100 protein-coding genes and 1 other RNA gene (1 of these 101 running past the window's edge) are annotated in these 115,343 nt (G+C 25.6%); 24 read left to right on the top strand and 77 right to left on the bottom strand.

Annotation, left to right across the window (positions count from 1 at the left end):
- The 7 genes from fusA to MYE_RS00470 form a co-directional block, all read right to left on the bottom strand.
- Positions 1-312 carry the 5' end (the start) of an elongation factor G gene (fusA, locus tag MYE_RS00500; RefSeq protein WP_004428387.1) on the bottom strand. It extends 1,758 nt beyond the left edge of the window, so only the first 312 of its 2,070 coding nucleotides appear in the window; it begins with the start codon at positions 310-312; the stop codon falls past the left edge of the window.
- A 23-nt stretch (positions 313-335) separates the two neighbouring features.
- Positions 336-803, bottom strand: coding sequence for a 30S ribosomal protein S7 (rpsG, locus tag MYE_RS00495; RefSeq protein ID WP_004428389.1), 468 nt, complete (start codon positions 801-803; stop codon positions 336-338).
- Positions 804-902: 99 nt separating this feature from the next.
- The gene (gene rpsL / locus MYE_RS00490) at positions 903-1,322 is read right to left on the bottom strand and encodes a 30S ribosomal protein S12 (RefSeq protein WP_036497776.1); all 420 of its coding nucleotides are present in this window, start codon (positions 1,320-1,322) and stop codon (positions 903-905) included.
- Positions 1,323-1,438: 116 nt separating this feature from the next.
- Complete coding sequence (locus tag MYE_RS00485; protein ID WP_042733103.1) at positions 1,439-1,699, bottom strand: hypothetical protein; 261 nt, start codon at positions 1,697-1,699, stop codon at positions 1,439-1,441.
- A 532-nt stretch (positions 1,700-2,231) separates the two neighbouring features.
- On the bottom strand, positions 2,232-3,581 hold the full coding sequence (locus MYE_RS00480) for a hypothetical protein (RefSeq protein WP_042733102.1): 1,350 nt from the start codon (positions 3,579-3,581) through the stop codon (positions 2,232-2,234).
- A gap of 109 nt (positions 3,582-3,690) precedes the next feature.
- Entirely contained in the window at positions 3,691-4,575 is an 885-nt protein-coding gene (locus MYE_RS00475; RefSeq protein ID WP_042733101.1) for a Cof-type HAD-IIB family hydrolase, read from the bottom strand.
- A 99-nt stretch (positions 4,576-4,674) separates the two neighbouring features.
- A complete protein-coding gene (locus tag MYE_RS00470) occupies positions 4,675-5,820 on the bottom strand; it encodes an alpha/beta hydrolase (RefSeq protein ID WP_042733100.1) in 1,146 nt (381 codons plus the stop codon).
- Between the two features lie 257 nt (positions 5,821-6,077).
- Here MYE_RS00470 and msrB point away from each other — a divergent pair, with 257 nt between their 5' ends.
- Positions 6,078-7,007 (top strand): peptide-methionine (R)-S-oxide reductase MsrB, encoded by a 930-nt coding sequence (gene msrB / locus MYE_RS00465; protein WP_042733099.1) that lies wholly within the window; start codon positions 6,078-6,080, stop codon positions 7,005-7,007.
- Between the two features lie 75 nt (positions 7,008-7,082).
- Here the strand turns inward: msrB and oppA are convergent, their stop codons facing one another.
- Genes oppA through oppB form a run of 5 tightly spaced genes read right to left on the bottom strand, consistent with a single transcriptional unit; the run spans position 7,083 to position 15,840 of the window.
- Positions 7,083-9,998 (bottom strand): oligopeptide ABC transporter substrate-binding protein OppA, encoded by a 2,916-nt coding sequence (oppA, locus tag MYE_RS00460; RefSeq protein ID WP_042733098.1) that lies wholly within the window; start codon positions 9,996-9,998, stop codon positions 7,083-7,085.
- Between the two features lie 14 nt (positions 9,999-10,012).
- A complete protein-coding gene (locus MYE_RS00455; protein ID WP_082028294.1) occupies positions 10,013-11,854 on the bottom strand; it encodes an ATP-binding cassette domain-containing protein in 1,842 nt (613 codons plus the stop codon).
- A gap of 2 nt (positions 11,855-11,856) precedes the next feature.
- The gene (oppD, locus tag MYE_RS00450; RefSeq protein WP_042733096.1) at positions 11,857-13,551 is read right to left on the bottom strand and encodes an oligopeptide ABC transporter ATP-binding protein OppD; all 1,695 of its coding nucleotides are present in this window, start codon (positions 13,549-13,551) and stop codon (positions 11,857-11,859) included.
- Between the two features lie 15 nt (positions 13,552-13,566).
- Entirely contained in the window at positions 13,567-14,580 is a 1,014-nt protein-coding gene (gene oppC / locus MYE_RS00445; protein WP_042733095.1) for an oligopeptide ABC transporter permease OppC, read from the bottom strand.
- A 15-nt stretch (positions 14,581-14,595) separates the two neighbouring features.
- Positions 14,596-15,840 carry an oligopeptide ABC transporter permease OppB gene (gene oppB / locus MYE_RS00440; RefSeq protein ID WP_042733094.1) on the bottom strand — a complete coding sequence of 415 codons (1,245 nt, stop codon included), beginning with the start codon at positions 15,838-15,840 and terminating at the stop codon, positions 14,596-14,598.
- Positions 15,841-16,110: 270 nt separating this feature from the next.
- Here oppB and MYE_RS00435 point away from each other — a divergent pair, with 270 nt between their 5' ends.
- Both MYE_RS00435 and alaS read left to right on the top strand, forming a co-directional pair.
- Positions 16,111-16,608, top strand: coding sequence for a membrane protein (locus MYE_RS00435; protein ID WP_042733093.1), 498 nt, complete (start codon positions 16,111-16,113; stop codon positions 16,606-16,608).
- Positions 16,609-16,698: 90 nt separating this feature from the next.
- Positions 16,699-19,389: an alanine--tRNA ligase gene (gene alaS / locus MYE_RS00430; RefSeq protein ID WP_042733092.1), complete on the top strand. Its 2,691-nt coding sequence runs from the start codon at positions 16,699-16,701 to the stop codon at positions 19,387-19,389.
- A 307-nt stretch (positions 19,390-19,696) separates the two neighbouring features.
- On the opposite strand, the gene ssrA is transcribed toward alaS, so the two are convergent.
- Positions 19,697-20,107, bottom strand: a transfer-messenger RNA (tmRNA) gene (ssrA, locus tag MYE_RS04095).
- 318 nt (positions 20,108-20,425) lie between these two features.
- On the opposite strand from ssrA, the gene MYE_RS00425 reads away from it, so the two are divergent.
- Complete coding sequence (locus tag MYE_RS00425; RefSeq protein WP_330216771.1) at positions 20,426-21,289, top strand: ATP-binding protein; 864 nt, start codon at positions 20,426-20,428, stop codon at positions 21,287-21,289.
- 42 nt (positions 21,290-21,331) lie between these two features.
- On the top strand, positions 21,332-21,709 hold the full coding sequence (locus MYE_RS04440) for a DUF4143 domain-containing protein (protein ID WP_330216775.1): 378 nt from the start codon (positions 21,332-21,334) through the stop codon (positions 21,707-21,709).
- Between the two features lie 42 nt (positions 21,710-21,751).
- On the opposite strand, the gene pepF is transcribed toward MYE_RS04440, so the two are convergent.
- The 9 genes from pepF to MYE_RS04380 form a co-directional block, all read right to left on the bottom strand.
- The gene (gene pepF / locus MYE_RS00420; protein ID WP_042733091.1) at positions 21,752-23,545 is read right to left on the bottom strand and encodes an oligoendopeptidase F; all 1,794 of its coding nucleotides are present in this window, start codon (positions 23,543-23,545) and stop codon (positions 21,752-21,754) included.
- Positions 23,545-24,240, bottom strand: a complete 696-nt coding sequence (locus tag MYE_RS00415; RefSeq protein ID WP_042733090.1) for a hypothetical protein — start codon at positions 24,238-24,240, stop codon at positions 23,545-23,547. The genes pepF and MYE_RS00415 overlap by 1 nt, the downstream gene beginning before the upstream one ends.
- A gap of 111 nt (positions 24,241-24,351) precedes the next feature.
- Positions 24,352-25,854 carry a lysine--tRNA ligase gene (lysS, locus tag MYE_RS00410; protein WP_042733089.1) on the bottom strand — a complete coding sequence of 501 codons (1,503 nt, stop codon included), beginning with the start codon at positions 25,852-25,854 and terminating at the stop codon, positions 24,352-24,354.
- Between the two features lie 2 nt (positions 25,855-25,856).
- Positions 25,857-26,831, bottom strand: a complete 975-nt coding sequence (gene dusB / locus MYE_RS00405) for a tRNA dihydrouridine synthase DusB (protein WP_042733088.1) — start codon at positions 26,829-26,831, stop codon at positions 25,857-25,859.
- Complete coding sequence (locus MYE_RS00400; protein WP_042733087.1) at positions 26,832-27,149, bottom strand: DUF1904 family protein; 318 nt, start codon at positions 27,147-27,149, stop codon at positions 26,832-26,834.
- 123 nt (positions 27,150-27,272) lie between these two features.
- Positions 27,273-27,710, bottom strand: coding sequence for a peroxiredoxin (locus MYE_RS00395; RefSeq protein WP_042733086.1), 438 nt, complete (start codon positions 27,708-27,710; stop codon positions 27,273-27,275).
- A 74-nt stretch (positions 27,711-27,784) separates the two neighbouring features.
- Complete coding sequence (metG, locus tag MYE_RS00390; RefSeq protein WP_042733085.1) at positions 27,785-29,314, bottom strand: methionine--tRNA ligase; 1,530 nt, start codon at positions 29,312-29,314, stop codon at positions 27,785-27,787.
- Positions 29,315-29,569: 255 nt separating this feature from the next.
- Positions 29,570-30,820, bottom strand: coding sequence for a hypothetical protein (locus tag MYE_RS00385; protein ID WP_042733084.1), 1,251 nt, complete (start codon positions 30,818-30,820; stop codon positions 29,570-29,572).
- A complete protein-coding gene (locus MYE_RS04380) occupies positions 30,762-31,148 on the bottom strand; it encodes a hypothetical protein (protein ID WP_042733083.1) in 387 nt (128 codons plus the stop codon). The genes MYE_RS00385 and MYE_RS04380 overlap by 59 nt, the downstream gene beginning before the upstream one ends.
- 391 nt (positions 31,149-31,539) lie before the next feature.
- Between MYE_RS04380 and MYE_RS00375 the strand changes: the two genes are divergently transcribed.
- The 3 genes from MYE_RS00375 (at position 31,540) to MYE_RS00365 (ending at position 34,256) form a co-directional block, all read left to right on the top strand.
- A complete protein-coding gene (locus MYE_RS00375) occupies positions 31,540-32,574 on the top strand; it encodes a ribose-phosphate diphosphokinase (protein ID WP_042733082.1) in 1,035 nt (344 codons plus the stop codon).
- Positions 32,574-33,137 (top strand): aminoacyl-tRNA hydrolase, encoded by a 564-nt coding sequence (gene pth, locus MYE_RS00370; RefSeq protein WP_042733081.1) that lies wholly within the window; start codon positions 32,574-32,576, stop codon positions 33,135-33,137. Before MYE_RS00375 ends, pth begins: the two co-directional genes overlap by 1 nt.
- Before the next feature lie 159 nt (positions 33,138-33,296).
- Positions 33,297-34,256, top strand: coding sequence for an L-lactate dehydrogenase (locus MYE_RS00365; RefSeq protein WP_042733080.1), 960 nt, complete (start codon positions 33,297-33,299; stop codon positions 34,254-34,256).
- A 63-nt stretch (positions 34,257-34,319) separates the two neighbouring features.
- On the opposite strand, the gene MYE_RS03950 is transcribed toward MYE_RS00365, so the two are convergent.
- The 22 genes from MYE_RS03950 to MYE_RS00255 form a co-directional block, all read right to left on the bottom strand.
- The gene (locus MYE_RS03950; RefSeq protein ID WP_052491375.1) at positions 34,320-36,539 is read right to left on the bottom strand and encodes a BspA family leucine-rich repeat surface protein; all 2,220 of its coding nucleotides are present in this window, start codon (positions 36,537-36,539) and stop codon (positions 34,320-34,322) included.
- Positions 36,540-36,971: 432 nt separating this feature from the next.
- Positions 36,972-38,210 carry an Mbov_0401 family ICE element transposase-like protein gene (locus MYE_RS00355; protein ID WP_042733079.1) on the bottom strand — a complete coding sequence of 413 codons (1,239 nt, stop codon included), beginning with the start codon at positions 38,208-38,210 and terminating at the stop codon, positions 36,972-36,974.
- 34 nt (positions 38,211-38,244) lie between these two features.
- Positions 38,245-38,562, bottom strand: coding sequence for a hypothetical protein (locus MYE_RS00350; RefSeq protein WP_042733078.1), 318 nt, complete (start codon positions 38,560-38,562; stop codon positions 38,245-38,247).
- A gap of 205 nt (positions 38,563-38,767) precedes the next feature.
- Positions 38,768-39,112, bottom strand: coding sequence for a hypothetical protein (locus MYE_RS00345; protein WP_042733077.1), 345 nt, complete (start codon positions 39,110-39,112; stop codon positions 38,768-38,770).
- Between the two features lie 12 nt (positions 39,113-39,124).
- Positions 39,125-40,039 carry a ParA family protein gene (locus tag MYE_RS00340; protein ID WP_042733076.1) on the bottom strand — a complete coding sequence of 305 codons (915 nt, stop codon included), beginning with the start codon at positions 40,037-40,039 and terminating at the stop codon, positions 39,125-39,127.
- Between the two features lie 199 nt (positions 40,040-40,238).
- Complete coding sequence (locus MYE_RS00335) at positions 40,239-40,592, bottom strand: hypothetical protein (protein WP_042733075.1); 354 nt, start codon at positions 40,590-40,592, stop codon at positions 40,239-40,241.
- Between the two features lie 353 nt (positions 40,593-40,945).
- Positions 40,946-41,893 (bottom strand): Mbov_0400 family ICE element protein, encoded by a 948-nt coding sequence (locus MYE_RS00330; protein WP_042733074.1) that lies wholly within the window; start codon positions 41,891-41,893, stop codon positions 40,946-40,948.
- A 211-nt stretch (positions 41,894-42,104) separates the two neighbouring features.
- On the bottom strand, positions 42,105-46,076 hold the full coding sequence (locus MYE_RS00325) for an Mbov_0399 family ICE element protein (protein WP_042733073.1): 3,972 nt from the start codon (positions 46,074-46,076) through the stop codon (positions 42,105-42,107).
- Position 46,077: 1 nt separating this feature from the next.
- Positions 46,078-46,725, bottom strand: coding sequence for an Mbov_0398 family ICE element protein (locus tag MYE_RS00320; protein ID WP_052491374.1), 648 nt, complete (start codon positions 46,723-46,725; stop codon positions 46,078-46,080).
- A gap of 3 nt (positions 46,726-46,728) precedes the next feature.
- Positions 46,729-49,620 carry an Mbov_0397 family ICE element conjugal transfer ATPase gene (locus MYE_RS00315; RefSeq protein WP_042733072.1) on the bottom strand — a complete coding sequence of 964 codons (2,892 nt, stop codon included), beginning with the start codon at positions 49,618-49,620 and terminating at the stop codon, positions 46,729-46,731.
- Positions 49,621-49,634: 14 nt separating this feature from the next.
- On the bottom strand, positions 49,635-51,335 hold the full coding sequence (locus MYE_RS00310; RefSeq protein WP_052491373.1) for an Mbov_0396 family ICE element transmembrane protein: 1,701 nt from the start codon (positions 51,333-51,335) through the stop codon (positions 49,635-49,637).
- 17 nt (positions 51,336-51,352) lie between these two features.
- Positions 51,353-51,694 (bottom strand): Mbov_0395 family pilin-like conjugal transfer protein, encoded by a 342-nt coding sequence (locus MYE_RS00305; protein WP_042733071.1) that lies wholly within the window; start codon positions 51,692-51,694, stop codon positions 51,353-51,355.
- Positions 51,695-52,029: 335 nt separating this feature from the next.
- Positions 52,030-52,248, bottom strand: coding sequence for a hypothetical protein (locus MYE_RS00300; protein WP_042733070.1), 219 nt, complete (start codon positions 52,246-52,248; stop codon positions 52,030-52,032).
- An 11-nt stretch (positions 52,249-52,259) separates the two neighbouring features.
- On the bottom strand, positions 52,260-53,786 hold the full coding sequence (locus MYE_RS03945; protein ID WP_052491372.1) for an MAG3960 family lipoprotein: 1,527 nt from the start codon (positions 53,784-53,786) through the stop codon (positions 52,260-52,262).
- A 258-nt stretch (positions 53,787-54,044) separates the two neighbouring features.
- Positions 54,045-56,330 carry a BspA family leucine-rich repeat surface protein gene (locus tag MYE_RS04225; protein WP_082028293.1) on the bottom strand — a complete coding sequence of 762 codons (2,286 nt, stop codon included), beginning with the start codon at positions 56,328-56,330 and terminating at the stop codon, positions 54,045-54,047.
- 17 nt (positions 56,331-56,347) lie between these two features.
- Positions 56,348-56,554: a hypothetical protein gene (locus tag MYE_RS00285; RefSeq protein ID WP_042733069.1), complete on the bottom strand. Its 207-nt coding sequence runs from the start codon at positions 56,552-56,554 to the stop codon at positions 56,348-56,350.
- Positions 56,555-56,570: 16 nt separating this feature from the next.
- Entirely contained in the window at positions 56,571-56,783 is a 213-nt protein-coding gene (locus MYE_RS00280) for a hypothetical protein (protein ID WP_042733068.1), read from the bottom strand.
- Positions 56,783-57,322 (bottom strand): hypothetical protein, encoded by a 540-nt coding sequence (locus MYE_RS00275; protein WP_144402405.1) that lies wholly within the window; start codon positions 57,320-57,322, stop codon positions 56,783-56,785. Before MYE_RS00275 ends, MYE_RS00280 begins: the two co-directional genes overlap by 1 nt.
- A complete protein-coding gene (locus tag MYE_RS00270) occupies positions 57,306-57,719 on the bottom strand; it encodes a single-stranded DNA-binding protein (RefSeq protein WP_042733066.1) in 414 nt (137 codons plus the stop codon). The genes MYE_RS00275 and MYE_RS00270 overlap by 17 nt, the downstream gene beginning before the upstream one ends.
- Before the next feature lie 24 nt (positions 57,720-57,743).
- A complete protein-coding gene (locus MYE_RS00265) occupies positions 57,744-58,205 on the bottom strand; it encodes a hypothetical protein (protein WP_042733065.1) in 462 nt (153 codons plus the stop codon).
- Positions 58,206-58,220: 15 nt separating this feature from the next.
- Positions 58,221-60,194 carry a type IV secretory system conjugative DNA transfer family protein gene (locus MYE_RS00260; RefSeq protein WP_042733064.1) on the bottom strand — a complete coding sequence of 658 codons (1,974 nt, stop codon included), beginning with the start codon at positions 60,192-60,194 and terminating at the stop codon, positions 58,221-58,223.
- A 57-nt stretch (positions 60,195-60,251) separates the two neighbouring features.
- A complete protein-coding gene (locus MYE_RS00255) occupies positions 60,252-60,488 on the bottom strand; it encodes a hypothetical protein (protein ID WP_042733063.1) in 237 nt (78 codons plus the stop codon).
- Positions 60,489-60,943: 455 nt separating this feature from the next.
- Here MYE_RS00255 and MYE_RS04220 point away from each other — a divergent pair, with 455 nt between their 5' ends.
- Complete coding sequence (locus tag MYE_RS04220; RefSeq protein ID WP_158438486.1) at positions 60,944-61,111, top strand: hypothetical protein; 168 nt, start codon at positions 60,944-60,946, stop codon at positions 61,109-61,111.
- Between the two features lie 115 nt (positions 61,112-61,226).
- On the opposite strand, the gene MYE_RS00245 is transcribed toward MYE_RS04220, so the two are convergent.
- The 7 genes from MYE_RS00245 to MYE_RS00215 all read right to left on the bottom strand — a co-directional run bounded on the left by MYE_RS00245 (position 61,227) and on the right by MYE_RS00215 (position 67,633).
- Complete coding sequence (locus MYE_RS00245) at positions 61,227-62,051, bottom strand: DNA methyltransferase (RefSeq protein WP_236681620.1); 825 nt, start codon at positions 62,049-62,051, stop codon at positions 61,227-61,229.
- Entirely contained in the window at positions 62,032-62,271 is a 240-nt protein-coding gene (locus tag MYE_RS00240) for a hypothetical protein (RefSeq protein ID WP_042733060.1), read from the bottom strand. The genes MYE_RS00245 and MYE_RS00240 overlap by 20 nt, the downstream gene beginning before the upstream one ends.
- A gap of 3 nt (positions 62,272-62,274) precedes the next feature.
- Positions 62,275-63,501: a hypothetical protein gene (locus MYE_RS00235; protein WP_052491371.1), complete on the bottom strand. Its 1,227-nt coding sequence runs from the start codon at positions 63,499-63,501 to the stop codon at positions 62,275-62,277.
- Between the two features lie 324 nt (positions 63,502-63,825).
- Positions 63,826-64,623, bottom strand: coding sequence for an MAGa4850 family ICE element protein (locus MYE_RS00230; protein WP_042733059.1), 798 nt, complete (start codon positions 64,621-64,623; stop codon positions 63,826-63,828).
- Positions 64,624-64,899: 276 nt separating this feature from the next.
- Complete coding sequence (locus tag MYE_RS00225; protein WP_042733058.1) at positions 64,900-65,124, bottom strand: hypothetical protein; 225 nt, start codon at positions 65,122-65,124, stop codon at positions 64,900-64,902.
- 47 nt (positions 65,125-65,171) lie between these two features.
- A complete protein-coding gene (locus tag MYE_RS00220; protein ID WP_042733057.1) occupies positions 65,172-65,690 on the bottom strand; it encodes a hypothetical protein in 519 nt (172 codons plus the stop codon).
- A gap of 23 nt (positions 65,691-65,713) precedes the next feature.
- On the bottom strand, positions 65,714-67,633 hold the full coding sequence (locus tag MYE_RS00215) for a BspA family leucine-rich repeat surface protein (RefSeq protein WP_042733056.1): 1,920 nt from the start codon (positions 67,631-67,633) through the stop codon (positions 65,714-65,716).
- A gap of 155 nt (positions 67,634-67,788) precedes the next feature.
- Between MYE_RS00215 and MYE_RS00210 the strand changes: the two genes are divergently transcribed.
- Positions 67,789-68,634, top strand: a complete 846-nt coding sequence (locus MYE_RS00210; protein WP_042733055.1) for a hypothetical protein — start codon at positions 67,789-67,791, stop codon at positions 68,632-68,634.
- 11 nt (positions 68,635-68,645) lie between these two features.
- Positions 68,646-69,515, top strand: a complete 870-nt coding sequence (locus MYE_RS00205; RefSeq protein WP_042733054.1) for a hypothetical protein — start codon at positions 68,646-68,648, stop codon at positions 69,513-69,515.
- Positions 69,516-69,556: 41 nt separating this feature from the next.
- Here the strand turns inward: MYE_RS00205 and MYE_RS00200 are convergent, their stop codons facing one another.
- The 9 genes from MYE_RS00200 to MYE_RS00160 all read right to left on the bottom strand — a co-directional run bounded on the left by MYE_RS00200 (position 69,557) and on the right by MYE_RS00160 (position 78,176).
- Complete coding sequence (locus MYE_RS00200) at positions 69,557-70,255, bottom strand: 16S rRNA (uracil(1498)-N(3))-methyltransferase (protein ID WP_042733053.1); 699 nt, start codon at positions 70,253-70,255, stop codon at positions 69,557-69,559.
- Positions 70,256-70,299: 44 nt separating this feature from the next.
- Positions 70,300-70,977, bottom strand: coding sequence for a chromate transporter (locus tag MYE_RS00195; protein WP_042733052.1), 678 nt, complete (start codon positions 70,975-70,977; stop codon positions 70,300-70,302).
- Positions 70,977-71,588 (bottom strand): chromate transporter, encoded by a 612-nt coding sequence (locus tag MYE_RS00190; protein WP_042733051.1) that lies wholly within the window; start codon positions 71,586-71,588, stop codon positions 70,977-70,979. Before MYE_RS00190 ends, MYE_RS00195 begins: the two co-directional genes overlap by 1 nt.
- A 92-nt stretch (positions 71,589-71,680) precedes the next feature.
- Positions 71,681-72,949 carry a serine--tRNA ligase gene (gene serS / locus MYE_RS00185; RefSeq protein WP_042733050.1) on the bottom strand — a complete coding sequence of 423 codons (1,269 nt, stop codon included), beginning with the start codon at positions 72,947-72,949 and terminating at the stop codon, positions 71,681-71,683.
- 94 nt (positions 72,950-73,043) lie between these two features.
- Positions 73,044-73,841: an SPE_1075/MLC_0560 family membrane protein gene (locus MYE_RS00180; RefSeq protein ID WP_042733049.1), complete on the bottom strand. Its 798-nt coding sequence runs from the start codon at positions 73,839-73,841 to the stop codon at positions 73,044-73,046.
- Positions 73,842-73,932: 91 nt separating this feature from the next.
- Positions 73,933-74,517, bottom strand: a complete 585-nt coding sequence (locus tag MYE_RS00175) for an ECF transporter S component family protein (RefSeq protein ID WP_082028292.1) — start codon at positions 74,515-74,517, stop codon at positions 73,933-73,935.
- Positions 74,518-74,849: 332 nt separating this feature from the next.
- On the bottom strand, positions 74,850-75,755 hold the full coding sequence (locus MYE_RS00170) for an alpha/beta hydrolase (RefSeq protein ID WP_042733048.1): 906 nt from the start codon (positions 75,753-75,755) through the stop codon (positions 74,850-74,852).
- 14 nt (positions 75,756-75,769) lie between these two features.
- Positions 75,770-77,350, bottom strand: a complete 1,581-nt coding sequence (locus MYE_RS00165) for a hypothetical protein (RefSeq protein WP_042733047.1) — start codon at positions 77,348-77,350, stop codon at positions 75,770-75,772.
- Positions 77,351-77,465: 115 nt separating this feature from the next.
- Positions 77,466-78,176, bottom strand: coding sequence for a glycerophosphodiester phosphodiesterase (locus MYE_RS00160; protein WP_042733046.1), 711 nt, complete (start codon positions 78,174-78,176; stop codon positions 77,466-77,468).
- Positions 78,177-78,443: 267 nt separating this feature from the next.
- Here MYE_RS00160 and MYE_RS00155 point away from each other — a divergent pair, with 267 nt between their 5' ends.
- On the top strand, positions 78,444-79,250 hold the full coding sequence (locus tag MYE_RS00155; RefSeq protein WP_042733045.1) for a TatD family hydrolase: 807 nt from the start codon (positions 78,444-78,446) through the stop codon (positions 79,248-79,250).
- A 96-nt stretch (positions 79,251-79,346) separates the two neighbouring features.
- Here MYE_RS00155 and MYE_RS00150 read toward each other — a convergent pair whose 3' ends face one another.
- Positions 79,347-80,204, bottom strand: coding sequence for a BspA family leucine-rich repeat surface protein (locus MYE_RS00150; protein ID WP_052491370.1), 858 nt, complete (start codon positions 80,202-80,204; stop codon positions 79,347-79,349).
- A 293-nt stretch (positions 80,205-80,497) separates the two neighbouring features.
- Between MYE_RS00150 and MYE_RS00145 the strand changes: the two genes are divergently transcribed.
- From MYE_RS00145 to MYE_RS00125, 5 genes are read left to right on the top strand one after another with little or no spacing between them, the layout of a single operon-like run.
- Positions 80,498-82,339, top strand: a complete 1,842-nt coding sequence (locus tag MYE_RS00145; protein WP_042733044.1) for an ABC transporter permease — start codon at positions 80,498-80,500, stop codon at positions 82,337-82,339.
- Between the two features lie 2 nt (positions 82,340-82,341).
- Positions 82,342-83,046 (top strand): ABC transporter ATP-binding protein, encoded by a 705-nt coding sequence (locus tag MYE_RS00140; RefSeq protein ID WP_042733043.1) that lies wholly within the window; start codon positions 82,342-82,344, stop codon positions 83,044-83,046.
- Positions 83,024-84,376 carry an aromatic motif membrane protein gene (locus MYE_RS00135; RefSeq protein WP_042733042.1) on the top strand — a complete coding sequence of 451 codons (1,353 nt, stop codon included), beginning with the start codon at positions 83,024-83,026 and terminating at the stop codon, positions 84,374-84,376. Before MYE_RS00140 ends, MYE_RS00135 begins: the two co-directional genes overlap by 23 nt.
- Positions 84,363-85,442 carry an aromatic motif membrane protein gene (locus MYE_RS00130; RefSeq protein WP_052491369.1) on the top strand — a complete coding sequence of 360 codons (1,080 nt, stop codon included), beginning with the start codon at positions 84,363-84,365 and terminating at the stop codon, positions 85,440-85,442. The genes MYE_RS00135 and MYE_RS00130 overlap by 14 nt, the downstream gene beginning before the upstream one ends.
- A gap of 1 nt (position 85,443) precedes the next feature.
- Positions 85,444-86,337, top strand: a complete 894-nt coding sequence (locus tag MYE_RS00125) for an aromatic motif membrane protein (protein WP_042733041.1) — start codon at positions 85,444-85,446, stop codon at positions 86,335-86,337.
- A 648-nt stretch (positions 86,338-86,985) separates the two neighbouring features.
- Here MYE_RS00125 and MYE_RS00120 read toward each other — a convergent pair.
- Positions 86,986-88,524, bottom strand: coding sequence for an ABC-F family ATP-binding cassette domain-containing protein (locus MYE_RS00120; RefSeq protein WP_042733040.1), 1,539 nt, complete (start codon positions 88,522-88,524; stop codon positions 86,986-86,988).
- A 374-nt stretch (positions 88,525-88,898) separates the two neighbouring features.
- Between MYE_RS00120 and MYE_RS00115 the strand changes: the two genes are divergently transcribed.
- The 5 genes from MYE_RS00115 (at position 88,899) to adhP (ending at position 94,512) form a co-directional block, all read left to right on the top strand.
- Positions 88,899-90,449, top strand: coding sequence for a hexose phosphate transporter (locus MYE_RS00115; protein WP_042733039.1), 1,551 nt, complete (start codon positions 88,899-88,901; stop codon positions 90,447-90,449).
- Positions 90,450-90,617: 168 nt separating this feature from the next.
- Positions 90,618-91,979 (top strand): tRNA uridine-5-carboxymethylaminomethyl(34) synthesis GTPase MnmE, encoded by a 1,362-nt coding sequence (gene mnmE / locus MYE_RS00110; protein ID WP_144402417.1) that lies wholly within the window; start codon positions 90,618-90,620, stop codon positions 91,977-91,979.
- A 74-nt stretch (positions 91,980-92,053) separates the two neighbouring features.
- Positions 92,054-92,533, top strand: coding sequence for a hypothetical protein (locus tag MYE_RS00105; protein ID WP_042733037.1), 480 nt, complete (start codon positions 92,054-92,056; stop codon positions 92,531-92,533).
- A 193-nt stretch (positions 92,534-92,726) separates the two neighbouring features.
- Positions 92,727-93,269 carry a lipoprotein gene (locus MYE_RS00100; protein WP_042733036.1) on the top strand — a complete coding sequence of 181 codons (543 nt, stop codon included), beginning with the start codon at positions 92,727-92,729 and terminating at the stop codon, positions 93,267-93,269.
- Positions 93,270-93,462: 193 nt separating this feature from the next.
- Positions 93,463-94,512, top strand: coding sequence for an alcohol dehydrogenase AdhP (gene adhP / locus MYE_RS00095; protein WP_330216770.1), 1,050 nt, complete (start codon positions 93,463-93,465; stop codon positions 94,510-94,512).
- Positions 94,513-94,570: 58 nt separating this feature from the next.
- On the opposite strand, the gene MYE_RS00090 is transcribed toward adhP, so the two are convergent.
- Positions 94,571-95,170 carry an FMN-dependent NADH-azoreductase gene (locus tag MYE_RS00090; protein WP_004428548.1) on the bottom strand — a complete coding sequence of 200 codons (600 nt, stop codon included), beginning with the start codon at positions 95,168-95,170 and terminating at the stop codon, positions 94,571-94,573.
- A gap of 84 nt (positions 95,171-95,254) precedes the next feature.
- Here MYE_RS00090 and MYE_RS00085 point away from each other — a divergent pair, with 84 nt between their 5' ends.
- Positions 95,255-96,052, top strand: a complete 798-nt coding sequence (locus tag MYE_RS00085) for a TatD family hydrolase (RefSeq protein ID WP_042733035.1) — start codon at positions 95,255-95,257, stop codon at positions 96,050-96,052.
- Between the two features lie 5 nt (positions 96,053-96,057).
- On the opposite strand, the gene MYE_RS00080 is transcribed toward MYE_RS00085, so the two are convergent.
- From MYE_RS00080 to MYE_RS00050, 6 genes are all read right to left on the bottom strand, one after another.
- Complete coding sequence (locus MYE_RS00080; RefSeq protein ID WP_042733034.1) at positions 96,058-97,245, bottom strand: MAG4270 family putative restriction endonuclease; 1,188 nt, start codon at positions 97,243-97,245, stop codon at positions 96,058-96,060.
- Entirely contained in the window at positions 97,230-98,429 is a 1,200-nt protein-coding gene (gene dcm_N, locus MYE_RS04085; RefSeq protein ID WP_082028291.1) for a DNA (cytosine-5-)-methyltransferase N-terminal subunit, read from the bottom strand. Before dcm_N ends, MYE_RS00080 begins: the two co-directional genes overlap by 16 nt.
- A 127-nt stretch (positions 98,430-98,556) precedes the next feature.
- On the bottom strand, positions 98,557-99,840 hold the full coding sequence (locus MYE_RS00065) for an ATP-binding protein (protein ID WP_042733033.1): 1,284 nt from the start codon (positions 99,838-99,840) through the stop codon (positions 98,557-98,559).
- Positions 99,841-100,138: 298 nt separating this feature from the next.
- On the bottom strand, positions 100,139-101,152 hold the full coding sequence (locus MYE_RS00060; RefSeq protein ID WP_042733032.1) for a nucleotidyl transferase AbiEii/AbiGii toxin family protein: 1,014 nt from the start codon (positions 101,150-101,152) through the stop codon (positions 100,139-100,141).
- On the bottom strand, positions 101,145-101,753 hold the full coding sequence (locus tag MYE_RS00055; RefSeq protein ID WP_042733031.1) for a DUF6088 family protein: 609 nt from the start codon (positions 101,751-101,753) through the stop codon (positions 101,145-101,147). The genes MYE_RS00060 and MYE_RS00055 overlap by 8 nt, the downstream gene beginning before the upstream one ends.
- A 77-nt stretch (positions 101,754-101,830) precedes the next feature.
- On the bottom strand, positions 101,831-102,439 hold the full coding sequence (locus MYE_RS00050) for a DUF6088 family protein (protein ID WP_042733030.1): 609 nt from the start codon (positions 102,437-102,439) through the stop codon (positions 101,831-101,833).
- Between the two features lie 198 nt (positions 102,440-102,637).
- Here MYE_RS00050 and MYE_RS00045 point away from each other — a divergent pair, with 198 nt between their 5' ends.
- On the top strand, positions 102,638-104,224 hold the full coding sequence (locus tag MYE_RS00045) for an SNF2-related protein (RefSeq protein WP_042733029.1): 1,587 nt from the start codon (positions 102,638-102,640) through the stop codon (positions 104,222-104,224).
- Positions 104,225-104,288: 64 nt separating this feature from the next.
- Here the strand turns inward: MYE_RS00045 and MYE_RS04375 are convergent, their stop codons facing one another.
- The 8 genes from MYE_RS04375 to dnaA form a co-directional block, all read right to left on the bottom strand.
- Positions 104,289-104,918, bottom strand: a complete 630-nt coding sequence (locus MYE_RS04375) for a lipoprotein (protein WP_042733028.1) — start codon at positions 104,916-104,918, stop codon at positions 104,289-104,291.
- A 207-nt stretch (positions 104,919-105,125) separates the two neighbouring features.
- Positions 105,126-107,612, bottom strand: coding sequence for a DNA gyrase subunit A (gene gyrA / locus MYE_RS00035; RefSeq protein ID WP_042733027.1), 2,487 nt, complete (start codon positions 107,610-107,612; stop codon positions 105,126-105,128).
- Positions 107,613-107,627: 15 nt separating this feature from the next.
- Positions 107,628-109,532, bottom strand: a complete 1,905-nt coding sequence (gene gyrB, locus MYE_RS00030; protein ID WP_042733026.1) for a DNA topoisomerase (ATP-hydrolyzing) subunit B — start codon at positions 109,530-109,532, stop codon at positions 107,628-107,630.
- A gap of 237 nt (positions 109,533-109,769) precedes the next feature.
- On the bottom strand, positions 109,770-111,206 hold the full coding sequence (locus tag MYE_RS00025) for an MATE family efflux transporter (protein WP_042733025.1): 1,437 nt from the start codon (positions 111,204-111,206) through the stop codon (positions 109,770-109,772).
- A gap of 2 nt (positions 111,207-111,208) precedes the next feature.
- A complete protein-coding gene (rsmA, locus tag MYE_RS00020; RefSeq protein WP_042733024.1) occupies positions 111,209-112,003 on the bottom strand; it encodes a 16S rRNA (adenine(1518)-N(6)/adenine(1519)-N(6))-dimethyltransferase RsmA in 795 nt (264 codons plus the stop codon).
- Between the two features lies 1 nt (position 112,004).
- Positions 112,005-112,541: a ribonuclease M5 gene (gene rnmV / locus MYE_RS00015; RefSeq protein ID WP_042733023.1), complete on the bottom strand. Its 537-nt coding sequence runs from the start codon at positions 112,539-112,541 to the stop codon at positions 112,005-112,007.
- 39 nt (positions 112,542-112,580) lie between these two features.
- A complete protein-coding gene (locus tag MYE_RS00010) occupies positions 112,581-113,708 on the bottom strand; it encodes a DNA polymerase III subunit beta (protein ID WP_042733022.1) in 1,128 nt (375 codons plus the stop codon).
- 246 nt (positions 113,709-113,954) lie between these two features.
- Positions 113,955-115,328, bottom strand: coding sequence for a chromosomal replication initiator protein DnaA (gene dnaA / locus MYE_RS00005; RefSeq protein WP_168222648.1), 1,374 nt, complete (start codon positions 115,326-115,328; stop codon positions 113,955-113,957).
- Positions 115,329-115,343 lie beyond the last annotated feature (15 nt).

The raw sequence follows: 115,343 nt of genomic DNA, 5'->3' as shown, positions 1-115,343 counted from the left end.
AGCTACAGCTCCATCTAAAACTCTTAATGAACGTTCAACTTCAACAGTGAAGTCTACGTGTCCAGGAGTATCGATAATGTTAAATCTTGTGTCTTTTCAGAAAGCTGTTGTTGCAGCAGAAGTAATAGTAATACCACGTTCTTGCTCTTGAGCCATTCAGTCCATTTGTGAAGCTCCTTCGTGAGTTTCACCTATTTTATGAATTTTTCCAGTATGTAACAAAATACGTTCAGTTGTTGTAGTTTTACCAGCATCGATGTGAGCCATAATACCGATATTACGAGTATTTAATAAACTGTATTCTCTTGCCACGATAAGTGTTTCCTTTCTTTAAATTATCAACGGTAGTGTGCAAATGCTTTGTTTGCTTCTGCCATTTTGTGAGTATCTTCACGTTTTTTAACTGATCCACCCATGTTGTTAGATGCATCAATAATTTCGTTAGCCAATTTTAAAGTCATTACTTTTTCGTTTCTTAATCTTGCATAGTTAATTAATCAACGTAAAGCTAAAGTAATTTGTCTTTCTGCTGAAACTTCAACAGGAACTTGGTAGTTAGCTCCACCAATACGACGAACTTTTAATTCTAAATGAGGTTTAATGTTTTCAATTGCTTTATTAAATACTTCAATAGCTTCTTGACCTGTTTTTTCTTTAATAATGTCAAATGCATCATAAATAATTGTTTGAGCAATTCCTCTTTTACCATCTAACATAATTTTGTTAATAGCACGAGTAACTAACTTAGAATTGTAAACTGGATCTGCTAAAACATCTCTTTTTTCAGCTCTATTCTTACGCATGTTTTTTAACTCCTTTCTCTTTTCTTCATTTATGTATATGCTACTTAAATGTGTTTTTGTTATCTAATCACACGGTTATTTGAATAGTTTTATTTATTACTATTTTTTAACTTTAGGTCTTTTTACTCCGTATAATGAACGACCTTGTTTACGGTTGTTAACTCCTTGAGTATCTAATGTTCCACGGATGATGTGGTAACGTACCCCAGGTAAGTCTTTAACACGACCTCCACGAATTAAAACAACACTGTGTTCTTGTAAGTTGTGACCTTCACCTGGAATATAAGCGTTAACTTCCATTCCGTTTGTTAATCTAACACGAGCGTATTTACGTAACGCAGAGTTAGGTTTTTTAGGTGTCATAGTAGCCACACGAGTACATACTCCACGTTTTTGTGGTGAAGAAATTTTAGTTACTTTTTTCTTTAAAGTGTTGATTCCTCTGTTTAACGCAGGAGCTTTAGTTTTTCAAGTTTTTGCTTTACGGTTAACTTTAACTAATTGGTTAATTGTTGGCATGTTTTTTCCTCCTTTCACATTTCCGTGTGTATCGAATTAACACTTGTTTAATTATATATTAAAAAAAATGCTATTTCAATAACATTTTTTATTACTATGTTTGATTATTATAAAACCTAATTAACTAACACAGAAATTGATGTAACAATAAAAATCACACCCATTACAACTACTAAAACTGGAAAATTTTTCTTAGTAAATTCTCATACTGTTGAAGAAGTTCTATTTCTTTGTTCAAAAGAATCATTTTTAGATCATTTAGAATTACTTCTATATCTAACTCATAAGAATATACCTAACAAAAGTACTAAGATTCCAATTCCTAATATTCAATAATAAACTGAAGTTGGTGGTTTTTCAGCTAGTAATGTTAGCATGTGTATTCTCCTGTCTAATAAGTAAAAAGTGTAGTATCAATAAAATCAATTATAAATTTATTTTTAATGTTTATAACTAAACGATTAAAGATAATATGAAATGTATTTAAATAAAAGACAATTATGTAGATAAAAAATATCAAATTAAAAATAGAAAATAACGATGATGTCTAATATCAATAAATTGATTTTTGTTAATTAAATTAAGCGAATATAAGTATTAGATTGACAATATGCACAATTATTATTGGAAAAATATATGATGATTTCAAAATTTTTAGTAAATTAAATGCTCTACATTTTTTGTCTTTTTTAGTACAATTGAATCTAAATTTATCATTATTAAATCTACATAATCTTGAATATAATCTATTAATCTTAAATGAATTTCCGGTAATTCTAGAAAAAAGTATGCTAATTACAGGGAGATGTAAAATTATTCTACAAGATAAAAGTAGGTATGCAACATCTCTTTCATTTTTTATAAATAGGCAACACAAATACATCACAAACACTAATAAAATTACTAAAATTACCAAAAAAATTCAAAAAATCATATTTTATAAGAAATTTTTTGATCATATTTTTTATACATATATAATTCATTCAGAATATCTCAAGAATAAGATAGTAATAAAAGAAAAAGAAAGGAGATGTAAAAAACGTCTAGTCTTTTTGGTGTATAAATTTCAGAAATGACATTGTAACCCATTTTATTTAATTGAAAAAGAATTTTAATTAATATAAAAGGTAAAGAAGAAGTTAAAAATAGAAATAAATAACTAATATATTCAATTGGTAGCATCTTTTTACTTTCATTTTTTTCATCTTGTCATCACTTATTATTTCCAATGCTTTTATCACATTTTAAATAATAAGAACAATATAAGAAGTATCCTATTACTAATATAAAAAAGGGTATTAAAATAGAAATAATTATTAAAAAAACAAGTCCTTTATTTAAGTTCAACATAAATAATGACATAGAAAGTGTGACAATTGAAATGGGAAACAGTAATATAGACACACTAAATATAAATGGAATATTAAAAATATAATTCCTACTAATATATCTTTTATTTAATTTATTCATATGTTTTATATATTCTTTGTAATACGCAGAGTTATATGAAAAGTATTGAAAACTTATTGATATTCCAGACCACCATTCTTCAAATCCACCAGAATTTTTCATTTGATTTTTTTCAATTGTATAGATTACTTCTACAAACTCTAAAACTTGTTCAATAGGTTGAATATATAAAGATAAATCATTCTTTTCTGATATTAAATTTTGTCAAATATCATCTATTAAATGTGTAACAAAAATAGGTCTACATATCATCTCTTTGTAATTCTGACACATTTTTTTAATATCATCTTTGTCTTCTTGCTTACTAGTTATTATATTTTGAAGTTTAGTCTTAAATTCTTCTAAATAATTTATAGTGTCTTTATATCCGTGAACTATAAAATCATTTCTATTTTTTAAGTATGCCTTTACATTTTTGAATGTTTTAAATATTGTAATTCTATAAATATTACATAAAATAAGAACCACTAGAGAACCTAACAAATATTTAATCTTTTCTAAAAATTCAAAAATAATGCTATTACCAAAAAAATAACCTGTTAATTCATAACCTTCTCGCACAATAAATTCTTGCCAATCTGATTTTGGTGTAAGAGTATTAAATTGAACGCCTAATAACTGATTTCACTCTGAAATAAAATTAGGAGATCTAGATGATAATACAAATTCTCTACCATCTTTAGTTCCTTTTATAGCTAAAGGGACAAAATTCTCAATTAAATATCAATATTCAAAAAAGAAAAATGTGCAAATTACAAGTAATAATGATCATATAATAACTCTCTTCATACAAATCTCCTTTTTTAATTTTTACAATTATTAATTTTATTACATCCTTATTTTTTCTCAATATTATTTATTAGATATTTTGTAAACAAAAAGTAGCTTTCGCTACTTTTTACATTTCTTCTCCATTTAATAAACCGTTTAAATAGTGTCCTACTCCACCTTCATCATTTGAAAGATGAGTGATTCCTTTAGCAACAAATTTTAAAGCATCAGTTCCGTTTTGCATTGCAACTCCATGACCTACAGTTTGAATCATTTGATAATCGTTTAATTGATCTCCAAAAGCAATAGCATCTCTTAGATCTTTATTATAATACTGAGCTAGAAATACTGCAGCAAATCCTTTATCAGCATTTTTATTAGTTAAAGTAATAATAGGATTTTTACTTTCTGATTTAATACCATATAAAATATCACTTTGAATCTTAACAGCATCTTGATATTTAGTTAAAACACGTAAAACTTTATCTTTAGCTTCTTTTGATTTTAATTTTATAACTAAATTATTACTTGGATCTTTTCATAATTCATAAGGTGAGCCTTCTATAAAAATCTTAGTTTCTTCTTTTGCTTCAACATCATATAAATGGAAAAATTCATATAAGTCTTTATCATCTTTTCAAATTAATGTTTTATTGTAATATTCAATTAAAATATTTTCTACATTTTCTTTAATTACAGGTTCATTTATAATTTGCATAATAATGTCATTATTAATAGGTAAAATAATTCTTTTTAATTGTTTTTTCTTAGGATCGTGAATGTGTGCTCCATCAAAAGTAGCAACAACTGTATCAAGATTTAATTCTTTATAAATATGTTTCATAGCTCTATAAGCTCGACCAGTCACAATACAAACTGTATGTCCTCTTTGAACTGCATTTTGTAAAGCTTGTTTAGTAACAGGATGGATTTTATCATCTGAATTTGTTAAAACTGTTCCATCTAAATCAACTAATATTAATCTTTTTACATCCAATTTTTTTAATCTCATAATTAATCTCCAATCCACTATATCATTATAAAAAAATAAAAAATTTTTTTCTAAAATTATTCATTTTATATTAATAAAAGAAGTTCTAACTAATAAATATTATAAATCTTCTTTGTTTAAACAAAAATGAAATGTTGCAACTTCTTTTATTTCATTAAAATTATTTTCAATAATTTCTTTTGTTATATTCATTTTTTCAAGTGCTTTTTTAGTAGCATTATGATCTTTAATTATTTTATTTTCAAACATTAAAGTACTATAAACAGTTCGATAGTAATGATCTTTTAATGCAAAACAATGATTACATGAGTTATATAATAAAATTTCATCATCTTTACAGTGTTTTACACGATCAATATACAATCTTAAAGAATCAGTATGAGAAGTTATTTTATCATTAACACCATGTATGAAAAGAGTTGGTGCACTAGCAGGAATAATATTATCATCTTCATATTTAGTAAATAAATTTAATTCTTTTTGATCGTGATTAGTAATTGATTGTTGTGATTTTATTATTTTATTTATAATTTTTCTTGCTGCTTTTTTACTTAAAAATAATTTAAATCAAGATCTTCAAGTTTTGTATAACAACGATTCTAAAGAAGCGTAAGTTGAATCACTGATTGCAAATTTAACGTTACTTTTATCTAACAATTCTTTTTGTGTTGCTGTTATGTAATTAGTAATATAAGCACCCATACTCATTCCAAATAAACCTAAAACTTCAACTTGTTCAGTTTCATTTAAGTATTTAATTGCAGCAATTAAATCTTTACTTTCTAATAAGCCCATACTTATAACTTCTGTTTTTTCTGATTGTCCATGGTTTCTAAAATCATAAACTAAGATATTATAACCAAGTTCAATAAAAGCTTTAACATGAACTAGTGCTCAATATTTATCACCAGCAAATCAATGAGAACTAATTAATCATTTTTTAGAGTCTGGATTTGTTATGTATTTTAAACCAGCTAATTCAACACCATCTTCACTTTTAAAAGTAAATGATTGCATTTGATTGTTAGAATTAATAATAAATTCTTCTCTTTTGTAATAATATTTCATTACTCTATTTATTTTACTTAGTTCAGTAATTTCACTAACACAACTTTTATTTTTATCTCTTTTAATTTTTGTTAGTGTTTTAGCTAATCAATATATAAAACTAAAAAATTTTTTACCAGTTTTAAATACACATCTTTTTTTAATTTTTCTTACCTTAATTTCTTTTTTTCTTTTCATAATTTATCAACCAGACCTCTCATTTTAGTATTAGAAATTTATTTTAATTAACGACCTTTTTATCACTATAAAGATTTTATTACTTAATCAAATTTAATCAAACAGTTAATAGACAAAACTTTATAAATTAACAAAAGTGGGTAATAAATATTACTAAATTTAAATATTAACTATAACTATATAATTTTTATAGTAATCACAACTATAATAAATAATTATGTTTAAAATATTATTAACTACTTGAAAGGATTAAAAATATGATAAAAAGTACTTATTTTGCAGGCGGATGCTTTTGAGGTGTTCAAGAATATTTCTCTAGATTAAATGGAGTAGTTAATACTGAAGTTGGTTATGCTAATGGAATAACTGATAAAACTAAATATCATAGTTTAAAAAGAACGTTACATGCTGAAACAGTAAAAATTGATTATGATTCAAACATAATTTCACTTGAAGAATTAATTGTACATTTATTTAGAATTATTCATCCAGATTCATTAAACAAACAAGGAAATGATGTTGGTATTCAATATAGAACAGGTGTTTATTTTACTGATAGTAGTGATATTAAAACTATTGATTCAGTATTTAATATTTTTAAAAAGAATTACAAAGAATTTTATGTTGAATTAGAAGAATTAAAAAATTACTCAGTAGGTGAAGAATATCATCAAGATTATTTAAAAAAGAACCCAACTGGATATTGTCACGTAAATCTTGATGTTGATTACAATTTAACTGATAAAGAAAAAGAAATAATTAACCAAGTTAGAAAAGAAATATCATTAGACGATTTAAGTTATAGTGTTTTAAAACATTTAGCAACAGAAAGACCACACACTTCTGAATTAAATAAAGAACACAGAAAAGGAATCTATGTTGAAAAAATAAGTGGTGAAGCTTTATTTTCTTCATCTACTAAATTTGATGCAGGTTGTGGATGACCTAGTTTTAGTGAACCAATTAAAAAAAGAACCGTTACTTACTTAGATGACAACTCTCATAATATGCATAGAATCGAAGTTCGTTCTAAAGTTGGAGATAATCATTTGGGTCATGTGTTTAATGATGGTCCTAAAGATATGGGTGGATTAAGATACTGTATTAATGGGGCAGCTTTAGAGTTCATTCCTTTAGAAGAAATGGATGAAAGAGGATATTCAGAATACAAAGAATTTGTTAAGTAATTGAGAAGGTTTTCATACCTTCTCTTTTTTCTCTTAAGAATAAAAAAGTTATGTTTTTCAACATAACTAATTTTATTAGACGGGTTTTACGTCTCTTGAATTTTTTGGATCTACTTCTTTATTTCAATCACCTTTAAATCCACGTAGGTATTGACCATCTGCATCTGGATATAGAGATTGATATCCATCTATTTTTTCTTTATTATAAACTCTTAATCTTCTGTCAAATTCATCTTGTTGAATTATTTTTTCATCAATTTTAACCCCTACCATACGTTGTGGGTGTGTTCCTAATGGGAAGCGTGATATTGTTAGTTGATCTACGTATGAAACTGTAGGAAGTGATTCTGATTCTTTAACATATGTAGGAATTATTAATGATGAAGATAATGTTAAGTAGTTTTCAAGTTTTGATAAAGCCTCAAATCTTTTTTTATGATCAGGTATAGTTTTATCAACGTTTTCAATTTCATTAAGTAAGAATTGAGATGATTTAAGCAATTGTTCATAGTATTGCTTATCTTTTTCAATTATTTTAGCAGGTGTTAGTTTACCTTTAGAATCTTTATTAAATGTTTTATTTAAACTCATTATGTAATCAAACGCACCGCCATATAGAACAGTATATAAATAGTTTGTTGGATCTGCATAATCAGGAGATCATCCAATTTCCATTATCGAAGATTTACCTGCTTTTGCTAATGTAGAATACTCAATTGATGTAGATGGTGTATAAGCGTCAATAACAAACGGAGAATTTATATCACCATTACCTCTATTACGTACTAAGAAGTTAAAAGTTCTAAGAGCCTCTGTTAGGAAATTGATATAACCTGTAGCACTTCCTGTACTTGAATTTCCAGGATTCATTAAGAAAGGTACAGTGATTGGGGTGTTTGTATTAATTCCAAGACCATTCATATCTTCTTTAACTTGTTCTTTTATTAATTTCACTTTTTGATGTAATAGATTTAAATTTTCGTCTTGGTCTGGGTAAGATTTGTTAGGATCTACTTTGTCATATTTACCAATTAATTCAACAAATTTCTTAGCTCTTTCATCATTTTTAAATTCAACTTTAGAAGGATCTTGGTCTAAACTAAAGTTACCATCCTTTTCACTAAGTTCGTCTTCTTTTAAGAATGCAGATAAAGCTAAAAGATCATTTTCAAAAAATGTGTCTTTACCTGGATCAAGAGCAGATTTTGAAGTTTTATTTTCTTGCTCGATTGAACCAAATCTTTTTGCTCAACTTTCTAATTGTTCGTCATTAATTATATTCTTTGATTTAAGAACTTCAATTAATCAACCTGTTGTTGATTTTTTATCTTGAGTTTTAGAAGTTTTTGATTTATCATAGTAGTTTTTTGCCATAACATCATAGTAATCAACTGTATTATCTTTATTTGGTTCAGGTGAATTTTCAGGTTTATCTTCTTTGTAAGTTGCAATAAACGGACTTGTGTAAGTATTTCTTAATGAACTACTTGTTGGATTATTTCCATCAATTGCACTAGAGAAGAATTTGGCAAAAATAGATCTATTTAACATATATCTAAACATTACTCTAAATGATTTTAATGCTATTGTTTTATTTAGATCAGCATCCTGTTTAACATTTCTTGTTGTTCTTTTTCCTTCAACTAAACTACCTTCTCTGTTAAGACGAATATTTTCAAGAATAGTTGTTCCTTGACTTTGGTAGTTAAAAGCAAATCCTCAAGTTGTTGTAGGCTTAGTTTTAACAATATTTGTTCCTTTAAACCTAGGGTCTTCTATATTTCTTACGTATGTGTCTCATCCCGCAAGATCATTAGGAACAACTATAAATGAAGAAATATCTCCAGTTTGGAAGAAGAATCTATAAGAGGCAGGATCTCCTTTGTTTGAAAAGCTGTAAAGTATTTTGTGAATATGAACATTTTCTTTATTGAAGTAATTTTCATTTCTTCTTAAATTTAAATTTCTACCTGAAACATAACTATCTACAACATATGGTCCTGAATATCACATTGTTTCATATCCATCTTTTTTACCAGATGCTTTAGAATAAGATGTACCAGCAAATTGTGATGCTTCTTGAACACCTTCTATAGTTAAATATCTAACAGAATAGTCTGGCATAGGAGCAAAACTTAAATATGAAATAACTGTTTCAAAATAACTTGTTGGTTTATTTAAGTGGAAAGAAATATCATAATCTTCTTGTTGAGTTTGACTTATAATTTTTCCATTTTTAAAAGAATTTTCTGCAAGTTCTTTAGTAGATTGTCCTTTTAGTGCGATGTTAATTACCTTTTTTTCATAATCTTCTGGGTTTCCATCTTTTAATTCCATATTATATGCCATAATTGCACGATCTAAATAGTAACTAGATCTCATTTCTTTTTCTAATGCAGATAAACCTTGATATACGTCACCTTCTTTATCAAATATAGGGTTATATAATTCGTGAGGTTTTTTTTCTTTTGTGTAAGCTGGATTTGAAATTTTATCTAAAAAGTCAACTAATTCTCTACCATTTTTTAATGCTGAAGTTCAAATATCTAAAGTTAGAGCTCTATTATTTCTGTTAAATACATATCTGAAAGTATTGAAAAAATCTTTTGCAGTAATTTTTTCTTTATCAACAGTTCTACCATTTTCTAGACCTGATCATCTAATATTGTCTCTAAGTTTGAAATCTCATTGTTTAAAATCTTTGTCGTGTTTTCATTTTAAAGCTAAAGCACCTTCAAAATTATCATGTTTATCAACAGTGATTAAAGTATCTTGAAGTTTAGCGATGATTTTACTATCAAATGAGTTGTTATTAATAGCAGAGTTTCAGTTAACAATAGGATTAACAATTAAGTCTTTAAAAACTGTAGTATCTGAAAGTTTTCTTGTTAATAACTTCTCTGGATTAAAACTTAAAGAACAACTAACAGCCATTGTTGAACTTGAAGCTAAAAACATACCACATGCTGCTAAGCTTAGCATTTTTTTCATACTTATCACCTTCTTTAACTTTCTTTTTTATTTTTATAATATTTCTCTAACTCTTTTTGATATTGTGAGAACTCTCTATCGTTTGCATATACATAGTGACCATTTTTAACTTCTCTTCATTTAGGAAAATCAATTAAATAGTCATGGTGTTCTTTTTCTGGTTTATATTCAAAGTGGATTTTGTTTCTTTCTTGAATAGGATCTGGTAAAGGAATTGCACTTAATAATGAACGAGTGTATGGGTGTAGTGGACATTCAAATAGTTCATCTGATTCAGCTAATTCAACTATATCTCCACGATAAATTACAGCAATTCTATTTGTTGTGAATCTAACAACACTTAAATCGTGAGCGATGAATATATAAGTTAAATCAAATTGTTTTTGGAATTTGCTTAATAAGTTCATAATTTGAGCACGAATAGAAACATCAAGTGCTGAAATAGGTTCGTCAGCCACAACAAATTTAGGTTTCATAATCAATGTTCTAGCAATACCGATTCTTTGACGTTGACCACCTGAAAACTCATGAGGATAACGAGATAGATGTTCTGGAAGCATACCAACAGTTTGTAATAATTCTGTGATTAAATATCTTTTAATATCACTTAGCTTTACATCACTGTTTTCATCTAGTTTTTGTTGAGGATTATTTTGATTAAATCATTTAATGTATGATTTTTTAACTTCATCATTTTTATAAAGTTCTGGGAAGTTATCTAATCCTTCTTGAACAATTTCTTCAATCGCCATTCTATCATTTAATGACGAACTTGGGTCTTGGAAAATCATTTGGATATCTTTTTTATTTTGTTTGATATCTTTTTTAGATGGTTGTTGGAAAATTTCTCCATTTTCTAAAGCTTTATAGAAATTATTTTTTTCAATAACTTGAACAAGTTTTTCGTAATCACCAATTAATCAACTTTCGTCTTTGATTGATTCTAATTGTCTTGAAGTTGAAGTTCAATTCTTTTTAGGTTGAGTTAAAGCTACGTTAACTATTTGAGCTTTTCTTGCTTTTTCAATTAAAACTGAAATTTGTTTTTGAAGTGAAATAACTTTTTTTAATCTAACACCTAATTGATCAAAGAAATTAGAAATTGAAGTGTGGTATCCTTTTTCAACTTTAGTTCTAATATCAGTCATTTCTTGTAATATTCAATAAATTTGATTTTCAAGATGTTTAATTTCAATCATGATATCACTAACAACTGTTTGATAATGATTAACAGCAGTTGAAAGTTCTTCACTTGTTTCAATATAATCAAAAACAGTTTGTAAGAATTTTGATAACTTATCTTGTAATCTAATAATTTTTAACATCCTTTTTAAATTATCATTAATAGATTCAGAAATAATTCAAAGGTTAACATTCTTTTTAGTGTTTATTAACTTAGTATCTTTTAAGTTAGTTCCTTCTTCAATGATTCTTGAAACATTATCTTTGTAATCTTCTAATTCTTTAGTTTTAAAATTATAAAACTTAGATTGAGTATATTTATAAAAAACTCTTTTAAATTCATTTGAATAATCATTTAAACATATAGAAGTATTTAATTGGTTTTGTTTCATAACATCTAAATGTCTAGCTATTTTTTTATTGATTTCATAAACATTAGGTGCTTTACCTCTTAATAATTTATTTTCAAAAAAGATAGCACCATCTTGAATAGGTTGAATACCCATAATTGCTCGACCAATAGTTGTTTTTCCTGATCCAGATTCACCTACTAGTCCAAAAGTTTCTCCTTTAAAGATATCAAAACTTACACCTTTAACAGCTTTAACTTTATTTTTACCACTACCAAACTCAATTAGTAAGTCGCGGACTCTTATGATTTTTTCTTTATTCATAATTATTCACCAACCTTTGTATTTTGAACAGCTTCTTTTAGAAGTTCTAATTGTTTTGGTCTTTCGATTTTAGGAGCACGTGGATCTAATAATCAAGTTTTAGCATAATGAGTATCTGAAACTTTAAACATAGGTGGTTCATATTTGTAATCAATAGCTAAAGCAAATTTATTTCTTGGAGCAAAAGCGTCTCCGTTAATTTCTTTAAATAATGAAGGAGGTGTTCCTGAAATTGAATATAAATCTTCACCTTTTTTACCTAATTGTGGAAGTGATAATAATAATGATCAAGTGTATGGGTGTTGAGGATTGAAGAAAATTTCTTCAATTTTTCCATGTTCTATAATTTGACCAGCATACATAACAGCTACTCTATCAGCAACATTAGCAACAACTCCTAAATCATGAGTAATAAAAATTACTGTGAATTTATATTCTTTTTTAAGTTCTTTAATTAAATCTAGAACTTGGGCTTGAATAGTCACATCTAATGCAGTTGTTGGCTCATCACAAATTAATATTTTAGGTCTACATGCAAGAGCAATGGCAATAACAATTCTTTGACGCATTCCTCCAGAATATTTTCTTGGCAGATCTTTATAACGTTTTTCAGCATTTGTAATACCTACTTTTTTCATTAAATTAATTGCTTCAGCTTTAGCTTCAGATCTTGATAATTTATTATGAATTCTTAAAACCTCTGAAATTTGAAAACCAACACTTAATAAAGGGTTTAAAGAAGTCATCGGATCTTGGAAAATTGTAGCAATTGTTCCACCACGAAGTTTTTCTAAGTTTTTAGCAGTTCTTCTTTTGATTATGAAATTTGGTAATTTAATAAAGTTTCAAATTTCTAATAATGATTCAATTTTTTCTTTTTCTAATTTTTTAGATTCTTTTGAAATTTCAGTTAAAATTTCAATCATTAAATCTTCAAAATCACTTTTAAATTCAACTTTTTCTACTTTATTTAAATAGTCTTTAGCTAAATTTAAATCATATTCAAAATCATTTTTGTTTTTATTAATAAAGCTTACAATTTTTTGATATAAAAACTTTTTATAAATTGAAAGTAGTTGGAAGTTAGCATTTTCTTGTTTTAATCTATTAATTGATCTTTTTAATTCATTGATTTTAAATTCTAACTTGTTAGGATCTTTGATTAATTCAATTTGTTTATTTAATCTAGCAACTTCTTTTATAAGAGTATCTCTTTTAATTATCTTTTTAATATTTTTAGTAAATTCATATTTTTTTAATAATTCAATTTTATTTTCTAAATCTTGAATTTTTAGATTAATAGAATCTATTGTTGATTTTTCTAATTCATTGATTTGAGATTGAATTTCTTTAATTTTTAAATGATTATATTTTCTAATTTCTCTTCTTGAGTTATTTTCTAAATTGTTTTTATGAAAATCTACTAAGTTTACTTCATTTTTAAAATTAGATATAGCATTTTTATCTTTTCTTGGATAGTAGGTAATAGTTCCATTAGCAATATATCCATTTTCTTCTAACATATTAGTTAAAGTTTTTGTAAAAACAGATTTTCCTGATCCAGATTCACCAACTATAGCAACAGTTTCACCATCATAAATATCAAAACTAATATTTCTAATAGAAGTTAAAACTTGAGAACGAACTCTAAATTTAACAACTAAATTTTTAATAGATAAAATAACTTTTTGTTTCATAATCAAGTTTCCTTTCTAACGGTGATTTTTTGGATCTAATGAATCGGCAAATACTTTTAATACTATAAAGAATAACAATGAAATACTTGAGATAAATGCTACAGGAATTAATAATAGGTGTGGGAAAACCTGTCATTCAGTACCACTGATAGCAAGTTCTAAAATTTTACCTAATGATGTTATTTTTTGACCATCAACAAATCCTTGTCCAAGATATGAGATTGTTGCTTCAATTGAAATTGCAGTTGGAATTGCAAACACTGCAACTTGAATTAAAATAGGTAATATTTTAGGGAAAATGTTTTTTCTAATAATTTTTCCTGAGCTTGAACCTAATGTAACTGATGCTACGTTGTAATCTGAATTTCTAACTAATAAAACTGCTGCTCTAATGTTTAAAGCAGGTCCAATTCACGCTTGAATAATTACTGCTAAAACCATTGGTCAGAATCCGGTTCCTAATATAGAAATAATTAAAATAATCATAACTAGTTGAGGAGCGATTAAAATTAATGCAGTTACTTGGTAGAATAAAATATCTAATTTTCTAAAGTATCCTCAAATAAGTCCGGCAAAAATTCCGATAGCTAACTGAATTATTACAACTACAAGTGAGAAAGCAAGAGTAGTTCTTAAACCTAATCATATTTCAACTCAGTAATCTTCACCTTGTTTTCCTAAACCAAATCAATTTGTTGCATCAGGAGCTTTAAGTCCGGGTCCTCTTCCTTGTAAAGGAACAGCTTCTTTATTTCAAGGAATAATTATTGACATGATTATTAAAAGAGCTAGTATGCTCATACAAATAATAAATGCTTTACTTTTTAATAAAATTTTACCCACAGCTTTTCAATAACTATAAGGTTTTGTTGCAATTGATTCTAATCCTTTTTCTTGGAATCCAACATGAGTAAATAATTCTTGATCAATTTCATTTAGACTTATTCCGTTTTTGAACTCAAAAGATTGGTGTTGTTCTGCTGTAAAACTAGAATAAATATCTTTTGATTTTTGTTTTTTAGTTTGCATAATTACCAATCCTTTCTATTTCTTAGTCAAGCTAATTCTTGGATCTAATCAAACATAAATTAAATCTGATAATAATGAGGCAAATATTGTTGCAAATGAAGATAACACTGTAAATCCTAAGAATACGAAAAAGTCATTTCCACCAGCTGATTTAATAATGTATTGTCCCATTCCAGGAATAGATCATTGAGTTTCAGTTAAAATTGATGAACCAAATACAGTTAAGATAATTTGACTTGGTATTGTTCTAATAGTTCTTATTCCTGAGTTTCTAAAAATATGTAAGTAGTAGGCTCTTTTTGTGCTCATACCTTTAGATAAAGTGAATTTTACATAATCTGCAGTCATTTCTTCTAATACATATCTTCTTGTGTATGATGCAACAATTGGTATATTAATAATTACCATTGTTACAATTGGTCAGAATTTTGTAGCAAATGTTCCTGTATTGTAAAGTCCAGAACTTCCTAAAATTGAAACTGAAAAAATAAAGATTGCTAAAACAATAACTAAAGAAGGTAGCGCAACAAGAAATGCTGATGCTCCACTAAATAAACTATCAAATAATCTGTTTTTCTTTTTAGCTTGTTGAATACCAATAACAATACCTAAAATGTTAGCGATTAAAATAGCAATTGAACCAAATGCGAATGAATAAGGCATAGCACTTTTAAATAGTTTAAAAACGTCCGATCCTTCTTCAGCAATTGATGGACTTGAAACAACTCCTAAATAAACAAATCTGATTTCATATACTTCATTTCCAAATCAACCACCAGGGGCAGTGGGGTCTAACCCATATTTAGCACCAATTAGACCTTTTTTAGGTATAAACGGAGTTATATTTTTTAAATAGTTTAAAACTTGTTCTCAGAATGGACCATACACTCCGAATTTTTTCATTCTATCAACTAAAAGTTCATCTAATTGTTTATCTGAAAAACCTAATTTCTCATAGTTTGGAGGTAGATACTTAACATCAGGAGTAATTGCTCTTGTAATTGCATAAAGTAAAACAATAGCAATTAGTAAAGTAATTAATCCATACACTATTCTTTTAAATGAATAACCGTATAAAGGATGTCTTACAAAAAACTTATAAATATTAGCATTTAGATCGCTGTATCAATATTTAATAGTTGTTAGTTTACTTATTTTTTCATGATTATCTAACTCTGCTGACAAATCAAAATCTTCTGATAATAGCTCAGTTTTAAAATCTATTTTTTCATCATAAATAATAGTTTTTTTATTTTTCATGCTAGATCCCTTTCTATTATTTTTGTATTTTATATTTAAAGTTAACTATTTTAACTTACCGGTTATTCTAATAAGAATATCATTTCGAATTAAAATAGTCAAAAAATAAACAATAAAAATTTTTGAAATTTATAAATATAAATTTTTAGTAAAATACTATTTAATAATTATAAAATATTAGGTGAAATTATTCATTAAAACTTATTGATTTAATTTAAAATTATAGAATAATTTTTTTAATATAAAACTAGTAAATAAAGGAATAAAATTATGAAAAATAAAAAATCTCAAGAACTAAAACAACATAGAATAAAAGATAATATAGCTTACAACCAAGAAGTTGATCAAAAAATAAAAAGTGTTTATGATTCTAGAAATTATTCATCAAAAGTTTTTGAATATAATCAAAAAAAAGCATTAAAATGACAAGGTTGATTAATTGTATTAGCTATTTTTATTGTTGGGTGTTTATTATCTGTTTTAGTTGGTTATTTAACTTTAAATATAGAGAATAAAACATTTAATAACTGAAAAGGTACTACATGATTTTCAATTATTTATGGTTCAATTTTATTTTTAATTAGTATTGTAATTGGATATATAAGAAATAAACACGCGATGTGATTTTTTAATGATAGAAGAAGACGTTATCAAAAAACATTACAAGATGAAGAAGCTAAACTAATTAGACTTAGAAAAATCTTTTTAATAAGTTCAATTTTAATATTTATTTTTTCACTTATTTTATACATTATTTTTAAAATTTAAATCTATAGAAATTATGTGTATTACTTATTAATATATTGTTTGATAGAATTAAATATAGTTACAATAAAACATTTTCAAAGGAGAAACAAAATGAAGAAATTATCTACAAATCAAATAAGACAAATGTGATTAGATTTTTTTAAATCAAAAGATCATTATTTTTTAGAACCAGTTTCATTAATACCTGTTGATGATCCTTCTTTATTATGAATTAATTCAGGAGTCGCTACATTAAAACCTTATTTTGATGGAAGAAAAACACCTCCTGCTGCTAGACTTACTAACTCACAAAAATCAATTAGAACTAATGATATTGAAAATGTAGGAGTTACTGCACGTCACCACACTATGTTTGAAATGTTAGGTAATTTTTCTATCGGAGATTTCTTCAAAAAAGAAGCTATTCATTTTGCTTGAGAATTATTAACTTCAGATAAATGATTTGCTATGCCAAAAGATAAATTATATATAACAGTATTTAATGAAGATGATGAAGCTTACAGAATTTGAACTGAAGAAATTGGAATTGAAAAAGATCATATCTTTAGTTTATCAAGAGACACTAATTTCTGAGACGTAGGACAAGGACCTTGTGGACCAAATACTGAAATATTTTATGATCGTGGCGAAAAATGAGATCCAGAAAAAATTGGACCTAGATTAATTAGTGATGATATTGAAAATGATAGATATATCGAAGTTTGAAACATAGTATTTTCACAATTTAATAATGATGGAAATAATAATTATGCTGAATTACCTAGAAAAAATATCGATACTGGTGCAGGACTAGAAAGATTATCATCAATTTTCCAAGATACACCAACTAACTTTGAAACTGATATTTTCTGACCAACTATTCAAAAAGTCGAAACTATGTGTGATCAGAAATTTAAATATTCATTTGATAATTACTTCAATCCAACAGCTAAACAAACAAGAATTAATACAGCATTTAAAGTAATTGCAGATCATATTAGAGCATGTACTTTTGCTATTAGTGATGGAGTATTTCCAGGAAATAAAGATAGAGCATACATTATTAGACGTTTAATCAGAAGAAGTTCAGTATTTGGAAGAGAATTAGGAATAACTGATGCATTCTTATACAAATTAGTTGACTCAGTAGTGTTAGCTATGAAAGAGTTCTATCCTTATTTAGAAGAAAAACAAACATTAGTAGAACAAACAATTAAAGCTGAAGAAGAAAAATTCTTAAAAACATTATCTAAAGGTTATGAATTATTAGAAGAAATTATCAAATCTGAAAATAAGGTTACTGCTAAAAATGCTTTATTATTATTTGAATCATATGGTTTTCCAATTGAACAAACTTTAGAAATTTCTCAACAACATAATGTTGAAGTTGATATTAAAGGATTTGAAGAACTTTTAGAACAAGCTAAAGAAACTGCTAGAAGTAGTAGAAAAGATTTAAAAGCTTGAGATAAACAAAATGAATTATTTACTAAACTTGATGTTAAATCAGAATTTACAGGTTGAGAAGAAACATCAAGAAGTGATGCAAAAATTGTTTATATGTTCGCTGATCAAAAACAAATCGATTCAGTTACAGATTCAGAAGCTTATATAATTTTAGATAAAACTCCATTTTATGCTGAAAAAGGTGGACAAGCAGCCGATACTGGTATTATTTCAAATGATAATGCAAATGCTGTTGTAGTTGATGTTCAACAAGGACCAAAACACCAAAATATTCATAGAGTTAAGGTTTCAGGAACATTAAAAGTTGGAGATATTGTTAATGCCACAGTCGATGAAGATAAACGTTTCTACACAATGAAAAATCACTCAGGAACTCACATGATTCATGCTGCTTTAAGAGAAGTTTTAGGAAATAGCGTAATGCAATCTGGATCATATAATGATGAACATGGTTTACGTATGGACTTTACTTTTAACAGATTAGCAACAAGTGATGAATTACATAAATCTGAAGAATTAGTATTACAAAAAATTAATGAACACATTAATAGAGAAACTTATTTCTGTAGTTTAGAAGATTCAATTAATAAATATAATGCATTAGCATTCTTTACTGAAAAATATGATGAAATTGTAAGAGTTGTTAAATTTGGAGATTTTTCTTCAGAATTATGTGGTGGAACTCACGTAGACAATACAAGTGATATTGAGGACTTCATTATTACAGGTTTAGAATCAAAAGGTAGCGGTTTATACAGAATTAAAGCATTAACTTCAAACAAAGCTGTAAGCGAATATTTAAATGAACAATTTAAATTAGTTAAAGATGAAGTTGAAAATGTGATTGAAAAATACAACCAAAATAAAGCTGTATTAGAAAATCAAGAAATTGAAAAAACTTATTCAGAAATTAAAAATTTAACTATTACAAAACAAAATTTAGTTGTAATAAAATCAATGCTATCTAAATTAAAAGATTTATATAAAGATTATGACAAAAAAGTTAACGATTTATTAACTGCTTCTAAATTGTCACAATTTAACGATTTAAAACCAGAATTAAACAAAGACGGTGTTAATGAAATTAGATTATTCACTAAAGACTTAACTATCAAAGATTTAAAACAATTAGCTGATGAATTAAGAAATAAATTTAAAGACTTAATTGTAATATTAGCTAGTCAGACAGGTGAAACTAACTTTATAGTTGTTGCTGTAAGTGAAAGTTTACAATCAAAATATAAAGCAATTGATATATTTAATAACCTTGAAGGATTAGAAACAAAAGGTGGAGGAAACTCAAACCTTGCTCAAGGAAAATATACTAAAAAATAATTATTAAAAACACTACTTAGAGTAGTGTTTTTTGTTTTGTAATATTTTTATGCTTAAAGTGGCAAACATAGGTGTTTTCTATACATTATTTTATGCTTAAAGTGGGAAAGGTACATCTAATTTATCAACACTTTTACCAACATGTGTGCGTAAATACAAACACTTTTACCAACATGTGTTTGTAAATTGAATGAAAATTTAATAAATCGAGCATTCTTGGGCTTGTATAATATGTTTTACTGAAATATTGAATAAATTTTAAAACTAAAAAAGCTTGGAAATTTTCCAAGCTAGCTTATTTTCTTTATGGTGGAGATGGCGAGAATCGAACTCGCGTCCAAAATACACTTACATATACTTTCTACAGTTTAGTTAATTTTCTAATTTAACAGATAACTAAAATTAACAAAAGATTAAATGTCATTTGCAATTAGAATTCGGATATATTTATTGCAATCATACATCCTATTAGACTAGGGTAATACGGTTATAGATAAAGCCTAAACTACCTATAATTCGTGAAATACTATAACTAAACTAAGTAGTTATTAAGCGAACATAAAGTTTGCTCCAGCTGATGCATTGTTGATCATGAATGCTGGCATTTCAAATTTTTCTTCGTTTTCGTTTGCGTTTTTTTAAACCTAGTAGTATTTATAGTCTACCACACTACTGCTTATATATGCTGGTTATATCCTGTCGAGACCATGACATCCCCATTACATATAAATGATACAACATTATAAATAATTTAGAAAGTTTAAACACTAATATTGTATTAAGAAAAGGTTTAGCGTAATAATGTAAATAAAGAACTCGTAATTTTGTAAAATAAATTTAACAAATTTGGTAAAATTTTTCAGGCAAATTTGGTAAAAAAAATTCGTCTAATTTGGTAAAATTTTTATCCTGAATTTGGTAAAATAAATTTAACAAATTTGGTAAAATTTTTCAGGCAAATTTGGTAAAAAAAATTCGTCTAATTTGGTAAAATTTTTATCCTGAATTTGGTAAAAATATCAAAAAGGAGACAAATATGAGAAACGATAATTATAAACCTAGAATAATGGATAAAGTAATTCAACGATACTTATCAATAGCTGGAGCAATTTGTGTTGAAGGACCTAAGTGGTGTGGTAAAACATGAACTTCAAGACACAATTCAAAGAGTGAATTTTTAGTTGGTAGTCCGTATAATAATTTTGCTAACAGAAAGCTAGCTAATTTTAATCCTGAACTCGTTCTTGATGGTGAATATCCTAAAATGATTGATGAGTGACAGGAAGCCCCTGCATTATGAGATGCCACCAGAGCTAAAGTAGATGAGATTGGTGAAAAAGGACTTTTTATACTAACAGGATCTGCTACACCTAAATATAAAGGTATTTTACATAGTGGGGCAGGAAGAATTGTTAGTTTAAGAATGAGCCCTATGACTTTATATGAGTCTGAAGATTCTGTTGGTATTGTGTCTCTTAAAGAAATTTGTTCAAAAGATTTTAATCCAAAACCTACATATGTAAAAGAATTAGATTATGAACAATTGTCATATTTAATAGTTAGAGGGGGATGACCTAATAATATAGATTCCAGCATAGATAATTGTGACGTAATTGTTAAGTCTTATATTAAAACGATTTTAAAACAAGAGTTAGTTGACGAAAACGATAATAAATATAGTCCTGAAAAAATTGAATTGATATTAAAATCTCTAGCAAGAAATACATCAACTACAGTTTCTGATCGCTCTATATTAAAAGATATTTCTCAAAATGAGAATGATAATCCAATATCTAGACCAACACTTACTAAATATTTAGATTTCTTAAACTCTATGTTTTTATTTGACAATTTAAAACCATTTTCATTAGATGTAAGATCATCATTAAGAGTTAAATAAAAAGATAAGAGATATTTTTGTGATCCATCTCTAGCTTGTGCATTATTAGATCTAAGTCCAGCAAAAATTCAAAGAGATTTAAATTTATATGGGTTATTATTTGAATCATTAGTTATTAGGGATTTGAAGGTGTATTCAAGAGCGATGGATGCCAAGATTTATCACTATCAAGATTATTTGGATAATGAAATTGATGTTGTTATCGAACTTAAAGATGGTGATTGATGTGCGTTTGAAATTAAATTGGGTTCTAATAAAGTTGATGAAGCCGCCGGAACATTAAACAAAACAATTTCAAATATTATAAAAAATAATAATAGACCTCCAATATTAAAATGTGTTATTGTTGGTTTTGGGAATGTGATTTACAAAAGAGAGGATGGTATTTTAGTTGTACCTATAAATGCCTTAAAAGATTAGACATAAAAGTTAAAAACTACTCCTTATAAGAGTAGTTTTTCCTTATTTTAATAATTCTTTTAATTGATTAGTATATTCTATAATTCCATTAATTAATGGTTGATAAGTTTCTTCTTTTGTAAAATCAATTCCAGCATCTAACATTATTTTTAATGGTTCTTTGTGTCCACCAGCTTTTAAGAAATTGATTGTTGATTCGATATTTCCTTTTTTGATATCGTCATATAGTTTATAGCTTGCAGTAACATCGATTGCGTATTTATAAACATAGAATGGAGAATGGAAGAAGTGACTAATTCTTGGTCAACCAAATCCATGTTTTCTATCTTTATCTTCAAGTTTATCAAATACTGTATAACCATAATCATTTTGAACTTCAACAAAAAGATTGTTTAATAGTTCTGCTGTAAATGGAATTTGTTTTTCTGCTAATTGACTGGTTCTATATTCAAAATCAGCAAATTGAATTTGTCTGTAGAATGTTGAAGTTAAATCAAAAATTCTTTGTTGTAATAGATAGATTTTTTCTTCTTTAGTTTGAGCATTGCTATACATAAAATCAAATAATAAATGTTCATTAATTGTTGAAGCAACTTCAGCTAAAATAATCGGATATTCACTTAATGGGTATGGTTGGTTTTCATCGGCAAATAAAGTATGAACTGAATGACCACATTCATGAGCTAATGTATTAACTGAGTTTAATTTATCATCTCAATTCATTAAAATAATTGGTTCAACACCCTGTCCACCAGTTGAATATGCACCATCTCTTTTGTTAGTATCTTCATAATAATCAATTCTATTAGGACCTCAAGCAATTTCTAATTTATCTAGATATTCTTTACCTAAAACAGATAATGCTTTTCTAATTATTTCTTTACCTTGATCAACTGTAAAAGTACGGTTGTAGTCTTTAACTAATTTTAGTTGTCTATCTGAAGGGTAGAATTTTTCTAATTTAAATGTATCTTTAATTAATAAAAGATAATCTTGTAATGGTTTGATATATTTCTTACCAACTTCTAATAATTTTAAATAGATTGATGTATCAATTGAATCACTACTTAAACTTGATTGTAAACTTGATTCGTAATTTCTTAGTTTTACACTTTCTAAACTTGATTGTAAAATACCTTCATAAATTTGAGCAAAACTGTGTTTTTTATCACTAAAGTTTTTAGAAAATAAAACTCCTGCTTTGATTCTTAGATCTTGATCTTTTATAGGATCTGAATCTTGGTTAATTTCAGCTAATAATGAATTAGTTAAAATTTGTTTTTGTCCTTTATATTCGATTTCTTGATCTTGTCTATCAGCATAAGCTAAAGTATCATACATCATAGAAATTGCACTTCTACTTCTTGAAACTTTAGAAAGTAATTCTTCATCGCGTTTGTCTAAAATATGTTTAGCGTGTTCAAAGAATTTTCTATATCCATATTCGTATTTTTCATATTCTTTATTTTCTTTTAGTCATGAAAAAATCACATCTTGACCAACTTCTTTTAGTTCAGGACTTGCGAATGCAGTTAATTGATAAATTTCTTGTAATGCGTTCATCAATAAACCTTCTAATGTTCTATAAACTTCATTAGTTTGATCAGTATCACCCATTCTTGTATAAATTGATAATCTAGTTACAAGTAATTCGATTTCTTCATCTAATTTAATAGATTTAAAAAATTCTTCTTTAATGTGTAATTTACCTTTGAATTTTTCATACTCTTTAGCTAGATTCATTAGCTTATCTAATTCTTGTTTTCATTCTTCTTGATTTTTATAAAGGTGTGAAAAATCTCATTTATAATCATTTGTCGCTTGACTTCTTTTCATTATTTTTTATTTTCTCCTTTAAGTTCTTCTAATTCTTTATACAATTCAGAATTTCTTTCACTTAAATTAGCAATTAATCCATCCATTTCTCTAAGTGCTTGGTCAAAAAACACAATTAAATTACCTTGTAAATTAAATATTTCTTCTTTTTTAGCTGGTATTTCAGATTCTTTTAATTTAGGAAATTCTTCCATTCTTTCTCTGTAATTTTGCATACCTACATTTAATGTTTCAAGTAACACAGGTAATTTCATTTTATCAACCTCAACATTTGTAAATACATCTTTTTGTTGTTGAGCTTTTTCTGTTGTTTCATAGTCAGCACTGTCAAATGTGATAGGCTCACTATTTAAAAATAGATTATAAGTTTCAATTAAATTTTTAATATTTTCATCAAGAATTGGTGTTGAAAGATCTAATCCTTTTGCATCTATTTTTTCTAAATTATCTGTAGAAGCAAATCCAATATTATCTTTAAAAATATTTAATAATTCTTGACCTTGAATAGCTTTATTTTGTAAATCAATAATTATTGAGTTTACTACTTTTTGAGTTAATGCTAAACATAAAACAGTTCTTTCTTTAACAAAATCTGGACGTAAAACCAAAACAGGAACTGATCCTATTTTTTGATTATCACCAGTTAATGTTTGAAAGCTACTTGCTTTATAAAAAGTTCATGTTGTTAATTTCATAATTTTCTCCTTTTGTCATTTATATATATTTTAACAATTAAAAGTTAAATATAGCTAACTATATTAGTATTAGGAAAATATTAAAAAAACTTGCTAATTGCAAGTTTATTTTTAATCTCTTGGTTTCATTTGCGGGAATAATAACACATCTTTAATTGATTCAGAGTTTGTTAATAACATAACTAATCTATCAATTCCAATACCGATTCCAGCAGTTGGTGGCATTGCGTGTTCTAAAGCTTCGATGAAATCAATATCCATATCTGTAGCTTCATCATTTCCTTTGCTTTCTTCTTCAATTTGAGCTTTAAATCTTTCATATTGATCAATTGGATCGTTTAACTCGCTGAATGCATTTGCATATTCTCTTCCAATGATGAATAATTCAAATCTATCAGTAAATCTTGGATCTTCAGGATTTGACTTAGCTAGAGGTGAAATTTCTTTTGGATGACCATAAACGAATGTAGGTTCAACAATTGTTGATTCAACAAATTCTTCATAGAATAAGTTAATAATATGTCCTACTGATTCTTGGTGTTTTTCAACGTGAACGTTATGATCTTTTGCTAATTGCATAGCTTCTTCAACTGTCATTTCTTTTCAGAAATCAACTCCAGTTACTTGTTTAATTCCGTCTACCATGTGTAATCTTTTAAATGGTTTAGATAGATCTAATGTAACATCTCCGTATTTAATAATTGGTGATTCATTAACACTAGCATTACATACTCTAAAAATTTGTTCTGTTAAATCCATTAAAAAGAACATATCTTCATAAGCAACATATAACTCAATACTTGTAAATTCAGGATTGTGACGTGTACTCATTCCTTCATTTCTAAAGATACGACCTATTTCATAAACTCCTTCAAATCCACCAACAATTAAACGTTTTAAGTGTAACTCTGTAGCGATTCTTAAATATACATCAGTGTCTAATGCATTATAATGAGTAATAAATGGTTTAGCGGCAGCTCCACCTCTTAGTGAATGTAAAATAGGTGTTTCAACTTCCATATAACCTTTATCATCTAAGAATTTTTGAAGTGTTCTAATTATTTTAGTTCTTGCTTGGAATGTTTTTCTAACATCATGATTCATTATTAAATCAACATATCTTCTTCTGTATTTTTCTTCAATATCTTGAATTCCAGCGTGTTTGTCAGGTAGTGGTCTTAATGCTTTTGATAATAAAACAACTTCTTTACATCTAACAGTTAATTGACCATGATCTGTTTTCATCATGATACCTTTTACTCCGATGATATCTCCTAAATCAAAATCTCTAAAATCTTCAAAAGCTTCAGCTCCAATTTCATCTAATCTAACATATAATTGAATACCAGAATCTTGATCGTCAATATTAACAAAAGCAGCCTTTTTACCAGCTTCCCTATATAATTTAATTCTTCCTGCAACACTAATAATTTCTTGATTCATTTCAGCTAATTCTTCTTTAGAGAATTTTTCAAATTTATCATTTAATTCTTTTAATGTGTTAGTTCTTTGGAATTTAGTTATTTTATATGGATCTTTATTTTTTTTAACTAATTCTTGGTGTTTTTCTCTTCTTACTAATTCTTGTTCAGAAAATTTTCTATCATTTATCATTTTTATTCACTCCCGTATTCTTTAATGATATCTACTACATCTTTTAAAGTTTCTATTTTGTTAGCTTTTTCTTTTAACAATTTTAAAATAGGTTTTTTATCTAATACATCTAAATATCAAGTTAAATGTTTTCTAAATTCACGCATAGCCGATTGTTCATCTCTTAATTTTATAAGTAAATCAGCGTGATTTAAAACAGTTTTTTCTCATTCTTCAAAACTTGGTTTTTCTAATTCTTTTCCAGTTTCTAAATAATAATTAATTTGTTCAAATATTCAAGGATTTCCCTGACATGCTCTAGAAATCATAACAGCATCACAACCTGTTAGATCTAACATTTTTTTAGCAGAAGGCCCATCAACAACATCACCATTTCCTATAACAGGAATTTTAACTGCATCTTTAACTTCTTTAATTTTTTCTCAATCAGCGTGACCTGAGTAAAAATCACTTCTTGTTCTTCCGTGAACTGCAATAGCACTTGCTCCTGCTTTTTCAATTAACTTAGCAATTTCAACAGCATTTACACTATCTTTATCTCATCCTAATCTAATTTTTGCAGTTACTGGTTTTTTTGTGTTTTCAACAACTGCTTTTACAATTTCATAAATTAGTTCAGGTGTTTTTAATAAAGCCGATCCACTTGCTGATCTAACTGCAACTTTTGGTGCAGGACAACCTAGGTTTAAATCTATGATGTCACAATCAACGTTCTCATCTATTCATTTAGTTGCATTAATAAAATCTTCTACATCATTTCCAAATATTTGCATACTCATTGGATGCTCTTCTTTACTTACTTGTAGCATACTAAATGTTTTTTTATTTTCATGAGCCATCCCAGCAACAGAGACCATTTCAGCATAAACTAAGCTTGCTCCATGTTGTTTAGAAATAACTCTAAACGGTTCGTTGCTCACTCCTGCCATTGGACCTTGAACAACTTTACCTTTTATTTCAATATTACCTATTTTCATTTATTGACCTACTTTTTTAGTGTGTGCATATAATTTGCCATTAACATCTGTGAAAAATATTCATACTTTTGACGAATCTTCTTTGAAAAAATCAACTATATAATTTGCAAATATTTGTTCTTTATCAGGTCTTGATAATCATTCAACAGTTACATAAATCGGTTTTTGTTCTTGTTTTAATTGAAACACTTTTGAATCTTCACAAATAAACATAATATTTTCAGGATTAGCTGTAACTAATTCTGCTATTTCATTAACTTTATTACTAAATTCTTTAACTCTTTCTTCTGAAACTCCACTAAATTTGATAATTGGCATATTTTATGTACCTCTCTTATTTTCTAACTTTAATTTTATTACAATTCACCAATAAATAAAACATTAGAAATCATACTTAAATTTTCTCAAGAAAAACAACTTCAATTGAAGTTGTAATAATTATTATAATTGACTTAGCAATTCACTAACGTGTTCGATATGATCAACATCTCTCATTTCTTTTACTATATTTAGTTCTTTATCTAAAACAAATGTTGATCTTTCATATTTATTTCAAGGTTTACCTTCGAATTCAATTTCAGTAAATGTTAATTTAAACTCATTAGTTAATTCTTTATCTAAGTCACAAATTAATGGAAATTCTAAGTTTTGTTCACAACAGAATTCGTTGTTGTATTCTGGAGTATCTTGGCTTACACCAACAACATTGTATCCTTTGTTTTTAAATTCATTTAAGTGTTTTTGATATTCTAAGGCTTCTAATGTACATAGTCCAGTTTTTGCTTTAGGATAGAAATACATTACTAATCCTTTTTCTCCAACTAGATCTGATAAATTCATTAAATTGTTTTTACAATCTTTTACTTGATAATTTTTCATAATAAATCTCCTTTATTTTTATAATATTACATATTAAGCATTAAATCTATTTTATTGTTAAATAGGTTTGTTTTTTATTCTTTAACTCTTACGAATAATACTTTTTTATCGTTTAATTTATTAAATTTAATATCTTTAAATGTTTTTAAATTGTCAAAGTTAATTTCTACGTTTTCTAATCCACATTGTTCAATCATGTCATTGTATTTTTCAACTAAAATAGGTTTTAATAAATAACTAATTACTGACATACATCTCTGTAGAGTAGCTAAAACAGATTTTAATTTATCAATATCATTTTCTTTTGCTAAATTTCATGGAGCAGTATCTTCAATATATTTATTACATGATGCAGATAAATCTAATACATTTCTAACTGCAGCACTTATTTTATATTGATCCATATTTTTAACATATTCATCAATTGTTTTAATAGATAAATCAATTAATTCTCGATCGTATTTAACATCATTTAAATCAATGAATCCATCAAAATATTTTGTAATCATATTATGAGTTCGGCTTATTAAGTTACCTACATTATTAGCTAAATGAGCGTTGAATGATTCAATAAATAATTCTAAACTAAAATTACCATCTTTTTCTGTTGGAAGATCGTTTGCTATATAAAATCTCAAAGCATCAGATGAATAAGTATCTATTATTTTAATAGGATCAATTACATTTCCAAGTGATTTACTCATCTTAGTATTTTTATTTAATATTCAACCATGACCTAGTAAGTGTGTAGGTTGACGTAGATCTAAAGCTTTTAACATTACTGGTCAATAAATTGAATGGAATCTAATAATTTCTTTTCCTGCTAGTTGTAAAATTTCAACATCATCATTATTTCAGAATTTTTCAAATAAATGATCATCATCTTGCATATATCCTAAAGCAGTAATATAGTTACTTAAAGCATCTAATCAAACATAAATAATGTGTTCAGGATTTTGATCGATTGGAATCCCTCATTTAAAACTTACTCTAGTTACTGATAAATCTTTTAATCCAGGTTCAACGAAATTTTTTAACATTTCATTTCTTCTATAATCAGGAATTAAAAATTCAGTTTTTAATAAATCTTGGATAAAATCTTGAAATTCACTAACTTTTAAAAAGTAAGTATCTTCATTAACTGTTTGAGGTTTTGTATTTGAAATTTTACACATTCCATCTTTATCAAGTTGATCAGCATTTAAAAATTCTTCACAACTAACACAATATATTCCTTGATATTGTCCTTTATAAATTAATCCTTTTTCATATAATTTAGTAAAGATTTTTTTAACAGCTTGTTCATGATAATCATCAGTTGTTCTAATAAATTTATCATATTTAATATTTAACTTTTCTCATAACTTTTTAAAGCTTTCAACTTTAGGATTTAAATATTCTATTGGACTAATATTTTCTTCTTTAGCTTTAGCTTCTATTTTTTGTCCGTGTTCATCACTACCAGTTAAAAAGAAAGTTTCATAACCTTGTTCTTTTTTATATCTATTTAAAATATCAGCTAGTGTTGTAGTATATGCATGACCTAAGTGAAGATTTCCACTAGGGTAATAAATTGGTGTAGTTACATAAAATTTCTTACTCATCTTTTACCTCCATTTTAATTATCAATTTAATAATATTTTATAATACTAGTTTATATTAATTACCTATATTTTTATTGTATAGCATTTTTACATTTTTATAAGGTTAGTTTAGTGTGTAGTTAGTCTATTTTACTTCATTAATGTATTAGAAAAAAATTTTAAAAATTAACCTATTTAAATAATATTTTTTATTTAGTTTAAAGGTTTAGTTAATTAAGACAATATAGCAAAAGGTGCTTGAGCACCTTTTATTAATTATTTTATTAATTTAAGTTTTAAAGTGTTTTTAAATCAGTTTTCATATAAGATTTCAACTTCAACAGAGTTATCATCTATTTTTATAACTTTAATATCATCTTTAGTAAATGTGGCAGCAGATGAAATAGCATATCCGAAGAATTCTCAGCTATATTTGAAGAAGAAACCGCGATATTGTTGAGCAAAAGCTTCTTTTATAACTTCCTCATTAATTTCTTTTTTACCACGTACATTTAAAGCTCTTATTCTAGAACTTAAAGTATTAATATCAATTCTATTAAACTTATATTTTACTTCAAAACTTGCATAATATTTGTCAGATCCAAGTATTTGAATTGTAACATCTTCACGTTTAAAACTAAGAGCTGAAGGTTTTATATTTTCTTTTTTTATGTTTAATCTTTCAAACTCATTTTTGTTAGTTTCATAAAACGCATTGATTGTGTTGTTTTCAAAAGGTTTATTATCTTTTAAATCGATAGATAATTTAATATTTTTATTATTAGAAATATCATCAAGTTGTTTTAAATTAATTGCAATTTTACCTTGATAATATCGTGAATTTTTAACTTCGATAACCCATTTTTCTTTAGTGCTTTCTTTTTCTACTTTTTTAAGATCTTCAGCTAATAATAAAGGTAATTTATCTTTATTAGCAGTAATAAAATCTTTTATTTCACGATTTGCACTTGAACGAGAATATTTATTAATCGTAGTTATTAAAGAATTAATTTTACTTATATCTAATTTATCTTGAAGAGTAATTTCTACTTGACCTCGATATTCTTCAGAATTAATAATCTTAATAGATGCTTTTCTTTCTTCAATATTTAGGTTAACTACATCTAAATTGAATACCGCTAGTGGATATATTTTTTCTTTGTTTAATTCAAAGAATAGATTTTTTATTGAAGATTTCATAGTTTCTTCTTTAGCATTTGGATCAAAACAGAATAGTTCAGTTTTTAAACCTTCAATTATATTGATATCTTTTCTAATTCTATATGATATTTCTATTTCACCTTGATATTTTTTATTCGAACTATCTTTGACTTTAAGAATTGCATTAGCTGAATCACCTACTCGTCCAGCTATTTTTTTAATTTCTAGATCGTCTTTAGTTAAATCATTTTGTAAAATTTTATTATTAATTTTTAAAAATGTATCTATAATTTCTTGATCTTGATCGTTATCTACAGCAAAAATTTTTAAGTAGTCTAATAGTGTTAATATCAGTTTTAATACCAAAATTAATTGCAACTTGACCAAATCATGCCTTGTTGTTTTCTTTAATTTTGGTTCTTAAAATTTGATTTTCATTACTTAAAATTTCAAAATCATCTTTGTTCAATCCAGTTAGTTTTTCTTTATTGATATCAATGAATTTTTGAACAATTAAATCATCACTCTTTTCTTCTGATAATCAAATATTTGTTTCAAGTTCTATTTTTGAAATATCAGTTTTTGATTTTATTTTGCTAACTAATACACCTGTTGCTGTAGCTGCTGAAATAGTTGCTAAAACTGAAGAAGCATCGATCATTATTTTTTTTGTAAGTAAATCTTTAAGTTTCATTCTTACCTCCTAACTTATCGTGAAAATATACTATTTCATTATTGCAAAAAAAAAAAAAATTCAACTAGGCGTACCCAGCACACACGCACAACACCCTAACTTAGACGACTTATTTTTCGTTATTTATAAAGTTTGATAAATATGATAAATACATTGTTTTAAATTAATAAATTCACCCTACTCTGTTAATGTGTTTTTTAATGCTAAGAGTTTTGTTAAAGATATTTCGGAATCAAAATTTCAGAATGTTAATTCTATTCTTAAGACAAAAAATAATAAAAATAATGCTTAAAATCTAGAAAATAGTCTTATGACTATTTTTATTTATTAATTGTTTATATTTTAGAAGTCTAATTTTTGTTATTATTATTTTAAAAGGTAGGGTTAATTTATGAATAATAATGATATTTATATTTTCGGTCTTTCTTCAGGACAAAAACTAGCAAAAGAAGTTTGTGATATTTTAGGTATCGAAGAAAAGATCGCTAAAACAACTAGGTTTGCAGATGGTGAAATTCTAGTTGAATCAATTGATTCAGTTAGAGGTAAAGAAATTTACATTATTCAATCTACTTGCATGCCTGTAAATGAAAATCTAATGGAATTATTAATTGCAATTGATGCATTTAAACGTGGTAGTGCAGAAAAAATTAATGTTGTTATTCCTTATTTTGGATATGCTCGTCAAGATCGTAAAGCTAAAGGAAGACAACCAATTACTTCTAAATTAGTAGCTGATTTATTAAGTAAAGCAGGAGCAGACAGAGTTATTGTATTTGATATTCACTCTCCTCAATCAATGGGATTCTTTGATATACCTATGGATAACTTCCAAACTTCTCAAACTTTAGCTAATGAAATTGTTAATACAATTATTAAAGAAAAATTAGATAGAGAAAAATGTATTCTAGTTTCTCCAGATTACGGAGGATTAAACAGGGTTCACAAAGTTGACTCATATACAACAAATATGACTAACGGAATTGCTGTTATTGGTAAAAGACGTCCTGAGCCAAATAAAGCTGAAGTTGAATTTGTTCTAGGAGATATTCAAGATAAAACTTGTTTCATTATCGATGATATGATCGATACTGGTGGAACTATTATTAGTGGGGCTAAAGCTTTAAAAGAAAACGGAGCTAAAGATGTTTATATCTTTGCTTGTCACGGATTATTTAATGGTCCAGCTAAAGAAAGAATGACTGAAGCTATTAAACAAAATATTGTTAAAAACGTAATTGTAACAAATACTATTGAAATTCCTGAAGATAAAAAATTCGATGGACTAAAAATTGTATCAGTTGCTGAATTATTAGCTGATATGATTAAACATTCACAAGAACATCATTCATTAACTGAAGTTTATATTAAAAATAAAGAACAAATCAGAAAAAAAATTGAAGATTTTATTAAAGAAGGAAATTAATGAAGTTAATTGTTGGATTAGGTAACCCAGGTAGAGAGTATGAAATAACTAGACATAATGCTGGTTGAATAGCTATTGATATATTACTAGACAAATATGGGTATAATTCTGTTAAACAAGAATTTAATTCTCAGGTATATACTAGTATTATTAATAATCAAAAAGTTCTATTTGTTAAACCTTTAACATATATGAATAATTCAGGAATAGCTATATCTCGGATTATGCATTATTACAAAATTAGTCTTAAAGATTTAATAGTAATTCATGATGATAAAGATCTAAATATTGAAAGAATTCAATTTAAAAAATCAGGATCAGCAGCAGGACATAATGGAATTAAATCTATCATTCAACATCTTTCCACTCAAGATTTTTATAGATTAAGAATTGGAATAAACCCGCCAGCTCAAGGATGAAAAATAGTTGATTGAGTGTTGTCTAAATTTAGTAATGATGAAATTTTAGCTATTAAAAATACTATTAGTCAAAATGCAGATTTTATTAATGATTTTATAGATGATAATAAAACTTTTTTACAAATCATGAATAAGTATAATTAACAAAACAGCATATGCTGTTTTGTTATTTTAAATTATCTTTTTAAGAATTTATTTATTAAGTTGTTTTAAATAACAAATATTTTCAAACATTATTTATAAAAATTATTGCTCAAGAATTATATAATATATTTGACTCAAAAATCTAAAGGAGAGATAAATATGAAAAAAACTTCAAAAAAAGTTGTATTAATTGGAGCAGGAGCAGTTGGATGTTCATTCTTATATGCTGCTATTAACCAAGGATTAGCTCAACACTATGTGTTAATCGATGCATTTAAAGATGCAGCAGAAGGAAACGCATTAGACTTATCAGATACTTTAGCAGTTCTTCCAAAATCATTTAGTTCTGTTAAAGCCGGAAGCTATGAAGACTGTAAAGATGCTGATGTTATTGTAATTACAGCAGGTCGTCCACAAAAACCAGGTGAAACTAGATTAGAGATGGTTGCAGGAAACACTGAAATTATAAAATCTATTGCAACTGAGGTTAAAAAATCAGGATTTGATGGAATTACAATTATCGCATCTAACCCAGTTGATGTTATTACTCACGCATATCAACAAGTTACAGGATTCGATCCACATAAAGTTATCGGTTCAGGAACTACTTTAGACTCAGTAAGATTAAGAAGATTATTAGCTGATAAAGTAAATGTACACCCATCTTCAATCGATGCATATTTATTAGGTGAACACGGAGATTCATCAGTTGCTATTTGATCAAAAGCAAACATTATGGGTCAACCAATTTCACACTACTTAGAAACAAATAAAATTTCTCAAAAAGAATTAGAAGAAATTGAAAAAGAAGCTATTATGATGGCTTACAAAATCATTAACTTAAAACGTGCAACATTCTACGGAATTGGAGCTTGTTTAACAAGAATTGCAACAGCTGTTTTAAGAGATGAAAAAGTTTGTCTAATGGTTGGAGCACAATTAAATGGTGAATACAAAAATAGCGGACTATACACAGGAGTACCTGCTGTAATTGGAGCAAACGGATGAGAAGAAATCATTCAATGAGACATAAACGAAAAAGAACAAGCTAGATTTGATTCTTCATGTGAAACTTTAAGAAAAACAATTGATTCTGTTAAAGATATCATTAATGGTTAATCTTTAAGAAAATTTTATTTAATAGAGTACACAAAAACAGAGCTTAGCTCTGTTTTTTAGTTATTATCTTATTCCTTCGATTTTTTGCATACCTTTTGGTAAATTACCACTAGCAAAAGTAAAGTCTTTATGACCTTTTTCATTAAAAAATTTATAATTATTATTTCCTTTTACTTCAATAAGCCTACCATCATCAGTTTTTAAAGTTCCACCTAGTATTGTAGGTAGCGATCATGTGTGTAGGTCTTGATTAAAACTTGTAGCACCATTAAACATTCCATTAATATTTTCAACACAATTCAGTTTAGATTTCCAACTTACACCTAAGCTCTGATTAAATGATGTTGCATTATTAAACATGTTTTCCATATTAACATTAAAAGCACATTTATTGTTTCTAAATTTAACAATTTGTCATCTAGTTATTGCACCATTAAAACCCTTTGCATTTTGAAACATACTACTAAAATCTCTAACGTTTTGAAAGTCAAAGTTTTGATCTAGAGATTTTCCTTCAAATTTTTCAGTAAAAGCAAACATAGATCTTACAGTTTCAACATTCTTCGATTGATCTTTTCAATCTTTCGTTCCTACAAGAGCTTTGTCTGTTAAAGATTTAGCTCCTTGAAACATTTCGCTCATATCAGTTACATTTTCAATTTCAAAATTTATAGATTCATTAAAGTTAACAGCATTTTTTAGCATACCTGACACATTTTTTAATTTATTAGTATTTTTTAAAGTATTCAGTTTTTGATTAAATATTTTATTACCTGAAAACATTTCTTTAACTGTTATTGCACTAGATAGATCTCAATCTTTTATTTCTTGATTAAACTTGCTTTCGTTAGAAAACATATATGAAAAATCAATCACATTAGACATGGTTTCAGAAAATTTACCATTTAAATTTAAATTATAATCTGAACCTTGAAATAAACCTTTTAAACTTTTAATAGAACTAATATTTCAAGAAGAAATGGATTTTTCTTCATTTCTATCAAATTTAGATTTTGCAAACATATATTCTATTTCTTCTAAACTTGATATTTTATTAGATCACTCAGATAAACTAGTAGATATTGTTGTATTAACAAACATATGATTCATATATTTAACTTTTGAAACATTTCATTTTGTTAAATCTTTATTAAACTTTTCAGCTTCTTCAAACATATGGCCCATATTGATTACATTTTCAGTGTTTCAATTTGTTATATTTCCATTAAATTGTTCAGCATTTTTAAATAAAGATTTCATATTTGTTACATTTGAAGTGTTTCAATCATTTAAATCTTGATCAAACACTGTGGCTTCTTCAAACATTGATTCCATATTTTCAATATTTCTAGTTTTGTGTGATCAGCTATTTATTGGTCTATTAAATGCTGTTGCTTCGTGAAACATTCCACTAGTATCAATTACATTTGAAACATTTCAACTAGATAAATCTCCATTAAAACCCTTTGTCTTTTTAAACATATTTTTCATAACTCTTACATTAGAAACATCTCAAGAACTTAAATTACCATTAAAATCTATTGCACCTTCAAACATTGATTCGGTTGATTCTATTTCTTCAGGTAATTTGTCTGGTACAGTTATAACATTTACTGGCATTCTTACTGCTTTAATAAGATTAGAAGACTCATCTTTAAAATATCCTATCTCTTTTATGTGTTCAACTGAAAAATATTTATCTGTGCTTAAGTCTATATCAAATATTTTTTGAACCTTATTATTTTCATCTAAGTAAACAGTTGGTTTAATTACTTCTATTTTTCTTTCAGATATTTTATATGTATATACTTCAGAGTTATAACTATATTTAATTTCTATTTTATCTTCAACTTTTTTGTTGTAGTCGTTAATATCTTTTAAATGAATAGCTAACTTTTCTTTTTCGTTAGAAAAATTATTTTTTATAATATCTAATAGTTCAGAATTTTTAATTATAATTTTATCTTTAGGTAATGCTATATCTTTAAAAATTTCATCTACTCTTGTTCTTATAGATTTTATAAACTCATCATCATATGTAAATTTAACTTCATCTAAAACAACGGTTTTTGTTTTTTGAGAACCGTCTTGATTTGTTTGTGATATAAAGAATGTGACAGTTTCTTTTTCAATGTTTTCATTACTTCTGGTTCTTAAGAAATCAATTTTACTCAACTCTTCTTGAGTTAGTATTTCTTTAATGTAATTGATTGCTGTTTCAACTTTATCAGTTTGTTTGAATTTGTGCTTAATTATTAGGTTTCAATATTTTTTTATTTTCAAACTAAGTTCAGTTGTTGAAATAGAAAAACCGTTTAGTTTATCTGCAACCGTAAAATTTAGGTATGTTAGTAAAAAGACTATTGCTGGTTAAATTCTTAATCTCATTATAGCACTATTTTTACCAGTTACAATGTTTTTGTAATTTTTGCAACAAAGTGTATCAGATACCGTTTAAAGTGTGCCCCTACGCGTGCGTGCACCCTTTAAAGGCAAGATAAGGTTTTGTAACACCCCCTTACCAGGGGACAAAGTTTCAAAAATTCTATATTACATAGTAATATAGCATATTTAAAAAACACTGTTACAAACTGTTACAAAAGTGTAACACCCTTTAAAATTTGTTACAAAAGTGTAACACCACCAAAAACTATATATACTACGTATATATAGACATACTCAAAAACTGTTACAAAAGTGTAACACCCCTATTTTCTATAAAAAAACCGTTGCTTGATTTTTCAGTAAATTTTTAAAAATTACTTTCATTTTTATGTTTCTAAAACAGAATAAAGCTTGTCATTTTTTAATATGTTTTTTGAAAGAATTGAATACAAAATGCTCAGTAAAGCTACTAAATTTTTTATGATTTTCAAATAGTCATTTACTGTTGTTCATTATCATTTTATAGAAGCTTCTAGCATTCAAAATTATGCTACTAGGTACGTTATTTCTCCGTGCTTCAGCTAGAAATTCAAAATAAATTTGCTTAAAAAATTCTTTATCTTTATTAAAAATTGCTTGCTCAAAAACATCTTTTCAAGGTAAATTAAACTGTTTATTTATTCAATTTTTAAAGTATTTTTTGTTAGCTTGGCTAGCAAATTTATTAGTTGAAAAAGCAGTATTTAATGCTTTTTTAATATGAAAAAGATCTAAACAAAACTTCAATTCTAACTGTTCAGCTAGATTAGAGATTCATTTAGCAGCATCACCATTAACAATAATTTTTCACCTATTTTTAAAACTTTTTATAAAGTGTTTTATGTTTCAAAAAACATAATTTAAGTTGTTAAATTCGTTATTTCTTTCATCTAAATTTTTAGTAAAAAAGATATTAATAACGTCATTAAGTTGTCTCTTTTTATCATCTAAAGTATGTAAAATTACTTCTCTAACTCTCATTTTTTTAAGATTTTCTTGTTGATGATTAACATAAAAATCATCCATTTCTAGATAAATTTGTTCATTACAATCGACTAATTTTTGATGAGTTTTAGTAAGTAATTTTTGATTATTTTCATAAATTATTTCTTCAATATTTGAAGTTTTTATATAGTGATTAATTAACTGTTTACTAGGTAAAAATTCCTTTAAAAATAACGGAGTATTAGTATTTTCAAGATAACTTCTAACAGCATATTTTAAAACATCAATATCATATTTTGAGTATTGTAGTTCTTCTAATTTAGAATGATGATAGTAACAAAAACGCTTAACTTTTTTAGTGATTTGATCAGTTATTTCATACATTGTTAAATTAAGTTCAAATATACCAGCAAATGTAATTCACTTTCTTTTACAACGTCTAAAAATACGTCAATTAGGATATAATTCTTTTCTTTTTATTTCTCTAAATTCTTGTTCAAGTTTATTAATTTCATTTGCTTTTTGTTGGTATAATTCACTTAAAAAAGTTAAGTTATTATCAAATAAATTTTCATTAAATTCCATATTTCTCCTTATAAAAAAAGAGCACATAAGTACTCTAACGCAACCTTGCTTTTATTACACCTAAAACTATGATAGAAACTATAATAATTCCAATACCCATTAAAATTTGTTGAATATAAACAATAATTAAAACTGCTATAGCTATAATTAAAGCTAATATAATAATATATAATCAATAAACACGGAAAAATAATTTTACTGCAGACAAAATATATCAACCAAATCAGAAGAAAAAATTTCAAATTCTTTCTAATATTGTTGGAGTATATCCTTGTTGAAGTTTTAGTTTATTCTTTTGATAATGTTTAGTGACAATTTTTTGATTGTTTAAACAACGGAAAAATCATTTCATAATTAATCTCCTAATATAGTATTTCTTTTTCTCTTAATTCATTAATTAAATTATTTATTGGATTACCATTTTTTTAATTAAACTGTTCAGTTTATCGTTTTCTTTAATTCATTTAGTTTTTTCTCAACTATTTAGTCTTTTATCATCAATAGCTAAGTTAATTTTAACTATACCAGTTTTAGTGTTTTTTTGTAAAATTGATTTTTTAACTACTCAATCAAGCTTTTAAAACAATAAAAAATACGACAAGTGCTAAAACAATAGATACAAGCATTTTAATAGTATTAAAATTAATAACTATAAAAGCTATAACCCCACCAAGTATAGCTAAAAATATAAGTACAATTATAATTAAAATTCAATTATCACCAATTACTTCTACGTTAATTCACTTAATAAATGTAAAAGGATATCAGAAAAATAAGAAGAAAAATGTTCAAAATTTTCTTCATTTTGTTCAAACGTAGTCAGGATTTTCTTTTCTAGCTTTATAAAGCTGATATCTTTTTGAACAACCTTGTTTTTCTTCTAAGTATTCTCTTCAGATCATAATTATCCACTCCTAATACAGTATTTCTTTTTCTCTTAATTCGTTAATTAAATTACTTATTGGATTACCATTTTTAATTAAACTGTTCAGTTTATCGTTTTCTTTAATTCATTTAGTTTTTTCTCAACTATTTAGTCTTTTATCATCAATAGCTAAGTTAATTTTAACTATACCAGTTTTAGTGTTTTTTTGTAAAATTGATTTTTCAATTGCGTTATTTTGAACTACAATTGTATTTAAAACTAAGTCTTTAAATAAGAAGTTATCATCACTCAATAAGCTTACAATTTCTTTAGATAAAGCGTTATTTTTAACCTTATTTATCAAAATAGCTTTTAATGCATTAGGTATATTAGAAAAAGTATCGCTCATATACCTTTTTTCTCAGATTTTTAAGTTTTTAATAGCACCAGTTAAAGAAAAAGGATCAGGGTTAACAACTTGTATAACTCCACCACGAAATGCACAAGCTACATAAACATTTTCAGCAATTGGATCAAAACTAGGATTTATATCAACAATAATGTGATCGTATGAAGAAAGAAGTTGTTGTTCTTCACCAATTTTAATCATATTAGTAATTAATCTTTTTTCTCTATTCACTTCTAAAACTAATTGTCTATTTTGCTTTTCTAAAATTGGAGTTGATGGTATAAAATCAATGTTTTCAATAAAGCTTTTTAAAATAGTCTTTTTCAAGTCCTGTTTAGTAACTTCATCTAAAAGTCACTTTTCAGTACCTTGAACGTCTTTTGTCTGACTAACAGATTCTCTTAAAGTTTGAGTTATTGAACCTTGCGGATCAAAGTCCATAACAAGGATCTTTTTACCTTGTTTAGCTAAAGCTCCAGCTACGTTTAAATTAAGTGTAGTTTTCCCAACTCCACCTTTAAGTCCACCAAAACTAATTACATTAACATTTTTCATATATTTAGATACCTTTCTCAATAAAATTATATAGTTATTATATATTTATAATATATTTTTAATATCTTTTATAATTATATTATATATAAAATTAAATTATTTACTATATTTTTAATATAGTTTATATATATTATATCTATATAGAAACTAAATATAAATAAAATAAAAAAAGACTATAAAATAGTCTTATTTACAATACCTATTCATTATCAATTTTATTTTGTAATGAGTAAAGTCCTTCGATGAATATATCAGTTAAACTTGGAGCTTTACCGCGTTTTTGGACATAATCATTAACTAATTTTTGATGAAGTTCTAGAACTCTTTCATTCATATATATTGTTTTTATTTTATATTTAACTGCTACAGATTTATTCGAAAACAAGTCTTGTTCGATTTGAACATTTTTTGAAATTGAAGTTTTGTTTATAAAATCTCTAGCAGGATCGTTTTTCTTATTTCTAGTTGCAGTTTTCTTAGCTACTTTTTCTTCTAACTCCATACCAAAATCATCTTCTATACTATTTGAAATAGTTCTATTAAAATTTTCCATAAATGCTCCTATCTAATATTATAAATATTTATAATATATTTTTAATATCTTTTATAATTATATTATATATAAAAATAAATTATTTACTATATTTTTAATATAGTTTATATATATTATATCTATATAGAAACTAAATATAAATAAAATAAAAATATACACAATACCTTTCAACAATAATTAAAAGCTTTTGAAGATATTTGATTAAATATTAAATAGTTACTAGTTTATCTTTTAATTTAACAAAAAAATCGTTGAATATACAACGATTATATTATTTATTGAGTTTTTTACTAAATAATTATTTTTGTTGAGATATGAAGCTATTAATAGCATTTAAACGCATTTTAATAACTTTACATTGTAAGCTTAAGTGATTGTGTAGGTTTTGGTGTGTCAGTTTCATCATCTTCATTATCTAGATGATGTTTTTGAGATTCTTGTTGATTATTATTTTTAGGTTGTTCGGGAGTTTTTAATAGTTCTAATAACTCTTCAATTTCTTGTTGTTCTTTTAATTTAGCTAGTTCTTTTTCTCTTTCTATTATTTGTTGTTTTAATTTATTATGTTGTTCTTGTTCTTGTTCTAATTCTTTATTTAATTTATCTATAGCTTGATTAATATGTAATTCATATTTAATTGATTGCATTTCGTGTTCGGTTGTAACAAATTCTTCAAAAAGTTTATCATTTTCAAATTTGATTTTTTCATAAAAGCTTTTAACTACATTGTAGAATTCTTCAGGATTATCTAACAAGGATTTTCTAGGTATATCACTTTCGAATAAAAGATTATTATACCCTTTTATTATCTTTAAGCAGTCTAGTTTATTTAGTTCAGATTCTAAAGTAGATTTTCACACTAAGTCAGTTTTATCTTCGTTAATGTGTGAAACTTCAGCATAAATTATGTCATCAAAAACTTCATTTAATTTAGACATTATTTTATCGTAATCTCAACTTTTAATTTGAAAATTATTTTTTTCATTATCTAAAATGTATAAACTTTCAAATAATTTTCTATCCATTACATTAATAACTGAACAATTTACAGCTATTCGTCTATCTTCATCATATAAGTCTTTTCTTAGAATGAGATTAAACTTATCATTTTTAGTCTTTTTGTAGTTCTTTTTACTAACAGTCTTAAGTGTTAAATAATAAACTTTTTCTTTACTAAAAAACACAACATAAGGTCTATGAATACCGTGATCATCTATTAAGTTTTCATCTTTATCTTTTGCTATTGCAAATTTTAAATTACTATATCTTTGCTTGTATACTTTACCAATTTCTATATTCATAAAACTTTAATTCCTTTTCAATCTATATATTTAATTATACAAAAAAAGAACTCTATACAGAGTTCTAATTCAGTTCTGTTTATCATTACGCCAGGTCATAAATTCGTAGGCAGGGCCGGTAAGAACTGTAACCACCAATCTAGTAAATAAAATATTTACATTATTAATATATCACAAATTATAAATATTTACAATATATCTAAAGATTAAACTAAGTAATTTTTTTCTTAAACTTACGTACATAAACAAATCAACTAATTAGTCCGATACCAGTTAAACTTAAAATAGCTAAAGGAACAAGAATTAATAATCGTCTTTTTAGAACTATTCTAGAAGCTTCTTCACTACTATCGTTATCGTCAATAGGTTTATCAGTATCATCAATTGGATCGAGTGACTTATTAGTATTATTAATTTGAATTATACCTACATTTTTAGTTACTCTATCAATTGGATAAATGTTAAGTGTATTGGTATTAGCTAAGTCGTTTTTTTGAATTAATTGTCTTACAATAGCATTTAATTCATCAAAATTAATTGAATAATGTTTTTTATATTCTAAATTATATTTCTTAGCTAATTGACTTTTAATTTCATTAATAATTTTTTGTCTTAACTGTGAAGCAACGTGATCAGTAAAACTTAGTTCTAATTTAACAGTACTTAAATCATATAATATAGCTTTATCAGGATTATTTTCATCTCCAGGTTTGTAGTTAGGATCTTCATCATCTACTACAAAATTAGCATTATTAGTTACTTTAACAGTAGTTGAATTTAAAATTCTATGATTATTTAAACCTGTAATGTTAAACACAAATTTATTACCTTTACCTAAGCTTAAAACTTGGATACCTTGATTGAAATTAGTTATTTCTAGATCTTTATCAATTACAAGTCCGTCTTGACTAAATTGCTTGTTAATTTCAGAAATTATTTTCTTTTTCAATTCAGTTAGCTTATTTTCATTGATTTCAAAATCTTTTAGTTGTTTTTTAGATAAATCATAATCTCTATCTAACTCTCTATTAATAGTATTAGCTACAGCAATAGTAGCGTTACCAAATTTAGGAGCAATAGCTTCTAAAATCAATGTTTCATACCTAATAGGATTAGTTTCAGAAATGCTAGTTTGTGGATGTTTTAATTTCTCAACAACTATATCGAGATTTCTAATTCTATAATCTCTATCTAATGTTAAGTTAGGTAAAGCTTGTTTAATTTTATTGATGATAAAGCGTTTAGCTTGTTCAACTTCTTTAATACCACCTAAGTTGATATTTTCAAAAATAACATTAGAAAAGATATTTTCATCGATTTTACTTTCTTCATTAGTTAAAAAACTATCAATAATTAATGAAAAAGTCTTATTAGGTTCAATAGTATGACTATTTTTATACTCATCTTTTAAATCGGTTTCAATAGTCAACTTATTAGTTAAATTACTAAAAGTTGTTGAAATTTGAAGTTTATTTAAATCATCTTGACTATTTTTAAATAATTTATCATTATTTAAATTAGCAATAAATTTATCTTTTTTGCTTTTTCTAGCTACGTTGAAAATATATTCAGAATCTAAGTTTAAATTAATAGTATGTTTTTTATCAGATAAATCAGTTTCATTACCGTTATCAATGACTTTAAACTTAATTAAAACTAGATACTTATTAGGAATTAAATTATATTTAATTTCACTAGTTTTTAAGTTGAAATAAGCATAAACTCCAGTTTTAGAGTCATTTATTTCAAGTTTTGAAACACTAACTAAATTTTTATGTTCAAATTCATCTAAATATTTATCTTCAAAAGCTTTTATGTTGTTTACATATTTTCTTTTGAATTCATCAACAGTTAGTTCTTCATTGAAAGGTTTAAACTTAGGAACTATATTAATATAAGTTTCTCATTCATTTTTAAATCATAAGTCATTCATATATTGTTTATAGTATTCCAAAGCTTCTTCATATCTTAAGTTAAGAATTTTATCTTCTTTTAAGTCTTGATGTAATAAGTAATTTCTGAATCTTTTACCTTGTTTAGTTTGTCATAACGGTTTAATAGTGTTCAGTGACTTAGTCATATAATCAGTAAAATAACCGTTAGGAATTTTTTCTTCGTTAGAATTAACGATATAAACAATTTTGAAATTAGTAATTGATTTTTCTACTTCACTAGTAAATAATCAGACTCCACTAGTTGAATAGTAACTATCAGCAGTTGTAACTTTATCTAAATTTTCAATTAATTTGTCTTTTTCAATTTCAATAAATTGTCCTTGTTCGTTAAGTTTATGAACACGATAACCATTAATACCATTAGAAACTTCTTTTAATGCACCTTTATTAATAACAACTGCTTCAGCAATTACTCCACGATCAATATCATTCTCATTTTCGTGTGGAGCAAATAATGTTTTAGAACCAGGTGGAAGGTGTGTTATATTTCAATATTCTTGACCAGTTTCAGGTAAATGTTTTGTTCAAGCAGGAAGAGTGTTGAAATCAAATCAAACAAGCTCTTTTTTAGTTCCTGTTTTAGGATCTATTTTAGGATCGTATTTAGGGTTTTTGATTGGATTACCGTCTTCATCTCTTTTGATTTCACCTTTTGAGTTTTTTTCATATTCTTCAATAAGTGCTTTTTGGTGTGGATTATTTTCCGGATCTCAAGCGAATCACTTAAAGTCCATTTCACTTGTTCGTGATTCAATAACTAAAGTTTTAACTCAAGTAAACTCAACTTCTTTATTACCTGTACCAGGTATATATTTAGTAATTTCAATTTTATATTCATTTTTAGTGTGTGAATTTTCTTTAGTTTTTTCTTCATTATCTTCTTTAGGTTTATAACCATAATAGAATTCTCTTTCGTTATCTTTAGAATCACGACGTCTATCAGTTAAAGTAGTTTCGAATCGTTGATTCAAAACGTCGATTTTTTTACCATTAATTTTAATTACTTCAGTTTCTTCTTTTAAAGCGTTAAAACTTAAACTTAAGGGAGTATGGGCAATCCAACGTCCAGCATTTCTATTTTTACCTTTATCAACTACCTTAACACTTGTATCTTGAACTAATTTATCATCAACTAGTTGAGTAGTGTTTTTTTCAAAATCAAGTCATTTACCTAAATTAATAGTTAGTCTTTTTTCAAATTCTTGATTTTTAAACCTATCAGTAACCTTGAAATCAATTTTTACATTTTCAGCTAATTTTTCTTTAAATTCATTATCTTTTGATAAATATAAATCAATTGTATCTTGACTAGTTATCATATAACCTAATTTTAAAGGATTATTTTTATCAGCAGCATCTTTATTTAATTGAGTAATACGTTGATCTAAAGAGTCTTTATTAGAATTGAATTTCTTTTCTTGTTGTTCTTCACTTAGAGTAGTTTTTAAATTACCACCAGTATCAGAATCAATAGTTAAAAAAGAGCTATTAGCTAGAATTTGATTTTTTCATTGATTTCAAGGGTTTTGATACTTACGATTAGTATGAGCGAGCGATATGGGTTTTTTATATTTGAAACGAATTGAAATATTATCTAATGATGAATCAGAATTTCTAACATGTCATCAATAATAGTATTTAAAAATCCTTCCATACCTTACTGTTTCAGCAAAATATGATTTTGTTGTTTTTAATTCAATAGAAATATCAGAAACAAGTTCTATTTTTGATTTTGATGAAATAATATCTCTAATCCTAGTTATAATTTCGTTTTGATTGTTTTGTAAATGAGGGTGAAGATTAGATCTTAAGTTATTTAAATTTTTAATTTTTAGTGCTAGTTTCAAACCTCTTCCAGAAGCATATCCAGGAACAACTCTAACATCATCATAATCACTAGCATTAATATTTTCAGATTCTTCATCAGAAATTCTTTTTTCTATAAAATCTCACTTCTCGTGCTTACGGCTCAAAGGATACATATCTTTAAATTTATATTCTCATCAACCATCTATATTGGGGATATTTAATTTAGTTCCATCATTTATATTAATTGTAGTTGAAAATTCTTCTTCTTCATATATAGTGTCAGTTTGTAAATATTTACTAGGAAAATCAAAATACCTAGTTGAAGAATTACTACTAAAATTCATTTTTAATACGGTATTAGCACTAATTAGTGGACTAGCTAACATAAATGTTGGGAGTAATAATAAAAGTTTTTTCATACTAAACCAACTCGTCTATATCAATTTCATCAAGATTCACATAAGGATTATATTCAACTTCTTGATGAGTTAATGCAGTTATCTCAGCATCTCAATCAGTGTTGTCTTTTTTATATAACTTATCAACTTGTTTTTGTTTATCTTTTACGTTAGCTACTTTTTCGTTGATTTTTTCAGTTTTAGTTGTTGTTTTTGTTTCTAATGAAGTTCTTATATTTTCAAAATAAATAGATTCAGCTAATTGTCTATTAGTTAAATTTTTTAATTCGTTTTGCTTACCATCAAACAGTTCATTTAAAATTACGTCAAGCTTTTTATTTGCAACTATTTCTTCAACTCTATTTTTTAATAATTCTCTAATGATGTTTGCAGAAAACGGAGCTAAAGAAGCAAACATTACTTTTCTCATTTGATAGAACAAGTCTTGTCTAACTTCGTTAAAAACACGACTTTTATCTTTTTCTAGTAAATATTGCTTAACAATATCACTAATCGCATTACTTACGCTTTCACCATTATTAGCCAATTCTTTTTTTCATTTTTCAAATCTTAAAATATCATCAGTTTCGTATAACCTAAAAAGAACTGATACAGAATTGTCTTTCTTTTTAATAGGTTTTAATTCTACGTTTTTATCTTTATTGTTCATATTTTATTCCTTTCTAATTTTTCCAATTTCTCCTTTTGTAAAGAATAATTCTTTTTCAAAATCGTTATAATGAATATTCATTTTAATTTTTGAATATGTATGTAAACTAAAAAGTAATTTTCCAATTTCACTATCAGATAAGTGACTTCGTTGAGTATTGTTTAAACCACCATTATGTTTGAACATTTCATTAACTGCATCCAAATCAGCTTGTCTTAAACCGAAAAATTTTGAGTATTGACAGTTTCCTAAAATAGCTTCTGCTTTTTTAGTAATCATTGATGAACCTAAAAAGTCGGATGGATTTTGAGTACATAAAATCATTCCAGCATTAAATTTTCTAACAGTTTTAGTCATTGTGTAGACAAAATCAAGCGTTGTTGGATTATTAGGATCAATATATTTATGTAACTCATCAATTACTAAAACAGTGTTCCTATTAGGGTCTTCAATTATATTATTAAAGATCTTGTTTTGAATAAAACTTAATAATACGTATAAACCAATTTTTTCATCACTATTCTCGTCAGATGAATATTGAGTATTGAAAATAATAAAATCATTATTTAAATCAAGATTAGTTTGCCCGTTATAAAGCATTTCATATCTTCCGTTGTATTCAAAATCAAATTTTAATCTATCAACAATATTTGCTAGTTTAATTTGTTTTCTTCTTTTATCAAAGTCACTAATAAATTCATAGTTTTCAATCAATCGAATTAAATCCGAGATTATAGGATATTTAAATAACTTTAATTGCTTAATTGTTTTGATAGTGTATAAACCTAAATTAGTATATAAATCTTTTACAAAATTCATAACTAAAACTAAATCATCGTTACTTCAATCAGGATTAATTAAACTAAAGAATTTCTTTAGTCAATTAAAGTGACTATTAATGATTGATTTAACTATAGAGTTCTCATTTTTTTTGAAGTCAAAAGTTTTTTGTCTTGCTTCGTTATTTTCATCTTTTTCATCTTCTAATAAAAGAAGTTGAACTTCTAAAGGATTAATTACTGTATTAATTCCTAATCCTAAATCAATAATTGAAGCACCGAATTTACGTCCTAGCTTAGAATATTCATTTTGTGGATCTATAACATAAACTTTATTATTTTGTGCTAAGTTAGAAACTATAGCTTTTTTAACGTCAGTTGATTTCCCTTTACCACTACTTCCAACAGTAAACATATTGTAATTTACACGTCTTGGATTATTTTTATAGAATTGATCGAAAATGATAGGTTCTCCAGTTGAAGTAGTTTCACCTAAAAGCAACATATTTCCATCGTTACTACTTTCATTTTCAAATGGTCAAGAACAAGCAACGTTATGACTACTCATTGGTATGTTTTCTTTTAAGTTGTTAGTAGTGATTAAACAAGATTGAGCAAGTGCTTCAAATTGTTTAAAAGTAACAGGATTAATGTTAATTTTATTTCTCTTAGCATTAGCTACGTTTTCAGCTTCAAGTTCTCTAAGTTCTCTTAAACTATCAGCAGTATTAATAATCATTAAACTTGAATTAGTTAAAACGTTTCTATCAATTTGTAATTGATTTTCTAAATATTCTAAAGCTTCAAGTTGTAGGGCAGAAGATTTTTGATAATATTTAGATTTTATCATTGTTGAGTTATCAGTCATTTTCTTTCCAGTTTTATCTAATAGACTAGCTTGAATAGATTCGTTAAAAATACTTAAATTTCAAACTATTGTTGAATCTGATTTAAATATTTCATCAGCTCAACGTTCAGGTAAAATCAAAGGTAATTCACTAATCGTATGAATTGAACAATACTTTTTATCTCTAATGAAATAATTGCTTTTAAAAATAATTTGTTCATTACTAATTAATTCATCTAAATTAATTCTTTTTTTCTTAACATTTTTTATAACTTTAGTTTTATCTTTAGTTTTTTTAGCAAAAATACTTTTGATTTTATTTTTATAAAATTCGAAGAAAGTTTCATCTAAATCGTATGATTTTCTTTTAGACTTTAAAAACAATTGTTTTTCATATTCGTTTTGTTGAGTTAAGTATAACTTAGCTAATTCTTCATCAACTTCTTTATCATTTAAAGAACCTAAGAACTTAATTAAATCAATACCTTGAACTAGTTCAGATTCAATCTCCATCGAGTTAAATGAGTTAATTGTTTTATATACTGTTTTTTCTAGTTCATTAGTGTTTTTAGCATATAAAGCAATATAATAAATATCAACTAATAAATTTGTATCTAATGCCTTAAAGTCATCAATAACTTCTTTGTAATACGAAATATAGTTATCTCGCACATTTTTAGGAGCTTTTTGAGATTTTAAATATTTAACTTTTTTATTCTTATTTTCTATAATGTTTAAAAAGTTTTTTGAATAATCCATTAGTTCTTTTTTTCTAATAAAACTAATATGAAAATCAGTTGAATCTAATAAATCAGTAAATTTTGCTAAAAACGCTCTTTTATCTTCTTCATCTTTATTTCAAGGACTTTTTCCTTGAAATTTCAATACAGCTAAATATTTACTATCATTTTTACCTTTTTTAGTCTTAACAAAACGATTTTCTACAATACTATCATAAGGCACTAAGTATTTAGGACTTACTTTTTTGTTATTGTATTTTTTAACACTAAATCAAAACTTAATCATTCTAATAATTAGAACATAAACTCTACAACTGTATTTAGATGAATAAATTAGTAAGGATGAACTAAGAATAAATATAAAAATAGATAATAGCATTTTATACCCTTGATGAAGTTGTTCAGGTAAAGAAGTATAACCAATTAATATTGAACCTACAATAATTAAAGAAAGAATACTAAAATCAAGTCAAGAAAAATTCTTTCAAAACATATTTTGAGTTTTTCTTAGGTTTTTAGGTTGTAACATAAACTATTTCCTTTCTAATTTTTCTTAGTTTGTTTTTTATTTCTAGCTTTTTTAGCTTGATATCTAGCTTGCGCTTTTTTGCGTTGTTCTTCTTTTTTAGCTTTATCTTTTTTGTATTTATTTAATTCATCTTGAACACGTTTATTTGAACCATATAAATTTAAAGTAGTTTTTGAAAAACCATTTCTTCCACCAGTTTTGCCATCAACCAGTTTTCCAAGATGAGCTGATCTAGCTAATAATTCTTGTTTTTTCTCTTGTTGAGATTTAGATAGCTTTTTACCTTTTTCAGCTAGTTTGTCTTCTTTTTTAGATAATTTTAAAATTGATCTATCTACAAGAGCTTTGTTTAAAGCTAGCATTGGAGCAGAAGTGTGATAATCAGATTCTCTTTCTCCTAAAATTGCTTCTTTAGCTCTTTTTTTAGCAGTTTTTGTAGCATTAGGATCTTGACCATAAATAGCTCAATTTTTATCATAATTTGCTTCCATTTTTTGTCTTTCTTCTTTTGCAGTATCTAATCTTAACTTGTTATCAATATGTTCTTGTTGTGCAGCGTATTTTTTGTCTAAATAATCAGATCTAGAAATTTGTCCTTTTTTGTATTGTTGTTTAGCGTGTTGAATTTTATCATTTCTCCTATTTCTAGAAAAACCTTTAGCACCCATTGACGCATTACTCATTCTTCCAGCAACCGCAGCAACTGCACCAACTCCACCAGCTAAGGCCATACCGGTTTTCATTAAGTTTTTAGTTTCACTCATTGTTTCTCTAACCGAAGCAGATTCACCAACGAATGCAGTTATTTCACTTGTAATACCAGTTGTAGCTACAGCACCACCTGCAATAATTGCTAAAATTAAAAGAATTTTTGAAAAAAAGTTAACTTCATTTAAACTACCAACTCAATTTGTTGCACGAGTGATAAATACTGAATATAACTGCAATGCTATTACCATAGCTATAACTGAAAGAGATTTTGCAGCATAACTTTCAGCTCAAATTTTCATTCTTTTTCCATTATCCCCAACACTAGCAGCACAAATAAATGGACTTATTATAAATAAGAAGAATTGTTGATAGATTTTTTGAACCAAAGTCAATGCACCAAGTAGAAAAGGAATTAAAGTCATAATTGCGGTAAGTCCGCCTAGAAATATCAATAATATACCTTGACCATTCTCTAGCTTGTCAAAAACATCTTTTTTAAAATTAAAATTATCATTAGCTATTTTTAATCATTCGTTTTTCTCAATTTTTTCATTGCTAGGATCTTTTAAAGACATAAAGATAGTTTTTGAAATATCATTAACATTTTCTCCTATTATTAGTGAAAGGATAACATTGAAAATTGTGGTAACTAGAAATAAAATAATTGGTATTGAAATTATTCAAATAGTTCCAGTAAGAGAATTCTTCATTGCAATTGATAGAGCATTTTCTTCACCTTGTTTTTGAAAGTGAATTCTTATACCACTAGCTAGAAATAAAATTGCAAAAACAATTATAGATACAATTGACAATCTTAAAAACATAATCGGTATGTTTGCTTCGCTAAATTTTTGTCCAAATCTAATACCGAATATCAGATATTGTGGAAGTTCGGTTGCTATTAATTGGAATAAGTAAATAATAGCTTCTAAAAGTTTTAAAGGTAATTTCACCAAAGGTACATAACCCATGTTAAATAAACCTCAATAAACTCATCCTCACATAAATTAGTTTTCTCCTTTTATGATGAATATGTTAATGCCGCTTGAGCAACAGCTTGAACAATTCCTACAACTGCAGAAATGAACCCCCAGAATCCTAAAAGAGCCATTAAGAAAATAGCTGAAAGCTTAACTTTTTTAAATTCTTCTTGACGCGCTTCTTCACCAGTTGCTTTAGAAGCTTTAAACATAGCTCAAAGAGCTAAAATTCCTGTAATAAAAGCAAGAGCTCCGGCAGCAGCACCAAACCCTATAGCCATATATTTTAATATTAAGTTAGAAACTTCTACTATAGCTTCTGCACCGTCTTTTCCTTGTCCAGACGCATTCATCAACACGATATTTTTTATTGTATATAACATAATTATTTCTCCTTTTATTTTTAAATAATATAGACTCCTACCATTATAAGAATCAATCACACACTAAGAACTAGAATTGCTAAGGTTGTTATTCAAGGCCATTTAAAAACCGATCTAGCTTTAGTTCTTGTGAGTTTGTTTCTACTAAAACATTCTTTATATTCAGTTGATAACAATACTAAGCTTAGAATTGCTATAAGTGATGAGAATATGATTGTAATAATTACAAAACCTAACTCCATTGAATCACTTCCTTTCTAAAAGTAAAAAAGCAAATACTAACTTACTTTTTATAAGTCGGTATTTGCTTAGTTTAATTTATCGGTTAAGAGTGTTTATTTATTTTGTTGTTTAGCTAATTCTTCTTGTTCTTCTAGTCAAGCTTGAAGATCTTCTTCGAACCCGTCATAATTATCCGGAACTATTCTTGTTCCAGGGATATATTCAGGCGAATTACGATATTCTTCATCAGCACCAAGTCAGAATTGTTTAGTGAATTCATCACAATTTTCATAAAAATCTTTAGATGAATCTCAGCTTCTTCTTTTACTCATAAAATCATCTCCTATTCATCGATTTTAATAAATTTTCAATTAAATTGATTTTTATAGTAGTTAACAAAGTTGTTGAATCTAGTTTCAGCTAGTTGTTTAGTTATTACGTGTGGAGCGTCTAATTTATCAACATGATTAATGTTTGCTCAAATGAATTTGTAATGCTTAGAATGTTCATTTGTGTGTTTTTTAAACTTAGTTTCAAAGTCATTTTCAGCAATATCATAACTTTTAATTCCACTAATTAAAGGTTGGACAACTTTATGATATTGATTTCAAGCAAATCTATAGGTTGCTCGGAAATCGGTTTCATAGTTTTCATAAAAACTAGTGCCAGGAAATAGTTGTAAGCTTACATCATTACTCATATCATCAGATAAAGTAAATCCTACTAATTGTTTTACTTTTAGATATTCTAAAACTTTATCTTGAAAATTATCAATTTTAGTTGTTATTCCTGATGATTTGAATTGTTCTTTTAAAGTTTTATTCTCATCACTAATCAATCTACCATCAGTTAAAGCTTGTTGAAGTTCTAAAAATGCTAATAATAAGTCTAGTTGAGATTTTTGCATTGCGTAAACTTTAATTTTATTTCTTAGTATTTGATCAAAATAATCACCAACTAATCTCATTTTGTTTGGATCATATTTATCAGTATTTTTTTCAAAGAATTCTTTAGATAAAAATAAATCATTGTCAAAATTACCATTAAAATCAACAATTCTATTGTAGTATCAAAGACCAGTTGGAACAATTGTTAATTCTTTTTCACCAAAATTGTATAAACGATTATTTAATTTATTATTTTTATGAAAAGGTATTTCTTCTCAATTATATCTACCAGTTCAAGAACCGTCATCATTAAGTTTTTTTGATGAAATACCCCAAAGTTTACTGTCATCTCTTTCCGGATCTTCAGGAAGACCTAGTTGTCTTCTAACAGAATCTATAGAAAAATCTCTTTTACTTGAAATTGAAAATTTCACATTAGTATCGTTAATCATTGCTTTTAATTCTTTTTGTTGATTAACAATATCTAAAACCTGTTTAACTAATTTGTGATGAGTTGTTGAGTTAATATAAGTCTTATAATCTTTATCTTTAAACATAAAGTGACTTTTTATAGGTTCATCAACATTAAAGTGTTCTAAACTTCTAATATATTGACTTAGTAATGCAATTGTAGGAAATAATTCTAAACCTGCTAAATCTTCTATTTTATAATCATCAGCATTTGGAATTAATGATTTGAATTCATTAGCTTCATCAACTAAAACTTGATTAGCATAATAAACATTGCTTGGATTAGCAGTATCTTCTTCAAAAATAGTGTATTTTACATCTTCATATTCAAAACTTGTAACTTTTTCACTGTTATTGTTACCATTATCAATCGGATCATCATAATCAGGATTTTGAGTATGATTAGGATCTTTTGGAATTTTATAGTTACTAAATAATCGGCAACTTGTAACAGTTAAAATCGGAGCAGTTACAACTAAACTTGAACTAATAATAGTTAATAATTTTTTCATAAAATACACTTCCTTTATAACTACTATAATTCTATCACACTAACTAATTTCAATCAGGTAGTGTTGAAGTCAAAAACAATATATTTTAACTAAATAAATTAGATATTTTTATCTCTTAACCTTTTGCAAATACCGACACTAATTTATTAGTTAAATATCATTTTTAATTTGTTTTTCTTTTAAATTTTCAACTCATAACTATCAACTCATTTAAAACGGAAATGCTTTTTGAGTATGTTTATTTTGAGTTTCTTGTTGTTATTGAAGTTCCTGTCGCTTTTTTTCTTGCTCTTGTTGCAACTGTTCTTGTTGCTTTTTTTCTTGTTCTTGTTTTTCTTTAGCTTCAAGTTGTTGTTTTAAGAACAATTCGATTTCATCATTAATTTCTCTAGCAACATTAACAACAGGTTTAATTCAATCTATTCTATCTTTTTGAGTTGTCTTTTTAATTCAACTTTTTATATAATCTAGGTTATAATTTTCAGTTTCAATGTTAAATTTCTTACAGAATACCAGACTTATCATTTCAGCTTGATATTCACACTCAGAACGAGAAGTGTCTTCATAAGAATGTTTGAATTTCATATGTCCATATTCGTGAAAAAGAGTTTTAACATTTTGTTTAGTTGAGTTATGTTCATTTAAATAAATTGACTTATGATCAGTAAAACCTTTTACTTGTCCTAATGCTTCAGTTTCATAAACAGGAATGTTTTTAGTTTCTAAAAATTGTTTTAAATCACTAAATAACTGTTGATGATATTGTTCATTTTCAGGTTCAGCTTTTATAAAAGTAGCAAAGTAATTTTTAGGATATCGCTCTTTAGTTAAAGTAGTTTGACTAATATCAAATGTATTAGCTAATTTAAACCCTTTAATTGCTTCATCAACTTTTAATTCTTTCTTTTTGATTTTTTGTTTAACTTCATCGGTTCATTGTTTTTTAAAAATCTTTTCTCCATTAATTTCAACAAATTTATCAGTTACAGGTTGCAAAATCTTAAGTGCTTTTGAACCTTTTTTAATTGCAATTTTTTCAGTTTTTCAATCAGTAAATGATTTTAGAATTGTAGCTCCTGAAAATTGTTTATGAACCATAGCAATATTTCTTGCAGTATATTTATTTCTAATATTAGTTGCAAATTCTAAATAGTTAGCTAATTGCTCAGGATCTCTTACAAATTCATCGAGCTTATCATCAACTCTTTTGACGATATCGCTAATTTTGTTTTCAAAAGTTAACTCTTGTTTTTGAACAGGTCGTTTAACTTCTTCTAAACTTTCTTGAGCATTTTTGATTTGTTCATCAAGTTTTTCACTTAACTCATTTTGAATTTGTTTTAATTCGTTTTGTTGAAGTTTTAATTCTACTATTTCTTCAAGAGTATTAAATATCTCTTCATCAGCTTCATTAAGATTTATATTTTCTTGTTCAGCAGCATCTTTTTCTAAGTTTTCTTGTTGTTTAATAATTCCGAATTTAGGTAAGAATTCTTCATTTATAGCACTATTTTTATTATTAAAGTTTTCAAAATCTTCAACTTTATATACATCTCAATTAGATAAGTCTTGATTAAATTTATTTGCATAAGCAAACATATTACCCATATTAGTTACGTTGGAAGTGTTTCAAGATGAGATATCTTGGTTGAAGCTTTTTGTATTAAAAAACATAGAATACATTTCTTCAACTTTAGATACGTTTCATTTGCTTAAAGGTTGATTGAAGTCATAAGCAAAACAAAACATATTGCTCATACTAGTTACATTTGAAGTATCTCAATTGTTTAAAGGTTGATTGAATGATTCGGCTTGTTCGAACATATAATTCATATCAGTTACTTTAGAAGTATCTCAAGATGAAATATCTTGGTTGAAATAATATGCACGACGGAATACACTATTCATACTTATTACATTTGAAGTATCTCAGTATTGTATACCGTCTATTTCAGTATTGTCATTTCTATAAAAAGCTCATTGTAAACTTGTGATTTGTTTTGGAAGTTCTTTCGGAACTTTAGCAACTTGATCAGCAAACTCTTCTATTTGAATTTGACCATCAGAATTTGTGAATCAACCGATTTCTAAACACTCAGTGAAATCAGTATTATAAACTGCTTTTTTTCTATCAGGTATTTCTTGAGTAGCTTCATCAACTTTTTGTTGTTCTTGTGATTTCAAAATTCAATCAATTTTAGGATTGGTTTCATCAAGTTTTGAATTATCTTGATCATTCTTTTCTATATTTGTTCAGACAATACCAGGAATTTCAGTTTCTTGTTTTTCTTCAGTTTCTTCAACTTGGTTAGATTCATTATTTTCAACTTTTTCAGAATCAAAATATTGCTTAGCAACTTGTTGATATCTCTCACGAAGTTCTTCAACAGGAGTTTGTCATACAGATCAAGACTTAACTTCAATTTTGCTGTCTTTGTTTTGTTTTCTATATTCTTTTCAATTAGAAAGAGAAATTCCTGCAAATTGCTTTATATCTCCGTTTTCTATATAGTCTATATTTAAAATAGGATTATCATTTATCATAATCATTTCTCCTTTGTTTATTCGTTATCATTTGATTTGTTATTTTCAATATCTTTGCTTAGTATTTTGTGAAATAAACTTTCAATTTTATATTCAATAACAGCTTGTTTAATGATTTTTCTAAATTTTCAGTACTTAATAAAATCTATAAGTATTCATACAAGTAAACCTAACATTGTCAGTAAAAGAAGTACGATAACAATAATTACAATTATATTGAGCATATTAATTACTCCAGTTTTATTCCTTAACTCTAATCAATATATATCTGTAAGACTTTTGTACGAAAAAATCGTCTACTTTTCCAGTTTTTTCATTTCTTGTTAATGCTAGTTTTGAAACACTAGGATCATTTAAAAAATCATCTAACTCTTCTTCATCTAAAAATAATATTTCTATGTTTTTAATATCGTTTTGTTCGATATATTCATTAACTGTTAAAAAATCGTCCATTATCCGTTCTCCTTTTTATTTTGTAGGTTTCTATTTCTACTAATTGCTTCATTTAAAGCTTTTTGACGCTTATTGTACAAAAGTTTTGTTTTCTTAATTTTTATTTCTCAAGACTTTATATCTTTGTAAATTTCTTTAAGAATCACGAATAGAAAAATAACAACAAACAATACACCTAAAATAAATAAGAATATTTTATTAGTTGATATTTCTTCATACGAGAATCAAATATATGAAAAAAGAATGAAAAATACTAAAACATATAAGATAGATAAAGGTATGAATAAATATTTAAAAAATATAAAGAAACAATAATTTAAAGTAGTTTTTCATTTAATTTTCTTAATATTATTTTTTTCATTGTTTCCTGTTTTCTCTTGTTGTTCATCAACTGTTGTTTTAGCTCGTTTGATTTGTTTACTAGATCTAAAAGACAATATAAATACGTGAACAACAGAATATAAAATATGTACAAGCATTCCAGCAACAACAATAAGAAATATAATTGCAAATGTTTTCATACTATTTGTATTGTTCATCTAACATTGAATTAATTTCTTGAATAGCTTGTTGTTGTTCTTGAGCTAGTTGTTTATAGTGTTTTAGCTCGTTAATTGTTTCAGCTTTAGCTAAGAATTTAATTCTGTTAGCAATAATTTCTAATTTAGAAGTTTGTTTATCATCTTTAGTTTTAAATACGTTATTTTGAGCAACTCCAATTAAAGAAATCAGATCTCCTTTTTTTAAATGTTCTTTTGTAATTTCAGCTAACTTGTCATAACAAGTAACTTCTATAAATTGAGTTTTAATTTCTCTACTTTCAAGTGTTGCTAAAGTAAATTTAAGTAATTTACCTTTTTCGTTGTTTTGTTTATCGAATTCTTTTTCATAAAATTCATCTCTTACTAGACGACCAATTAAAATAACTTGATTCATAATTTTTTCTCCTTTTTAATAACTTTATAAATAGTCAATTTCAGCATTAATAAACTCTTGTAACAAATTTTCTTTTCATTGAATTTTTAAATCATATTCTTGTTCAGCTAATCATTGTTTATACGTTGATTTGGATTTATCTTTTTTAGCAAATTCATCCAATTCTTCAGCAGATTTGTCATTTAAAATATCAATAACTTTTTCTAATGCTCGAAAGCTTTTAGAACTTGAATCAAAACTTTCATCTTTTTCAAACAAAATCTTTTTGATTTTTTGTTCTAATCAAGTTTCTCCTAGCTCAGGTAATTTAGAAAGTATTCTTGTGACTACTTTGTGTTTCAATTCTCACTCATCAATATGTAAATACTCAAAATGAGAATTAAAGTTTTTAAGATATTGCTTTATATCTAAGTCATCGACTCATAACCCATAATCTTTAGAATATAAATATCTAATTTCTTTAATTGTTATTTTTTTGCTATTCATATAATCAACTCCTTTTTATTGTTTACAGTGTAAGCTTCCTGCTTTTCGTGCTTTTTCTAGTTCTATTTTTAATTGTTGTTCGCGTTGTTCAGTTACTTGATGTTGAACAAGTTTTTGTAATTCAACGTTATCCAATTCAGATTCTTTCATAGCGCTAAAATCTCATACTTTTTCAACAACAACATTCGGCTTATTAGTTATAGGATGAATATATTCATCATTGGGTAAATATTCATAAGCAGGCGTTAATTTAATTGCAATAGGTTTACTTCCACCAGAAGTAATAATTGTCATATCAGGGTTTTTATACTTTAAGTCACTAACACTCATTATTAATTCCTTTTGTTCACTAATTGTTGTTGAAGTGCGGTTTTCACTCTCAGAAATAGATTGTTTTTTAACAATTTTTTCTCCTAATGATTGCGAAAAAGATTTTAAAGTTTCTTCAGAGTTAGTTTCTAATAAGAAGTTGAGTCTAGCTTGTGCTTTAATAGCTCTATAATCTCTACCTTTAGAAACGTATTTTTGTAACTGTTCGTAACTTTGAATAATCAACATAAAGAATACATTTCTACTTCTTGAAATCGCCATCCAATCCGGGATTTGCGGTAATAATAATGAGTTGAACTCTTCTAAATAAAATTGCAACATTCTTTTTAACTTTTGCTTTGGTAAAGTATTTGCATAATCAACTGCTTCTTGATAGATTTGAGTAATCAACATATTCATCAAAAAGTTATAAATGTTTTTGTGATCAGGAAAACAAATAAATATCACATACGGTTTAGACTCATCTCTAACAACTTCTTTAACGCGAAATGTTATATTGCTGGTAATTTTTTTAATACTAATATTTTGAGAAAAGGAGTTTATAGCCTTAGTAGCATTAGTTAAAATACCAGATAACGTTTCAGGAACGATATCTATAAAAGGTTTCTGTTCAGCACACAAATCAAATCAATATTGGTTATTTTTTTGATTTTCTTGTGCTATTTCAATTCATTTACCATTTTTAATAAAATCAGTACTTAATGTAGGAATTAAATTAGCTATAGTGTAATGTTGTAAAGTAAATGTTTCTTCTTCTAAGCTATATAGTAAAAAGAATTTTAAAAGCAAAATAAGAATATTTTTAGCATTTTGCTCTCACATTGAATTTTCTTCATTAGTTCAAGGAAGCATTTCAACTAGTTCGATGATTTTGTCATAAGCTTTACCATAATCAAATTCATCTAATTGTTCTTTAGGTTTTGAATGTAGAGTTTTTCATATTTGCTCTAAAGGATTTCAATATAAAGATTTTAGTGAATCATCAAAATCGAAAACTTTAATGTTATAACCGTTTTCTAAAAACATTTTTCCAGTTCTAGATAGTATTTGTTTTTTAGGATCGGTAATTACCATATTTGGCTTTTTCTCATTAGGTAATGTTGCATTATATCAAATGTTAGGTATAACAATTTTTTCAGTTTTCTTGCTTCCAGAAATTCCTAAAACAATTGCGTGAGAATCAGTGTTGTTTACCAAATAGTGTTTTTTACCTTTAATATTCAACATACCTAAACTAAAGTTAGGTTCTCCAGCTTTAAACTTGTCTTTAAATGCTCTAAAATCACCGTCTTTAGTGAATTGGTTGTATTCTCAATTGTTTTTAGTAAGATCTTTATTTTTGAAAACTTTCTTTTTTATTTTTTCTCATCATTTTTGATGATTAAAATACGTAAGAAATACAAATATTCCACCTACTATGATTACAATGGTTCAATTTCTATGAGAACTGTTAGTTGTTCAGAAATTAAAAAAGTCAGTAATAACATTTCTTTTAGAAGTAAGTCATCCTACAATTGCAGAAAAGCTTTTTTCTTTAACAACTATCATAATAATTGTTAGAAGTAAAAACGAAGTTAAAGGCCATAATACAAAGCAAAAGATATTAATCATTAATTTAGTCGATAATTTATCTCTTAGTTCATTTTTATTTTTTTCCATTATTTTTACTTTCTATAGACTGTTTTAGAGTTTTAAAATATGCAACAAAATCTAAAGTTATTTTTTAAGTAATCAATACTCATCTGTACAACTATCAAAAAAGTGTCTATCTTCTCAATAATCTCCATCTTCTTGAAGTTCTTCTATGTCTTTTAATCTCTTAGAAATTTCGGTTTTTAGATGTTTTATAAAAGGATTGCTTTTGTATTTAACTTTCTTTCAAAACTCAGCGAAATCTTTAGAGTAATCATAGTCTTCCATTACAAATTCTTTTTCTTCATTAATTACTTTCATAACATTATTTCCTTATTGATTTAAAATTCATAGTTTTTTTAACTTCCATTAATTTATTGCTTTCTATAAAAACCTTGTTTTCTAACATTTAACGAATAAGAGCTCCAATGAATAAAGGAGGAAACACTAGAATACTAAAAAGTATAGCTAAAAGATAAAGTGGAGATATATTTAAAAGGGAAAATATTAAAGGGAGGAAAGGAAATGAACATAGAGTAAAGATCATAGCAAGGAGAAAAAGTAGCCTAAACATACTTCATATAAACGATAAAAAACCGATAATTTGCTTTAATGGCGGTCTATTTATTTTTAATTTGATTAGATTAACTGATTTTTGTTTTACTATTTTCTTTTTTTGTTTAATACGTGCTAATAAGCAATCGATTTTAGTAATTCCTAATTCATTTTTAGCTTGTTGGAAATGTTCTTCTAAAATTAGAGTAATAAAAGCTCAGATGATAAAAGAACTTATAGAGAAAAAGGAAACTAAAACGATCGTCGCATTTTCATCAGAAAACAGTCCATACGAAAATACAAAGTATAAAAGAATAATGGACGATATTGAAGCGACTAGAAAATTTAAAGGTAAAAATAAATATTTTACAAATATAGATGTTCAATAAATGAATTTTGCTTTTTTTAGTGATTTCATTTTTTTCCTTTCTTTAGTATTGAAATTGAGGTTTTTAGTTTAGTGTTCAAATAATGTAAACATATTTGTAATTCTTTTTCATAACATTATTTCCTTATTGATTTAAAATTCATAGACTTTTTAATAGCTTCAAGTTTAACCACAATTTGTTCGATGATATCTTTTATTAATTCATCAGGAATAGAGCTTCTTAAAGAATAATTATTCTTTTTCATATGTTCTTTATTTCCTGGAACTTTTTTAGCTTTTAAAAGGAGTTTAATATTGCTTTTAAATGTTGTAGGTTTTAGTGAAAAATTACTATCATAAGCAGAATAATAAGTCTTGGTTAAATGGGCATTGAAGTTTCAATGTTCTTTTTGAAATTCTCAAGTTTTAGAAGTTGTTGGATTTTCAATAACTCAAAATTTAGGTTTGAAAGTTTCAATAATATTAATAGTTGCTCCAATTGTTGCAACTCCAAGTATCCTTGCGATTTCCTTTTTTAAAAAACTTCTTTTTTTATTTGCAGAACAAGTTGAATTGTAAGATTCATAATATTTACGATTTCTTACTTCTCAAGTACAAATTTCTTGTTTATCATCAGTTGGACTAATTTTAGAAAACATTTTTCCACCACAATCAGCTATACTTCAACTCTCACAAGGCGGAGAAGCTAAAATGATATCAGGACGTGGTAATTCGTTTAATTGTTCAATTAACTTATCATTAGTTAAAGACAAATCAATTTGCTTGTATTTATAGTTATTTGATTCTTTAAACTTGATTTTTTTAGGTTCGTTAATTCCTATTGAATAAACAATAAACTGTTTATCAAAATATTTTTTAATAGCTTTTTGATAACTACTTTCAGCATCATCATATAAAGCTCATACAATATAAACGATTTCATTATTCGCTTTGATTAGCACTTTTATTCTCCTTTTTTAGTTTTTTTGAGTTAAATATTTTTCTTTTCCTATCATTTATTAAAAATAAACAATAAGTAGGATATCTAGAACTCATTTCAAATATAAAATCGTTTTCTTCTTTCATTGCTAATTCAACTAAATCATCAAAATATCAAATATTGTTTTTGATGATAAAACTTTTTAATGCACCTTGTACTTTAATACTTTTTGGAATTTTCATACTTTATCTCCTTACATATTTAGGTTTATTCTCAGCTTGTTTAAAGTTTTTGTTGAATTTCTTCAACGCTTCGATTTTTTTTCAGAATTGAATGTTTTCAAATTCTCATTCTCATTTTTCAAAAAGTTTTTCTAAGTCATTTTTTCCACCATATACAGGAACAATATCATCAACGGTTTCTATTTCTAAACAGTCTTTAATAATCATATTTCCAATTTGACTTTCAAATTCAGCTAACTCTTTATTAGCAAACTCTATAGCTTGTTGTTGAAGATAAGATGAAGAGTAATTAGCTTTTTTTATTTCTTCAATTTCTAGTTCGTATTTTGCATATTCTTTGTTTAATTTGGAGTTATTACTTTTTATATAGTTAAAAATATCTCATATAGCTTCGTTTACTTTTTCATCTCTTTTAGATAAAGCATACGTTTTGTTTTTACTGTTTTTGTAAAACTTCTTAATTGTTCTTACAGAGTTATATAAAATACTTGTTCTCACTTGTTGCTTCATCAATTCTTTTAATTCTTTTCTAGAATCTCAAATAGAATTTTTGATTACATAAAAATCTTGATGCTCTTCTTGATAAGCTAAGCTAGTTTCAAGCATAGTTTTTAGTTTCTCAACACTTTCTTTATTAAATGAACCTTTTTTCCTGTAATTACCATTTATATCAGGATATTTTTCTCAGAAACTTAAATGAATATGTGGATATTTAGTGTTAGAGTGAATTGCTCAGTGTCCAGTGATTTTATTTGGATCGATTTTGTTAGCTTTGAAAAAACTTTTCATATTTTTATTCAACGTATCGTTTCATTCGTGTTTGTCAATAGCAAATGTATCAATTCCAAGTTGTCCAGGATTAATAGTCATTTCTCAAATATTTTGTTTATCAGATATTTGTTTAACTATTTTCTTTTCCTTTTCAATTGGCAAATCATTAGCTTGTTCACTAAACAAACGATAAAGTCCTGTTTTAGATTCATCATCATTTAAAAACTTAGCTTTAGTTTTAGAATCTAAGAACTTTTCTCATTCAACATTTTTATCTTGATATTCCAGTTTAAGACTTTGTTTATTTTCATTATCTTTTTGAATATAAACAGCTTGTTCTCTTGTTATGTAGTCAATATAAGTTCCACTTTTATAGAAACTATGATTATGAACTTTTCCACTTTTCTTATTTTCTTTCTTTTCTATTTTTGGATGAGAAAATTCAACCTTGACTATCATCTTTATATTTCCTTAGTTTTTAATATCTTATTTTCTAGTTTAATATCTTATTTTTTATGTTTCGAATTTTAACCTTAGACAACTTTCAAAAAACTTAACAAGCGATTTTTCGCTCATTTTTTAATACTAAAACATAACAAAAAAGATATTTTTTCTAATACCTGCCGATTATGAAATTGCATTTTCTAGTTAAAATTTAATTTCTAAAAGTCAGGAAAGTTAGAATATTGGTCGTCTGGTTAGGAGTTGCACCTAACTTATACTGCTCAGACGGTTTAATATCTTTTTTTCCGAACTTTCAAAACTACTTAAAAACAACCTTAACTAGTTTTTTAAAAATAGCATTTTTATTTCACTTGAAATTAAACGTTCAGTTCTAAATTCATAACCAATAAACTTTTTAATAAACTGTCCATTTTTATTTCAAAAAGTTTTGAATTTCTTTTCACTAGTTCTTTTAATCACAACCAGTTTAGAATGAACAATACCTAGAAACTTAGATAAAGCTTGAAAGATTCTTCAGACTTTAGTTCTACTCATATTCAGTTTTTTAAAGTAGTTATTTTGAACTAAAGCAAATTTCTTATTTGAGTTTTCAACTAATTTGTCTTTAGTTTGTTTTAAACAGTACAAAGTGTCAATTGCACCCAAAGTTTTAGTAAGTCCATTCAACAAGAAGAACTTAATTACTAATTCACCTTTAATGATTCAAAACTTTTCATTTTTGTTTCTAAACACCTTTCTAGTTAGTTTTAGAACTCTATTTGTCTTGTAAACAGTTTTATCAATCATTTCCAGTTCAATTAATTTTTTGATAGCTAGCTTCACACTAGAATTTTTAAATCCAAATTCAACTAGTGTTTTTTTAGTCACTTCAGTTTTGTACATCGCTTTTAAAATCAAAACAATTTCAGTTGCAACTTTTTCTCCAGCTAACTTAGCTACATAACTTTCACCGATTACAAGTTTAGCTTTTTGTATTTTTGAAATTGCATTAGCAAAAAGTTTGTCGTACTTCTTGTTCTCATATTCTTGTTCAAAACGTTGATTAGTTAAAAATGCTTCAATCGATTTTTGATCGTTTTCTTCTTTCATTAAGATTCAATTCTTAAAATGTGACATAATTTTTCCTTTCTATTTCTATTCACAAGTTAAGAATTTTTTGGTATAATTAACTTGTGAACTTATTTAGAAGATAAGAATCTTTCCTTTCCAACTTTAGGGTTCTTATCTTTTTTTTATTTCCTTTCTAATTTTTCAAAATTACCGATTTTAAAGTTTTTGTGTTTTAAGCTATGTTACAAAATTTTTGCCTTAAAGGGTGTCTACCGCTTAAGTCAACTTTAAACTAAAAAACCGATGGAATTTATCCAGTCGGTTTTTTTGTATCTGACACACTTATTTTTTACGGTTCCGTTTATCTTCTAATCTTTCTTTATATTCACTTGCATCTTGAATTCTTTTAGTTATATCTAAACTAGCGTGAGAAATATTATCTACCTTATTTTTAATTAGGTCAATTTTTTCTTGTAATGATAAAGAACTTCACATTTCTTCATGTGATGAACCAACTAAATCTATTATTTTTTGTTGATTAATTGTTCTATTAATAAAATTATTCAACTGTTCAAATTCTTTAAAAACTTCATTAATTATAGAAATTGTTTTTTCTACAACATTAGATAATATTTTAGATAGACTGTTAATTTTTGAGAAATTATTTTCACTTGCTCGCTAGTTTCACTTATATTTGCAGTAGCAACTTTTTCTATTTTTTCTATTTTATTATGTTTGTTGGGATCGATAGTATAATTTTCTAATTCTACAAATTCATTAGTTGTTCTATCAATTGCAGCTAAAACATAACTTGTGCTATTATATTTAAACTCAGTAAAATTAACTAATTGATCATTGAAAGTATCTAACAACTTGTTATATTGTTCATCAGATCTTTTAATAGTATTTTCTACTTTTGTATTTAAATTATTTAATTTGTCTTTTAATTGATTAGTAAAACTTAATAACTGTTTGTATTCTTCTTCTTTTGTCTTAATGTAGTTTCTAATTAAGGTTACATCATTATCATCTATATGAGTATGACTAATATTACTCATAATAAAAGGAGCACTTGCTGAAAATCCAACTAGTGTTAAAAATAGCGTTGTTAATTTTAAAGTTTTTAATTTCATAAGTCCTCCTTTATCTAATTTAATTATTGGTTATTTTCAAAATCTAAATCTTCTCGTCTTTCTCAACCTCATTTACTAAAATCAACCTTGTCAGCACCTTCAAACATATTTTCAAAAAATGTTTTCATATTTCTTACTCTATATTTTCAGCTTGATAAGTCTTGATCAAAAGATTTTGCATTTCTAAACATATCATCACTATTAGTAACATTTTTGACTATTCAACTACCAAGATCTTGATTAAAGCTTCTGGCATTATGGAATAAATTTTTAGTTACTCTTATATGCCTTACATCTCATGAGTCAATGTTTTGATTAAATTGATCGCAATTTTCAAACAATCCTTCTAAAGAAGTTATCTTTCTTGAAATTTGAGATGGAACTTTTTTAATTGTTCTTGGCATTTTAGTGGCACTGATTTGTTTATTTTTATCAGAAGTAGAAATTCTATAACCTATATTAAGTACAGTTTCGATATTTTCATCAGCAAGCTGATTTAAGTCAGCAACTTCAGTTTGACGAATTACACCATCCTTGCCTATATAAGAAGTTTTTTGTTCATCTGTAAAATCTTTGAATTTAAAGGTAGGTATTTTTAATGTGCATTCATTATGCCCTGCTCAAATACGAAATTCACCAAAAAGAGTTCCATCAATTACAGGATATTGTTTAATATCTATAAATTTATGAACATTTACTAAATTTTGGTGGTGATTTAGTCTTAATCTAATTTTATTAACAATATCTCCATATGAATCATATTGTTCAATTTCATTTTCTTTTGTAAGTTCATCATATATTTGTGTAACTTCATTTTCTAGTTTCTTAGATTCTTCATTACTTAAAATATCTTGTGTATTAATTCTTGGTAATTCTATTAATTTGTTAAATTTATCTTTAATTTCTATTTTTAAATCTTCATTAATATCAATAATTTTATTATTTTGAAAAGAGATCCTGTCTTTATTTCTAAAAAATTCAATTTGAGCAGATCTCCCATTTGGTATAATGTTTTCTATATCTCGAATGTGAGATTCTATGCCTCTTAATAAATTAAAAAGTGTTAAATCCGGACTAATAGTGTGTTTAATAACTTCTCATTGTTTTAAAATCTCAACAGTTAGTATTGGAGCTCTTGAACTATATCCATTTAAAAGATCATTATAAAATATTTTTTCTTCTAACATATCATAATATTTATCTAATAAAAGAAGTTGATTAGGTTTTTCAGTAGTTAAGAACTTAATAATTTTATCTATTTTTTCATCTAAAGGAATTTGAGATCAAAGTCTATCATCAGAAAAAGGAATGTTAATTAAATTTAATCGTTTTAAAATCTCTTTTTCATTATCTATTCTAATTTTAGTTTCAAAAAATTTAACTGCATAATCTTGAGTAAATATTTGTTGAAAATCAATTTTAAACTTTTTAATTAGTTCAATGCTTCGATCTATTTTACTATTTAGATCATTTATATTTTCATTAGTTAAAATATCATCTAATTTAGCAAGTTCAATAATGTTTTTATTTTCTATTTTCTCATCATTAACTAGAACTAAGTTTTTATTTTCCTTATCATAAGCCATTACAATAATATTTTTATTATTAAGAGTTATTTTAGAAAGATTAGTTATCATGTTATTAAATGTTTGACTTAAAAAATCAAAAGTATCTTTTCTTTTAGAATTAACATTAGAAACTATAGTATTAATTTGATTAATTATTTCATTTAAATTACTTGATTCAGTATTAAGTTTATTTATTTGTTTTTCATATTGATCAAGCTCTTTTTTTAATGTGTTATAAGTATTATTTCTATTAAAATCAATATTAAATGAACTGTTAGGATTTTTAACAAATAGTTTATATGAAATAAGAAAAGAACTAGCACAAACACTAGTTGTTAAAGTTATAAACATAGCTATTTTTCTAAATAATTTCATATTCTATTTCCTATTTTCTTTTATATTTTACAATATTGTTATTTAAATTTCATTGTTTAAATTGTATTGTCATAAATTGACTTATAAAGTTTGAAAAATTATAAATTAATGTTTTAATTAAATTGATACACATTTATAAATAGATAGGAGTAAGTATGAAAATAAAAAAATCTTACTTAGCATTAGGACTAGGTTTAGTTGCAGTTTCAACTGGTGTTATTACAACAGTGAAACTAACAGCTAATAAAGATGATAAACAACTGATAACTTTAAGAAATCAAATAAAAACTTTTAAAGAAGAAATAAAACAAGCTAAAGAAAAATTAGCAGAATTAACTGGAAGTTTAAATGACAAGATTGATACCATAAGTGGTAAAGTTGATAATTTAGTTGCTGATACTAATACAAATATCAGTAAATTAAAAACTATTTTTAATACAAACTTAAAAAGTTTAAATGAATTTAAGTTAAAAGACTTTAAAGGTGTTGAATCTACATTCTATTTTGTAATATATGAAAATAATCAATTTAAAGTTAATGAAAATAAAACAGGAAGTCAAATTCCAAATATCGAAGCTGTAGAACAATATAAAACTGAAATGGCTAAAGAAGAAAAAGATAAAAATATTTTACAAAAAGAAAAACAAATAATTACTAAAATTATTAAAGAAGTTAGCGAAAAAATCAGAGAATCAATGCAAAAAACTTTTACCCAAGCTGTAGAACAAGTTAAGAAATTAGAAGAACTTACATCAAGATTAGAAGGTTTAAATAGTCAAGAATTAACAGATCTATTAAAAGACAATGGTCAAGATTTAACTGATTGAGAGACAAAAGATCTTAGTGTTAAAATAGAAATAATTAAAAACGTTTTAACAAGTAAAGATCAAATTATACGAGGTTTAATTGATAAGATAAATGAAGTTAATGGTAAGTTAGAAACAATGATAACTACTATCGATAACATAGATCGTATGTTAGAAGGTAAAACAAATAGATAGGTTGTGAAATTATGAAAAGCAAAAAAATAATAATCCCAATCATTTCAAGTATTGTTACAGCTGGTGTAGGTATTGCTAGTACTTATTTTGCAGTTAATCAACATAATGAAAAATCTCAAATAAGAGCTCTTAGACAAGAAGTAGAAAAACTTAAAACTGACTATGAAAAAGCAAAAGAAAAGATAGAGTCTGAAAGATCTAAATTACAAGGTATTATTAACCAAATTCAATCTGAATTAACAACAACTATACAACAAGCTAAATCAAATGTTGAAGAACTTAAAAAAGTTTTTAAAACTTTAAAAACATTTGCAAAATATGAAATAACAAAACAAGGTGAACAAAAACCTAGCATAACTTATTATTTAGCATATTATGAAAATAATGAAATTAAAGCATCAAGTGAAGTAACAACTACTCTTACAGAACAAAAACAAGAAATTCCTGAACTTGAAGAAGTAAAAAAATACAAAGATGCTAAAGAAGGAGACCTTAAAGATAAAGATCTACCAGAAAAAGAAGCATCGGTAATATTTGAGATTACTCAAGACTTTTTATCAAAAATTAAACAAGGTTTTGATGTATTAATTAATTTTTTCAACAATAAGAAAAATGAATATGATACATTAATAGATAAACTAAATGCTTTAAAAGAGCAAGATTTCTACAATTTATTAAAAATCGATGGATTAGATAAAAATTCATGAGATACTTTAGATGAATCTCAAAAAATTCAAAGAATTAAAGATGCTTTAACTAATAAAAATGATGAGATAGCTCAACTTATTAAAACAATAAATGATGAAGCTGAAAACTTAAAAAATATGACAACAACTGCTCAAGGTATCTTAGATCTTTTACAAGGTAAAAAGAAACAATAATATAATTAAAAAACTCAGGTATTTAATTCCTGAGTTTTTATCTATTCTTTTACTTTACTTAACATTTTAATTGATGCAGTTTCTGCTCTTAAAATAGTTTTTCCTAATGAAATAAATTTAATTCGATCATCATTTAAACTTTTTGCAAATTCAATTTCTTTATCACTTAATCCACCTTCAGGACCAGCAATTAAAACTGAATTAGTATTTAATTGATCTATTTCTAAATCACTATCTAATTGTTCATGAGCAATATAAATTGTGTAATTTAATTCTAAATATTTTTTTATAATTTCTTGATAATTTAAAGGTTTTGTAATCACAGGGATTATGTTTCTAAAACTTTGTTCACTAGCGTTTTTAATTTTAGTTTCATAACGAATCATTTTTTTATCTGAAAAACTAAAATCAACTAGTTTATGATTACAAAATTGACTAATCATTGGATGAATTGTTTTTACACCTAATTCAGTTGCTTTTTCAATCATTCACTCAAATCGATCTATTTTAATAATTGGAGCAGCTAAAACTAGATCTTTTCGATATTCATGATTGATATCTAATTTTTCAATTATTGTAGCTATATTAGTTTTATTTTGTAATTTGCATTTAAAAAATACACCATCATAATTAGTTAAAAATTCATCATTTTCTAATCTAGCAACTTTAATATGATGCATTAAATCGTCATCTAAAATAAAATGATTTTCAAATTTATTATTACAAAAAAATCTATGCATATTACTATCTCATTTCTATATTAACAATATGTCATCTTTAAAATTTAAGCTAGTCAAGGTTCAAATAATATTAAGCTTATTATTATGTTTGCAAATATCAATCCAAATATTGGTATTTTTTTAAGATATAAATAAAAGCTTACAATAACTCCTATTGGAACATAACAATATAAAGCAATTAATCTTCATCCACTAAAGAATTTCATATTAGATGTGGCTTTTGAAGCATCTATAATTCCTAAATATTCACTTGCTGATTTATTAAAAATTAAACAAGGAAACATGCAACCTAAAAATATTTCAATAGCTAAAGCAATAATAATTCCACTAACAACAGGATTCATAATATTAATTAATGATTTAAAAAAACTTGATTGATGAAATTTTTTAGAATATTTTAAAGCAATCATCATCATAAAAATAGCTGGTAAAACGAATGCTAAATATGTAAAGATCATTGCAATAAATCCTCATCATTGACCTTGAGCAACCATATATCCAGTAATAGCAGCAAACTTAGGACTTAAAATACCTGGAGTTGAATTAGAAACTGCAAAAACCGTGTTAATAAAATCTTCTGGAATATTAATTCCAAATCAACTTTCTAATGATTTTCACATTCAAACAAATATAGGCATGAAAACTTGTCCACCACCAAACACTGATAATGAAACAAAAATAAGTAATAATAAGGATACAAAAAAAGCGATAAAAGCAGTCATTATTTTACATCCTTTCTAGGTGTTAATTTTCTTGTTCGTTTAGCTTTAACTATAAAGATTGTTGAATAAATAGCTATAACTAAAACCATAACTAATACTGGAACGTTATACGGGGTTGGGACAAATAAAGAAAATGATAAACTAACTAAAAATAAAATCATTCATAGACTTAGTTTCATAACTTTAATACCTTTTTTAAAATAGTTTCATCCAAAACCAATTAATGCTCCTGTTATTGCTACTAAAACTCCAGTTTGAACAGCAATTAAGTATTGACCTGGTATTTTATTGAATGCAAAAATAAGACCTACTGCTAAAATAATGTGTGGCATTGAAGCTAAACTAACTACTAAATAAGCCTTAAACTTACTTAAAGTTCTAAAAGCTATATAAGCTGTAGTTTGAATTGCAGCAGGACCTGGTAACATATTTGTTAAAACTACATTGTGATGAAATTCATCTTCATCTAATCACTTATATTTATCAACAGCATAACGTTTGATAACAGGCATCATAGCATTACCTCCACCAAAACCAACAAAAGTGATCAACATTATAAAAAGAAAAATATTTCAAAATGTAGGTTCTTTTTGATACTCTTTTTTTCTCATAAATTTCTCCTGAAGTTTAGTTAATACAATATTAATAATATATTATAAAAGTACATTTTTCTTAAAAACAAAAAAAGTAGCAAGCTACTTAATTATTTAATGTATTCTTGGTTATTAAAGTAAGGTCTTAATACTGGAGGTAATATTAATTTTTCTCCATCTCATCAGTTTTCTAAAAGTGCAGCGATTAATCTATCTATTGCAACTCCACTTCCGTTTAATGTGTGAACTAATTTAACTTCACCATCAACATCTCTAAATCTTGTTTGCATTCTTCTAGCTTGGAAATCTCAACAGTTTGAACAAGATGATATTTCACGATATTTATTTTGTTCAGGGAATCACACTTCTAAATCATAAGTTTTAGTTGCACTAAATCCAATATCACCACTACATAATTCAACAACTCTATAAGGTAATTCAAACAAGTTTAAAACATCTTCAGCATCTTTTACTAATAATTCTAATTCGTTCATAGATTGATCTGGATGAACTATTTTAACTAATTCAACTTTATTAAATTGATGTAATCTAATCATACCTTTAGTATCACGTCCGGCACTTCCTGCTTCTTGTCTAAAACATTGAGTAAATCCAGTGTATTTTAAAGGTAAAACATCACTTGAAAGAATTTCACCAGCATGTAAATTTGTTAAAGGAACTTCACTTGTTGGGATTAATCATTGATCTCCAGCTTTATACATATCATCAGCGAATTTTGGTAATTGTCCTGTTCCTTTCATTATTTCAGTATTAACAATTAAAGGACAGAAAATTTCTTTATAACCAAATTTTTCATGTCTTGATAATAAAATATCTGCAATTGCTCTAACTAGTTTTGATCCTAATCCAGTATAAATTAAAAATCTTGAACCACTTAATTTTGTACCTCTTTCAAAATCAATTAATCCTAATTTTGTCGCAATTTCTCAGTGTGGAGTATTGTGTTGAACTAATTTTGTATGTTTTGATTTTCTAATTTCTACATTATCGTTATCATCACTTCCAAAAGTTATGTCTTTGTGTGGTAAGTTTGGAATGTATTGTAGTTTTGTAATCATTTCTTCATTAGTTATTTTTAATTCATCATCTAACACTTGAATTTCAGAGTTCATTTTAGATACTTGTTGTTTAATTTGTTCAGCTTCGTCTTGTTTTTTTTCACGAACTAAAACTCCAACTTGTTTAGATAATTGGTTTTTTTCTGCTTTAATTTTTTCTACTTTTAATAATAATTCTTTTCTTTTTTTATTTTTTTCAATTACGAATTTTAAATCTGATGAATAGTCTTGTTGATTACGCATATTTAATCTTTCAACAACTTGTTCATAATTTTGTTCAATATAATTTATATCTAACATAAAGTACTCCTTAATAGTCAATTAATATTTTAATTATATTATAAATTTAACACTTCAACTAAATAAAAAAACGGATAAACCGTTTTAAAATAAATTAATAAATTTTTGTTATTTTATTTAATATATTCAATGTTTTTCCTAGTAATGGACCAGTAGCAAAAACAAAGATAACTGTTCCTATATTTAAGTAGTTTAATAAGAATTGTCCTTTTACTGATCAACTTACAGGATTAACTAAAAGTATAATAACTCCTGGTAAGAAAATTAAAATGTCCATTAAAACTCTTGAAGTATTAAATGGTAATTTTGTCATTTTCATAAAACTATTATTAATTGAATTATAAGGACTAATTAGTCATCCTGAGTGAACTCAAAATGTTAATCCTAAAATATATAACATATAAGCAATTAAAAAGAATATTGTTCTAAATTGATATTGTATTTCTTCGCTAAGCATTCATTTGTTGTACCCTATTTTTTCAAACATAGCAATCTGACCATCAATAAGATATGGCATAGTGAAAATAACTATTAAATCTAAAACTATTAATACAACTAATTCTATTCATAATTTTTTATTTTTCTCAACTTTATATTTTTTAAGAATAGACACTGATAAAAATACACCTGATAAAATCATTAAAAATAAATATAAAGCAGTCAATGCTATTTTATATTGTGATAATTCTACAATACCAGAATCTTTATTTTGTCATTTGTTAAAAATACCTAAAATAGCAAAGTTGGTAAAATCAACTTGACTTGCTCCAACACTAGTTACAGCATATAAAGCAATTGAAAGTGAAAAAAGATAGAATCCTAAAATTAAACATACTACTCTAATTAGATATTTTTTAGGATTATTTTTAATATCTTCTATAATATTTTTCATACAAACCTCCCTTAACCTTTCTTTAAAATTATAAAGTATAAATTAAATATATTTTTTATCAGTTTGCTTTTTGTGTTTTATTCGTGACCGTTTATATTTTTTTGCTATCAAAATCTTGGTTTGGAGTAATAGTTTCAAATATCTTAGACATACTTTTACTTGAAAAAGCTATACATAATACAATTCCTGAACCGACAGATATCCCATATTGAATAACATCAGTAATTAGAGATTTTATTGCTTCTGTTTTTGCTATTGATAAACCTTGATTAAATCATGTAATATTAAATCCGTATAAAATGTATAAAAATACAGGTAATTCAGCAATTGGAATAACTAAGAAAAATGGAAGTTTTTTAATTAATAATTTTACTAAAATAAACATAATTAAATGAATAACTAGTGATGCAGGAACAAACATCACTCCACCTGAAATTATGTCAAATATCATAGCATATAAAGTTCCACTAACAGCCATCATAGGACCAGGAATAAAACAGGCTAAACTTAAAAATACACCATCTGCAACTTGAAATTTAGCTACTCCTAAATTAATCATTGAAGTTGTTGAAGCTAAAGCTATTAATAACGCAGTTATTAAAGCTGTTGTTGTTAGATAGTTAAGATCTTTAAACATTGATAAATAACTTATTATTGAAAATCTTTTTTTAAACACATTAACCTCCTAAGATTTATTGAAAATCAAAAATAATACTTTATTAATTCTATATGAATTTTATGCTTAAGTGGGAAAGAATTATTTTTATGCTTAAAGTGGGAAAGGTATAGAAAACAAAATTATCAAACAAAAATGATCGAGGTTATTTATAAGAAAATAAACAATACAAATTTAATGGTGAATTAGATGAAAAAGCATCATATCAACTCTTTTATAAGATTTAAAAAAATAACAGTTAACTTTATAAGTTTAAACTGTTATTTTTATGCTTAAAGTGGGAAACTTTTTTAATTATTATTTTTTAGTAGTTGGTTTTGATTTAGTTGAACTTAATTTCTTAGTTGTAGATTTTGTTGAAGCTTTTTTATTTGATTCTTTATTTTTTTAACATCTAATCAAGTATCTAATACTTTATAATGTTCTTCTCTAGCATAATAGATTCCTAAACAGTGACGAGTTTTTGTTTCATAAACATGAATATTTTTTAGATTTTTCATAAACTTTTTAACATGTTTGAATGAAACTAAATCATCAGTTTTTGAGTGAATGTGTAACACATTATCTCATTGTTTAAAATCTTCTAATTTGTTAAATTTTTTAATTGGTCATTTTGAAATTTTAAATAATAATGGAAGTAATAAATAAGTTAAATAAACACCGTAACTAACTCTATCAAACGCTAATTTTTGAACGTTATCAAAAAATGAATTATACCCAGCATCAACAACAAATTTATCAATATTTTGATTTGAATATTTATGTAGATAACTATAAACAGTTCCACCACCCATTGATTCACCATAAACAACTAATTGTTCAGGTTTTAAGTCAGTTTTAACAAAATCAATGACATCTTTTAATAGATCTGCTTCTTTGACTCCTAAAGTACATTTTCCAAATTTTTCAGATTCACCTCAACCAAAATTGTCATAAGCAATAACTGTATAACCTCTAGGTATGAAATAATCTAAAAGTTTAATTGCATTACGATTATTAGATAAAATACCGTGACAATAAATAACAACTTTATCACCATTACCGTGTTTAAAAAGTTTTAAATCACCAAATCTTGTTTGAATAGTTTTGTATTCTCTTTCAAATCCAGATAAATCTAAGTGATCGAAATTATAACCATTTTCACTAGCGATTTTAGTTTCAAAATTAATTGAATCTTGATAAGTTACTTTTTGAGACATACGATCTTTTACTTGTTTTCAAATGTATAAAGAAATCATGCTAAACACCTTTTCTATTTATTAGATTTTTTACTGAAATTTGATAGTTTTCTTTGTTTGTTTTGATCGAATGTATGATCATCAATTTCTCTAGTTATAAACTTAGGTTCTTTAAATGCAAATATTAATATAAATACTGTAAGTAACATTGCTGAACCACATATAATTCATACTCACATTCCATTTGTTTTATCAATTCCAAAGAATGTAACACGAGATAAGAATGAGTTAATAAATACAAAGATAATTCCTCCAAAACCATAAGTTAATGAGTTAAATACAACAAATGTAGCTGGTCTTGTGTGAGGAGTTGTTACTCTTGAAACAAATTCATAACCTAAAGCAACAGCTAATGTTCCAGTAACAGCATAACCTATTCCACCAATTAAACTGTTAATTGTAACGTGAGCAGGTTTAACAATATAAACAACAACTCCTATTAAAAAGAAACTAATTGAAGATAGAATTGAAGTTAAAATTAAGAATTTTCTTAAACTAATTTTTGATACTATTTTTAAAATTAAGAATGTTAATAATAGTTGAGGTCCTAATGCGAATGCTTTTTGGAATCCTAATTGATTTGGAGCATTAACTTCTTTTGTAGATGAAGTTAAATTTTCAACAGTATTAATCCAAATTGAGTTAAATGCTTGAACAGCACCAATCAAGATTAAAAATACAATAAGTCCAACTATGAAGTTTTTATTTTTAATAACTTGTTTTAGTGTAATTTGTTTGTCTAATTCATTTGATTCTTTAACTTCTTTGAATTTTTTCTCGCTTATATCTTCTTGTTTTACGTGTGATTCACTAAACGCATTATCTGGCATAAAGAACGCTAAGAAAACAGCTAATAATATTATAAATCCACCAACAAAATAATATGGATAAGCAGTTTTTCAAGTTAATGTATCTTGATATGAATTTAATTTGAAAAGCATTTGAGTTATACAAATAGATCCAAGTGTTCCTCCTATTGCATAGAAGTTACGAACAAAAGCAATCTTAACATTTGTCTTACGAGCGATTGATGTTGCTCATGGATCTAGTGCGGTTCTGTATGAGTACAAGAATGCAAACACTGGAGTAAATACTGCTATTAATAATATAAGTGTTGAAATTGCAGGCATAACAAAGAACATAAAAATTGCTAATGCTAGTAATATAGGTAGAACAAATATTTTATATTTTTGTCTTTTAGTAATAGCAAAAACTAATAAAGGACCAGATATAAATGAAGCTCCTAATCCAGCTGCCGCAAATAACATACCTTCTATTTTGAAAGCTTGATTTATGTTGTGATCGTAATATTGACTAACTATTTTGAATACTTGATTTGTTTCATTTTTGTCAGTTAATATTTGATAAAAATCTTGAATTTGAGTTATACCTAAAGAATTAAAGTTAAAAGGTTTTATACCCGCTATGTTTATAGTACTGTTTTTTGCAATGTCATTGCTTAGTCACCCGTTAAAAAGAACAACTTTTTGTATGAACCATTCAAGGTCATAAATAATAGTTGAAGTAACACCAACCAAAATTCAAAAAGCTATTAATATAATTAATGACTTTTTCGATTGTTTTTTTAATTCCATTATTTTCTCCTAACTAAGAAATCTTTTATATACAAAATTATTTTATAATATTTTAATTAAAAAATATTGCTATAACTAGCTAATAAAAAACCGGTATAACCGGTTGTTAAATTAACTACATATTTTTACTTGGATATAGTTCTGGATAATCAGAAATGTATCCATTAATTAAGTCTTTATACATTGAATGTAGTCTGTCTACATCCTTCATTTTTTTGAATGTTCATACATTTAATGGGATATTTAATTTTAAAAATAGTTCTTGATTTTTAGCTTTTTTCAATAAACTGATTGGTGGGTGTAGAAAGTCAAATTTTTTACCTAATTCAATATCAAATTGTGACATTTTTTCAAATAAGTATCCTGTTTTGTAGTTATTATTTTTTCTTTTTAAAATTTCATTTAATACATTAGGAGAGAATGATGAAACAATTATTTCAACTCCTTTATTTGTGTATTTTTCAATTGATTTAAACACGATATCTAATTGTTCTTTGGTATAGTTATCAGGTTTAATTTCAACGTTTATCATTTCGTATTGATTGAAATGTTGATCCATAAATTCTTCAAATAATGGAGGTAATCATAAAGGATTTTCTTTAAAGTATGGAATTTGTTTAATTTCATCATAAGTCATTGACTTAACTGTTCTGTTTAATTTTCCAATTCTTTTAAAGTTGTGATCGTGGAAAATAATTACCTGATTATCTCTTGTTAAACGAATATCAAATTCAACAGCTTTAGTTATTTTTAATGCATTTTCAAAATCAAATACCCTATTTTCTCCAAATAGTCCTCTAAAACCACGGTGAGCTACTAAAATCATATTTTTGTTCCCTTCTTACTATGAAATAATTGTTACTATAAGTTCTAATTCATAGACGATTAATGAGACGAGCTAGATGTTTTTTATATCGGCTCCTCTATAAATAATTATATCAATTAGTTTTATTTGCATTTTGTTATCACAAATAATAGAAAATAAATTAAACTTATCTTTTTAGAAAGTAAAAATATACTAAATTGCTTTATCCTTAAGCTTTTTAAAGAACTAAATATATATAATTAAAATATAAAGAAAGTAGGTAAAAATATGGCAATGTCTGGATTATATGATGTACACTGTCACTTAAGTGATGCTAAATATTTAAATTTAGAAATGACATCTATTGAAATAATTTTAGAAGCTAAAAAATCAGGAGTAGACTATATAAATAATGTAGGAACTGATGTTAAATCATCTAAAACAGCTGTTATTCAAGCTAACTTATCACCTGTAGTGTTTGCGATTGTTGGTATTCATCCAACTAATGCACATTTATTTACTGTTGAAGCGTATGAAACAATTGAAGAATTAGCTCAATCTAATGAAGTTGTTGGAATTGGTGAAACTGGGTTAGACTTTTCTCAAACTACAAAATATGAAAAACAACAAATTGAAGCTTTTAAAAGACATATTAATATCGCTAAAAAACTTGATTTACCATTAATGTTACATTTAAAAAATGAACCAGGTAAAACTAGAGTTTATGAAATTGCATATAATTTATTAAAAGAAAACGGTGTTAAAAAAGGAGTTATTCATTCTTATCAAGGAACATTAGAATGAGCTAAAAAATTTATTGAATTAGGATTTTTAATTTCAGTAAGTGGGGCTGTTACTTATGATTCAGAAATTAATGCTGTTATTGATGGGATTTCATTAAATGATTTAGTTGTTGAATCAGACGCTCCTTATCTAGCTCCTGCTCCATACGATGGAAGTCTAAACTATCCAAAATACCTACCTTTAACTATTAAACATATCGCTAGAATGAAAAATCTAAGTGAATTAGTTGTTGCTCAAACAACAAGAAATAATGCGAAAAATCTATTTTTAAAAAATAAAAGAGTTAGATAATAAAAAGCACAGAAAACGGAACTGTGCTTTTTTACTTAAATTTTAAAATGCCATAACTTGTTATATTAATTTAAATAAGTATTCTAAAAGGGTTGTTTATTTAAGAAATTTTGGAAGTTTGTCGCCTGTAAATTCCTTGTGAGAATCTTTATTGAAATCTTCTCATCCTGAGTATTTTTCATTTTTAGATTCAATCTCTTTTGAAACTTTTGAAACATCTCAACCGGATAAATTTTGATTAAATTTTTTAGCACCAGAAAACATTTGTTGCATATCAATTACATTTGATGTGTTTCAACTTCCTATATCTTGGTTGAAGTTTTCTGCTTGTCAAAACATACCACCCATATCTACTACATTTTTAGTATTTCAACTAGATATATTTTTATTAAAATTTGAAGATTGAGAAAACATATAACTCATATCAGTTACATTAGAAGTATTTCAACTTCCTATATCTTGGTTAAAATTTGAAGTGTTTTGAAACATATAACTCATGTTTCTTACGTTTGATGTGTTTCAAGATTCAATTCCTTTAATAATTTCATTAATATTTTCATCAAAGGCATTATTTAAATTTGTAATATGTTTAGGTAGTTCAGATGGAACTTTAGAAACAGTTACTGGGAATTGTTGAATTTTAATAGACTTATCAGACATTAAAGAATAACCAATCTTTGTACATTCAATTGCATTGCCTTGTTCATCATTGATATATTCTGATTCTTGAATTGTAAAAACTGATGTAATTAAACCGTCTGAATGTGGCTTAAATAATTCTTCGGAAAGTTGATTATCTTTAATGATTTTCTCAATATATTCTAAATGTTCATCGATAAATTCTTTAGTATTATTCTTATTTATTATTTTATAACTAATAACACCACTAACAGTTGCGACAAGAGAAATTCCTGTCAATGTAGATAACAGAATCAGTAAAGTTTTTTTATTCATATAAATAGCCTTTCTACCTAAATAACACTTATAGCTCTATTATATTTTTGATTTTAATCTTAATTGTTTTTTTATTTGTTTTTTTGTGTATTTTATTTAAATCATTCAAACTATTTTTAGTAGAATTAGCCAACATTAACAAACACTTTATCAACTTAGATATTGTGAGTTTAAAAACATAGACTTTTTTATTGTTATATATTAAATTTTTTAGTCAATTCTATTGATTTTTATATTTACTTATTTATAATTTTTATAAATAACAATATTAAGACAAAGGAATGAAAAAATGTATGAAAAACGCTTATCTAAGATATTCTTTTTTTGCTTTTAACACTATTTTAAAAAAGAAAAGCTCAATTTTATTACCAATTATTGCAGTTGCAATTTCTTTTTTTGTAGGAATTGTTTTTAAATTTGCAGTTCCTAGTAATTATCAAGAACTAGCAGTATTTTTCTATACTTTTATAGCTATTATTATGACTGCAGTTTATTCATCTATTAAAGCATTGAATTTATTTAAAGATTTAGAACAAGAAGGAATAGAAATAATTACATTATCTAAACCTATATCTAGAAAACAATTAATTTTAGGTAAATTAATCTGCTTAAGTTATTTTGGATTAATTTGATCAACAGCTTTATTAATTTCTGGATTTTTATATTTCTATGCTTCATTTAATTTTGTAAATGTATTAATAAATTCTTTAACATTATTTTTTGTTAGTTTAAGTGCTTATTTTATAATAGGACTTTTTGTTAGTTTATTAAGTTTTAAATTAAGTCAAAAAATAGCTATGACTTTACCATTAATTGCTTTTATACCACTAAGTAGTATTGGAATATTACTAGCAAGTAATCAAACAACAAATATCAATAAAGCATCAAGTTTTATAAATAGAAGTTATGAATATCATCATTCAGGAAATGAAGTAAATACTGAACCATATTTTATTAATAACAATAAAGACGAACTATTATTAATACCTAATGGTAGTGATAACAAAGATTTTGATCAAGAACAAAAAGAATACTTACAAACAGTAATTAATTATACAAATAGATCTTTAACAAGTTGACAAACTTATTCTTGAATTTCAATACCTTATCAATTTATAAATATATTTAATTTCAATAGTAAAAACATTTCTATTACTAATGCTAATAATTCAACTGATCTAGAAAAATATGTTTATTATAATGATTTAGATAATATTAGTTACACTTATAAATTAGATAAAAAACCTAATCAAGTAAAATATAAAGTTGCAGATGACAGTAATCAAAAATTCTCTGAAAAATACATAGTTCCAGGATTATTAAAATCTCATTCTAAATTTTCAGATTTCACTCAAACTGTTAATTATGATCTAATTTATGCAATTGATGGTGCTGAAAATGATGATTCAAAATTCTTTGAAGATGAAAACGAATTTTCAAATCAACGTTCTAGTTTAGTTGGAAGAATTAAATGAAATGTTATCAAACAAGCTTTACAAGATAAGAAATTTAATTTAATCGCTAGTGATTTTGTAAATCAAAACTTAAAAGAATTTTTAAATGATAAAAGCAATACTTCAGAACAATTAAACAAAAAACATAAACAGTTAATGAGCAAAATTTCTGAATATGTAACAAATGAAGATTCTGAAATTAATAATTATGAAAATCATAATATAAAATTATTCGACAAAAGATCTATTACTGATGGTGAAATTGATGGTGTTGTTCAAATAAAAATATATAAAGCAATCGCAATCTTAAACTATATATATTTCAATTACCAAGATTCTCAACTTTTCAAAATAATGATTAAAAATCCTAACAACGAATATTTTGGAGATGCTCAGATTAATTTAGAATTAGACGGTCGAAATTACCGATTAGGTGGTTTTAAAAACTTTTCAGAAAAAGTTGTTCAAGAAGAAAAAGACGGAGTTAAAAAAACATTATTTAGATTCGATTTACAAGAAAGTAAATCAAACTTCTTATTCAGTTCAGCAGATAACTTATATTCAATAACTAGAAATAGACAAATTGTTAATAAATATGTAATCGCTTTATTATGACTTGTTATTATCGGTGCAGAATTTGCACTAACATTTAAGATTTACCAAAGAAAGGAATATAAATAGATATGAAAAAAATACTAGATATAGTTAAACTAACTAAAATATTTCCTTTATCAAATCGTGGTATTAAAAGTATAAATATGTCATTAAATGAAGGTGATTTTCATGCATTTATTGGTGAAAACGGTGCTGGTAAAACTACAACAATTAAAACAATTATAGGAGCTTATGTTGAATATAAAGGTAATATTTTTATAAATGAAATTAATATAAAAGACCCGCAAGCAAGATCATTTATAGGTTATGTTCCTGAAAAAGCATTATTTCCAAAAGATTTAACTACTTTTGATTATTTATTAAATTTTGCAATACTTTCTGGAGTTGATAAAAACATAGCTACAGAAAAAATAAATAACTTTTTAAAAATGTTTGACATAACTAATTTAGCAAAAGATAAACCTTACACATTTTCTTCAGGTCAACAAAAAAAGGTTCTATTAATTCAAGCTTTATTACATGATCCAAAATTATTAATATTAGATGAACCAGCAGCTAATCTTGATCCTACTGCCAGATATGAATTATTCTCATTTTTACAAAAAATTAATAAAGAACAAAACATCGCTATTTTAATTAGTTCTCACATTCTATCTGAAGTTGATAAATATGTTAATTCGGTAACTCTAATTCATGATGGTGTAGTTTTATATTCAGGTAAAAAAGAAAAAGACTTAGAGGAATTATTCTATGAAAAAGTTATTAAAAATTAGTCTACTACCTTTTATGGCTTTATCATTAGTTGGTTGTACAACACAAATAAAACCTAATGATTCAATTAATAGATCTGTAAAAGAAAAAAAGTTATATGAAAATGATCATATTAAACAAATTTTAGATTCAATTTACAAAGATAATAAAGATCTAGAAAAAAGATATATCAATACTCAAGAACATAGATTTAGATCTGCATATACTGATTTAAGATATTCACTTACTGTTTATCCAATTTTTATAGGTCATTATGTGACTGAAGATGTAGAAAAGCAATATAGAGATGTTGTAAATAAAGCTAAAAAACTTATCGAAAATAACCTTTCATCTAATTGATATTGAACATTAAATAATATTGATAAATTTGTTTTTAACTTTAATACTTATGGTGATTTTTATAGAGCAAATGCTGTTGATCAACAATTATTTGAACTTAATGATCAAGCAAATTCAACTTTAGTAAGTATAAATAATAAGTTCCCTACAGGTATGATTACTTTTAAAAATGAAACTCTTGATGAAGTTGATAAATTAAAAGAATTCAAAACATTTTATTTAATATATGACAACTATAAAGTTTTAAAAATGATTCAATATAAAGAAGATGAAAAACTTATAACCAGAATATTACCTGATCTATTAATTTTTAAAGATAAAAATATTAGTAACGATGAGATTAAATCAAATTTAGAAAAAATAGAAAAAGAAATTTTTAACATCAGAAAACAAAAACTTGATAACTATCTTGATGATAAAAAAGATAAATATGAAAATGGAGATATTTATCAAATGAAAAGTGACTTTAGTTCAAGTCATCGTGGTATTTGAATAAATGATTGAAGAGTGCGTAATAAATTTAGAAGTTATGATTTAAAACAAACAAAATTAGCCGAATCATTATTTGAAAACTTAAAACAAGATAGAACAAAAGTTGATCAGCACATTAATGATTGAAAAAATCAACTAGAAGAAGCATATGAACAAGATGTAACCAAATCTCAACCATATACTGAACACAAAGAATTATTAGATGAATACAAAGAAAAATTAGATCAATTAGTTAATACAACAATTGAAAAAATTCAAAAATGAAGCAAAGAAGCACCAAAACAATTTGGAGAAAGTGAAAGACAAACTGCATTACAACAATATCAAGATACAGATAAACGATTTTTTGAATTTCAAGCAAAACGTCAATATTCAAACGCTCTTTTCGATTCTATAAATAAAATTAATCAAATTGATATAAATAAAAAAATTGAAGACAAAGATTTTGACAAAGTAAAAATATTTAGATTCTCTATGAGGTATATTTATGAAAATAAATAAAAAAATTGTTATCGGTATTTCTTTAGCACACTTAATAATACCGTTATTAGCATTAGCATTTTTATTAGGTTCACTTTCAAAAACCACAAAAGATATTCAACTTCAAATTCCAAGAAATCATGAAGTATACAAAGACGTTAATGATAGAACTGAAGAAATTTTTAGAAGTTTAAATAAAATACTTTTTGGTGATAATGAAGCTGAAAAAATAAAATATTTAAGTACTCAAAAAGAAGAAAATTCAAAAGAATTTATTAAAAAATCTAATGAATTAAAAGCTAAATATTTACAAACTAAATCTGAAGAATCAATTAAAGAATTAAAAGAGTTTTATTCAAAAAATTTAATACTATTACTAAGAAATCTAGATAAGTTTAATTTAAGATTTACAAAATATTGAACACTAGAAGAAACTAGAAATAGTAGTGGAAAAGTTGCAAAACACTCTAACGAGTTTCTAGAAACTATTAAAAATAAACAACCTGTTGAAGATAAAAAAATAGATAATAACAATCTTAACGTTATAACAATAGGTAGTGAATCTAAACATATAAGTAGTAATGTTATATATATTAGAAAAGACAACTTCTTTATTGTTATAAAAGCTTCAAAAACAGCTTCATCTGATATGAAAATAGAATTAGATAAAATCATATACTTTGCCGAATCAAAAACAGACAATATTAGCTCAACAGCAATTTCAAATGTTTTACATACAAGTATTTATCACCAAGATCAAAGTGGATATGATGCATTTGAAAAAGATTTAATAAAACTTTATGGTTTTCCTTGTTTAGGTATTTTAACAGCTGAAAAAGACTTTTTAGAAAATATAATTAAAACTAAAACAGGAATCAAATTAGACAAAGACGATAAACTTAAGATTAGTAAAGTTGTTGAAGCTATTAATAAAGCAAATAATTTACAACTTGATGCATCACAATTAAGAGTTGAATTTGTAGAAGAAACAAAAATTAAACTTTTAGCAAAAGAAAATTCAACTAAATACGTAGGTTCAGTAGAAATTGAAATTGTTCAACCAATCGAAAATGAAAAGGAGAATTAGTATGAATAAGACAGTTAAAAAAATAATATATTCAATAGCTGGGATTCTAATTTTTGCTTTACCATTTTCTTTAATTTTTACAAATAAAAATAATATAAATTTAGATGCATTAAAAATTAGTAAAGAAAAACAAAAAGAAGATAAATGAAATAGATTCATAGAACATGAATATGTAAATCAAATACTAAATTTAGAATTTAAAAATGTAGAAAAACCAGAAGAAGAAAAAAATAAATATGTAAATGATCAAAAGCAAATAGCACTTGGATTGAATAAAAAATTTGATTTAAATAAAATAAAATCCGATCTATCATATGTTAATAATTTCATCGTCAAATATGGAGAAGATGATGAACCATTTTCAAAAAGTGAATTTGGAAATATTTTAAATCAATTATTTAAACAAAACTGATTATCTACATTATTTAATTTAGATAAATTTATCTTTTTTGCTTATGATGATGATAACCAATTTGCAAAAATTGACTCACAAGAAAACGCTCTTAAATACGGTACATTTAGAAAGTTAAAAACAAATGAAATAAGTCAATATGCAGTTTGAGATAGAAGCACAACAAAAGGGATAAATACATGAGAAATGTTTATATTAACTTCTGATTATAGTGTTTTAAAAATAGATATAAAAGATAAAAACACTATGAGCAAAAACAAAAGAAATGAAGTTTCAATATTTAACTATGCTTTTCTATACCCAGAATTATCTAAAGATAAATTTAAAGCAGATAAGTTCATATTAAGAGATTATGTAAAAGTTGAAGCAATGCACACTGCAAACAAAAAATCTCCTAACAAAGATGCTTTTAATGAACAGTTTGGTGGATCACCTCATAGATACGTTATTATTGATGTTGACTCAAAAACTAATGATAATTAAATGTCATCTACATGGGAGAAATATTATTTCTTTTTAGTTTTCTAACAGAAGGTAAACCAATAAATTCATCAAAAAAGAATCAAAAATTTAAATAATAAATTGAGATATGAGTTCATTTCATATCTTTTTTGTTTGCAAAGTTTTTATTATTATTTATTGTTATTTATTTCATTGAGTTATAAGAAACAATGGTATAAAATTATTTTGAGGAACTTATCTCTGGTTCCTCACGTAAATTAAATTCTTTTGAAATATTTATATAAAGTCTTAACTTATATTGTTCATAATTATGTTTATATTTTAATATTCTATTTTTATTAAAATTTTTTTATTTTTCTATATTTTTTTTTTTTTTTCGATCGTTTCATATATTATTTAAGTTTTTCAAGTTAGTTTTTTAAAACTCCTTTCTTATAACTCCTTTAATTTATCTTAAAAAATAATTCTTTAATTAAAATTAATAAATTGTGCATAGTAATCATAATAAAAGAATTCTCTAAAGGATTTATAACAAAATAATTTTGTTATAAGATAAAACGATCAAAATATTGTAAAATTCCTTTTATTCATCTTTTATATGTATAAAAATTACATATTTTCAATAAAAATAATTTAAAAGACGTTCAGTAATGAACGTCTTTGTTGTTTTTAATCAACTAAATCTTCAAAGTTTAATACTTTATCTGCTCAATTAGTTTCAAAGTTAATATCGTGAGTTGTAATTAATACAGTTCCAGTAAATTGTTGGATTGCTTCTAGTAATGATTCTTTAGCTAGAACGTCAATATGGTTAGTAGGCTCATCTAATATTAGTAAGCTTGCTGGTTCTAAACTTAATGAAGCAAGTCTTACTTTAGTTTGTTCTCCTCCAGAAAGTTGTTTCATAGGATTTTGCATTAATTCAGATTTAACACCAAATCTTGAAATTGTTGCTCTTATTTCTGGTTCTAGCATTTTTGGATGACGATTCATTAAGTATGAAATAGGAGTTTCAACATCATCAAAATCTTCAATTTGATGGAAATATCTTACTTCAACTCCATCACCTAGTTTTGATCAACCGCTTATTGGTTTAATTTCATTTGCAATAGTTTTTAAAAATGTAGTTTTACCAATACCGTTATAACCTTTAACGATACATTTTTGGCCTTCACGTAATTCAAATGTTAAAGGGTCAGTTAAAACAAAATCATAACCGATTTCTAAGTTTTCAGCTTTTACTACAACTGCTGAGTTTGGTCTTTTATATTTAAAACTCATTTTAGGTTTAACTAGTTTTTGACGTTGATCCATAACTTCAATTTTATCTAGTTGTTTTTGTCTTGATTGAGCACTTCTTGCAGTTGAAGCACGAGCTGCATTTCTTGAAATATAATCTTTTAATTTAGCTATTTGTTGTTGTTGAGATTCTCTTGCTTTATCGTATTGTTCTGCTTTTAAAGCTGATAATTCTAAGTATTTATTGTAATCTCCAACATAACGATTGATTTCTTGATTTTCAATAGCAAAAATAATTTTAGAAATTTTATTTATAAAATCAATATCGTGACTTACTACTAAAAATGCATGCTCATAATTATTTAAAAAGTTAGCTAATCATTCAACTTGTTCAATATCTAAAAAGTTAGTAGGCTCATCTAATAAAATAAAATCATCATTTTTTAACAATAACTTAGCTAATAGAATTTTTCCTCTTTGTCCACCAGATAATTGACCTAATTTTTTTGTCATATTTTCGGGATTTATACCTAAACCTGAAACTAAGTTTCCGATTGTTTTATCAATTGTATCAAAACCATGACTTGTTAAATAATCTTGTAATTCTAAAGCTTTAACTAGATCTTCTTCTTTATACTCAATAGCCATATTTTCATAAATCTTATTAATTTTTTCTTCTATTTCATATAAATATTTAAAAGCATCTTTTAAATAGTCTTGGCTAGTAATATTCATATCTACTTCTTGGTGTTGATCTAGATAACCAATTTTTGCTTTTGGATGTCATTCAATTGTGCCGTGATCTGGAACTATTTTTTGAGCTATGATATTTAATAAAGTTGTTTTACCAGCTCCATTAGGTCCTACAAGTGCAACGTGTTCACCTTTATTAATTCTCATTTCAGAATCTCTATATAGAATTTTTCCACCATTTTGATGAGAAATATTTTCTAAAACTATTAAACTCATATTAACCCCCAAATACTTTTATAACTTAAATAATTATATATAAGAAATACAAACTTATAAATAAAAATATATCCTCAATAGTTTTTATAACTTCTATTTTTTAACTATTAAATATTTAAAAATAACTAAAAATAACTAGCTATTTTACCTAATATTCCAAGCATTTTACTTATACACCTATAAAACTTAGCTACTCGGATATATAATATAATTGTCTATATATGAAATTATATAGGTAATTAACATGACTTTTGTTAATTCATTTTTATAAAAATGAAGAGTAAAAATAAGTAAGTAAAACTTAAGTAATTATATATTTTGATTTATATTGTAAGCCAAATTATTTAAGTTTTATTTACATAGAAAGGTAAAATATGAATAACAAGATCAAAGAATGATCACAAAAAAATAAAGTTCTTTACGGATTTATATTATGATCATTTATTTCATTTGCATACATGCTATTCATTGCAAACTGAGGGTTCTCAGTTACATTAGCTGGTGATGGTGTAAAAGATGGTATGGCTAATGCAGGGTTCTTAGGTTATTTTAGAATCCAAAAAGATGCTAATTTCCAACTTATAAGTCAAATCGCAAACTGATCAATTACATTAGGACGTGGTATAGGTTCAGTGCTTGTTGCGTTATTATTAGCTAAATTTGCACACAAATACACTACTATTATTGCTATTGCAATGACATTAGTTGGTATTCCTGCTGCATTTATGCCAGCTACTGGATACGGGTATGCATTGTTCTTAGTTTTAAGAACAATTATGGCTATTGGAGGAACAACTTTAATTATCTTAACTCAACCTGTTGTTGCTAACTTCTTTGGGCCAAAACAAAAATCAGTTGTTTCACAATTTGGTATTTGATTCTACCCATTAGGAACAATCATTTCAATCGTTCCTGTACTTGTAGTTACAAATTCAGATGCAGTTAGAGAACAATGAAAATTAATAGTTACTCTATTAGCTGCGTTAAACATTATTCCTTTATTATTATTTATTTTTATAGGAACACAATTTGACGTTAAAGAAAATGAACCAAGAGTAAAAGTAAACGGATGAAGTATTCTTGGATCATACGTTAAGAAAAAACAAACATATGCATGAGTTCTACTATATGGTGGATGATTATGTATAGCCGTTTTCTTAACAAGCTTAACAGTACCAATTTTTAACGGACTAAGTAAAGCCGAAGGTATTTTTAATAAATACATCTTCGGATGACAAGTAGCATTCTTATCAGCGGTATTTGTTGGTCCAATCAGTCTTGGTTTATGATCAAGAAAACAAGCAAAAAGAAGATGATTTATTGCTACTGCAATCGCATCTGCAATAGTTTTATTTACATTATCAACTCTAACATTTATATTTGGTGTTGCTAAATATGGATCAGGTGACAACAAATCTATGTTTGGATTCTCAGCTGCAATGTTTATCATCCTAGGTTTCTTAACTGGATTATGTATTTGAGGTATTCAAGGTGTTATGTTAAACTTACCACACGAATATAAAGAATCAGATCCAAAAACTATTGGTTGAATGTTCAGTTTAATTTGAGGATTTGGATATGTATTCTTTACATTAGTATTAATTCTAATTTCTGGTATTTCACTTATACCAGCATTGCAAAAAAACCAATTAACACTAACAGCAATTCAATTTGTACTTATTATTTTATCTACAGCAATTGCATTCATTGGTATATTAATGCTTAAAGAACCTCATCCAGAATATCCAATGTTCCCATGCAAAAAAGTTGAACAAGCTAAAGTTGAGCCTGTTAAAGTTGAAGAAGTAAAAGTTGAAGAACCAGTTGTAAAAGAAGTTAAACCAAAAACAGCTGCTAAATCAACAAAACCAAAATCAACAACAGCTAAATCAACAAAACCAAAAACAGCTTCAAAAAGTAAATAAACTAAATTAAATTAACCACAATTTAAATTGTGGTTTTTTATTACTTATTTTTCTTAGCGAAAGTCAAGAATATTAAAGTTGATTAAGTCGTTTTTTTAAATATTTCACCTACCATTAATAAATTAGTCTTATAAAATTATATTGATAAAGAAAAGAGATGGTTTAATGATTACATTACAAGATACAGTTGTTGCTCCTGCTACTAATATTTCAGCTCAAGCTATAGCTTTAATTAGAATTAGTGGAGATGAAGCTTTTACTGTAATTAATAGATTATTAAAAGAAAAAGATCAAATCCAAACTAAAAGAGGAATTTTTGTTAGAAAACTTTATTTTAAAGATGAATTAATTGATGAAGTTGTTTTAACTTGTTTTGTTGCTCCTAACTCATTTACTGGTGAAAATGTAGTTGAAATTGCTTGTCACGGTGGTATTTTAAACACTAATAGAATTATTAATATAATTACTCAGTCAGGAGCTAGAATGGCTATGAGAGGTGAATTTAGTCAAAGATCATTTGTTAATGGAAAGATCGACCTAATTCAAGCTGAAGGTATTAATAATTTAATTCACGCTAAAAATGAATTAGCTTTAAAAATTGGTGTTGCTAATATGAGTGGAGCTAACAACAAAGCTGTTATTGAATTAAAAGATAATCTTTTAGATATTATTAGTAGAATTCAAGTTTCAATTGATTATCCTGATTACGATGATGTTGAAGGGTCAAGTGTTGAAGATTTAACTAAATTATTAGAAATAATAAATGATCAAATCAATAAACTTTTAATTAGATCTAAAATGGCATTTAAAAATTCAGAAGGAATTAAAACAGCAATTATTGGTCAAACTAATGTAGGTAAATCATCTATTTTAAATACTTTAATTAATGAAGATAAAGCTATTGTTACTGATATTCCAGGAACAACTCGTGATATTGTTGAAGGACAAATTAGTTTAGAAAATGTGACTTTAGATTTAATTGATACTGCTGGAATTAGAGCAACTGATGATATTGTTGAAAATCTAGGAATTCAAAAATCTAAAGATTTAATTAATAAAGCTGATCTAGTTTTATTTGTTGTTAACTACAATAATATTGATGATAAAGACAATAAAGAAATCTTTGAATTATTAAATGATAAAAATTGAATTTTAGTTGTTAATAAAACTGATCAACTTGATGACAAACAAGTTGAATCATTGAATCTAAAATATAATAATGTTGTATTTACTAGTGCTAAAAATCAAGATATAGATCAACTAATTTTAAAAATTAATCAAATGTATAACAATGAAGAAATCAAAAAAAATGATGAATTAATTTTAATTGGATTAAATCAAATCACATTAGTTGAACAAATTAAAACTAAACTAACAACTGCTTTAGATGTTATTAAATCAGGAATGCCTATCGATATAGTTAATGTTGATTTATATGATGCATGAAACTTATTGAATGAATTAATAGGTGTTGAATATGAAGATGAAATTATTGATAACATTTTTAGAAAATATTGTTTAGGAAAATAATTTGTAAGTTTTTAATAACAACATTTTAAAAGTGATAGTATAGAGACATAAAAAGTAAAAATAGGAATGAGAATATGAAAAAAATAGTATCTATATTATCAATATTTACAACACTTGCTACAACAGGAGCTGTTGCTATTTCATGTACTAGAAGTGAAATAAAAGAAAAGCCTATTGAAAAGAAAATTAATCCAAAAGAAGAAGAAACTGAGAAAATTGATGAAACACAACTTGAAACACAATTTCAAAATATTAAAAAAATTGTTGGTCCAAAAATTGATCTATTGATAAAAAAATTGAGGGAATTAGAAAAAGAGGATGCTGAAGTTTTAGCAACTCAAGAAGTTGGAGCCTTGGTTGACATCTTTCAATTTTATGAAGATTCAAAATCATACGATTCTTTAAAAGAGGCTGTAGAGAAATTACCAAAAGATAATGAAGACAAAGAAAGATCTAAAAAGGATTTCTTAGAATCTGTAAAATCTACATTTGATAATTATGAAAAATACAAAAGCAAAATAGATGAATTGATAGATAAATATGTAGGTTCTTAATTTAAACTAAATAGTAAAATTTTTTGTATTGAAAATAGCAAAGATGCTATTTTTTATTTATTCAATTATAGACAAATACGTTAAACAATATTGATGCTTTTTCAAACATAAAATGACAAAAATTTTCGTTCCAAAAATTATTTATTTAAATATGATAATATCATTTCATAAAAACGAGAAATGGAATGAGAATATGAAAAAATTATTAACAATATTAGGTATATTTACAATGACCGCTATTGCAGGAGGTGTTGCTATTTCATGTACTAAAAATGAAATGAAAACAAAGCCTGAAATGAAAGAAAAAGAAGAAAATATGAAAGAAGAACTTCCAAAAGAACTAAAAATTAGCGGAGTAGGTATCACAAGTATTGGTGAATCACAATTTGAAAAAGAATTTGATGAAATCAAAAAAGAAATTGGACCAAAAGTTGAAAAATTTATAAATAGTTTGAAAGAGGATCAAGAAAATGGAAAACTTGATGCTTTAAAAACAAAAGAAGCTGAAACTTTCTTTAATTCAAAAGAAGGAGAGTCATTATCTAAACTTTTAGAATTTTATGAAGATTCAAAATCCTTTAGTTCTTTAAATGATGCTATCAGTAAAATTACAGAAAAAGAACAAAATAAACTTCAAACTAAAATTAATTTTCTAAAACATATGAAAGAAATTTTTGAAGACTACAAAAAACATGAAAATAAAATAACTTCATGAATACAAAAATTTAATAGTTAACAAATAAGAAAACGACGGAAATGATCTGTCTTTTTTTGTATTGAAAAAATGAAAAAAATAAACATAAACGGTTTAATTTTCAAATTAATAAATATATGTCCTGTTTTCACTAAAGGTGATAATTAAAAACTATAATTTAGTTGAAATATAGTAAAAGAATATTTCTATTAAGTGTTTTCAATATGGGGGATTTATGGCAAAAATGAAAGCTTTTGTGGTTAGTGAACCACACAAATGAAGTGTAGAGATGGTAGATATTCCTGAACCAAAGGAAAAAGAAGTTCTAATTAAAATGGAAACTAGCGGAATCTGTCATACAGATTTACATGCAGCAAATTATGATTGATTAGTTGAACCTAAATATCCATTAATACCTGGTCATGAAGGAATTGGTATTGTTACTAAACTAGGTCCTGGATGTACACATTTAAAAGTTGGAGATAGAGTTTGTCTTGCATGATTACATGATGCTTGTGGTCATTGTGAATATTGTTTAAGTGGTAGAGAAACATTGTGTCCCGATCAAAACATGTCTGCATATACAAAAGACGGATCATATGCAGAATACGCAATAGGACACGAAGATTTTGTTGGATTAGTTCCAAAAGATTTAGATATCATAACAGGTGCTCCGGTTGTTTGTGCTGGTGTAACCACTTATAAAGCAGTTAAACAAGCTAAGTTGAAACCTGGAAATTTTGTTGTTGTTATTGGAGTGGGTGGACTAGGTCAAATGGCTATCCAATATGGTAAAGCAATGGGTTACAGAGCTATAGGTATTGATGTAACTGATGAAAAAGTTGATCTAGCTTTAAAATCAGGTGCAGAATTTGCATTTAATAGCAAAAAAGTTAATGCTATTGAAAAAGTTATTGAAGTTACGAATGGTGGAGCTCATGGTGTAGTTAATACTTCTGTTGCAACATCTGCGGCTAACCAAGGAATGGAAATGTTAAGACGTGGTGGTCGTCAAGTATTGGTAGGACTTCCTGCTAAAGATAAATTAGGAAAAGATGAATTCGGTGTTTCAGTTTTCTGAACTGTATTATTAGAACGTGAACTAGCAGGATCAATTGTAGGTACTCGTAAAGATTTACAAGAAGCTTTAGACTATGCAGCTAGAGGATTAGTTAAATCAGAAGTAACTAAAGTAGTTAAATTAGATCAAGTAGCTGAAATATTTGAAAAACTTGAAAAAGGTGATTTCATAGGTAGAGCAGTTATTGATTTTAGACAAAATTAAAAGTACTATCTTAAAAATAGAAAAAGAGGGATAAAATTTATCCCTCTTTTATAGTTTATTAAAATGTTCTTGCAGCTTCTTTAATATCATCAATAATTGTTTCAACACGTTGTTCTGGTGAAAGTTGAGCTAATTCTCCAACTTTAACTCCAGCTAGTAAAACTGTTTTATTAAACTTAATTCCTAAGAATCCTAAAGCTCCTTCAACATATTGAGTGTGTGCTCCTCAAGTATATCATCCTAAAGGTGCTCCTTGAACTCCTAAAATTTGAGCTTTTAGATTAGTGATTAATCCAATAGCATCTCCTTTTTTAGAGTATTTGTATGAGAATGTTTCATTAGCTAAAGAAACGTGATCAATAAATGTTTTTAATGTAACTGGTGTTGAAAAATTATACATAGGACAAGCAATAACTAATTTATCTACACTTTTTAATAATTTAATGTAGTCAATTGTTGCAGGTTGTTGGAAAAATGTAGGAAATGATTGTTGTGTTAAAATACTTGTTCCTACTTCTTCTTTATTTAAGTCAATTTCAATGATTTCATCATTTGGGTTTAACTTTTTATATTCTTCTAAAAATCGTTTTGTTAATGCAACTGAGTTTGATACTTCATCAGCTTGTGCGGTTGTTTTTAAAACAAGAACTTTACTCATTTTAGTTCCTCCTTTGTAATTATATTTTATAGTTATTATATGTTATTTGTTAAAATTTTATTATATTAAACAAGAGGTTAGGTTATGGACAATAATAAAATTTTTGATAATCATATACATTTTAATGATGATTTTAGATATAAGGACGCAAATATTAAACAAATGATAGAAGAATCATACAAACATAATGTTGGTGGGTGATTATGTGCCAGTTTTGATTTAACAAGTTCAAAAAAAGCAGTTGAATTATCAGAAGAGTTTGATGATGTTTATGCTGCAGTTGCAATTCATCCTAATGAAGTGTCTAATTATGATAAAAGTGTAATTAAAAAATTAGATCAATTAGCTAGTCATCAAAAAGTTGTTGCAATAGGTGAAACTGGGTTAGATTATTATTACACTAGAGAAGATGAACAATTACAAAAAGAATTTTTTAAAGCTCATATTGATTTAGCAATAAAACATAATAAAGTTTTACAAATGCATATTAGAGATTTAAAAGATGTTTATGAAGCATACGATGATGTTATAGAAATCATTAAAGATCTGAATCGAATACCTAAAGTTGTACATTGTTTTTCAGCAAATAAAGAATATGCTTTAAAATTTTTAGAACTAGGTTGTTATATAAATATTGGTGGAGCTGTTACTTTTAAAAATGCAAAAGATTTACAAGAAGTAGTTAAAGTAATACCATTAGATAAATTATTGTTAGAAACTGATGCACCTTATTTAACACCTCATCCTTTTAGAGGTCAATTAAATCACCCTAAATACATTTACTACACAGCTGAAAAAGTAGCTGAACTAAAAAATGTAACTGTTGAAGAAGTTATAAAACAAACTACTTTAAATTCTAAGAAATTATTTAAAATAGACTAGTTAAACTAGTCTATTTTTAGTCCTCTATTTTCATTTCTTAAGTTTATGTAATTTATTCTTTCATCTGTTAATTTATCTTTTGGTATCATTCTATAAAAACCTAGTTCACTGTAATCGTTTATATCAAAATCATTTTTTGTTTTAGTGATTTCACCATTTTTATTAAAACTAAAAAATCCTTTATCAAATCATTTATGAACTTGGGTTTGCAAATTCAACATGTTATTTTCATCAGTTATATAATCAAATAAGTTTACAAATTCTGAATCATCAAGTTGTTTATTTCCATCTATTAGTTCAATAAGTTTATTTCTTATAATTGCTACATCTAAGATATGTGCATTTTCATATGAATAACCTTTTTCTCTTTTAAACACATTAATTTTCATTTTTGAAGCTTTGCTTCTAGCTCTTTTAATTTTTGTATCTATTTCTAATAATTTTTTATTAGAGTCTCTGATTATTTCTTCCATAATTTTTGCACTTTTTGAATCAAAAAATTCTTTTCTTTCTTCATAACTTAGATTAGGTTTTACTGTTGTAAGTTTTAAAAGTTTTGAATGAATAGGATATTTATTAGAATTAACAATGTAATCTAAAAAATCATTAATGCTTTCTAATTGATCTATAAGCATATTATTTTCATCATTTTCAAGTAAATCTAGAATTCTCTCATCTTTATAAGTTATTAGGTCAAAAAACATGGTTAAATTATATTTATATTCTTCATGTTTATCATCTAAATTTACACCAATTATTTCTGCTGCACTAGGTTTTTTAAATGATCCTCCTGCATTATTCCCTTTTATAATTGAAATAATATTTTTTAATGTTGAATTATATTCTTCGTTAAATCATTTACTTGCTATTTCTAATTCATTTTGATCTAATTCATATAATCAATTTTCTGTTTTATCAGGCCTCTTTGCTTGGTCTAAACCTAATTTGTCAAATAAAGATTTTCTTAAATTAAAATTTTTCTTTCTACTTTTAAATCATGCTGGTGTTGTATATAAATCTAAATATAAGGATTCGAATTTAATTTCTCAATGTGGAACATATAAAATTTTTGTTGAAAAATCTAAATACAGATCTATATAACCTTTCGCTTTAGCACTTGTTGATTTTTCATTATTAAAAGATCTAGTTTCGAAATGCATTCTAAAGACTCTTATATCTATACTATTTCACATAAAATCATCTCCTTAAATAAGTGTTCTAATACCTCTACAGATATAGAATTCCCACAAAGAAAAATCATTTTTGATTCATTTAATAGATCGTCTTTTTTAATTGCTTGGTAATCTTTTTTATCAAATCCCATATATAAAAAAGCTTGTTTAGCAGAAATAAATTTAAGTTCATTTGTCTCTTTAAAATAAAACTTTAGTCTAGAATTTGCTCCAGAAGCTGTAAGTGTCGGACCTAATTTATCAGGTAAATAAATATAAGCTTCAGAATTAAAATTAGTATAACCAACAAGTTTTGTTTTAGAAATATTATTTTTAGTTACATAAAAATCATCTTTGAAATATTTTAGTAGTTTATTGCATTCTTGCATGTCTATTTCATTTTTTATAATTGCTTTCAAAGTTCTTTTGTTTTCAATTCTTTTAGGAAAATCAAATTCTTTATTTTTTGATAAATAAGACACACAAAAAACACGTTCCCTATTTTGAACAGAACCATAATCAACCGAATTAATTACTTTTCACTTAGATTCATATCCAAGTTCTTTTAATGTATTTAATCAATTTGTAAAATCTTTATTAAATTTATAACTTGCTAAAGCTTTAACATTTTCTAATAACAAAACTTTTGGCAATCTATCTTTATTATTTTTTAAAATTCTTTCAACCTCAAAAAGCAAACCAGATCTAGTTTGTTTTGTTATACCTTTTTGCGAACCTTGTTGAGAAATATCTTGACAAGGAAATGAATAAGTTAAAATATCAATATTCTTGGGAAGAATTTCAATCTTTTTAATATTTGTATAAGATTGACCCCCCCCCCCGTGGAAATCGTTATTTATTTTTTTAGATAAATACTCTTTGTTAACAAATCCAAAAAGATAAGGGAAAATTTTTCTTAGTTTTTCTTCTTTCATTGTTAAAAAATAATTTTCTCTGACTGGCTTTTTTGAATCTGCAGATCAAGAATAGTTTGATAATAATAAAGTCATTTCTTGTTTAGATAAACTATTCTCACTTTCAATTTGGCCATAATGTATTTTCATATAACCAATTACTGCATCAATAAATCACTCACATGCACCTAGTGATTCAAACCTAACATCTAACTCTTTTTCTATATTTTTACACGCTTTATATTGAGAACCAATACCAGCAAACATTTCATATATTCTTATTGTTTTCATAAGACTATTTTAACGCGTATTAATTGATTGTTTATTGTAAAATAACGTCTAATAACAATATTCGCACCACATAAGTTTATCTTTAATAAAAAACAAATCTTTAAAAAAGATTTGTCTAAATGATATTTTAGTTTAGTATATTTTCATCTAATAAGAACTCTTCAAGTCCAATAAATAATATTCCATTATCATCGTTTCTTGATACTATATTCTCTCTAACAATAACAATTTTTTTAAAAGAATCATCAACTCTTTTTAATGAATTTGTTTCTTGTTTTAGTTTTTCATAACTATCTACATTTAACGCCGATTGAATGTAATATTTTTCATGACCTTTATTGACAACAAAGTCAATTTCTAATTCAATTTCTGTTCTTTTAGTTGGAGTTTTGTGATCGTATCTAACTACTCCTACATCAACAGCGTAATCTCTTTTTATTAGTTCATTATAAATGATATTTTCCATAATATGAGAATGTTCAATTTGTCTAAAATTTAATCTAGCATTTCTTAGTCCAATATCAGTAAAGTAATATTTTAAAGGTGTTTTAAAATGTTTGCTACCTTTAACATCAAATCTTTGACAAGATGAAATTATATAAGCATCTTTAAAATAATCTAAATATTTTTTAACTGTCTCAGATGATATTTTAATTTTATTTTCAGAATCAAACCTATTTGATAATTTAGTTGGATTTGTTAATGAACCTACAGTTGATGAAATAAAGTTTAATAAAATATCTAATACTTCATGATTGTTAATGATGTTATTTCTTTCGATAATATCTTTTAAATAAGTTTCAGTAAACAAGGTTTGTAAATAATTTATTTTTTGTTTTTCATCATCTAAATAATAAATATAAGGCATTCCGCCATACATAAAATATTGTTGTAGTGCTTTTTGTTTATTTTTAAATAATTCATAAATTTCATTAAATGATAAAGGATGAACTCGTATTTCATCTCCTCTGTCTCTGAATTGAGTGAGTATGTCTTTAGATAACATTCTAGAATTGCTTCCAGTGATATAAATTTCAATATTATCATTTTGATAATACTCTAGTAAAACATCAATAAAGGTATCATATGAATTTGTTATTTCATTAAATTCATTATTACATAGTTGAATTTCATCAATAAAAAAGTAGTATTTTTTGTTTGGATCTTTTATACTGTCTTCAAAAAACTTATTCAACATTGATGGAACACGATAATTTCTATTACTATATTTATCAAGTGATAAAATCTTAATTTGATCCTTTTCAATACCTATAGAAATTAAATAGTTATAAAAAATATTAAACAGTAAATAAGATTTTCCACATCGTCTTATCCCTGTAATTATTTTCACCTTTTTATTATTTTGTTTTTCTATCAATTTATTTAAATAGAAGTCTCTTTTAATATACATAGAACACCTCTCGTGAAATTTAGTCGGAATTCCGGTTATTTATCTCTAGTTTATCATAAGTATTATATCAACTCGTGAAATTTAGTCGGAATTCCGACTTTTTTTCATGAGTATACCTATTTACTTTTCCTTTTTGGGTTATTTTATCCTAAAAACTATATAATTTTCGGGACAAATTTTCTTTAATAAGACTATCTATGGATGTTTATTAAGTCTTGTCTTAAAAATTTCTGCTTGAAAAACAAAAAAACGAATCTTTTGATTCGTTTAATGAGAATTTAAAACTTTTGTATTTTTTCTAATTTCAAATATTTTCTTTTGATAGTTTATCATTAATTTCTTTTTCTAAATTTTTAAGAGTTTCTAGGATTTTATCAAATTCGATAATTTCTCCATAAAACATAGATTTCATATCTACATAATCTTTTCTTATTTGTTCAATTCTAAATTCACTAGGGATTAATTTTAATTTTTTATTTTCTAAAACTTCATCATAATTTGCATATTTAATTCAGTAAAATTTCTTTTTAAATTCAGTTGCTTCTTTAAGCAATTTTATATTTTGTAAAGCTTTATCTTTATAAGATGAATTCGCTAGACAATATAAATCGTAATAGTGTCTTGCATATCTTGTGTTAAAAGCTTTATCTTCAGGTTTGTTACATACTGAGTGTAGGATTAGTGTTTTTTCTCAAAATGTTCTTTCAGGCTCTATTGCTCTTAAAAAAGATTTCTTTTCAAATATTTTAGGAAAAGCATCATCAATAATACTACTTATTTCAACCTCTTTAAAAGGAGTTGTAGTTGCAATACAACCTATTTCTAACTTTATCTCTTGAATTATATAACTCGATTCGAAAAAAGTCGGATATTTACATCAAATTGTGTTTTCATCTTCTTTGTCAATGTAAAATTCAAGATTAAAATCTTTTAGATCGTTTTCTAAATTTTTTATAAATTCTTCTTTCAAAAATAACGCTGATTTTTTATTCATTTCTATGTTAAATTTGCTCTGGCTCTTTATTGTTCTTTCAATATATGGTTCACTTATTTCATATCCCAAAAGTGTTCAATCTAAAATTAGATCAATATCTTCTGAAAATCTTTTAATAACATTAAAACATTTAGACAATGACGTCCCACCTTTGAAAGTGAAAGATTTAGAATATTTATTTTCATTAAATATATAATCTAATAAAAAACTAACTCAATAATCTTTCTCTATAATTGCTCGATCTATGCCAATTTTATTTGAAGTCAACTTAATTATTTCATTAAGATCTTTATTAGATCCCATATAAAATTTATTCATTTTCCTCCTTACATATTTCCTTGATATGTTCATAAATTCATTTTGTAGTATGTCTTGCTTCAACTAATAAATTTTGTTTTTCTTCTTCAGCTAATCTTCATCTTATTCTATCTATATGATATTTTTTTATTTTTCCTTTTCCTAACTCTTTTATGGCCTGGATAACTATTCTTGTTTTTAAAGACATATTTGATATTTCTCTTGAACTTACTTTTCTAAATTCTATTGTCATACCATCTGCATTAAATGTTTTATTTCTACCGTTAGAGACAAATATAACTTTAGCAGGTACTTGAGTAGATAAACTCAATATGTTTAAACACGCTAGACCGAAGGGAGCGATATCTCAATTATATTTTCTTGCTATTGCATCAATTAATTCATATACATTAAATGTTCCATATTCTTTAATTAGTTCAACATATTTAGGAGTAAAGTAAAAACCATTTATAATTCTTCTAATTTTTTGATCTTTTGCTAATCTGTTTAATGTTCTACGAACAGTTTCACTAGAAGCTATATCTAAAAAATCATCAGAAGTAAACACTTTATCATATTCAAAATTATTAATTCGTTCTTGAATTTGTGATATATATGTCATGATTTCATCTCCTTTTGTCCCTAAAATTATATCATTTTCGGGACAAATTTTCTTTAGGGCAGCTTTTATGTGAATAATTATTCACTTTCCTCCTTACATATTTCCTTGATATGTTCATAAATTCATTTTGTAGTATGTCTTGCTTCAACTAATAAATTTTGTTTTTCAGTTTTAGTTAATTCTCATCTTATTCTATCTATATGATATTTTTCTATTTTTCCTTTTCCTAATTCTTTTATGGCCTGGATAACTATTCTTGTCTTTAAAGACATATTTGATATTTCTCTTGAACTTACTTTTCTAAATTCTAAAGACATTTTACCTACTTTATAAATTTTAGATTTTCCGCTAGAAACATATATTACTTTAACTGGAACTTGAGTAGATAGACCTAAAATATTTAAACAAGCTAATCCAAAAGGAGCGATATCTCAATTATGCTTTCTAGCTATAGCCTTTGCTAATTCTTCGATTCTAACTTGTTCATATTCTTTAATTAACTCACTGTATCTAGGAGAGTAATAAAAACCATTTATAATTCTTCTAATTTTTTGTTCTTTTACTAACTTATTTAGAATTCTACGAACAGTTCCACTAGAAGCTATATCTATAAAATCATTACTGGTAAATACTTTTCCATTTTTCAGATCATTAATTCGACTTTGAATTTGTGATATATATGTCATACTTCCCTCTCCTTTTATCCCTAAAATTATCTCATTTTCGGGACAAATTTTCTTTCCATTAGCTTGTGTATAAACATTTATTAAATATATCTACATTATAGAATTAGGAAAAAATAAAGATTTTTTACCTATTGTGATTAATTTTTATTATTTTTAAAATAATACTGAACAATATCTTAAACATAGAAAGAGATAATTATGACATTATTTAATAAACTTAAAGATTTTCAAAAAGAAGTTCTTCTTAAAAATAAGGATAAAACTAAACTAGGATTGTTTTTAGATATGGGGTTAGGTAAAACTATTTTAAGTTTAAGTTTTTGTGAGCAATTTAACGCTGATGCAATTATTGTAATTTGTCCAAAACCTATTGCTGTAAAACAAGAAAGTGAAAAAGGAAGTTTTGCCGATCACTTAGCAAATGATTTAAATTTTACTGTATATAATAGATTTCAAAAAAATATTGATGAAGTTGAATTTAATAAAAATCAAAAAGAAGCAATGATTCTAAATTTTGAATCTTTTATAGGTGAAAAAGATCAAGAATTAAATTATAGAATTCCTCTATGTTTAAAGAATTTTGTTTTTGCTCATAGAGATCAAAAAATAGTAATCATAATTGATGAAAGTCATAGGGTAAAAAATAGTACCACTATAACTTCTAAAGTGATTGCTGATTTTATTCAAAGAATTGAAAAATATAATAAAATATTTTTCAATAACGTAGATAAATTTAGATTGTATTTACTAACAGGAACTCCATTTAGTGTTGGATATGTTGATGTATATAATCAACTAAAATTTTTAGGTTTAGAAATGACTAAAACTAAATTTCTTGAGAATTTTGCAGTAAGAAGAAACATAAAAAGTTTACCTGAATATAAAAGACCGGTTAAAGGATATAAAAACATAGAACAATTAGTTGAATTAATTAATAATTATGCAGTTTGTTTAAGAACCGAAGATGTAATAGAACTAACTAATATTAAAGAAGAATATATTGAATTACCAATCTCAAAAGAATTTGAATTACTAACTCAAAAAGAAGTTTTAGAAAGTGATCTATTTAAATTCTGTAACAAAAATAATATAGAAAACAATTACAAAGATGATGATTGTAACATTGTTTTTAATCCCTTTTATAGAAACTTAAGCTATCCAGAATATCATTGATTTGCAACAAATAGTACAGGTGGATATTGATTAAGATCTAGACAAATCTCTATAGGTTTTCAAGGAAATGAGAAAAACTATAAATGATTTGATTATTCTAGATTAGAGAAATTAAAAGAATTATTATCTAACAATCCTGATAACTATATCATATTTTATAACTACGAAGCTGAATACGATGAAATACTAAAAATATGTCAAGATCTAGAATATAAAATAGACACTTGAAATGGCAAAACTAAAACTGATAAATACTACAAAGAATATGAAAAACTAAAAAATACTAAAACATCTAAAAATAAAAAGAGAGTTATTATTGCAAATTATGCTTCTGGATCAACTGGAATGAACTGACAAAAATACGATAAAACAATTTGATTTTCTGTAGCACTTTATAAAAATCATGCTCAATCAATGAAAAGAAATCACAGAATAGGTGTTGAAAATGATATTAAATATTATGTTTTCTATCAAAATAATTTCTTAGATAAATCCATGATCGAAGCTAGAAGAAATAAAAAGAATTATACTGAAAAAATGTTTATCAAAGAAGAAAAGAAAAATTTAAAACAAGGTGTTATTCAAAATCTAAAATTTGAGTGAGCAGACTAATAATATAAAAAAAAGAGTGTCTTTTACGACACTCTAAATTATTTAATTAATTATAGTGTAATGATTAAGAAGTTCTTGCTTCCTCAGCAGCTGCTGGTGCAGCTTTAAATTCAATTTCTACTGATCCTTCGTATTTAGATGATTGATCTTTTGGTAAAAGTTTAGCTTTAGTTTTATCTGATCCAACAGCTTCGATTTTTAATTGTGTTGCATCTAATTTAGCGTTTTCATTCTTTTTATTAACTGCAGCAACAACTTTTGTAACATCTTCTCTTTCATTTTCAGCTACTTCAATTCCAGTTTTAACTGTAACTAGTTCTTCTAGTTTTTGTTTAGCAACAGGGGCTGGTGTACCTTTAAATTCAATTTCTACTGATCCTTGATATTTAGATGCTTCATCTTTTGGTAAAAGTTTAGCTTTAGTTTTATCTGATCCAACAGCTTCGATTTTTAATTGTGTTGCATCTAATTTAGCGTTTTCATTCTTTTTATTAACTGCAGCAACAACTTTTGTAACATCTTCTCTTTCATTTTCAGCTACTTCAATTCCAGTTTTAACTGTAACTAGTTCTTCTAGTTTTTGTTTAACAACTACTGGTTTATCAGGTTTAGCTTCAGTTTTACATGCAACTGCAACTGCACCAGTTGTAGCAACCATTGCAACTGATCCTAAAATTGTTAATAATTTTTTCATAGTAAATTTTGTACCTCTTTTAAATCGAAAATATATTTTTAATTTAGATAAGTACGAATAAGGCATATTTTATACAACGCGATATTTGTACTTAATATCATTCTATTTTTTTTTTTTTTTAGATTCAAGCACTTTACATAGAAAATATTGCAACTTTTACAAAAATGAAAAAATCACTTTAACCTTCTCGGTATAAGTGATTTTTTACTATTCTTCGTCTTCAAAATCTTTTAAGTCGTCTGGATTTTTAATGTATTCTAAAGTTATCGCACTTATTTCTTGACCATCATCAAGTCTTATTCCTTTAACTCCAGTAGCAGTTCTTGAAAGAGAAGGAATATTAGATACTTTAGTTTTAATTATATTTCCATCACTTGAAACAATTACAATTAAATCAGTTTCTCTAGCGGCAATTAAAGCTTTGAATTTACCTGTTTTTTCATTTAAATTCATTACTTTCATACCTTTAGTATTTCTATTACTAATTCTGTAATCATCAACTAAACTCTTTTTAAAGATACCTTTATTTGAAACTGTTGTAATGTGAGATAGTTTGAATGAACTTACTGCTCCAACTACAACGTCATTATCTTCTAATTTAATTGATTTAACTCCAGATCCAGTTCTAGACATAGCACGAATTTTATCTTCTTGAACCCTAATAACTTTTCCTGATTCGTTAGCAACAAAAATAGTATCTTGTCCTGTTGTTGCAAATACTGAAACTAATTGATCATCATCTTTTAATGTAATTGCTTTTTTACCATTTCTATTAATGTTTTCAAATTCACTAACTTTTGTACGTTTAATCATTCCATTTTGAGTTACAAATGTTAAATATTCAAATTTATTTTTAGTATTTCTGAAACATAAAATAGCAGTAATTTTGTCTTCAGGTGATAAATCATTTAAGAAGTTAACAATAGGTAATCCTCTTGCAGTTCTTGAGTATTGTCTAATGTTATACATTTTTGTTCTAAATACTTTTCCTGAGTTAGTAAAGAATAATACTCAATCTCTCATTTTACCCATTGTAATTAAATCAATTGGATCACTTGGTTCAGCATTAACACTAACTCCACGTCCACCACGTTTTTGAGTTCTAAACTCATCAGGATCAACTCTTCTGATGTATCCTTCACTTGATAATAAAATCATTGTTTTAGTATCAGGAATTAATTCTTCATCTTGAATATTAATTAATTTATCATCAATTAATCCAGTTCTTCTGTCATCACCATATTTATTAGCAATTTCATCCAATTGATCTTTTAGAACTGAATTTTGTTCATCTTTATCATTAATTAATTTATCTAAATATGAGATACGTTCTTGAATAGCTTGCATTTCAGTTCAGATTTTTTCTCTTTCTAAACCAACTAATCTTTGTAAACGCATATCTAAAATAGCTTTGTTTTGTTCTTCATCAAAACCATATTTATTAGTTAATAACATTTTAGCTTCATCAGCTGTTTTAGATGATTTAATAATTTCAATAACATGATCAACATCATCTAATGCTTTATGTAATGCTTCTAGTATGTGATAACGCTTAGCTATTTTATTTTTCTCAAATATAGAACGTCTTATGATAACTTGAACTTGGAATTCTACATAGTATTTAATGATGGATTTTAAATCTAAAAGTACAGGTAAATTATTGTGTAATGATAATAAGTTAATTGTAAAACTTGATTGTAATCCAGTGAATTTATATAACTTAGATAAAATAACATCAGGATTTGCATCACGTTTTAAGTCAATTACAATTCTAATTCCTTCATAGTTTGATTCATCTCTAATATCTGCAATTCCATTAATTGTTTTTGTTTTAACTAATTCAGCAATTTTTTCAATAATTTTTGACTTGTTAACTTGATAAGGAATTTCAGTAATTACAAATCTACTATGTCTTGAAGTTTCTTCTAAATCAACTTTAGCACGGATAATTACTCCACCACGTCCTGTTTTATATCCTTCTCTCATTTTTTGACCATTAGTCATTAATGCTCCAGTTGGAAAATCAGGACCTAGGATGTGATTATCTAAAATTTCATCAATAGTAATTTCATTGTTATCAATATAAGCTTTTAATGCACTTACAACTTCTCTTAAATTATGTGGAGGAATAGAAGTTGCCATACCAACAGCGATACCAGTTGCACCATTAACTAATAAGTTAGGTAGATATCCAGGTAAATAAGAAGGTTCTTTTTCACTAGCGTCATAGTTATCAATAAATGGAACAGTTTCCATATCAATATCTTTAATAATATAGTTTGATATTTTTGCTAATCTTGCTTCAGTATAACGCATCGCAGCAGCTCCATCACCATCAATTGATCCAAAGTTACCATGACCATCAACTAAAGGATAACGATAAGAAAAATCCTGAGCCATTCTTACCATTGATTCATAAACTGCACTATCTCCATGTGGGTGATACTTACCGATTACTTCTCCGACAATTCTTGCAGATTTTTTGTGTGGTTTATCAGCTGTAATACCTAAATCATTCATAGCATAAATTATACGTCTATGAACAGGTTTTAATCCATCTTTTAAATCAGGTAAAGCACGACTTACAATAACACTCATTGCATATTCTAAAAAGTCTTTTCTAACCTCAGAAGAAATATCAATTTGAGTTATTTTTCCATGATAATGTTCTTGATTATTATTTTGATTATCCATTGTTGCTTTTCCTTTCTACACATCAATGTTTTCTACAAATTTAGCATTGTCTTGAATATAATTTTTTCTTAATTCAGGATCTTCACCCATTAAATCTGAAAATACTTCATTAGCTAGTGCTGCATCATCTAATGAAATTTGAAGCATTGTTCTTTGTTGTGGATCCATTGTTGTTTCTCATAATTGAAGCGGATCCATTTCTCCAAGTCCTTTGTATCGTTGAATTGTATATTTAGTATCTTTAAATTCATTATTTTTTAACGCTTCTAATTCTGCGTCTGTATAAGCGTATTCTACTCGTTTAGATGATTCAATTTTGTATAAAGGTGGCTGAGCAATATAGATATTTCCATTGTTGATTAACTCTTTCATGTATCTGTAGAAGAAAGTTAATAATAGAATTCTAATGTGAGCACCATCAACATCGGCATCAGTCATAATTACAATTTTTCCATATCTTAATTTAGAAAGATCTAGTTCTTCTTTTATTCCTGTTCCAATTGCAGTGATAATTGATTTAATTTCGTTATTTGCAAATGCTCTTGCTTCAGTTACACGCTCAACGTTTAATACTTTACCTCTTAAAGGTAGAATAGCTTGAAAACGTCTGTTTCTTCCAGTTTTCGCACTACCACCAGCTGAATCTCCCTCAACTAAATAAAGTTCAGCAATACTTGCATCTTTACTTTCACAATCAGCTAATTTTCCTGGTAATGAGAACGTATCTAAAGCTGATTTTCTTCTTGTTTCTTCTCTCGCTCTTTGAGCTGCAATTCTTGCTTTTTGTGCATTAGCATTTTTATCTAAAATAGCTTTAGCATCTTCTGGAGATTTTAATAAGAACTCTTCAAATGCTTGACCAATAATTTCATTAACCGCTTCTTTAGCATCTAAATTAGATAATTTTGTTTTAGTTTGACCTTCATATTGTGGATCAGTATGTCTTACTGAAACAATACATACCATTCCTTCTTTAATATCATCTCAAGAATATTTTCCATTTGATTTATTAGATCTAATAACATTTTCAGCATATCTATTAATATCTCTAATTAAAGCTTGTTTTAACCCATCTTCATGAGTACCACCTTCAAGAGTATTAATGTTATTAACAAAAGTAATTAGGTTTTCTTGATAGTCAGTATTATATTGTAATGCTACTTCAACTTCGATATCTTTGTATTTTGAATCAACATAAAAAATGTTTGGATTTATTGTTGTTTTATTTTCATTTTTTTCTTTAATGTAATCTAAAATTCCATTAGCAAAATAATATTCAACACCTTTATCAACTCTTTGATCAGTTAAAGTTAATCTTAAACCTTTATTTAAGTAAGCTAATTGTTTTGCTTTATTTCTAACAACATCATAATCAAAAACTACTGTTTCTTTAAAAATTTCAGGATCTGGTTTAAATCTAACTTTAGTTCCTCTCAATTCAGTTGGTCCTAAATTTTCTAAAGCTGATTCTTTTGTTCCACCTTCACTAAAATATTGGTGATAATGAATATTATCTCTGTAAACATCAACATCAACATATAAAGATAATGCATTAACAACACTGGCTCCGACTCCGTGTAATCCACCTGAAATTTTATAACTATCAGAATCAAATTTTCCTCCAGCGTGAAGTTGAGTAAATACTAACTCTAAAGCTGATTTTCCTGATTCTTGATTAATACCAGTAGGAATACCACGTCCATTATCTTGAACGATAACTTCTCCATCAACTGTAAGTGTAATGTCAATTTTATTTGCATATCCTGCCATAGCCTCATCAACAGAGTTATCTAAAATTTCTCACACTAAATGGTGTAATCCTGTTTTAGAAGTTGATCCAATATACATTCCTGGACGTTTTCTAACTGCTTCTAAACCTTTTAAAACTTTTATCGATTCAGCATCATAATTTACAGACATTTTTTCTTCCCCCTAATCATATTTTTTTATAAAGCAAAATGAAAAATACCCCATAAAAAACGTTTTTGACACATATATTAATTATATCTAAAATCAGGCTAAAAGTCTTGTAAAAACAGCGATAAACACAAAGAAAAAAGTAAATAAAAATCTTATTTAACATACAGAAAAATAAGATTTATTTTTATAAATTTTTTGAATCATTAATTACGTTTTTTATCTAGTAAAAATATTGAATTAAACAACTTTAATACGACTTTCTCATTTTCTTTTAAATCAACGTTTAGTATAGATTATTGATCTTAAAATAGGATCTAAACTTATAACTAAATAAATAAGAACTAAACCATAACCTGTATCACCTTTAAAAGTAGAACTAACAAGTCAAGGTAATAAACACATACCACTAATCATTGTAATAACTGATATTAGTAAAGGTACTCATAAATCTCCAGTTGATCATAATGCTCTTAATAAAGTCATATTAGCAGTATCAAATAAAAGTTTAATAAATAACACACTCATTAAAATATAACCATACTTATTAATTAATATTGTATTTATGTTGAATGCTTTTAGTAATGGATAAGTTAAAACTAAAGTAATTGATGATAATAATAACTGAGAATAAATCGCTATTTTTCAACAATCTATTCCTATTTCAAAAGCTTTTTGTTTATCATTTTTTCCTATCATTTTAGCTACTAACATTGATGTAATTGTACTTATAGCTATTAAGAATGTAATTGAGTATTGTACAATAGCAGTTAATGTTCTATGTAAGTTTATAAAAGTATTAATTACTTGTTGCTGATCAATAAAAGTTGAATTTACATATAAATGACTAATAGCTGTATTTGCGACAAAATTACATACATTTCATAATCCTATTTCTAAAGTTATAGGAAGACCTATTTTAATAGTTTCAAACATATATTTAACTTCAATCTGATTAATAAATTTTCAGTTTCTATAATCAATATGAATAACATTTACAACTATCATATAAACTAATTGGAATAAAGCTGCTAAAACTAAACCTAAACTAGCATAAATAGGATTTCAATCAAATGCATATAAAACTAATACAACCAAAATAATATCTACCACATTAGATAAAATTGAACCAATTGCAATATGACGTTGTTTACTGATAATTTGTAATCCAGCAACTAAAACTTGAACAACTGACATTATTACTAAACTGATATTTATAATTTGAAAATACTTTACACAAAAATCTAATTCATTAATTTGATTGTACTTATTATTAGTAACTATGAATTCATTTTTCGCATCTAATCAACTTAAAAAAGTTGAAGCAAATACACAAGTTAAAATATAGACAAATAAAGTAATAGTTAAGTTAATTAAAATACCAGTAGTTATTAATTTAGATAATTCTTTTTCTTTATTTTGACCAAATAATTTACTTCCTACAACTAACGTTCCACTAGCAACTAAACCAGGAATAAATTGAATAGTAATAAATAATGTTGTTGTTTTATTAACTGCAACAAAAAATCCAGTTCCTCCAGCATATCAACTAAATAATAAAATGTTTATTTGAGATATAATTGCTGCAAAAAATAATTGTAAAAATATATGAATTGTTAATGACATTATGTATTTAAAATCTTTTACATAAAGTATCTTTTTTAAATTAAATTTCATAATTAACCTATCAAATTAAATAATAAAATAAATTCTTCTAAACCTAATTGTTCAGGTCTTTTTTTAGCATCAATATTTGCTTTATTTAAATAATCTAAAGCTAAATTTTTATCACTAACAATATTTGTTAAATTATTTAAAATAGTTTTTCTTTTGTTGTTGAATAATTTTCTTACAAATTCAGCAAATTTTTGATCATCTTTAACTTGAGTTTTAAACTTATCATTAAAAGTTAAACTAACAATTGCTGAATCTACTTTTGGAATAGGTCTAAACATTCCTTTAACTACAGTAAATTCATATTTTCTATCAGAATAAAATTCACAAACAACTGATAAATTATTATAGTTATTTTCATTTTTATTAGCACACAATCTAACCGCTACTTCTTTTTGCATCATAAAAACTGCTTTATTTAATAAATGACTTATTTTAAGAGTTTTAAATAAAATTTCACTTGTTATATAATAAGGCATATTTGAAATAATAGAAACTTTTTTAAAATCGTATTGCTTAATTATAGATTCAAAATCAACAGTTAAAACATCAGCTAAAACAAAATCAAAATTATCTGAATTAATTTTTGATTTCAAAACTGATTCTAATTCTTTATCAATTTCAATAGCAACAACTTTTTTAAATCTTTTAACTAATTCAGTTGTTAATGCTCCAGTTCCTGGTCCTATTTCAATTATTAATTGATCAGAATCATCACCTAAAACATCAATAATTCTACTTATCAATTTAGGATCTGATATAAAGTTTTGACCAAAATGTTTTTTAGCTTTTACTTGCATTTTATTCTCCTAATATTTCTTTAATATCTTTTACTTTTAAGTTCATTCAATTTAATCATTTAAATAAAGTTTTTGAACTAATAGATTTTTCAAAATTAAAATGTTTACAAATTTTATCTCTATTAGATTTTAAATAAAAATCGTTATTAACATAATCATTTCAACTAATAGAATTATTATTTTTATCATAAACTATTAGATCTGATAAAGCTTTTTTAATAGCAGATTCATCAGCTTGAGCTATTCCTATTTTTTTATATTGTTTGTTTACATCTTGTTTTGTTATAAAAGCATTCAAAACTTTATTATCTAAATAGTTAATAATTTGTTCTCTAATTTTTTTACCAGCTCCATCTGGATCAGTAAAAATAATAACTCCAACTGTATTGTTAAATTCTTTAATTATTCTAAGAGTTTTTTGATCTAAACTCAATCCATTAGTTTCAATAGTTTTAATATCATTACCAAAAATATTTTTAAGTTTTTGAGTGTCAGTTTTACCTTCTACTATAATAACTTGTTTGATTTTATTAAGCATTTTTATATCCTATCTAAAAAATAAAATCCACTAAGTGGATTAATTACTTAAAAATGTAGGAAGAATAACTTGTTTTAAATCTTCATCACTCATATTGTTTAAAATGATTGGTTTTGTTGAATTGATTAATTTTAATTCAATAATATCTTCATCTAAAGTTTTGATAGCTTCAATTAAAAATCTTGTATTAAAACTTATTGAAATATTTTTATTTCCTTCAATAGAGAAATCTTCAAATTCTTCTTCATATTTTCCTACTTCTGAAATAGAAGTTTTGAAATAAATTTTATCATTATCAACTTTAATATTAACAATACTTGGCATACCGTCATCTGTAGGGAAATCAAATCTTGATAATAATCTAGAAATCACTCTTTGTTTTAAACTAATAATTGTTTCAAATTCTTTAGGAAAGGCAATTTGTACATTAGGAAATCTTCCATCTATTAAATTTGATTGGAAAACCACATTATCAATAATAAAAGTAATATATCCTTCAAATAATATTATTTTTAAATTCTTAGCATTATCTAATAACTTAGGTAATTCACTAACAGTTTTATAAGGAATAGTAATATCTACATTTTCAACTATTTTAGAATTTGCTTGTAAAATTTTTTGACTAATTCTAAATGAATCAGTTGTTGAGAAAATTACTTTATCATCTTCTACTTTTAAATTTAAACCTGTTAAAACTAATTTTTTATTATTTTCATTCATTGAAACAATCACTTGATAAATAGTTTTTTTAACTTCATTAGGATTTAAAACGATTTCAGTACCTTTTTCTCTAAAACCAATTAAAGGATAATCATCTGCATTTAAAACACTAACATTAAAATCAGAATTACGAGTTCTAATAGTTAATTCACTATTTTCAACCATTGTTAATGTTACAAATTCATCTTCTAATTTTCTTAGCATTTCTAAAACATATCTAGGTTTAATTATAACTTTACCTTCTTGTTTAATTTCTAAATCAGAATTTTTGTTATCTAAAATACTTTTAAATGAAAGTGTACCATTAGTTGAAATAATACTTACTTTATCATTTTCTGCATTTAAATAAATACCAGTTAAACTAGGATTAGTATTTCTATGATCTATAAGTTTAACTGCTTTTTGTAAATTATCTAATAATACCGTTCTATTGATTCTAATATTCATGATTTTATCTCCTAAAGATTCTATTGCCTTTATGACATATTTATTTATATTTTAAGTTTTTATATGTGTTTTTTCATCTATTTTTCAAATGAATTTTATTTTATTTTTTTCAAAGAAAAATCAAATCGAAAAATCCTAAATTACTAATAATTACTATATTTCTTAATTACTTTATTTATTATTGTTATTATGGAGTAGAAATGTGGATAAATAATTAAAAGTCTTTATTTTAAAGGATTTAATAGTTTATTTTGCTAAGATTTTAGCTTTTAAGTTTTCCATAATTTTCTTGAATTCTTTGTTATCTTTCAACATTTTATTTATTTTACGTTCAGCGTTAATTACTGTTGTATGATCTCTTCCACCAAATTCTTCACCGATTTGAACTAAAGTGTGATTTAAAATGATTTTTGTAAGATACATAGCAATATGTCTTGCTTCAACAATCGCTTTAGCACGACCTCTTCCATCAATTGCATTAACACTAACACCGTATTTTTCAGAAACAACTTCTTTAATTTTTTTAACATTTAATATACCGAACTTAGAAGTAGGAACACCTTTAAATAATTCAGTAACAGTATCAATAGATATAATTGTTTGATCTGGATTTTGTAACATTCAGAAACTTAATCTAGATATTGAACCTTTAATTTTTCTAACATCATCAGCATAATAATTAGATAAAAAGTTGATAGCTTCTGGTGAAAAATCTAAGTTAGGATTTTGTTCTTTTAATTCTTTTTTAATGATTGCTGTTGCTGTTTTAATATCTAAATTCATAATAGGAATACTTAACCCCATATTGAATCTAGTAATTAATCTATTATCAAAACCATTTAATTGTTCAGGTGATTTATCACTTGAAAAAATTAGTTGTTTATCATACTCAATAAAATTGTTGAAAATTGTGAATAACAGCTCATTTGTCTTTATTTTATTGCTTAAAAATTGAATATCATCAATTATTAAAACGTCATTTATCAAGATATCATCTTTAAATGCTTCGATTTCTTGATGAGTTTTTTGTAGTACATCAATCGCTTTTCTAGCAAATTCTTCTCCACTCATATAAACTACTTTTAAATCAGAAAAATTATTCTCAATATAGTTTTTAGTAGCTTTTAAAATATGAGTTTTCCCCATTCCTGATTCTCCATAAATAAATAATGGATTATAAGCAAAACCAGGATTTTTAGCAACAGTTTGAGCAGCTAAAAAAGCTTGTTCATTACTAGGACCAACCACAAAATTATCAAAAGTATTTCCTATTAATCTGCTAGGTTTTTTTAATAAAGAACTTGATTTTGGTTTTATTTGTTCTTCTTGTTTAGTTTGTTGACTAGATAATGCTTCTTGTTCTTTTTTATATTTTTTTTCATCAGTAAAACTTAATAAAACTTCATTATGTAATTCTTTTTTTATAACATCTTGTATTACACCTTCGATATGTTTAATAGTTTTTAGTCCAAATATAGACTTAACTACAAAAACATATTCATTTTCACTCTTTTTATACAATTTAGAAGTAGAAATGTATTCGTTATACACAGCTTCATCAATATTAGGGTTTTCTGATAATGAAAGTTTAAGTTTTTTTAATAAGTCTTTCTCTTCCACAAAGTTACCTCTCAT

This window comes from Mycoplasma yeatsii GM274B (genome assembly GCF_000875755.1).
GTDB classification, from domain to species: Bacteria; Bacillota_I; Bacilli_A; order Mycoplasmatales; family Mycoplasmataceae; genus Mycoplasma; species Mycoplasma yeatsii.
This window is presented reverse-complemented; position numbering and strand designations above follow the sequence as displayed.